The following is a 111706-nucleotide window of genomic DNA, read 5'->3' on the forward strand; positions in this document are numbered from 1 at the left end:
CGTTATCATTCTGTCAATCTTCGAGCCTATTTGAATGTTTGACCCTGAGTTATCTTTTGGCTTTGTTGGCTTTGTCGGATTTGAAGGATTAGATTTTGATGCTCCCGAAATAGTCAGAACCTGCCCGATTTGCAGCACATCCGATGATAAATTGTTTTTATCACGGATGCTTTGGACAGTGACTCCGAGCCGATTTGCAATTTTCCACAGTGAATCGCCTGCTTTTACCTTGTACGTCGTTGTTTTTGAGGGATTGGAGTTTGACGGCTTTTTGGAACCGCTGTTTCCGTTCTTAGGTGAGCTACTTCCTTTTATTTTGAGCACCTGTTTAGGATAAAGTGTATCTGATGTTAAGCCATTTAAGGTTTTTAATTCGGCTACAGTCATATTTAAGCTGTTTGCGATTTTCCACAGTGAGTCACCAAGCTTGACCGTATATGTACTTTTTGAAGAACCTGAAGAATTGGAACCGCTGTTTTTCTTTGATCCATTTGATCCGCTTGAACTGCTTGTCCCTTTGATCTTAAGCTTTTGCCCCGGACGAATCAGGTCACTGCTCAGGCTGTTTAAGGTTTTAAGCTCAGAAACACTCATTTTATGATTTTTAGCAATCATCCATAGGGAATCACCATATGCAACTGTGTATGTTGATGTTTTGCTTGAGTTAGATGGGGATGTCGTGCTTTTTTTGCTGCTTTCAGGAACCTTAAGGCTTTGTCCGACATAAAGCACCGTTGATTTCAATTTGTTTTCGGATTTCAGAGCTGATATTGTCGTATCATACTGGCGGGAAAGTTTCCAAAGAGAGTCACCGCTTTTTACTTTTATCGTTTTTGCTTCCGCGGGTGCTGCGGCCATCGACGACCCAACAACTGCAGAAACAGCCAAGCCGGCTACAATCTTCTTTTTCATTCATTCAACCTCCTAAACTGTTTTTTTGCAAAAACAGCTAGTATTTTGTTTCCAAAAATGGCACACAACTGTTTTATCGTCAATTTTTCAGCAAGTTAAACCCTTTTCAATCATTTGGCGCAGCATTTTCAGCATCGTTCGACCTTTAAACCTTCAAATAAACATCTAACATTTTACATAAGCACGATATGTTTTTCGAAAGTCTAAGGAACTATTTAAGCGAGGGTAAAAATGATGGTTTTCTATTGATGAACGAAGCAGTTTCTCCTCCTTTCTTGTCTATTTTTCTAATCAATTCTCTATCGGCGTGTCAAATCCCTTCCTCTGCATTCTTATGAAATGGCAAAAAGCCTGTTCTTTCGATAAGAACAGGCTTTTACACTATGCATTTGCTGATTGAGTTTTTTGTTTTACAGCTTCAAGAATGCTGTCGGCCGCTTTTTTAGAGCCGCCTGCCGCTTTCAGTGATTGTCCAATTTCTTTTGCCTTTTCAGCATACGAACGATTATTCATTACTTCTTGTATCGTCTCTTTCAGTAGGCTTTCAGACAATTCTTCCTTTTTAATTACTTTTCCTGCGCCGACTTTTTCTACCTGATCTGCGACAACAAATTGGTCGCCTCCCATCGGAATGACAACGAGCGGGGTTTCAAAATACAAACCTTCACTTGTGCTGTTCATTCCGCCGTGGGTCACAAATAAGCTGGCTCTTTTCAAGATCTCAAGCTGAGGGACATACGGGCGTACAATGAAATTCTCTGGAATGTCGTTTAACTCACTTGTTTTAATATGCTTGCCGATGGAAAGCACAACTTTACCGTCAAAGTCCTTACACACTTCAAGGCATTGATTAAAAAACTGCTTTTGATTGTTAAAAATGGTTCCCATTGAAATAAACAGCACGTTTTCATTGTCAATCTGATCAAATGGGAAATCATTGTTTCCGGCTCTTTCTGTAATGGAAGGACCGACAAATACATATCGCTCGCCAAATTGCTCAGCCAGTGGCTGAAATCCCCTTGATGTAAAGACGATTGTCAAGTCACCATCAGCTAAAAAAACATCAAATGGCTTCTTGATCTCTGCTTGAAAATCAGCATTTAAAGTTTCTGCAAGCTGCTGGTATGATTCATAATGAGGCGAATCTTCAAGTGATCCTTTCATGTACGCTCCCATCATTTCCTTAGCAAATTCCTCATTCATCGCAAAGGTTGTACACAATGAAAATCTTGGCAGCTTCAGCATGTTGGCAATGACTTTACCCGCGAGAAGATGGTGATCATATATGACATAATCATACGATTCATGTTTGACTTCCTCATAAATATGAGTCGCGATATCCTTACAGGCTTTCAAAAAAGCGCAGAGCATTTCTGTGAAATCTCTTTCTTCATCGCCGGTTGCGTTTTTCCCGAAGTAATCTCCCCTGAAATCATGATACTCACGAAACTCTATATCAAGAGCTGTGATTTTTTCTTTATATTCCTTCACTGCGTAGTACGTAATGTTTTCTCCCCGAGATTTCAGCTCCTTCATCACACCGATAGAGGGATTAATATGCCCTTCACCGGGAAAACCGATCATTAATACATTAGCCATGCGGCAGCACCCTTCCTTTGAAAATTTATGTAATATTTTATACGGTACTATAAATACATAAACAGGTAAAGTATTTCACTTAATTAATATTCATCATATATAACTTTTCTACCAGTTTATATTCCCTGTCTTCAAGACAAAAAGCATTCAGCTTGAAGCGAATGCTTTAATAAAGATGCGAATTCAGTCATTTTGTCTCATGATAGGATTCTTAATCAGGCCCTTTTTATTATTTTTACGTTCTTGGTGAAATTAACGGATATAATACACCGTCTTTGGCAAACGACATCTTCCCTGTTTCCTCTGAAACCACGAGCACCAGTGCATCCGTATAGCCCGACATACCGAGAGCCGCCCTGTGCCGGGTTCCCAAATGGATATCCACTTCCTTCGTCGTCAGCGGGAGCACATTGGCTGCTGACACGAGTTTGTTTTCCCTCACTAATAAAGCGCCGTCATGAAGAGGGTTTCCGGGAAAAAAGATGCTTTCAATTAATGAAGAGCTGATCTCGGCGTGTAGGGAGGTGCCTTTTTGAATAAAACGTTCAACCGGGTCTGCTCTTTCAATCACAATTAAAGCTCCATGCTTATGTTCCGATAAGGCTTTAATCGCCTTGGCCAGCTCAATAAATGCCGGCGTAAATTCCTCAATGTATGATTGCAAATAAAAGGAGGATGCAATCCCCTGCATGTCCTGAAAAACGTGCCCCAAATCATCTAATTCACAAAGGAGACACTGGTCTTTTTCGTGAAGCGTTTTCAAGATTAGAGATGCATCACCTAATATTTGCTCTAAGTACACCTGTATTTTCCCCTTGAACGCATTTTCTGATATCTGCTCATAGCGCATAGCCTTCATCTCCTGTTCAAATTTCCAACTTTTCACGAATGCTTATCTTATTGATGCACATTCTATTGGTAAAGGAGGGATGTAAAGAATGGAAATCGAAAGAATCATTCAGTATATTTGCACCTTTTTAGGCGTGATTTCGCTTTCTTTTATTTATGCCCAAATGTTTAGAAAAACGAAACCGACAAAAAAAGAATAGGCCCGGCGTTCATTGCTTTTTATACATAAAATGTTATAATTTCTCTCGTTATGAAAAAGAAACGGAGATCAATGTATGAAAGAAACTCAAAACGCCCGGGAAAAAATCAAACAGCTCTTGCACATTTTAATACCGATATTCATTACCCAAGCGGGGCTTTCTCTGATCACTTTTCTAGATACTGTGATGTCAGGGAAAGTCAGCCCCGCTGATTTAGCTGGTGTCGCCATTGGCTCAAGCCTTTGGACCCCTGTTTACACAGGGCTTGCAGGTATATTAATGGCGGTCACCCCGATTGTCGCTCAGTTATTAGGTGCAGAGAAAAAACAGAAGATTCCCTTTACTGTTTTACAAGCTGTATACGTAGCCGCGCTTCTTAGCATCGCCGTTTTAGTGATTGGATATGCTGCAGTTGACCTTATTCTTGGCCGATTGAACCTTGATATTCACGTGCATCAGATTGCTAAACACTTTTTAGGCTTTTTATCACTGGGAATTTTCCCTTTATTTGTTTACACCGTGTTGAGATCATTCATCGACTCATTAGGAAAAACGAGAGTCACCATGATGATTACACTCAGTTCTCTTCCAATCAATTTTGTATTGAATTATGTATTTATCTTTGGGAAGTTCGGAATGCCGGCACTTGGAGGTGTAGGCGCGGGACTGGCATCCGCGTTAACTTACTGGTGTATCTGCATCATCAGTTTTTTCATTATTCATAAAAACGCACCGTTTTCTGAATACGGGATTTTTCTTACCATGTATAAGTTCTCTTGGAAAGCATGCAAAAATTTGCTCAAAATCGGGCTGCCTATTGGGTTCGCCGTGTTTTTTGAAACGAGCATTTTCGCAGCTGTCACGCTTCTAATGAGCCATTTTCATACAGTGACCATCGCGTCCCACCAGGCAGCCATGAATTTTGCGTCTCTTTTATATATGCTGCCGCTTAGCGTGTCCATGGCTCTAACAATTGTTGTCGGATTTGAAGCGGGTGCAGCCCGTTTTAAGGATGCACGCTCATATAGCTTAATCGGCATCATGATGGCGATCGGCTTTTCTTTGTTCACTGCCGCCTGTATCCTTTTATTCAGAGAGCAAATTGCGGGCATGTACACTTCTGACCCCGATGTGCTCCGGCTGACACAGCACTTTTTAATTTATGCGCTATTTTTTCAGCTTTCCGATGCTGTTGCCGCACCGATCCAGGGAGCACTCAGAGGGTACAAAGATGTGAACTATACGCTTGCGGCCGCTTTTGTCTCTTACTGGGTCATTGGCCTTCCGGTCGGTTATATGGTCGGTACGTTTACAAGCCTCGGTGCATTCGGCTATTGGATTGGATTAATAGCGGGACTCGCCGCCGGAGCAGTTGGGCTGTTTTTCAGGCTGGCAAAACTGCAAAAACGTTATTCGCAAAAACAACACATTTAAAAGAGGTGATCAATCATGGCAAAAAACAAAAAATTATTCGAGTATCTTTCCCAGCATGCGGAAACCATCAGTTCAACATGGTATGAAACAATCGAGGAGACTGATCCCAATTCCATTTATGCCTCAACAGACCCTGTTGTCATTCACAATTTAAAGAGCCAGAATCTTGCCTTTAACTATAAAATAAACCGTATTTTTATAGATGATGAGGACATATACTTGCCTATACTGAAAGAATGGGCCTTTGAAGTCACACAGGATCAAGAGCATTTAAAAACTCCTATCCACTATATTATTCGGGAGTTTGTCAGAGTGAGAGATTTATATGTTTCTTATGTGAAAGAATTTGTCCATTTCAATCAGAATACTGTGAAAAGCGAAGAAGCCGAAGACCTGTATCACGCCCTTATAAAAGCGTTTGATCTTGTGATTCATATTTTTATAGAAGAAATGTACAAAAACACAAGCCTTCAGCTTCAGGCCCAAAAAGATATGATTACTGAATTGAGCGCTCCGGTCATCGTGCTGTTTCACAGCGTCGGACTGCTGCCTTTAATCGGAGATATTGATACAGTCCGCGCCAAGCTGATTATGGAAAACACACTGCATCAATGTGCGAAAAAAAAGGTGACACAACTGTATATTGATTTGTCAGGAGTAGCTGTGATTGATACGATGGTTGCCCATCAGCTGTTCAGTCTGATTGAGGCGCTTCGTTTAATCGGTGTTTCTTCAACTTTGTCTGGAATCCGTCCGGAAATCGCGCAAACAGCGGTTCAGCTAGGTTTGTCTTTCGAAGGTATTTCCTTGAGATCCACTCTCGCTTCAGCAATTGCATCGGACTTAAAATTAAAAAAGGTATAAGGCTTAAGGCCTTATACCTTTTTGATTAATCATTCCATTGATACGTCCAATATATTTCTTCTTCAAACCATGTTGCCATAACAGGTTCATTATTTTTCAATTTCTCTTCAAGCTCTCTGAGCATGCCTTCTGTTTGTGTGCGGTGAGCTCTTAACGCATTCATTTTAATATCAGCTACTTCTTTGATATCAAGCACGACATCAGCTTCGCCGAGAACCTCTTCTCTGTTGCGGGTAATGGCCATGCAGATTGTACGCGGACGGTCTTCTTTCTTTTTGCGATATAATGCACGGATAACCGCTTCCCCGCATGCATCATGGTCAGGGTGCACACCGTGTCCGGGATAAAATGTGACAATTAAACTTGGTTTTACATCATCTATGATCTCTTCCATGATATCAGCTAAATACTCATCGTCTTCAAATTCGAGCGTTTTGTCACGGAGTCCAAGCATACGAAGGTCATTGATATCCATTTCTTTGCAAGCATTGATGAGCTCTTGTTTTCTTAGCAGCGGCAACGTTTCCCGATTCGCGAAAAATGGATCGCCCATATTTCTGCCCATTTCACCTAAAGTGGCGCAGGCATACGTAACGGGAATGTCTTTTTTTCTGTTTAAGGCAATGAGGCCTGCCACTCCATATGATTCATCATCAGGGTGAGGCAGGATTACTAGTACATGTTCTTTCATTATTATTCACCCTTTTCTTTAAACTGTGAACGGTTTTTCGCTGATTTGCAGAGAAATAGCCAGTTTACCGCCCGGCAGGTGTCCCGCCATTAATAAACGGTTTTCTTCATCTACCGTGTATTCAGTCAAGCCTTCAGCATAAATCCAGCCTTCTTCTGTTTTCAAGCCAACGCGGTAAGGCCCGTTGCCTTTGATTTTTGCCTGATGATAAGTAACTTTTGCATTGCGAATATACGCAACAACCGTCATGTTCTTTTCATTTAAGTGCGCTGAATAAGAACCTGTGGTGGTTTCTAAATGGATATATACAGGGCGGTCCGCATATCGTTCTAAAGATGCTTGCACATCTTCTTTTATGATCGCTTTCATGATTGCTCCCCTCTTTCTTCTTTTAAATACTCTGCACGTTCTGTATGTAATTTGACCAGCTGATATTTCACAGCCGGTTCGAGCTGTGAATTCACAATGCGCTGAATCGCGGCAAAATATTTTTCCAGCATCGGTTTTCGGAGTCTTGGATGTGTTCGTTTATCCAAGAGCTCAAGATCAATCGCCTCTGCTACCGCTTCTGCGTCATCATGTGCGAGAGATCGGTTATTCCAAAGTGAAGCATAGGCTTTCACTATCTCTTTATCATTGTCCATCGTCTTGCTCCTTTATGTCTTACATACATGAAATGATTATACATAATATATGCATCAGCTGAAAAGCCAAAGGCCTCAATGGCTTTTTGACGCCCGTTTCCACTTCACTTGTGAAAACGTAAACAAGAGCAGCGCAGCCCATATACAGCTGAATGTAAAAGCCTTCGAGCTTGAAAATGGCTCATGGTAAACAAACAGCCCGATCAGCAGGGTAATGGTCGGCGCAATATATTGTAAGATACCGACTTGATACAGCGGCAGCCGTTTCGCTCCTTCCGCAAACAATAAGAGCGGCAAAGCCGTAAACACACCGGCCAAAAAGAGAAGCAGCCACGTCCCTCCGCTTTCTGCACCCGCTGGCTGAACATGTCCGCTGAACAGCAAATACCCCAATGCAATGGGCATAATCATGAATGTTTCCAGCGTTAAACCGATGGCGCTCGGCAGGCTTGTTCTTTTTTTGCTTAACCCGTACAGCCCAAAGCTGAATGCGAGCAGAAGCGCAACATAAGGAATGGAGCCGTATTGGAACGCCGAGATGATGACACCGGCTGCCGCAATCGAAACGGCCACTAATTGCAGGCGATTCAGTTTTTCCTTTAAAAATAAAATCCCAAGGAGCACTGATACAAGCGGATTAATGTAATAGCCAAGACTAGCCTCAAGCAAAAAGCCATGGTTGACAGCCCATATGTATACAAACCAGTTGATCGAAATCAGGATAGAAGCAAGAAATAAAGAGAGGATCCCTCCGTTCTTTTTCAGAGAGCGCAGCTCCTGCCATCCTATTTTCCATTGCCGCAAGAAAAAAAGTACGATACACATAAAAACAAAAGACCATATAATACGATGAGCCAAAATATCAAGAGCCGGCAGCTGTTCGAGAAGCTTCCAATAGAGCGGAAACAGGCCCCACATGATAAAGGAAACGGCTGTGTAAATAACGCCTTTTTTTGTTTCTGAATATTGCATTTATATCCCTGCCTTTCTTTAGAGCATCTTATATTATATCACGTGAAAGATCTGGCGGGCATATACTATTTTGTCCGTGAAGAAAGGATGTGAAGACAATGTTTGAGTGGAACAAGTACTTTCCTTTCCACAATCAATTTTCTAAAGAAGCATTAAAAAAAGCTGATCCGAAAGAAGTTGAAACGTATGTCAATCGTGTGATGGAAAGTGTGTTCGGCAGTGATTATGCGGCTCAATTTCCTTTCCGCGATCCTCTCCCCCAAAAAGAACATCCCGCCAAACCTGATGCAAAACCTGATGTCAAACCTGATATTGATATATTCGAAACAGCAGACCATGTGTTTGTAAAGGTGCCAATCAGCGAAGAATGGCTGGAACAAGTGAGAATCAAACACACATCTCACGAATTATGGTTGGAAAACCTCCCAAGAGCAGATCATCCGAAAAAAGTAAACCTTCCTTGTTTAGTCAAACGCAAAGGAACAAAAGCCGTCTATAAGGATGGCCTTCTGGAAGTCATGTTTCAAAAGCAGCAAGACTACAATATGTCCGAGGTAGAAATCATCCGATAAAAAACGGCCTGCAATCGATGCAGGCCGTTTTTATTAATAGAAGCCGGGATATCCCCCGTATGGCACGCCGGCACCAAAACCGTACGGTCCGCCTCCGTATCCATAAGGGCCAGGAGGATAGGCATAGGGACGAGAATAGTTAAACAGCGCACTCCCGAGAAAACCGCCTAATAAACCGCCGACTAGAGGAGCGCCAAACAAAAAAGGACTACGCGCCGGATATCCGGCTGGACCTGGGATTCCGCGTAAATACGAATGATGAGGGTACATGATTTTTTCCTCCTTTATGTCTGCCTATACGTAAAGTATTCAGCAAGGAAGAAAAACGATTGGGCTACGGACTGTCTATGATTGTTACATCACAAGCTCTGCCAAAAACACACAGCCGAGTCCTGTAACCGAAAGAACTGTTGTAAGCAGCGTCCAGGTTTGAAATGTTTCTTTCATGCTCAAGCCGAAAAATTCCTTTACCATCCAAAATCCTGCATCATTTACATGACACGCAATGACACTGCCGGCTCCTGTTGCAAGCACCATTAACGCGGGGTTTACACTGCCAGCCTCCATAAGCGGAGCTGCCATTCCCGCTGTGGTAAGCGCAGCCACGGTAGCAGAGCCTAGACACAGACGCAGAACCGCGGCGATGGTCCATGTAACGAATAGCGGCGACATGTTTGTTTGGCGGAAAAAATCAGCGACATAATCGCCGACCCCGCCGTCAATCAGCACCTGTTTAAACGCTCCTCCCCCTCCTATGATGAGCAGCATCATCGCAATTTGCGAAATTGATTCTGAAATAGATCTGCTGATTTCCTGCATAGATATTTTACGGGCATATCCCATCGTATAGAGTGCAAGCAACAGCGAAATGAGCATTGCCGTTCCCGGAGTGCCGATAAATTCTATAATGTCTTTTCCTTTTGAATGTTCATTCAATAATAAAGAAAAAACTGTTGCCATTGCCATAAAGATAACCGGGAATAAAGACGTGACAGCACTGATCGCAAAGCCCGGTGTTTCATCCAGCTGAAATTCTTTCCTCGGTCCTAACCCCGATAAGTTTCCATGCTTTTGATACGCACCAGGAAACCGTTTCATCGCAAATTTATTAAATAAAGGCCCGGCAATCACAGTTGTCGGAACAGCGATGATGATTCCAAAAAGCAGCACCTGGCCAATATGGGCACCGTATGCAACTGAGATAGCAGTTGGAGCAGGATGCGGGGGCAAAAATCCGTGAGTAACATTTAAGGCGGCGGCCATCGGGATTCCCAGATACAGAAAAGGCATTTTTAATTCTTTAGCAATCGCGTAAACAATCGGTATCAACAGAACAAGACCCACTTCAAAAAACAGCGCAATACCGATGATAAAAGAGGCAACTACAACCGCCGCCTGTATTCGTTTCCTCCCGAATTTGTCAATCAGCGTAATGGCAATCCGGTAGCCGCCCCCAGCATCAGAGACAAGCCTCCCAAGCATCGCGCCAAGTCCAAACACTAAAGCTAAATGCCCCAGCTGCCCGCCAATTCCAGTCTCAATTGAAAGAACAATTTTATTGATATCCATTCCAAGTCCGATGGCTACTAAAAATGAAACGACAATCAGTGAGACAAAGGTATTTAATTTTACTTTAATAATGAGAAATAACATGATCAGCACTCCGACAGCTACAATTAAAATCGGCATGGAAACCCCTCCAAAAGTGTTTTATATGATTCTCGCGACATTGTTTCGGCGCTTTTCATGCCTAGATGAATAGAAAACGCTTTCATTTATAAATAACAACGTCTTGGTTATATGATTGTTATCTTTTGGTCAACTAATATGTTCATACTAATCTCCTAATCAATCACTGTCAATCGTTTTTATGAGCTTGTCTCGATTATCTACCGCCTAACCTAATGATTCATTAGTTATATGTTGATTAACTTTTGGTTATATGTTATGTTTTTTAAAGTTGACTGCCAATCATTATATCTCTCCATTGTCTGAAAGCAAACGAGACAATATGAGAACAGACGGATAACAACTTCACAAGAGGAGGAGTACACATGCCATTATTGCGTTTTGATGTAATTGAAGGCCGTGACGAAAAATCGCTGCAATTGTTATTAGATACTGCTCACCAAGCGATGGTTGAAGCGTTTGGTGTTCCGGAAAGAGACCGTTATCAAATTGTCCATCAGCATCCCGCAAACGAGCTTATAATCCAAGATACGGGATTAGGGTTTCAGAGAACCAAGGATATGGTCATCATTAGCATGACAAGCAAAGCAAGAACCGAAAGCCAAAAGGAAAAATTGTATGCTCTGCTTGCTGAAAGGCTAGAAGAAAAATGCGGAATTTCCCCTGAAGACCTAATGGTATCTATTACTGAGAATGGTGACGCAGACTGGAGTTTCGGTCTCGGTGAGGCGCAATTTTTGAATGGAAAACTATAAGATTTCGTCTCCCCACAAAAAAAAGAAGAGAGAGCTCCAAAGAAGCTCTCTCTTTTTTCATAAATGCGGAAGTCATCAGTATAGAAGCATCCAGCAATACGAAAAACCTGGATCTCCTTTTATATCCGGTTTAAATGCCAATTGGAAGCTGACTGGGTTTTGGCCGAAAATATAAAATTTTGCTGATTTGCATAATAAGATACATCATAATCCCCATTTACAATAGGTTGGATGTTATAGCTTATTGATCATTTCCTATTTTATATATCCCCTTCATATGCACATGACACTTTTGCCAATCCGGAAATGTCAGTCTGACAAATATAAAAAGTCATGTAAACGGGTGTGAACCGTACTTACATGACTCACCATGGAAACAAGAGCGCTTTTTCAGACGCCGCTTTCCTTATTTCTCTTCTTCACACACTGTGTCACCAGGCTCGCAAAATTGATCGGCCCATGCCTGCATCTCTTGAAATACAGCTTGAAGCGCTGTTCCTTTTTCAGTCAGCGTGTAGATGACTTTGACCGGCGTTTCAGGGAGAACCTGCCGTTCGACAATCTCGTTTTGTTCAAGCTCCTTCAAGCGCTCTGCCAACATTTTTTGGCTGATCATCGGTATTGTTTCCGTTATCTCTTTAAACCGTTTCGGCCCATCCATTAGCACATGGATGATCAGACCGTTCCATCGTTTTCCCAGCAATGAGAATGCGGATTCCATTTTAGGGCACATCGTATTTCCCACAAGTCTTCATCCCTTCATCTATTGATTGACATGTATTCAATGATCCATTACAATAATCTTTCAAGTTACATTTAGTAAGCTTCTAACTTTTCTATTATCATACCACGTTTATCCGAAGGAGGAAACACTATGACGAATACTCTGGATGTTTTAAAAGCACGTGCATCTGTAAAGGAATATGATACAAATGCCCCGATCTCTAAGGAGGAGCTGACTGAGCTATTAGACCTTGCCGCTAAAGCGCCTTCCGCTTGGAACCTTCAGCATTGGCATTTTACAGTATTCCACAGCGATGAATCAAAAGCGGAGCTTCTTCCTGTAGCGTATAATCAAAAACAAATCGTTGAGTCTTCTGCTGTTGTTGCCATTTTAGGCGATTTAAAGGCAAATGAAAACGGTGAAGAAGTTTATGCTGAATTAGCAAGCCAAGGCTATATTACGGATGAAATCAAACAAACATTGCTCGGCCAAATCAACGGTGCTTACCAAAGCGAGCAATTCGCACGTGATTCCGCTTTCTTAAATGCTTCTTTAGCTGCTATGCAGCTTATGATTGCCGCAAAAGCAAAAGGTTATGACACTTGCGCAATTGGCGGATTTAACAAAGAGCAGTTCCAAAAGCAATTTGATATCAGTGAGCGCTATGTTCCGGTTATGCTTATTTCAATCGGCAAAGCAGTGAAGCCTGCCCATCAAAGCAACCGCCTGCCGCTTTCAAAAGTATCAACTTGGCTGTAAGGATATGAAAAACCTTAGTCCGAAATCCGGACTAAGGTTTTTTTATACAATCGCCTCTTTGTACCATTCACGAGCCTGTTCAGCTTCATGCTGAGTCAGCTGATGGCCCCCGTCCTGCCAGTAAACGGAGGCTGATGCCCCGCTGTCACGTAAATAGCGGTAAAGCTCTTCTGATTCTTCCTTCGTGCAAAGAGGATCGTATTTCCCGGCACCGATAAAAACAGGGAGCCCCGCCATATCAGGCAGCTCGATACCCCGAATCGGAACCATTGGATGATGCAGAATAGCCCCTTTTAACACATCTTTATAATGAAAAAGCAGGCTTGCCGCAATGTTTGCGCCGTTTGAATAACCGACTGCAATCACTCGGCCGCGATTAAACTGATGCGTTTCTGCAGCCTCGTCGATAAAATCTTTCAATTCTCTTGTCCGCACCACAAGATCCTTTTCATCAAAAACTCCTTCACTCAGACGTTTGAAAAATCGCGGCATTCCATTTTCAAGCACCGATCCTCTGACACCAAGCAAATGGGCATCAGGGTCTATAAACCGCCCCAATGAAAGCAGATCGTGTTCATTACCGCCCGTGCCATGCAACAGCAAAAGTACGTTGTCAGATGTTCCTTTTTCATAAATATGCTTCATTATAAATTCCCCCTTTTAAAGTTCAGGTAAAATGTCTGTAATTTGTTGTCTATGTTTCTCCAGCCATTCAGGCAGTTTTAAGGAAGTCCCTAGCTCAGCAAACGTTTCATCTGTCATAAAGCCTGGTTCATCTGTGGCAATTTCAAATAAGATACCGCCTTTCTCCCTGAAATAAACTGATGTAAAGTATTCCCTGTCGAGAATTTCTGACGAAGGCAGATGGTTTTCAGCAATAATCGGCAGCCATTTCGCCTGTTCCTTTTTCTTAGTCCGAAACGCTACATGGTGTACCGTACCATATCCTCCGACTCCTCTTTTTTCAGGGTGTAAATGGACATCAATGACACCGCCGGCGGCCGCTGAGGTTGCCAGTCTGACAATCTGGTCTTCTTCAGCCACTTTGGTGTATCCAAAGCTTTCCGTTAACAATTGTATGGTCGCCTGCGGGTCGTAGGAATATAGCAGCACACCTTTCATTCCCGTAATTGCTTCATTTGTTGTGATCCCGTCAGGCGTCCACTCGCTTTTGCCGCTTTTCGCATCCTCCATGATCGCCAGCGGAAGGTCTTCTGTATCATCAAAAATAAGACCTTTTTCACCAAACAACGTTTTTTCCTCTAGGCTCAGCCCGCTTTTCTCAAGACGCTCCTTCCAAAAAGACAGGGAGCCTGAGGGAACTGAAAAGTACACCCGGCCCGCTTGGCCTTTTCCTACCGTTCCCTGTCCGCTTCCTTGGAAGGGAAAAAAGGTCATTATTGTACCGGGATCTCCGTTTTGATTCCCAAAGTAAAAATGATAAGTCCCGGGATCATCAAAGTTTACTGTTTTTTTAACAAGTCTGAGCCCAAGCACTTCTGTATAAAATCGCAAGTTTTCTTGCGGATCTCTGGCGAATGCTGTGACATGGTGCAATCCTTCTGTTTTCATTTTCTCACTCCTATTTATCTCGATTTCAAGATATTTATTATTTTAAACCTTTATTGAAAAGGATGCAAACCATGTGTTTTGTTTAAATAATTGTAAAAATCATTTTTTTCTAATAATTATCTTGTGATCTTTTCTAACAACTGCTATTATAGTGAGCATTATCATGTTTCAGGAGGAAAGTAAATGGTTAAAAAAGCACTTATTGTTATTCTCATTCTTTTGCCATTCGTTCAGCTCGCGCTTTTGCCGCTTGTGAATCGAATAGAACCGATTATGTTCGGCCTGCCGTTTTTCCACTTTTGGCTGCTGCTGTGGATTATTGTTACGCCGTTATGCTCGTTTGGCATTTATCAGATGCAAAAAAAAGATGGAGGACTTGAATAATGCAAGGGAATCTGACTGCACTTCTCATTACTTCTATTATTGTTTTAACCGTTGTCTGTATCGGCTTTCTCGCCGGAAGAGACAAATCCTCGCGCACTTCTGTGGAAGAATGGTCTGTCGGCGGCAGACGCTTCGGCGGTCTTCTCGTCTGGTTTTTAGTAGGCGCTGACCTTTATACGGCCTATACTTTCTTAGGGTTGACCAGTACTGCTTTTACAGGCGGAAGTGTTGCATTTTTCGCCATTCCTTATTCTGTGTTGGCCTACTTTATCGCCTACTTCTTCTTGCCAAAACTTTGGAAAGTTGCGAAAATTCATAAATTAACAACACTCGCGGATTATGCCCGGGAACGTTTTAACAGTAAGCTTTTGGCAAGCCTCGTTGCCATCGTTGGGGTACTCATGCTTATTCCGTACATATGCCTTCAGCTGAGCGGCATTCAAGACACGCTTCAGGTTGCCGGCACTGGCTATATTAACGTAAAATTCGTTGTGATCATTTCATTTATTCTTGTTGCTCTTTACACATTTTTCAGCGGGATAAAAGGGCCCACATATACAGCCATCATTAAGGACATTTTAGTATGGGTCATTATGCTGTTTATGGTGGTGTCCCTCCCTCTCATTCATTTTAACGGCTGGACGCCAATGATTGACACGTTAGTAAAGGAAGCGCCGCAAATGCTGACGATACCGTCAGAAGGGCCAAAAGGCATTCCTTGGTTTATCACAGCATCTATTGTTTCCGCTCTGGCACTTTTTATGTGGGCACATGCCGCTACAGGTGTTTTCACGGCGAAAAGCGCTGATGCAGTAAGAAAAAACAGCATGTTTTTACCCCTTTACAATATTGTGTTAATTTTGGTCATTTTTCTTGGCTTTATCGCCTTTCTTGTTCTGCCGGAAGATACAAATCCAAGACTCGCGCTGCTGCATTTGATTCAAACATCTTACGGCGGCGTGGCACAAGGTTTTGCATATGCCACTATCGCTCTTGCTTCATTAATACCTTGTTCCATTATGGCAATCGGCGCATCGAATTTATTCGCCAACAACCTATACCGGGATTTGATTCATCCGAATGTGTCGCAAAGCAAGCTTACTCTTGTCACACGTTCAATGGTCTTTGTTGTCATCGGTCTCGCGCTGCTGTTTGGAATGCTGTTCCCGACTGCCTTAGTGACACTCCAGCTATTAGGTGTATCCGGCATGGTGCAAATCTTCCCGGCGATTGCTGTCAGTCTATTCTGGAAGCATCAAACGAAAGAAGCGACAGTTATCGGATTATTAGTCGGCCTTGCGGTTACGTTTATTGTGTATACCACTCAATCCGCACATGGCATTTATGAAGGATTCTGGGGATTGGCCGCCAACATGATCGCTGTGGTTATCCTGAATCCGCTGTTCGTTAAAAACGCGGGATCCAATCCTGTCATTGAAGGTTTATTTGGCAAAAAACAAGACGCTAATCCAAATCAAAAGGGTGCATAAAAAAACCATACGCGGCAGCCGCGTATGGTTTTTTTACATTTCTTTTTTCAGTGTTTCAATTGCCTTTTCCATTTGCGTATCATTATCAGACAGCTTCTTTTGAAGTTCTATCATTAATTTCGTTGTTGTATCGCCAGTCAGTATGCCTGTTTCTTTCAGCTCCTCTTTTTTCTGGAACTGTTTGACGACAGATACAAAATCCTGGTCATACGTACTGTTAACGTTTACCTTGTAACCAAGTGCTTTGAGCATTTTCTGAGCCACTTTGACGTTTGTGCCTGTATCACCTGATTTGTACGTTTTATCTGCGTCCAAATACGGCAGCTTCGCGTAATCAGGCAGCTCAGCTTTCACTTGAGGCTTGATGCCTTTTTTGTGAATCCATTCGCCGTCAGCAGTCAGCCATTTGGCAACTGTCAGTTTGACAGTAGAGCCATCATCATATTCTTTTGCCGTTTGCACTGTACCTTTTCCGAATGTCGTCTCGCCGATTAACGGTACGTTTGACGATTCATGAAGGGCAGCGGCCATAATTTCGGCTGCGCTTGCTGTACCGTCATTTACTAAAACGACGGTCGGCTTGGTCACTTTCCGTTCTTTTTCGGCCTTCATGACTTCTTTTGAACCGTTTTTGTATTCAACCTGCATGATGTTTTTCCCTTTATCAATGAACAGGTTGCTCATCGTAATCGCCTGTTCCATTAAGCCGCCCGGGTTGCCTCTCAAGTCTAAAATATAGCCTTTGGCGCCTTTTTTCTCTAAACTGTCAATCGCATCTGTCAGCTCTTTAGCTGTTGTTTCAGAGAAAGAAGTGATTTGAATTTCTCCGATGTTGTTGTCTTTCATCTCTGAATAGACAGTCTCTACAGGAATAGTATCGCGCTTAATGGAAAGATCGATATTCCCCACTCCCGCTCTGTTCAGTTCAAGCTTCACCTTTGTGCCCTTTTTGCCTCGGATTAAAGCGACGGCTTCATTTACATTCATGCCTTTTACGCTTTTTCCATTTACCTTAATGATTTGGTCCCTCGGTTTGATACCGGCTTTTTCAGCAGGTGAACCTTTAATTGGGGATACAATAAGGATTTCTCCGTCTTTCTCCTCTACTTGGGCTCCGATTCCTTCAAAAGATGCTGAAATCGTCTCGTCGAATGATTTCGCTTGCTCTTGATCCATATATGTAGAATACGGATCATCCAGTGATTGAATCATTCCTTTAATTGCTCCGTCTACTAATTTGTCATCATCTGTTTTTTGGTAATAATCACTTTTGATTTGCTCATACGCTTTATTTAATTTGTCGAACTTGCTGTCTCCTGTGCTTGTTGATTTTTGGCCCAGGATACTGGAATTGCCCGTAATAAATAAAGTAAGCGCCGAAGCGACAACTGCAGTGATCAGCACAATAAAAAACAGTTTTAATTGCCGTTTCAATTAAACACCACCTTTTTCTTCTTACATTATTATCATGGACGAATTCTTATTCGTCAACTCGGAGCAGAAATGAAAGAGAAACGCCCTTCTTTTGCTTTTCATAAACCTATGTCTTTATACGACATATGATAAGGAAAAAGGAGGATTCGATATTGAGCCGATATTTAGAAATGCTGTCCTTATTCGGTGTCGCAGGGGCGCACCCAGGCGGGCTGGCTTTTTCAAAAGCGGTCTTGCAAAAGGCTGCACCCTCTCCGAATCAGCCGATTCTTGATGCCGGATGCGGAACAGGACAAACGGCGGCTTATTTAGGACATTTGCTGTATCCTGTAACAGTCGTTGATAAAGATCCTATTATGCTTGAGAAAGCGAAAAAAAGATTTGCGAATGAAGGGCTTGCCATCCCTGCATATCAGGCGGAGCTGGAACATCTCCCGTTTTCTTCTGAGTCCTTTTCCTGTGTCCTGTCAGAATCGGTCCTCAGTTTTTCACGCCTGACATCCTCTCTTCAAGAAATTTCAAGAGTTTTAAAACCCGGCGGGATGCTGATTGGTATCGAAGCTGCTTTAAAAAAACCGATGCCCCCTGCAGAAAAGAAGCAAATGATGGATTTTTACGGATTTACTTGCTTACATGAAGAAAGCGAATGGCATAAACTCCTAAGATCCTATGGCTTTCAAAAAACAGAAGCGATGACACTTCTTCCGGAAGACATGGAATTTGAACCAACCACAGAAATGGATTTATCGCAAACGATTGATCCCATCTATTACGATACGCTTCAAACACATTATCAGCTCATGCAGTTATATAGTGAGTACATGGGTCATTGTATTTTTATCGCGTACAAGTAAAACGGCGTATCGCCCCCTGTTTTCGTCCAACCTTTTTTTCCTATCTATCATATGCTGATAGAAAGTCAGGATAGGAGGGGAACAATATTGGAGAGATATTATCATCTTTGCAAAAACCATCAAGGTAAAGTCGTCAGAATTACAGAGAGAGGCGGGAGAGTTCACGTCGGCAGAATTACCCGTGTAACAAGAGACAGAGTTTTTATAGCTCCGACCGGCGGAGGGCCAAGAGGTTTCGGTTACGGATATTGGGGCGGTTATTGGGGATACGGAGCGGCTTACGGTATTTCCCTCGGTTTAATTACAGGGGTCGCTCTTGCTGGTTTATTCTTCTGGTAAGCATAGAACAAATGCTAGATTCACCAGACACAATGAAGCCCGCTTATCTAGTGTAAGCGGGCTTTTCATTTTAAATTTTCTTCACTTTTTCAAAGTACTCTTCAAGCGTTAAATCATTATCTTGGATGACCTTTGCGGCTTTTTTGCCTACATAGCGCAGATGCCATGGCTCATATTCATATTTCGTGATATCTTCTTTATTTTTCGGATAGCGAATGATAAAGCCATATTTATAAGCATTGTCCTGCACCCATTTCCCGTCTGCCGTGCTTCCGAACGCTTCATTTAGCTCAAAGCCATTGCTCCGGCTCGAAATGTCCATCGCAAGGCCTGTTTGATGCTCGCTTTCACCCGGGTAAGCGACCGCTTCCATTGCCTTCTTTTCCCCTTTTAGGCTTACTTCATTGTCAAAAATGACTTTCTGTCTGTCATACGAACGGTACCCTGAGACAGCTGCCAGTTCATAGCCTTCCTTTTTGGCAGCATCGAACATTGTTTTTAATGCGTCGGCCGCTTCTTTTCTGATGTAACGTTTTTGAATCTTTTCTTCAAAAGAAAACTCTACATCAGGTATGACAAGATCGCTAGGTTCATAGTTTCCGGGCAGTGCATATTGTTTATTGACAAGCGCGAGTATATTTTCTGGATTTTGAATGGTTTCCAGACCATCGACTTTTTTAATATCATTGAAATACTGGCTTTCCAATGAAAACTCACTGTTTTGAGTGTTTGATTTTTTGCTGTCAGCTGTTTTTTGTTCTGTTTGCTTTGTTTCTGCTGTGGTTTTCGTATCCTTTTGAGCATCTCCGTTCGACATGCTGCAGCCGGCTCCGACTATTGCCGTTACACTCAGAGCGGCAGCCAGTGAGAACCATTTACCGGACTTTTTCATATTACATTACCTTCCTTTTATCAATCGTTTCCGCATTCATAAAGAAGAGGCTGCCGGCACCCAGCACGCCTCTTGATATATTTTATTGTGATACGGAATGTAAAGCCACTTCTATCATATCATGAAATGTCGTTTGACGCTCTTCCGCTGTCGTTTCTTCTCCTGTTAATACGTGATCACTCACGGTGAGAATTGACAGGGCTTTTCTTCCGTGCTTCGCTGCTAATGTATACAATGCAGTTGTTTCCATTTCAACGCCAAGCACACCGTATTTTGCAAGTTTTTCAATTTGCGAATCGTCGTTGTAGAACTGGTCAGCTGTAAATACGCTTCCTACAGTCACCGGCACACCTTTATCCTTTGCGGCATCATAGGCATTTTTTAAAAGCTCGAAATCTGCGCAAGGCGCAAAATCAATGCTTCCAAAAGCGACTCTGTTCATTTGTGAATCAGTTGAGGAGGTCATCGCCAAAATGACGTCTCGCACTTTGACATCTTTACGAATAGCGCCGCAAGAACCGACTCTTATTAGATTTTGCACATCGTAGCTTTGAATTAATTCATTCACATAAATTGAAATAGACGGAACACCCATTCCCGTGCCTTGTACTGAGATTTTTTTACCTTTATATGTACCCGTAAATCCATACATGCCTCTTACTTCATTGTAGCATTCTACATTTTCAAGATACGTTTCTGCAATAAATTTTGCTCTGAGAGGATCTCCCGGCAAAAGCACTGTATCCGCAATTTGTCCTTTTTCAGCACCTATATGTACACTCATCTCATATCCTCCTGTAAATCTAAATTATCATCCAGCCCCGTCCATTTTACAACGAATGTCATGATGAAACAAACTTCAGCATTGATTATAAAGGAATATGTCGAAAAAAGAAATGTTCGAGGATCTGTTAGGCACTTCCTCAGAAAAACGGATAATCGGGGTGTTAATTTGAAAACCTAACCGCAGGAAGGAGGGGTGGGACATGGGTAAAAAACATCGCAACCGGATCACAGGCCAAAAAAAGAACAATCATATACCTGAAAAAGATATCATTGCAGCTGAAGAAGCACACGGGAAAGAATATTCCGCTGCCAAACGCAAGCCTTAAAACTGCAGAAAACTGCGGGTTTCCGCAGTTTTCTTTTCATTATGTCGTTTGTACAATCAGACGATTGATTTTCCTCCAGCCGGCGGGAAGCAGTTGATAATATGTTTTCCCTTTTCTGCCTTCATCAATCAGGATCACGTCCCCTGTGGCCATAAATCTTGCATCATAATCACTCGGAACAGTGTCGAATACATTAAACAAAGAGAATGCTCTTTTCAGCACGTCTTGATGATCGCTCCCGTTCAGTTCAGTTCGATAGACGGCTCTGTAGCCCTTTTTTTCGCCAAACCGGGGTGTCTGAAATATTGTCACGTCATAGGAACAAGACTTCTTTTTAAACACGGATAACATCATCAAGATCCCCTCCCTTTTATTTCTTTAACATATTGGCGTTTTTGCTGTGTTTTCCTCTCTCTATTTTTGTCGAAACCGCTTAATCTTTTCGTCAAAACCTTTTACTAGGAAAAACAGAAGCAAGCCGAGGCTAAAGCCGCCTAACACATCTGTCACAAAATGAACCCCCAGATAGACTCTGCTTATGCCGACCAAAACAGCAATTACACCGGCTATGATATATACCATTTTTTTATGCTTGGACAAAAACGGGAGGTGTTTCACTAAAAAGTAAGCAATAACAGGATAGACACAAGCAGCATTCATGGAATGGCCGCTCGGAAAACTGAAGGATGATTCATGAACCAGCGGTGCAAAATCAGGCCTCACTCTTTCGATCCATTCTTTTAAGACTTTGTTTAACAGCCGATCTGTGCCGAATACTAAGAGCATCAACAGGCCGTCCCATGTTTTTCTGTAGAAAAACATGCCTGCTCCAATGATGACAATTAGAGGGAGCAGAAAAGAAGAAGCACCAAGATGCGTGATCCCCGTCATGACTTCATTAAGCCATGGCTGACGGATCAAAACAGCTGCCTTGCTTATTGCTTCATCTGCAGATTGAACAGCATTTGTATGAATGGCCGCAGCTAGAATGAGAAAGAAAAGAAACAAACTAACGGGCTTGTACAATTTAACCACCTCAATTTTCACAGAAGTCATAGAACATGAATAATAAAACCGGAGCTGACAACTCCGGTTTTAAGCCTCATTCATCTTCATCCAGCTCTTCATCTATCATACATTTTTCTATCAAATAATCAAAGGTGATATCAGCGATTTCAAACAGCTCATCCTCACTCGGTATGTAGCCCCGTCTTGCAAGCTCTCTGTAAAAAAATTCAGCGATTTCTTCCGTATCAATCACAAGATCTATTTCTTTCATCTCCGTACCGCCTCCTTTTTTATGTTTTATGAAAAAACAGGCTGAATTATACCCGGTGTTCTAAACAATTCTTTCAGTCATATATTGAATAAAAAACGAGCCATGGGAGGCTGACGCTATGATTGCTAAAATGATGGAAGCACTGGACGGAGAAAGATTTGATATCATAATGGAAAAAACGCTCAAAGGAATGACGCGTGTGATGATTTGGGGCTGTCTGCCATATTTTTTATATGTCTTGATCCGTATGTTCACAAACTAACTGAAATGCTCTTTTAAACTTTCCAAAACAAACATCATCATGTCTTTATATTCTTCATCATGAAACATTTCGTACAGAATTTTGTAGTCATTATAAATATCCAGAAGCTCATCAACAATTGACACAGCAAGGATGTGAAGGGTATCTTGATCTTCATCATCGCCTTCAAACTGAAGAAGAGCAGACGATGCGATATCTTCGCCGATCTCATGGCCAGTTTCTCCGACATAATGGACAAACAACAGCTGATGCACAAACTGGTCCATTTCATATTTTCTAAGCACCAGCGTGAGATCCTCTTCCTCCGTTTCAAGCCACTCTCCATCCTTTAAACGGGTCAGCTCATAAATGATATCTTCCCAGCCATCTTCTAAATATCTCCAAATCTCTGTTCTATGGCCGATAATGCGAAAGAGTTCTTTTCCATAATCTTTTACATAAACAACGTCCCCAATAAGGAATTCATATTCAATATCAAGCTTCTCCATGTCGACAATGACACCCTCATAATCTTTATAAAGCTGAATAGATGATTCAAAGTATAAAACTTCGTTATGATTGACTTCATAAAGATAGTGTTTATCAATTTGGTGTACTTTTGTGATGGTGCCGACTGTTCCATACATAATGACGACTACGATATCCCCTACTTGGAATTTCGGTTTATTTTGCTTCATGGTGTCTCCCCCTCGCCGCAACATTTCTCATACGCTATCGTATGCCGGGTGAAGCCAATTCGCATGGGCATGAAAACCAAAGGAAATATCCAATTATGGTATGGGGGACATAAAAAAATCCGCAGTGATCTGCGGATGAAACAGCTATTATCTGCCGTGCACTTCAGACTCGTATTGATCCCAAGCTTCATCAAACGTCGCCATCGTGTGAAGGTAATCAGCATTCAGCTCCAAATATGAACTGATTTCATGATAATCGGTTGATGTTTTTGGAAAGCTGTGATCCTCATACGCCTGATTGGCAAATTCACTGATGCTGTCCTTCGGCTTAGGGTGTCTGTATTTCAATAAATAGTGATAAAAGGATTTCATGGGTTTCCCCTCCTGGTGTCTGTCTTTTGTTGTTCTATTATACAGTTCAAGTGTAAAATTACAACAAAAGAATACTGAAACATGACTCAGGAGAAGTCAAAATAGTTGCGTTTCAAAATTCTTTCTGTCTCCATGAGCTGCTGATATGTCAGGCTTTCAGGCAGTTTGTTTGTTTGAATTAAAAGCAGCTGATCCTCAATCTCCTTAACCGTGTTTTCCTCTTGATAGGTCATACCGCAGGAAGAACATACCATGGCAGGGGTGTCTGTCAGTTCTATAGCCCTCGTTCCATCAGGGAGCTCCCAGTACACCGTGTTCCTGCCGGGCACCGCTTCAAGCTCGCCGCACCATTCGCATGTTTTCATGAAGAATCCCCTCCGCATTCAGTCTCTTTCTGTTTTTTCTGCTGCGCCAAAAATTTCTTTTCTTTGAGCTGATCTCTTTTCTCACGCCGATCTTTTAATGTTTCATGCTCCGGATTTGCGATGTATGCCTCTCTCCTTTTGATTCTGTCTACATTTTCAGGTGTAAACGAAACTTCTTTGTCAGCAAAAATGGCACTCAGCCCGATCGGCTCCTTTTTGTCAGCGGTTTCAGGGAAAACGGACTCAAAATAGGCGTCTGCCTGATTGGGGATATAATTTTCTGGTTCCGGATATGACGTAATCACACCTTCAAAATTTCTTAAGATCACTTTGTCAGGACTTTGTGACAGTACATAGTTTGGCTGCAGGGCGATTTTACCGCCGCCGCCTGGTGCGTCAACGACAAAGGTAGGAACCGCATAGCCTGAGGTATGACCTCTCAGCCCTTCAATGATCTCCAAACCTTTGGAAACAGGAGCTCTGAAATGCCCGATTCCCTCTGACAGATCACATTGGTAAATATAATAAGGACGGACTCTGATTTTTACCAAGTCATGCATGAGCTTTTTCATAATTGGAACCGAATCATTAATACCTGCTAATACGACAGCCTGATTTCCGACCGGCACTCCCGCGTTCACCAGCTTTTCACATGCCTCAACGGATTCCTCTGTCATTTCGATGCTTGTGTTAAAATGGGTGTTCAGCCAGACCGGATGATATTTTTTCAATATCTCGCACAGATGATCGGTAATGCGCTGCGGAAAGACGACGGGCGCTCTTGTTCCGATTCTGATGACTTCCAGATGCGGAATGCTGCGCAGCTCTTTTAAAATATATTCTAAAATTTGGTCGTTGATGAGCAGCCCATCACCGCCTGAAATTAAACAATCGCGGATTTCAGGTGTTTCCCGGATATAAGCAATTGCAGCATCAAGCTGTTTTTTGGGGACTCCCATTCCGATTTGTCCGGAAAAGCGCCTTCTAGTGCAGTAGCGGCAGTACATGGAACATTGATTCGTGACAAGAAACAGCACACGGTCGGGATAGCGGTGTGTCAGACCGGGTACCGGTGAATCTTCATCCTCATGAAGCGGGTCTTCCAGATCGTATTTTGTTTTGTGCATTTCTTCAGAAAGCGGCACAGACTGCATGCGTACCGGGCATCTCGGATTGTCGGGGTCCATTAAAGAAGCATAGTAAGGTGTAATATTTAAGGGGATCGTTTTGGTAGAAATTCTGACGCCTTCCTCTTCATCCTCGGTCAGATTGATGACTTTCTTTAAATCATCTAACGTTCTTACAGTGTGTGTCAGCTGCCAAAGCCAATCGTTCCATTTCTCTTCCGGAACGTCCTTCCATAACTCGATCTCCTTCCAATGCCGTTTCGGTTTATACCATTTGTTTTTCAAACGAACTCCTCCTCGCGCATATTTTGACTTACAGTTGCTTGCACCAAATATTCATGTTTTCAAGGCCTTCGGCTATAAAGCAATTATTGATCAGCCTTCCGCCATACTGATAACCTGAATGGTACAACACAGCATTCATCCCAAAAGACGAAGCACGGGCGAGAGAAAACACATGAAAGATATCCTTTCCAGCCATTTCTTTTTCTAACGCCTCGATTAAAAAGCTTGTTAACGAATGGCCGCGATATTCCGGCAGCACAGCGCAATCGGTTATTTCTGCATGCCCAAGCTCTGGATTGATTTCTGCGCTTGCTGCGCTGATCAGGCGGTCATGATCAAGCATGATATAATACACCGTATTTGCATTCATCGTCTTTTCAATATAAGCGGGGTCAAATACTGGGGTTGGGTACGTGCGGAATACTTTTTTATACAGCATCGATAGCTGGTACATGTCGTTTGTTTCTGCTTTTCTCATCGTAAAAACGGGTGTACTGTCGTTGCGAAGACGGGGCGCTGTGCGATATATGGCTTCGATGATCTCCTGTTCCTCTGTATAAGAATCTGTTTGTCTTCGGCTTTCTGACAGATAACGTACCATGACACAAGCCGAATGGCCGAGATAATAGCCCTTTAGATAGCCCTCAGGCGCAAATAATTGTTTGACAAGCATTGGCTCATCATGCTGCTTCGCATAGACGATGATTTTTTCTGCATTCTCTTCTTTTGCCGCTGCCACGATATCCGGTAGGGCCTTCTCAATGGCTCCGTCATAACGGACCACTCTGATTCGTTTATTAAAACCGTCATGGTCCAAAACTGCTGTGACACCGCTACTCTTTATTGACTTGAGCATCCGCATCCTCCCCATCTGTATGAAGCCCGCACCAATCCATGACAAAAAGTGCAATAATTTTAGCAGATTCTATCATGGCTTCAACCTCAATGTATTCATTGGCCTGATGAGCCGTTTTTGTTTCCCCCGGCCCGAAAACGATCACTGGTGTATCTCCTGCATGGTACAAAAGCCCTCCATCCGTTCCCCACGGGGAAGCCTCAATAATCGGCTCTGTCTGTTTCATTTTTTGATAGGCTGATTGCAGCACAGAAATTAAAGGGTGATCATCAGGTAAATCATTCGGCAGCCATTGAGCGCCAAACCATTCGACTTGTACGGGATGGCGTTTAAACCATTCGTCATGGTATTCTAAATCCTTCAGCCAGTTTTCCAATTCAAGTTTTACAGCTTCTGGTTTCTCATGGGGAGCAATTCCGCATCTCCCTTCTATGACGACACGGTCTGCAACTGAAGATGGCCAGGCACCGCCCGAGATGGTGCCGATATTCACCGGTACCGGTATTGGGATATTGTCATACAGCGGATCTGAAATTCTCGCATTGCGGACTTTCTCCAGCTCTTGTATCGCTGTGATAACGTGCATGCTTTTTTCAATCGCGCTTACCCCTTCGTAGCGTGTGCCCCCATGTGCGGATAATCCCTTCACAGTGATCCGAAACCACATTGAACCCTGCTGCTTAATAAATAGTTTCATATTCGTCGGTTCAGGAATCAGCGCCCCGTCAGCACGATAGCCTCTCATGATGGCGGACAGTGTACCGGCGCCGCCGCACTCTTCATCTACAACACTCTGAAACAATACATCTCCCTTCAGTTTGACATCGCAGGCGTGCAGGGCTTCTAAAGCAAAAAGAAGGGCTGTATTGCCTCCCTTCATATCCGTTGAGCCGCGGCCGTATATTTTACCGTTTTCTTCGACAGCTTGATACGGTTCATACTTCCAATCCTTTACGCTTCCTTCAGGCACAACATCGATATGGCCGTTCAAAATCAGGGACCTGCCTCCGCCGGCTCCCGTTTTTTTAGCCACGATATTCGGGCTCTCATGAAAATCGGATCGGTTAGATTTAAAGTAGGGATGCTGTTTTAATTGCTTTATGCTTGGCTCCCATACATCAATGTCCATATGAAATTGCCGCAGCTTTTCAAGCACAACAGCTTGGGCGTTAAACTCTGACCCCAATGTGCTTTTTTTCCCAATCAGCCTTTTGAGAAGACGAATGGCTTTGGCCGAATGCTGATCAAGCCACTCGATTACTTTTCTTTCAATGTCTTGCATCCTCATTCCCCCTCTTAAGAAAAAGGCATATCTATTTTGATTTCAGCTTCTGTCAGCCTCGTCACCTCATCTATTGTCGAGCCATTCATCAGCTCTTTTAAAATGAAGTGATGGCTATCGACCTCAAGAACCGCTTTTTCGGTAATAATCAAATCTACACAGCCTGCAGCAGTTAATGGCAGCGTACATCTTTCTGTTAATTTAGGCCTTCCCTTTTGATCTGTATGACTCATGACGACAACCACTTTTTTCGCTTTTTGGGCAAGCTCCATCGCCCCGCCCATACCAGGCACCTTTTTTCCCGGAACAAGCCAATTTGCCAAATCTCCTGATTGGCTCACCTGCAGGGCGCCTAAAATCGTAATGTCAATTTTGCCTTTTCTGATCATTGCAAAAGACATGGTTGTATCAAAATAAGACGCCCCTTTTACAGCGCGGACAGGATATCCCGCGGCGTTGCATAAATGCGCATCCTCTTCTCCCTTTTCGGGACTTTCTCCAATGCCAAGGACACCGTTTTCCGCTTGAAACATGACCTGCATGTCAGGCTTCAAAAAGTTCGGTACCAAGGATGGGATACCGATACCGAGATTCACAATCATGCCCTGCTTAATTTCAGTAGCAGCGCGTTTTGCAATCTGTTCTCTTTCTGCTACTCCCAAGCCCATTTCCACTTCACTCCCTCGCTTCGTACAACCCCCTCAACAAAAACCCCCGGTGTGACAATCATTTCTTCAGAAATCTCCCCCATCGGAACGATACGCTCAGCTTCGGCAAAGGTTCTCCTGGCGGCCATTGCCATAAGCGGATTCATATTGCGCGCGGTTTTGTCATACGTTAGATTGCCGAATTCATCTGCAATGTAAGCATTGATAAAAGCAAAATCAGCCGTCAGCGCCTCTTCAATCAAGTATCGTTTTCCCGCCACTGTTACGATGTCCTTTTTTTCGCAAACCATTGGATTATCAATGCCCACATCGGTTAAAATACCGCCAAGTCCCGCTCCGCCAGCGCGAATCCGTTCCGCAAGCGTTCCCTGAGGTGAAAATTGAACCTCTAACGTCCCCTCTGTCATCTGTTTTCCGGCTACAGGATTGGAACCGATATGCGAGGCGATCAGGGTTTTGACCCGTTGATTAACAATAAGCGGGCCGATCCCGATATCCGGGAAACCGGCGTCATTGCAAATCACAGTTAAATCCGTTACACCGCTGTCCAATATCGCTTCAATCAGTGAAGGAGGCGACCCGACTCCCCCAAAACCGCCAAACATCAGAACCGATCCATCCCGAACATCTGCAATTGCTGTGTCAATGCTGATTGCTTTTTGAAATGGCGCCATTTAATGTCAATCCTTTTTTAAGTTTTTTTCGACCGCTGCAACTGTTTCTGAAAAAATAGAGATAAGCTCTTCCATTTCACCGTCTGAAATGGTAAAAGGAGGAGCAATAATGACAGCATCTCCTTCTCCGCTGTCTATTCCAGCTTTGGAAGGATAAACAATCAGCCCGCGTTTTTTCGCCTCGCTGACAATAAGCTGGGTTACCGCCTGCTCTGGCGGAAACACTTTCTTCGTTTTTTGGTCTGCCACAAATTCAATGCCTAATAGCAGTCCTTTTCCGCGCACATCACCTATAATGCCGCTTTGAGATGCCGCCTCATCAAGCTTTTTCTTCAGCACAGCGCCCTTTTTTTCTGATTGTTTGATCAAGCCGTGCTTTAACACATATCGCAAAACTTCAAGAGCAGCTTTGGCTGAATAGGGATGTGCACTATATGTGTGACCGCTCATAATCACACCTGACCCTTGTTTTATCGTTTCAATAATAGAATCAGATACGACGGCAGCGGCAATAGGCGCATACCCCGCACCGAGTCCCTTCCCCAGTACAGCAATATCAGGTACGGTGTCCCAATGCTCTGTCGCGAGCATCCTTCCTGTTCTCCCAAGCCCCGTCATCACTTCATCTGCAATAAAAAGCACATCGTGTGTGCGGCATACCTCACTTAATCTCTCATAATATCCCGGAGGCGGAGTAATCGCTGCTCCTGCAGCACCAATAATAGGCTCAGCCACAAAGCCGGCGATGAATTGGCTTCCGATTCTTTTGATCATAGTGTCCAGTTCATCAGCTGCAGTCTGAACAAAGTCTTCTTCCGTCTCATAATTCAGCCGATAAATATGTGGAGCTGAGATAGCTGGATACCGCTCAATGAGATGGGTGAACCGGTATCTCCTTTCATAAAAACCAGACAATGAAAGCGCTCCCAAAGTTATTCCGTGGTAACTGCTCCATCGAGACAAAAAGATGAATTTTTGTGTTTGCTTTTTTTCCTGCCAATACTGAATGGCGATTTTCATAGCTGTTTCTATCGCTTCTGATCCGCTGTTGACAAAAAAAGACCAATTCACATCTCCGGGCAGCTCCTGTGCCAAGAGAGCGGCTAATTGCTCGGCGGGCTCACTCGTAAACTGTGAGCGGTAAGCAAAAGACACCTGATCAAGCTGTTCTTTCAGCTTCTCAGTCACATCACGAACTCCGTGGCCGATATTACATGTCACCGCACCTGACGAGCCGTCGAGATATTTTTTTCCGGTCTGATCATAAACATATGAACCCTTCGCATAACTGACAACCGGATAGGCCGAGCTAAGCTCTGGCTTAATCAAATAACTGCTCATGCTCCCACCTCAAAACCCCTTTTACCATATTGTATGAGTGTCCAAATGGCGGCATGACGTTCCCCGCAAAAACTTTTTCACATAAAAAGAGCCTTCCTAATAGGGAAGGCTCTTTTGGAATTTCAGCATCTAGCAAATAAAAGCGGCTCCAACAATAATTAATAAAATGAACAAGACAACAATTAACACAAATGTATTTGTCCCGCAGCCAAATCCGTAACCGTACCCAGAGTATCCATACATGCTGTTTTCATCCTTTCTTATCACGATATACGGCATTTTATGCGGGCCAAGTCCCAAATGGTTTGTGCAAACGCCTATTTCATGTAAGGAAATAATGAAATACAGTATGCACCCGCTCATATTTTTTAAACGTCAGCTTTTCGTAAAACTGAGTTGCACCGTCAGTGCTTGCAGCCACTAAGTAGGCTGCTTCCATTCCTAGTGATTTGGCGATGGACAGCATTTCTTTCACTAAGATACTGCCGTAGCCCTTCCTTTGAAACTGATCTAAAATTGCCACTTCTTCGATTTTAGCCGTTTTCTCTTGCTGATCGATAAACAGCTCGCCGCACCCAATGGGAACTTTCTGTGCCTGGTCGCTGTAACAAACAACAAGAATGATTATACCTGCTTCATAGAAAGGATATTTTCTTTTTAATTTTTGTTCAGCGATTGCTTCTCCAATATAAATGGAATCGTAAATTTTCATAATAGAAGATCCGTCGCAAAGACTTTTTGCCGTCCCCCATGCGGTTAAAGGATGTCTCATCTGCCCCTTCCAGTCACTAAGCTTCATGTCATATAGTAGCTCATCCTCGACGACAAAACCGCTTTTTACAAGCGACTGCTTCAAACCGAGCGGAAAAACATGCTGCGGCGACGCTTTTAAATGGAGATAATTCGCATCAAGCAGCTTTGGTACGGAGGGTAAAAAGTTAAGTAACCGCTCCAATGGAAACGTATCATGGAGCTGAACAAAGTTATGAGAAAAAATTTGCGGAAGCTGCGGATCTCTGTATACGCTGTAATGATCAAACGATGCCGATTCAGACGTTAACAATATATATTGATGTTCCGTTTTTGAATAATGTCCTGTCATGAACGTCTCCTTTTTATGACCTATACCTTTACTCTGTTGCAATATTCAATTTCTTTATAATCTCATCGTACACCGGATAAAACGGCTTTCCAATTGGAAATTGCTGAATATTTCGGAAAGAAGCGGAGATTGGCTTCTGATGTAAAAAAAACTTCCTTGTTACTTGTTCACTAATCGGGTGAAAGACGCCGTTTAGAAACAAAAACGGCTCGCGTTCGATGAAAAACAGACGTCGGCCAGGCGGATTTTTGATCGATTCAGATCGTTTCCACGTAATCGGCGGCCCTTCCGGAAGCGTCTCCATCTCTTCTTTTCCAATTGTCACTATGTCTTTTCTTTGAAATTGATAAAATTGAAACGCATACTGGTCCACAATTCGCCTTTTTTTTCCGGCTTCGATATAAAATATTGCAGGATGGTCAGCTTCCTTTACTAAAATATAATTCGGAATGTTTAAAATTTTTCCAATCCTATATTGGAATAAATATGGGTCTGGAACAGCGACAGTCCGATTTAGATACAAAAAACCCCACTTTTCTCCAACAGGGTGCCTTACACCCTGATCAAAAAAATACACATTTTGATCTGAACCTTTTACAAAAGAGCCGTCAATCAAATCGGCGGGCAGAAACCGATATGCATTTTGAAATGAATCTGGGGTTTTATAGGTTGTGTCTAATACTTCATTTATCGGCAGAAATGGGGTAAAGTTGTTGAGTCTCGCCCAAAAAATTGCGTCGCCATGATTCCAATGCTTCATATCATCATCCCAGTAGCCTCCAAATTTATGGTGGATGAGATTAAGTAACGAACGGCGATGCATAACGGAGCAATGATCAACTTGAAAAGCGGCCTGATCAAGCACTGCATTGGCATTTCTGTAGAAATGTGAGATTTCCTCTCCCCTTTCGTTTACATGTACAACTTTTTGTTTTGAATAGACCGCCTGCGCTTCAGGCTTATGTGAAAACTCTTGCACCATACGGCTCAGCCGCTCAGGATGATAAACAGTGTCGTCAGTAAGATAGGAAATGTAATCGCCGTCTGTAAATGGGAGCGCACTGTTAATTAATGTGGCATAACGGGCTGTTTTTAATCGATCTGCAGGATACACGAAACTGTTATGATATTGAATGCGCCGGTCATGAAGATACTTGTGAATTACCGCATTTGTTTCTGCATTCGAATGATCATCCATGATAAAAAGCTCCCAAAGATCATGCGTTTGCTGTATCACGCTTTCGATCGCTTTTTGCAAATAATCGGGTTTGTTGTAACTTGTTAAAATAATAGACACTTTCTCTCCCATCTATACCGCCTCCTGCCGTCAAACATAAAAACGGCTCCGCAGCAAGCAGAGCCTCTGTCATCATTTAAAAAGCACCCCAGCTTACAACACTTGAGAGTGAAACATGAGATCTCGTGTTATTTAACGGGTTTTGGAAAATAACCAAATCAGTCAGAACTTCTTTTACGATGACATTTTGAAGTGTATCTCCGTTAATCAAATTGACTTTTGAAACCGGTACGCCCAGCTCTTTTGCAAAAACAAGCTGGCGTCTGAGGTCAGATGGATTTCCTTCAGAAGACGATTGACGTATCAGCAGAATCAGCAAAAGCAAAATAAAATGCAGTTCATCTTGATTTTCTTCTCGATCCACTTGTTTCTCTAAATCCAAATCATCCCTCTCCCTTATCCTTATCTCTGTTTCACAATATGTGCGACTCCGATTTATGGTATAGGCTATGTCCACTCCATTAAAAAATCAGCATTTTCCTTAAATAGATGAAAATTAGATCAGGTACGGCGTTCGACTCATACCAAATAACAGCCGGAAGAATATGATTAACGTGAGTTCACTATCGAATAGGAGGTGTGTGTAATGAGCTCTGAAAATGCACAGTTAAAAAAGGATTTAATTAAAGCCGTTTTAAGCCCTTTATTTCCAACTGCAACAGAAGGAGGAGAAAACATGGATAGTAACCTTAAAGACTTGCTTGAAGCTGCCATCGATCAAAGAGTAGATGAAAGTGAGATGGTTACGGCAGAATCTCTTTTAGACCCTTCCCTTCCGGCAAGATGGATTTTTGCCAGAGTTACGCCAGGCACGACAATCAGCATTGTAACCGATTCGGGAGACATGATCGGGCCGGTTGTCTTCGTTGCTTTCGATCAGGTTCACGGGATCGTATTTGTAACACAGGAAAGCTCCGTCACTCCAGCAGGCCAAGCTACAACATTAATTGATGTAGACAAAGTAGAAAGCGTTACGTTCTTTTCATAACATCCGATGAAAGTGTTGTATATCCAGTCGGGATACGGAGGAATATATTGTTATTTTGATCGCTGGGCTGAAGAATGTTTTCGGAACACTCATACAGAGTATATGTCTGCAGATACACTTGAAGCAGAAACTTTGGTGAAGATCGAAACGTTTCAGCCGGACTTCGCACTCTTGATGGTTGGAGACCGCGTTCCTCACGACTGGCTGACCTGGTTAAAGGGTAAGGGTATCCCCGTATATGTTTGGCTGACCGAAGACCCATTTTATATGGATATCAGCCTACAGGTAATCAAGCTCGCTGACGCCATATTAACGATTGAACAAAATGCCGTTCTCTATTATCAAGGGCTCGGCTACCAGCACGTCTATTATGTTCCGATACCAGTTAATCATCGGCTGTTTAAAAAAATGGGCACCGAACATTCCTATCATTCAAATCTGTTAATCATCGGCTACCCTTACCCTAATCGGGTTCAGCTTATGAAAGAAGCGGTCCATCTGCCATTCACGGTTCGGGTAATCGGCAAGGAATGGAGAAAATATCTGCCTAAAAAAGTGCTCAAACAGCCGCATATTGATGTCGTCAGCACATGGGTTCCACCCGAACAGGCCGTTCATTATTATAATGGGGCAGACATCGTAATTAATGCGCATCGTCCCTATCATTTTGCTTTCAACCAAAATACTATGCGCATCAAAAATGCCAGTTTTAATAACCGAACGTTTGATATTGCTGCATGCGAAGCATTTCAATTAACAGATTTACCCGCGGCGCATCCTTTTTCATCCTTTATTTCTTATCACGGCATGAACGACTTTAAGGAAAAAGCCGCTTTCTATATCAACCATCCTGAAGAACGGCAAAAAGCTGCAGCAGCCAATTATAAAGAGACCGTACCCGCATTTACGTTTGATGAGCTTCCTGCAAAACTAAAAGCGATTCATCTGGCGCTTTCTTGAAAAATCGTTCATTGCTATGAACGATTTTTTTATTCATAGAAAAAAGCAGCTGCACAAGCTGCTTTCTATTCTAGCCGTCAGAACGGTCTTTCAGCTTCCTCGGATTTACCTGTTTATGAAGATCAGGCATTCCGCCGAGATGCTGTGCAATTTGTTCCCACGATACAATTTTGAAATTTTGATTGACGGTTTGTCCGTTATCGATATTTTCGCCATCCTGCGCCACAAAAATCCCGTACGGATATTTTGGGCCAAGTCCGAAACCGAGAACATCAATACCATCCGTGTCACTAGTACCGTCTATTTTCTCGCCATCTGTAATCTCAAAGTTGGCTACATAGCGATTTTTCCCCTGCCGTTCATACATTGCATAGCTGTTATTTCCTTGACTTGAAGCCATGAGATATCCTTTGCCATTTGGTGCATAATAGATTGTCAGTCCTTCAATATCAGCTGTCAAATGATCTCCTGTCGCACGGTCAACAACCTGTCCCTTTGACCCTCCGCCGGGCTCAGCGTTAAATTTCCAGATGGCCTCATCTTCCTCTGCTATGTATAGGTTCCCATACTCATCATCCGCAACAAGGCCTTCGGTCTGAGAATTCAACTTAAATTCACGCACCTTTTTCCCTGTTACATAACCCTTTCCACCATCAACAATTTCATACTGCTCAAATTCCCCTTGTTTGCCTGTCACTAATGCGTAAAATGCTCCTGTTTTCTGGCTGTGATACAGGCCGAATCCATAAACCTCAGAAATATTGGTGGAAATAGGGTGTTTCGGATCTGTAATGCTTTTCAATTTTCCTTTATCCCCGTCTATTGCATATACTTCAATTGTATTTTTTCCTTCGGACCGGTTGGATGCAGCAGCAATATCAATTTTTTCGCCGTTCAATGGAAAATCATAGCGCAGATCGACATTATTGAGCTTGCCAAACTCATAAGAATGAAGCTGTTTTCCGTCTAAATCATACACAACGAGCCCTGACTTCTTATTTGTTGTAATCAACTTGCTTTTTTCCGGGTGTTTTTCATGAACCCAAATGGCCGGGTCATCTGCTGCGTCATCGCCAGATGCGACCGGATCTGTCTCCGTGTGTGCAGTCACTTTGAAATGATGTTCCTCATTCACATAATGAGCCGACACCGAGTTTGCTGTCAGGCTAAGCAATAAACCCGCGGCAGTGCTTAGCAGCATTGTTTTTGAAACCTTCATTTGGTACCCTCCTCTTTTATTACTATCACTACTATTGTAAAATATATACAGGTGATTACCGTGAGGAAAATGAACCTTTTTTTATAGGGTTTCTGACTCATAAACAACTTATTCCCCAAAGAGGTACGTGAGATGACTTTGCCAGATTTGCTTTTGCGGAGCGAAATAAAAATATGTTGAATATTTAGTACATTGTTTATTTAGTTTTGTTGTTCCCTAGTTACGTCCATTTTTCCATTTTCTATTAAAAAAGAACACTTTGTGACATGATCATTCCCCTAAATTTTGTTTTATTGGTTGCTTTCATTAATTCGATTACAAAGTTGAACATATGATGCATGGTAGAGAAACGAGAGTTGGAGGATAAGCCATGCCTAAACAGCAAACAGCAGAACTAAAACCATTTTTCCATAACAAAACAGTTTTAGTCACTGGTGGAACGGGTTCAATCGGGAGTCAAATTGTCAAACGCCTTTTGCTGCTTACACCTAAACAGGTGATTGTATTCAGCAAAGACGACAGTAAACAGTATGTCATGAGCCAAAAGTATGCGGAGGATAAGCGGCTATTATTTGTACTCGGAGATGTACGCGATCACAGAAGGGTGAATCAGGTGATGAAAGGCGTCGATATCGTCTTTCACGCGGCTGCGCTGAAACAGGTTCCGACATGTGAAGACCATCCATTTGAAGCGATTCAGACCAATCTCATCGGCGGACAAAATGTGGTGGAAGCTGCCCTTTCACACCGAGTGCAGCATGTCATTAATATCAGTACAGATAAAGCTGTATCTCCTGTGAACACAATGGGTGCCACCAAGCTGTTATCTGAAAAGCTGTTTCATCAAGCAAACCGCCACGTCCAAAACAAAGGAACCTTGTTTTGTTCGGTCCGCTTTGGAAATGTTCTCGGTTCCAGAGGTTCGGTCATCCCCATATTATTTGAACAGATGATGGAGGGTGAACCTCTGACCATCACAGACAAAAACATGACCAGATTTTTCATGTCAATAGACGATGCAGCTACATTGACATTACAATCGGCTGCTATTACAAAAGGCGGAGAAACCTTTATTTTCAAAATGGAATCACTGAAACTTGAAGAACTGATTCATGGGTTTGAAGAATATGCATCGCAGCACGGGCTCCCGCTGCCGGCTGCAGTAGAAGTGGGCAAGCGTCCAGGTGAAAAGCTTCACGAAGAATTAACATCTCCACATGAAATTGAATCACTGTATGAATGGGGCAACCTTTATGCAATCCTTCCAGAGCCGGAAAAACATCCTGACTTTCGCAAAGTCAATCTGCCTGGGTATCAATCAGATCAAGCCCCGCTCATTACGAAAGAAAGAATTGCTCAGATTATTGAAGAATTGCATCAAGAGAAAAAGGCATAAAAACAAGCCTGTCTATCCATTAGGCAGGCCTGTTTTTAACAGTTTATTTATTAAAGAGATGCAGATAGCTTTCGTATCCTTCTTCTTTCAGCTTATGCTTCGGAACAAACCGCAGCGCTGCTGAATTTATGCAGTAACGAAGTCCGTTTGGACCCGGTCCGTCATTAAATACATGGCCAAGATGAGAATCAGCAGTTCGGCTTCTTACTTCTGTGCGAATCATGCCGTGGCTCGTGTCCAGTTTTTCTTCCACTTCTTCTTCTTCAATCGGCTTTGTAAAGCTTGGCCAGCCGCAGTGGGAATCAAATTTATCCTTGGATGTAAACAATGGCTTCCCTGACACAATGTCTACATACAACCCTTCTTCCTTATGATCCCAATATTCATTTTGAAACGGCGGCTCCGTGCCGTTATTTTGCGTTACTTCATATTGCATGCGATTTAACGACTTCATTTTTTCTTCTTTATTGTACGCCATTTATTTAGCCCCCCAATGCTCGCTGATAAATCCCGCACGTCCGGAACCTGTCCGGTAGCGCTGATAATGTGCTGGATTCTTTTTATAAAAATGCTGATGGTAGCCTTCCGCTTCATAGAAAGGTTCAGCTTTTAAAATGTCCGTTACAATCGGATCTTTAAAGATGCCGCTTTCCGCCAGACGTTGCTTGGAAGCTTCCGCAAGCTCCTTTTGTTTATCATTATGATAAAAAATGGCTGCGCGATAGGAACTGCCGCGATCAGCAAACTGCCCCCCGGCATCTGTCGGATCGATTTGCTGCCAAAATAATTCAAGCAGTTTTTCATAAGGGAATACATCAGGATTAAACGTGATTTGAACGGCTTCACGATGTCCCGTCGTTTCACTGCACACCTCTTCATACGTAGGGTTTTCAGTATGGCCGCCTGTATACCCGGACACCACTTTTTCAATTCCCGGCTGTTCGTCAAAAGGTTTAACCATACACCAAAAACAGCCTCCTGCAAATGTGGCGATTTCTTTTTTTTCAGACATACTGGTGCCTCCTTTGTTAATACGTGGTATTATTATATTATAGCATGTAAAAATAGAATGAAAATGATTCTGCTTTTCAATAAAATCTATAGGTTTTAAGCAATATGCTTATGTAATGGAGGTTCACAAATTTGAAAGTAAGAACACAGATGATGTACGATATGGAAACTTTACTCCGTAAAGTCTTTAAACAAATACGCAATGAAATCAATGAAATTTTAGATAAAGAGCTGTCGCGGAATGAATTCACCATTCTTCGGATCCTCAGTGAACAAGGGCCTAAAAAAGTCACTGAATTTGCGCCTATTTTAGAGGTATCGGCAAGCCACATTACGGCTGTGACCGATGCGCTGGTAGAAAAGGAATGGATTACGAGAATCAGATCGAAGGAAGACAGACGCATCATCCGCATTCATATCACTGAAGCGGGCGAAAAAGTCCTTCAGCACTTTAACGAGAAAAAAACGGAATATTTCTTTAAACGCTTTGACTGCTACACTGATGCTGAACTTGCCACGTTAATCGAGCTCTTCAGCAAACTTGATAAAAAACGGTGAAAAAAAGCACATACCGATATATAGGTATGTGCTTTTCGCAGTGCTTCACTTATTTTTCAGTAAACAGCTTCATTGCTTTCCAGCGGCCATATCTATAATACAAAAATGCCGCGCAGCTGCTAAATAAAAAACTCATTCCGATTCCAAGCCCGATTCCTTTTTGTCCAAGCCAAGCTGAAAATAGAGCTGTGAAAGGATATCTCAACACCCAAAACGAGATCAAATTTAATACCAGAACCTGCAGCATCGCTCCCGCGGCCCTGACGATTCCGTTCAGCACAAAATTAATCCCAATAAAAGGGTAGAAAAACGCGATCCACTTCAAATATTGTTCACCAAATGCGACCGCATCGGGCTCACTGATAAATAACCTTATGAGATATTTACCAAATACCCAAATCATAACCGCAATCACCAGCATGCAGGAAATTACAGCTATCACACCTAGCCTTGCAATTGTTCCCACTCTTTTTTCGTTTCCGATTCCAATATTTTGCCCTGCCATACTATTGACGGCCGTACCGGCAGCCATTGCTGGAAGCGTGATGATGCTATCAAGCCGCTGCACCGCGCCAAAGCCTGATACCACGTGATCCCCGTATGAGTTAACAACACTCATAATCGCCATCATACCGCCTGTAATCACCATCATCTGCAGACCTGCCGGAATCCCGAGTTTCAAAATCAGCGCGGACTCTTCCCACTTGGGCATTCTCGGAATCGAGAATGGCACAAGCTTGTGTTTGATGACATAAAACAACCCATACAGAAACGCAATGCCCTGTGACAAAATCGTTGAATAAGCCGCTCCCCCTATTCCCATGCGGAACACAGAAATAAAGAGCGGCGCAAGCACTGTATTCAGTACAACAGCAAACGCAATAAACCGGAGAGGTGTCTTGCTGTCGCCCAGCGCACGAAGCACAGTACTGATAAAGTTATAACCAAACAAAAATAAAATGCCGATAAATTGAATCTGTAAATACGTCTCAGCAAGCGGTATCATTGACTCCGGTGTTTTTAGAAGACGCAGCAAAAGCTCTGAGAGAAAAAAACCGGCCGCGCCGAATCCGATGCTTAGGCCTGTTAATAAAACAACAAAAGCGTTAATATACGATGCCATTCCTTTTACATCATCTTTTCCTTTTTGCTGAGATAAAATGGTTAACGTCGCATTGTTAAGGCCCAAAATAAAAGACAGCACGGTCAAAACAATCGTGCTTGATACCGCGGCTGCCCCAAGGGCCTTTGCCCCCAGTAAATTGCCGATCCACAAGCTGTCTATAAATTGAAAGGAAACCTGCAATGCGTTTCCAAGCATAATAGGCATTGAAAACAGTACAAGCTGTTTCAGCACGTTCCCCTGTGTAAAATCGTATGCTTTCATCTTTTCTCCTTGTGTTCTCAAATTTTCTTCGGACCGCACGAAAAAAGAGACGTTGTTTCATGTCTCTTTTTTCATGACTTATCGGTTTTTTTTCGGTCTCGCATACCGAATGTAAACACCATCACACTTAGGAACAAGGCACAATAGGAAACATTCAAATACATTTGATCCATATCTTCAGCAGCCAGATGATGATAAGCAAGCCAGCCGAAGTACAGGGAAAATGTAAAGGATAATAAACTGAAATACTGGTAAATCCGTTTCATTTTCAGTCACCTCTATTGTTTAGGATGGTAATAGGAAAACTCAATTTCATCTTTTTCTAAATTTATCTTATCCGCTTTGACATACATTCCATTCGTTAAAGGCATTTCTGACAAACGCACTTCAATGCTTTTATCTCCGGGGTGAACATGGACAAATGACGGCAATTCATAAAAGCTGTCCATATAATTTAACACAAAGCTAATTGGTATACTCAATTTCCCTAACGAAAATTTCGTGACATTCAGCTCTACATCACCGTTTTTTTTCACAGTCGGCTCAAAAGCGATAAACGCATCAATAGACGTGGAAAATGCCTTGATTTTCCCTGCGACATGAACATCATCATCAATCTCTACTTTATAATCAAGCTTGTTTGATGCTTTGTCGTTTAAATATGAGTTAACAAACGCAGCTAATGATTCTTTTGTGCTTGTCACTTGAAATCCATACTCGCTCTCAGATGAATCCTTCACCTGAGCCTGTTCTCCCGGGAGCAAAACAAGTGCCACAAACCCGGCGGCGAGGATAAAATTGATTGCAAGCAATATAAAAAACAGTCGCTTCCACTTATTCATGCTGTCACCCTACTCTTTCGGTAATCCTTCTTTTTTAATGGCTTGATAGACGCGCTTTGCGATAAGAGAATAACCCGTACCATTAGGATGAAAATCATCTTTCTCAGAAATTCGGCTGCTGTCACTTTTTTGATTGAACAAATCTTCGATATGAACGATTTTTGCATGTTTATCTTTTTTCAGCTCTTTTTCAGCAATATGGTTCCAATCCGTGACGACACCATTTATTTCATTTAGTTCTGATAATGTAAACGTAAACGGATTGTACATGCTGACATAAATCAGCTCAGCGTGATCATTCAGCTTGCGAATTTCAGAAATGATTTTTTCAAAGCGCTTTTCGTACGGTTTTTCCGCTTCCTGAAACGGTTCAACGGTTAATTGCAGAAAGTTTTGGCGAAGGATTTTCATCAAATCATTACCGCCAATTGTAAAAAAGACATAATCTGCGTCCTTTATGCCTTTTTGAACCTTTTTATCTTTTAGTTTTTCTAATAAATCATCCGAACGGTTCCCTTTTACGGCATAATTTTTCACGTCGACCGTTTTGACTTGTTTATCTGACCGGATAGAATCCGCCACCTTGCCGACATATCCCTTTCCGTCGGGATCTCCGACTCCTTCTGTCAGCGAATCTCCGACAGCCGCTATGACAATGTGTTCTTTTGTTTTCGTTTCATGGGCTTTTTGTTTTCCCTCAGATGATGTACGTATGCTCGTACACGCAGTAAGAAGCAAAATCAAACTGGCCATGATTGAAAAAATGCGCAGCTTCAATCTTGTTGCTCCTTCCCATTCTACTAGTGGAAAGTGTATCATGTTTTAGAAGATTTGCAAATGCCTAGTCTCTTAGCTTACTTGAGTGTACTAGCTAACTTCACATCGGAAATGATATCATCGTACGGTGTATTCTCCACTCCATTGTAATCTTTCAGCACCTTACCGTCCGGACCTACCAAATAAAAAGAAGATTGATGAATCACTTGGTCCTCTCCCTCCGGCTTTTTTACGATCGCTTTAAAGCTCTTAAGTGCGAACTCCTCAATCTCACTCTGGCTGTATCCCGTGAGAAAATCCCAGTTATCAAAAGATAATGGATAATTTGCGGCAAATTTCTTCAGCTGTTTCGGCTTATCGTTTTCTGGATCAACACTAAATGATATGATGCGGACATCTATATTTTCGGCTTTCAGTTTTTTTTGCAGATCGGTCATATGAGCGGTCATTGGCGGACATATAGTTTCACAATTGGTAAAAATAAAATCCGCCAGCCATACTTCTCCTTTTAAACTCTCTAAAGAAACGTTCTTGCCGTCTTGGTTTTGAAATGTAAAAGGCTCCACCTCGTAATTGAGCGGATCTTTAATCTGCTGTCCTCCGCATGCACACAAAAACAGAAAAATCAGCCCAGCCGTTAACCCCTTGATAACCTTCATGACATCCACCCTTTCCAGCCAGCATAAAAACGCTTTCTAAAACCGTCCTTACTGTCCCATGTTTGTATTCGATACTGAGCAAAAAAAATCCTGCATGCCTCCCATTAACGATTACAAAGGAGGGCATGCAGGTAAAAAACGGCATGTTACGCGTTGTGCTTTAACACCTCTTGATGAAAAACCGCCTGATAATCTGCCCACTTCATCCGGCGCTTCATATAATGTCGGAAAGAATACACTTTTGCCCTGCTGTTTGATGAAAACACTTCTTTTAAGTAGAATTGCAAATGGTGATGTAACATAAAGAAATAGTGCTCATCTTCCTTTAATACAGGTATTTCTGTCACTTTCACCTGAATCCCGTCATCGCGTTTGAACTCTAGGCTTTTGAGTAACAAGCTATCAATCCTCTTTTTTGTTTTTCTTCTATTATATATGATGCCAGCCGGGCTGTCTGTCATTTTGCGCGGTTGTGTAAAAAAATTAGATTAGCAAATGGAACAAGTCCTCATCCTTGTTCACCTCTACATAATGAAACGGTTTTTTGTTCATCCGTTCAATCAGCGGCCCATAATCGGCTTTGTTCTGCAGCTCGATGCCGACAAGAGCAGGTCCGTTGCTTTTATTATTTTTCTTCGTATATTCAAATCTTGTAATGTCATCATTCGGTCCGAGTACTTCGTCAAGAAATTCGCGGAGCGCCCCCGCTCTTTGCGGAAAGTTGACGATAAAATAATGCTGAAGACCTTCAAAAATTAAGGAACGCTCCTTCATTTCCTGCATTCTTCCGATATCGTTATTGCCCCCGCTTACCACACACACCACGTTTTTCCCTTTAATTTCATCCTTGTACAAATCAAGCGCTGCGACAGAAAGAGCTCCAGCCGGTTCAGCAACAACCGCACATTCGTTATATAATTCAAGAATGGATGTACATACTTTTCCTTCAGGCACAAGGAGAATGTCATCAACGACAGTTTCCAGCGTCCGGAAGGTTTCCTCGCCAATTTTTTTAACAGCCGCCCCATCTACAAACTTATCAATTTTATCAAGTGTGACGACATGCCCAGCTTTGTTTGATTCAAAGTAGGATGCCGCTCCCGCCGGCTCAACAGCAATTACCTTTGTATCAGGAGACACGTTTTTCAAATATGTACCTACCCCAGAGAGAAGGCCGCCGCCTCCGACACTTGCAAAAAGAAAATGCGGTTCTGTATCAATGTCGTTTAAAATCTCGACTGCGAGCGTTCCCTGTCCGGCCATCACATCCGGATCATCGAACGGATGGATAAACGTCCGAGATTCCGCCTCACAGCATTCAGCAGCGCTTTTATACGCGTCGTCAAACGTATCGCCTGTCAAAATAATATCGATAAATCCTTTTCCGAATAGTTCAACTTGAGATACTTTTTGTCTCGGTGTAGTAGACGGCATAAAAATTTTCCCGTGAATGCCAAGATGTTTACACGAAAATGCCACACCTTGAGCGTGGTTTCCGGCACTTGCACACACAACTCCGTTCTCTGTCTGCTCGCTGGAAAGCTGTTTCATTTTATGATAAGCCCCTCTGAGCTTAAAAGATCTGACAACTTGCAAGTCTTCGCGTTTTAAATAGATATTGCATTCATATCTCTCAGAAAGTCTGTCATTCCTCTGCAAAGGTGTGTGAATGACAACGTCCTTTACGTTTTGGTGAGCCTTCAAAATGTCTTTCACTTGGATGAGAGAGTTTTCTTTAAGCAACGGTTTCATGTACAGATTCCTTTCTTGTTTTAAATCCCTATTTAATATGCCATTATAACATGAATATTCAAAAAATAAGACAATTATTTTTATTTAATAATTAAAAAAATACAGACTATGTCCACCACATCTTGTGGTAACTTCTGTTCAACCATTATCCTGCAGAGTCAAGAAAAAAGATGATCGTAAAATAAAGGGTGTTTTCAACCAAAAGGCATGATATAATGAAACCAATTAGAACCAAAAGGAGCCAATTGATGAATAGTGCACCAAAACTCAATACATTTCAACATCTAATCGGAGAACATCAAACTTTCCTGGAAGCGAAGCGAATCGCCAAGCAGTTCTCGTTATCGGAGCTTCCTGTCTTAATAACAGGAAAAATCGGAACAGGCAAAAATCACTTCGCACATGCCATACACTTGGAATCTTCGAGAAGCAATGAACCGTTTATAAGCGTCAATTGCAGCACCCATTCGGAAGAAACCCTTATTCATGAGCTTTTTGGCCCTAACGGAAACACAGGTGTTTTTCAAAAAGCGGTACGAGGAACCCTTTTTCTTGATGATGTATGGCGCATGCCTGCTTCTGTACAAGCTCAGCTGTTAAAAGCGCTTGATTCAGACACGGAGAAACCGCGAATGATCTGTGCTTCTGCAGACCGATCCGTGGAACATACATTCAGGCAAGACTTATTCTACAGACTGAACATTTTAACGCTCGCACTGCCCGAATTATCGGAACGAAAAAGCGATATTCCGCTTTTGACACAGCATTTTCTCTCAAATTCCGGTCGGCAATTGTTAATCGATCCCTCCGTTTTTCCCGTGCTTGAGAAGCATGCATTTGAAGGCAATGTCAGGGAATTAAAAAACGCTGCAGATTATATGGCGGCAGTATCAAGCGGGGGAACGATTCAGCCATATGACCTCCCGCCATATATTAGAGGCGCGATAGACGGAAAAACGTCGAAGAAAAAAGCGAAGCTGCTGACTTTAATGGAAAAAGCTGAGTTTTTGTTTATTTTGGAAACAATAAAAGTATTGAACGAAAAAGGAGAACCTGCCAGCAGACGGATCATTTCTGAACACAGCAAAAATACCCAAACCTCGTTAACTCCTCAGCAGGTCAGAAGCCGTCTCGACTATTTGGAGAAAAAAGATTATGTCACCAAAAGCCGCGGACGCGCAGGCACAAAAATTACCTTTGAGGGCTTGAGCTTTATAGAGACGTTAAAAAATCAAATGATCTAGCGATCGAAAGGAGAATGCACTTGTTTACAATCAAAGAAGAGATCGCCAATGCGATTACACACGGCATCGGTGTCCTCTTATCCATCCCAGCATTAGTGTTTCTAATCATATTTGCGGCTAATTACGGGTCTGCATGGGACATTGTCAGCTTTACAATATTCGGTGTCTCTATGCTGCTGTTATATTTGAGCTCCACCCTGCTTCACAGCATCACACATAAAAAAACGAAGGACATTTTGGAGATTATTGATCATAGCGCAATTTACGTACTCATCGCCGGAACCTACACGCCTTTTTTGCTTGGGCCGCTGAAAGGCACACTCGGCTTTACCCTGTTGGTTATCGTATGGTCACTTGCCCTAGGCGGAATCGTTTTTAAAATTTTCTTTGTGAAACGGTTTATCCTATTGTCAACCTTCGTGTATTTAGTCATGGGGTGGCTGATGATTATTGCAGTTAAACCTTTATATGCTTCACTGAGCGGAGCGGGATTCAGCCTCCTTTTTCTCGGCGGCATTTTATACTCTGTCGGAACCATCTTTTACATTTGGAAAAAGATCCCCTTCCATCACGCCATTTGGCACAGCTTTGTATTGGGCGGGAGCGCTGCCATGTTTTTCTGCGTGCTCTTCTATTGTGTAAAGGTGCCGTTCCTTTCGTAACAGTAACAGAAAAGCGCAGTCTTCACGACTGCGCTTTTTTTATGCACGTAATTGTTTTTCATTGGCAGGTATATAAGCTTTTGAAAAGGACAATTCAATGTCTGCCGGTTTTAAGCGTTTAAAAAACGAGCCCTTTTGCATGTTATCTGTTCCTTTCGTTTCCACCATCACCAACGGAAGATGATAGCGGGCCGCAAGTTCTATAGGATCAATAGAACCATCTAGTGAAAGAATCAGGCTTTGTCCCTTTTCCAGCTGTTTTGTCACATCTTCATATACCTTTTCTGAATCACCGTCTGAAATCACATCCATCCGAACCAGCCATTGCCCGATAAAAGGCAAGCGGAACACTTTTGGGTTGACGATAAAGCCAGCCGGTTCCTCAATATATCCAGCAATTAAGGCCAGTTCAGCCAAACGCAAACGGGGATGCACATACAAAACAGGACCTTGTGGTATTGGCTCTGGCTGATGGATTGTCACAACTGAACCGGAGATGCCGATACAGCCTTCCAAAAACGCCTTTGGCTGTTCGTACACAAGAGTCATCTGTTTTTTGTATGACAGACGGGGATCAAGCATTGTTTGATTAAATAATTGTTTCATATTTTTTAACAGCATATACACAATATAAACCACTAGAAGGCTGTAGCGAACCAATTAAAATCCTCCCGCTTTAGAAGAATTCTTTTTTTCATACATTAGAAATTCGTAATCATACGGGTTTTTTTCGTCTTTGATCCCCTGCTCAGAAGAAACCAGTTTCCAATTGGATTCATCAAATTCAGGGAAGTGACGGTCACCCTCAAACTCGTGATGAATTTTCGTCATATACAGTCTGTCCGCATAAGGGAAAAGGTCCGTATAGAGCTGAGCCCCTCCGATCACAAAGCATTCTTCAGGGCCTGAACAAATGTCCAGTACATCCTTTAATGAACCGACAACCGTGCATCCCGGAAATTCTGAAGCCGGCGCTGAGGTAACGACAATATTTTTCCGATTTGGAAGCGGACGTCCGATCGATTCAAATGTTTTTCGGCCCATAATGATTGAATGGCCCGATGTTACTTTCTTAAAGTATGAAAGATCATTGGGCAAATGCCACGGCAAATCATTGTCTTTGCCGATAAGCCTGTTGGCATCCATCGCAAAAATGAATGAAATCATACGCTGACCGCCCCTTTTTGCTCTAAAACATGTCTGCATAAATCCTTATACTGTTTCATTTTTTTCATCCTTTAAAAGTAGTCTTCTAGTAGTGTAACACAATAAAAAATCATTTCTGAACCCAGAAATGATTTTTTTATAGTCAGCTGACGACAGGCTTTTCATCCTGTTCTTTTTCTTCATCTTGCAGATCCTGATGCGTATGTGCAATTCTGCTCGCCGCTGCTGCAGCAAGAGCTGCCACAATATCATCCAAAAAGGTGTGAATACCGTCTGGACTTTCATCAAGTTCCTTAATAATTCCAATCTTCTCTTTATCCAAATAACCGAAATTGGTCAAACCGATCGACCCGTACACATTAACGATGGAAAGCGGGATAATTTCATCTATGCCGTAAAGCGGTTCATCCGTTTCAACAAGGTGCTGCAGCGGTTCGGGGAGAAGCTTCTGTTCTGCAAGCTGATCGAGTGCAAGGCCTGTCAAAACAGCATGAATAATTTCACGTTTGTTCAGGACTTTTTCTACATTCTCCATGCAAACACTGAGCGGCAGATTTGGATTGTATTTTTCCTGAAGTTTTTGAACAATCCGTGCAATATCTTCTATCATAACGCCCCGTTTGTTCAGCATATCCTTTGTTATATCGACCATTTCATTCATTGTGTACTTTTTCATGTCTAATGGCATCTCCTTTAGGCACTCATCCAGTTGGGAGGCGTGTTGCGGTCCCAGTAAATACTCCCAAGCTCATGATGTGATTGAAATCCATCTTCTGCTGTATGATAATGAAAATTAAACCAGTAGCCGTCATGAGGCGGGTGGTCTCTTCGCACATGGAATCTGAGAAGATCTTCTCCAGTTGTCCGATTGTAAACGTTGAAAATTTTTTCCGTTTTGCCCGCTGAAGGCATGCTTGAGATCACAACATCTTGGTACGCCTCATCATCTTGCAATGTCGCTAAATAATCACTAATCACATTTTCGATTTTTGGCAGGATCTCTTTCCGATAGTCATCCTCAATGACAGGAGCGATTCTGCTGCCGAATTTTAAAAAGGACTGATCCTCAGCGCTGTCAAGGAGCTGTTCCTTGTACGATTGAAAAAGCAGTTCAGGATCTCGCCTGTCATCCGACTCATCATCGTACAGGTCATGCTCATCATAAAAAGCGGTGTAATCATTCTGCTCAAGACTGCTCGGCTGTCCGGAAGGCTTGTCCGCCATAAGGGCAGCCGGAGGAGATACGAGCCCGAATGTTACAATGGTAAATAAAACCACAAGGGTCTTTCTCATCCACAATTTCATGACTGCTTATTCCTCTCTATTTTATTGTCATGTTTCTCTTATTTTAGCACATCCAAAACATGCAAGTCATGTACTATATGAAACTGATATGCAAATTAGGAGATTCGTTGCTATGCACTTTGCGTAAAAACGCTTACAATATTCCATGAAAGGAGGCTTTCCGCATGATTGACGCTCTGTTTGCCACAGTTTCACTCTTAACATTGTTATACTTTGTCGTCATGGAGGTCACCGATTAACAGAAAGCCCGTGATATGAATCACGGGCTTGTTTGAATGACGCCATAATGGAACAGTGCTGTTTTTCTTTTCATGACGTTAAAACCAAACTGTTCAAACCGCGGGCTTTTCCAGTGGTCTTTTAGCACAACGCTTTTTCTGGCAACTCGTACCGCTTCATTGATACATCCTTCGCGCAAAACGGAATCCTCTGCCAAATCACGTAAAGGCGCGATACCGTCAGAGGTTTCTACAGGTTCATGAAACATTGGATCGAAATAAACCACATCAACAGAGTTGTCAGGAAGCTGCTTGATGTGTTCAAAGCAATCACCATTCTTCACCTGGATTCTTCTCATCGCAGCTTGAAGCTCTTCTATACCCGTTTCCCATGAATGCAGTCCCGTCCTCACTAAAACAGACACAAGATGGTTTTTTTCAATCCCAACAACAGAACCCGTTTCGCCTACTGCCATACTTGCGATAATGGCATCTGACCCCAGCCCGAGTGTGCAATCTAAAAACGCATCCCCTTCAGATAAGCCGGCAGCCCGAAGCATAGGCTCTTTCTCCCCCTGCAAGAAGCGTTTGGCTCTAAACATCGCTGTATTCGGATGAAAAAAGAATTTGGCACCTTGTTTCGTATACAGCTCAAACCGCTCTTTGCCGACCACAAGCAAATCGCGTTCAGCTGACTTCAGCAGGTGTTCAACCGTTTGTTTATTCCGGCCGCAGTATGGCATATTTAGCTCTTTAGAAAGCTGCTTTGCGGTTTTTATGGTGTGTTCAGACGGTCTATAGCTTGTTGTTATCATCTTCTGTACTCCCAAAAAGAAAATGCCCGGAAAACGGGCATTTAGCAGTGCGCATCGAAGGCAGCAGTCAGATTTTTCATAATTTCTTCCATATCGTGTCCTTCAATTTCATGACGCGGAATAAAATGTACGACTTCTTTGCCTTTCAAAAGAGCCATTGATGGTGAAGAAGGCTCCTGGCCAGTAAAATACTCACGCATTTTCGCAGTAGCTTCTTTATCTTGGCCCGCAAATACAGTCACCGTATTGTCAGGTGTTTTGTCATTCTGGAGGACTGCCTGTGTAGCCGCAGGACGCGCAAGGCCTGCCGCGCAGCCGCATACAGAGTTAACGACTACAAGAGTTGTGCCCTCTGCCTTTTCCATAAAGTTTTCTACTTCTTCCGCTGTTGTTAACTCTTCAAAACCTGCTCCAGTCAGCTCGCGGCGCATCGGTACGACAAGCTGGCGCATGTATTCTTCATAAGCCATTGACATAAAAAAAGCCCCCTCTAGTATCCTTCATCTGAAGTAAAGGATACTATAGAGAGGGCCGGATTTCAAATGTTCACACCTTAAAATAAAAGAAAGTGTCCCCAGCTATCTAGATTTTCATAATACCGCCGGTGTTGGCACTTGTCACAAGTTTAGAATAACGTGCCAGGTAGCCGGTTTTCACTTTCGGTTCAAAACCTTTCCAGTTCGCTTTTCGTTTTTCCCACTCTTCTTCTGGCACTTGTACATCCAAGATACGTTTTTCGATATCAACGATAATATGGTCTCCGTTTTCAACAAAGGCAAGCGGCCCGCCCTCAGCGGCCTCAGGTGATACGTGGCCGATTGAGAGGCCACGGGAGGCTCCGGAAAAACGTCCGTCCGTAATCAATGCCACTTTTGGTCCGAGTCCCATTCCAACGATTTGGGATGTTGGCGCCAGCATTTCCGGCATGCCAGGTCCGCCTTTTGGCCCTTCGTATCTGATGATGACAACGTCGCCTTCTTTTACTTTTCGGTTGATAATGCCGTCAAGCGCCTCGTCCTGAGAATCGAATACGACAGCCGGCCCTTCGTGTCTTGTAATCCCATTCTGTACGCCGCCTGTTTTAATGATAGCGCCGTCCGGAGCTAGATTACCGAATAAAACAGCAAGGCCACCCTTTTCAGTGAATGGTTGATCCAGCGGGTGAATGACGTCATAATCCTTTACTTCATGTCCGGCAATGGTTTCTCCAAGAGTTTTTCCTGTAACAGTCAGCGCATCTAAATGAAGCGCTCCTTCTTTCTTGGAAAGCTCATTCAGAGCCGCTGACACGCCGCCCGCTTCATGAAGATCTTCAATAAACACATCCGATGCAGGAGCCAGCTTGGCCAAGTGCGGCACGCGCTCAGCGACTTCGTTAATGCGTTCTAAAGAGTATTCAACGCCGGCTTCGTTTGCAAGGGCAAGCGTATGAAGAACGGTATTTGTAGAACCTCCGAGCGCCATATCGAGTGCAAACGCGTTATCAATCGCTTTTACTGTAACGATATCACGCGGTTTGATATCTTTGCGAATCGTTTCCATTAATTGCGCAGCCGATTTTCTCACAAACTCTTTGCGTTCCGGAGATGTCGCCAGAATAGTTCCATTACCCGGCAAGGCAAGACCAAGTGCTTCTGACAGACAGTTCATTGAGTTCGCCGTAAACATGCCTGAGCAAGACCCGCACGTTGGGCATCCGAACTGCTCTAGTTCTTGAAGCTCGTTTTCGTTGATTTTCCCTGCTTGGTAGGCGCCTACCCCTTCGAATACTGAGGAAAGGGAGATTTTTCGCCCGTCACTTGTTCTTCCTGCCGCCATCGGTCCGCCGCTGACAAAAATCGTCGGAATGTTGATGCGCATTGCCGCCATAAGCATTCCCGGTGTGATTTTGTCGCAGTTCGGAATACAGACCATTCCGTCAAACCAATGTGCGGATACAACCGTTTCCACAGAGTCTGCGATAATTTCACGGCTTGGCAGCGAATATCTCATACCGATATGCCCCATTGCGATGCCATCATCTACCCCAATGGTATTAAATTCAAACGGAACGCCCCCTGCTTCTCTGATTGCTTCTTTTACGATTTTCCCAAACTCCTGCAAGTGAACATGACCGGGAACGATATCAATGTATGAATTACACACCGCAATAAACGGCTTGCCGAAATCCTCTTCTTTTACTCCTGCTGCACGAAGCAAACTGCGGTGCGGAGCTCTATCGATTCCTTGTGTGATCATATTACTGCGTAATTCTGCCATGGTGATCCTCCTAAATTCTTTCAATTGTTTGATTGGATTTTATTTTGACAATTTTCAGTTTATTTATGGGCTGTTTTTGCAAATAAGATAAATACAGGCCGCCCTCACCTTGTTTTGTTCTTTCGTGTTTTTATATTTATATAGCTTTCTTTCGATTTGAACCCTCCAACTATTAATATTGTTACTTACTATAAATAGTTTTCGGATATTTTTCAACAATATTCGAAATAATTTTTATAAAAAGTGAATTCACATAAAAAAGGTGCATGATCTGCACCTTTTTTATTTCTATTCGCCTTTTTTTCTGCTTTCCGTCATTTGTTTCCAAACAGAACCTTTTGCTTCTTCTCCATGCTCAATACGTTCAAGCGCCATTTTGACTTGAAGGCTGACCTCAAATTCGGGGTCATCTTCGGCAGCGCGCAAAGCTTCAATTGCACTTTCATCCCCGACTTCGTATAGGAACATGGCCGCACGCCAGCGAACAAGCTTGCTGGAGTCGCTTAACGACTTGATCATAGCAGGAATGGCTTGAGGATCGCCGATATCAGACAGGCAGTCTCCGGCCGTTCTTCTGACTGATACAGCTTTGTCCTCAAGTGCTTTATACAATAGAGGAAGAACATCAGGTGTTTCAATCATCCCTAAGTACACAACAGCCTGTCTTCTGATGGACACCTTTGGATCATCCAATGCCTTCTGTAAAACCGGGATATCCTCTTCTTTCGGATCCATCTGTTCCAAGTGTGCATAACGCTTTTTCCAGTCCTCATCATCCAGCATGTCAAGCGTTACTTTATACGCTTTGCGCTGTACAGTTTGTTTTGATTCGCCCTTTCCTTGAGCGGCTGCTTCAGTCAGTCGTTTCAGCCGTTCATCACTGTATGCCGCCTGAAGCTCTTCTGTCACGTCATGGCCGATTTCATCAAAGTCACCGAATCTGACACCTTGTTCTTTCCAAGCCCGCTCAAACACAACATTGGAAGCTTCAGATCTAAGTTTTAAGATCGCCTTCTGAAAGCGTTCAGGTAAGCCGAAGCGTTCTTCCCGCTCTCCATCGGTTAATTTAACTTGCATAGGAATGCCGCTGAACATCTGCACAAAAACTTTTACCTCTCCAAAAGATTCTTGATCAGAACGATTTTCTTCTCCGCTTTCAGCACTTTCCATCCCAAATGCAGTGCGGACTTGCGGTAATATGTCTTTCCAGTCGTATCTTGCATTCCGTTCAACAGCAAGAAAATCTGCGACGTGATATACCCCTTTAACTCCATCTATTTTAAGAATTTCCGCTATAACAGGCGGTGCGCCTTCTGCTTGCTCAGGTTTATAGTTATTGCTTTTGCCCGCCGGAAGCTCTTCCGTTAAGATGACTTTCATTGTATTCGGGCTTGGTGTAGGTTCAATTGATTTTATCTTCATGATCGTCCTCCTATAGCATATCTGTGACTTATTCTATCATAGTCGCTCCAAGCCTTCTATTACGACGTTTTGGCATCAATCCCGGGTATTTCTTTTTCTAATTGGCGGACAAACTGAAGCATAAAATTGTGTCTTTCTTCTGCCAGTTCCCGTGCAGTGTCTGTATTCATCATATCTTTCAGCCGCAGGAGCTTATGAAAAAAATGAGCGTAGGCGCTTTGCTCATCTCCATAAAGGCCATGCCCGTTTGCGCCCGCAAACATGAAAGCTCTCGCAATGCCGACAGCACCAATCGCATCAAGTCTGTCAGCATCCTGTACAGCTTTTCCTTCAATTGAGAGCGGCTCCTTCGCCAATTTCCCCCTGTCCCGAAAGGACATCCTTGTTATAATATGAATCACCCTGTCAGCATTCTCTTTTCCTACTCCGAAAAAAACGAGCTGATCATATACTTCGCTCACAGAAAGCCTGACCGTGTCAGGCAGCTTCACATCAATTAAATCATGAACCAAAGCCGCCGTTTCAACAATGAACAAATCCGCTTTTTCCTTTTCTCCAATATACGCTGCAAGATCTGCTACTCTTGATACATGATGCCAGTCATGTCCAGAGCTTTCGTCAGTCAGGATAGATTGAACCCATGTCCTGATTTGCTCTGCCTGCTTCAATTCCTTCACAAAAACACCCTCTTTTTATTGCTCTAATAGCTTCACGATATCGTTTTCCAGCTCTTTCGGATTTGTATTTGGTGAATAACGGCCAACGATTTCTCCATTTCTATCCACTATAAATTTCGTGAAATTCCACTTGATCGCCTTAGTTCCCAGCATCCCTTTCGCATGTTCTGTCAAATACACAAACAGCGGGTGGGCGTTTTTCCCGTTTACATCCACTTTTGAAAACATAGGAAATGTAACACCGTAATTTGTTTCACAAAATTCCTGTATGTCAGCCTCTTCACCAGGCTCTTGGTTCATGAATTGATTGCAGGGGAACCCTAAGATCTCTAGCCCCTCCTGCTGATATGTATCATATAATTCCTGCAGCTGCTTTAATTGAGGAGTAAAACCGCACTTACTTGCTGTATTCACGATCATCAGTACCTTTCCCGCGAAAGGCTGAAGTGTCATGTCTTTCCCTGTGATTGTACGTACCTTCATATGATAAATAGACATGTAAGTCCCTCCTATGTCCCTAGTGCTGATTATTTTACCTTTTTTAAATCGCAATTCAAAATGTATACATCAATTAAGAACTCATAAGAAACCTAACGATATGAGCGTCCGTTCATTATCAATTCATATGGCTCATTTTTTATCTTATCATTCTATAAAACATTACAATTCCCTCTGACATCTTTGAAAATCATTTTACTGTGAAACCAAAAGGCGTGTCAGTGCGTTTTATTTAAAGAGTTTTCTGTTGTTTCCCCCTCAACACGCATAGATAGATTGAAAATTGGCGTGAAAATTCCTATAATGAAGAAAATTAAACGGGGAAATAATGGAGGTGGCACGTTGCCTATTAATATACCAACACACCTGCCGGCAAAACAGGTGCTTGAAAGTGAACATATATTTGTAATGGATGAAAGCAGAGCATTTCATCAGGATATCCGGCCGCAAAAAATTATTATATTAAATTTGATGCCGAAAAAAATCCAAACAGAGACTCAGCTTCTCAGATTGCTTGGAAATTCGCCTTTACAGGTTCATTTCACATTTTTAATCCCAAGCACACACACGCCGAAAAATACTGCGAGAGAACACCTTGACGAATTTTACACGACTTTTTCCAATATCCGTCACAAGAGGTTTGACGGCATGATTATCACCGGTGCGCCGATCGAGCATTTGGCGTTTGAAGATGTTTCATATTGGGAAGAGCTCAAGGAAATCATGGAGTGGAGCAAAACAAATGTCACTTCAACCTTGCATATTTGCTGGGGTGCTCAAGCAGGTTTGTATTACCATTACGGTGTGGAAAAAATTCAAATGCCGAAAAAAATCTTCGGTGTGTTCGAACATACCGTTCTTTCAAAACACGAAAGATTGGTAAGAGGTTTTGACGAGCTATACTACGTGCCGCATTCCCGGCATACAGATATAAATATGGAACAGCTTCAAGCAGTGCCCGATTTAAACATTCTTACCGCATCAAAGGAAGCCGGGGTTTGCTTAATTGTGTCAAAAGACGAAAAACAAGTCTTTTTGACAGGGCACCCTGAATATGATACAAATACGCTTCTTCAAGAGTATGAAAGAGATTTGGAACGAAACCTTTCTACTGTCGAGGAGCCTAAACATTATTTTGCAAAAGGCAGCAACGAGCCAGTGAATCGCTGGAAAGCGCATGCCACATTATTGTTTATGAATTGGCTGAATTATTACGTTTACCAAGAAACTCCTTATGAATGGGACTAATTTTTCTTTTTTTAGTGATACGCTGAGCAAAAAATATGATAAAATACATCTGATTCAGTCTGCGTATAACAAAAATTTAAAATACTGGAATCCAAATCATTTAAAATTAGCTTAACTTTTTCACTGCATTAATAATTCGATTATGTATTTGTGTTATGTTTATGTATAGACAATAACTCCTTACGATGCATGAAGCTTGCTTGTTGTTGATTACATTGAGGTGAATTTACTTGAATACCAATAAAAGAGTATTAATTTTGACTGCAAATTACGGAAATGGACATGTGCAGGTAGCCAAAACACTTTATGAACAATGTGTACGGCTCGGCTTTCAGCATGTAACAGTTTCTAATTTGTACCAAGAGTCAAATCCGATTGTTTCAGAGGTAACTCAATACCTTTATTTAAAAAGCTTCTCAATCGGGAAACAGTTTTATCGTTTGTTTTATTACGGAGTTGACAAAATCTATAATAAACGTAAATTCAATATTTACTTTAAAATGGGTAATAAAAGATTGGGCGAACTTGTCGATGAACATCAGCCCGATATTATTATTAATACATTTCCGATGATCGTCGTGCCGGAATACAGACGCCGAACTGGAAGAGTCATTCCTACCTTCAACGTTATGACTGATTTTTGTCTTCATAAAATTTGGGTTCACGAAAACGTGGATAAATATTATGTGGCGACAGATTACGTGAAGGAAAAACTGATGGAGATCGGCACTCATCCAAGCAATGTAAAAATCACAGGAATTCCAATCAGGCCGCAATTTGAAGAATCCATGCCGGTTGGCCCGATATATAAAAAGTACAATCTTTCACCAAACAAAAAAGTGCTTCTGATCATGGCAGGTGCTCACGGTGTATTAAAGAACGTAAAAGAGCTGTGCGAAAACCTTGTCAAGGATGACCAAGTGCAAGTGGTTGTCGTGTGCGGGAAAAATACGGCTTTAAAAGAATCTTTGAGTGCGCTTGAGGCGGAAAATGGTGACAAATTAAAAGTTCTGGGCTATGTGGAGCGCATTGATGAGCTATTTCGGATCACAGATTGCATGATTACCAAGCCCGGCGGCATTACTTTGACAGAAGCCACAGCCATTGGAGTGCCTGTCATTCTGTACAAACCCGTGCCTGGCCAGGAAAAAGAAAATGCAAACTTCTTTGAAGACCGCGGAGCTGCCATCGTTGTGAACCGTCATGAAGAGATTCTCGAATCAGTCACTTCCCTTCTTGCAGATGAAGATACCTTGCATCGCATGAAGAAAAACATTAAGGACCTTCATTTAGCAAACTCCTCTGAAGTGATTTTAGAGGATATCCTGAAGGAATCAGAAATGATGACTGCCAAACAAAAAGCCAAAGTGCTATCGTAATGGCGTACTTGAGAGCATACGAAAATCGTGTGCTCTTTTTATTTATATTCAGCCATCAATAAAAGCGGTTACATTTTTTTATGGAACTTGCCCTTCTTTTGAAAAATAAGCCGTTTCACAACTTGACGGGTGCTCCCAGATGGTGTATAGTTGAACCATCATTTAACAATGAATCAAAGTTAAATGATGACAAAATTTTTTTTAGCACATGGGTGCTACAGTACTAGGAGGAATTAAGCAATATGCAAAACGGTAAAGTAAAATGGTTCAACAACGAAAAAGGATTCGGCTTCATTGAAGTTGAAGGCGGAGACGATGTATTTGTTCACTTCACAGCTATCGAAGGAGAAGGATACAAATCATTAGAAGAAGGACAAGAAGTTTCTTTTGAAATTGTCGAAGGTAATCGTGGACCTCAAGCTTCTAATGTTGTAAAACTCTAAACTCAATACATGATGATGAGATGACAAATAGAGGAGAGGCATTCGCCTCTCCTATTTGATTTTCATCTGGATTTCAATCGCCAAAATGTTTTGTTTGCACCTCTGTTCAATCTCTTCAACATACTTTTCCATTGACGGTTTTCCTTTTTTCGCAATATCCGCCAGTTCTTCTAAATCACTGTATATTTCTATAAATGTTTTGTGAAGGATCAACTTCAAGTCTTTATCATCCATAGCTGCGTTCCCCTTCTCTATCAAGATACCCAAATAGTAAAACAGTCCTATTTATTCTGGTTCAATAGTTATATCGGCTTATTTTTATTTTCTTTTCTATTTTGGTACATAAATTTCAAAAAAACTCTGCAAAATAATGGCGGAGGTGTTTTTGGTGACTTCAGAATTTCATAATGAGGATCAGACTGGCTTTACGGATAAGCGGCAGCTGGAACTAGCGGTGGAAACAGCGCAGAAAACAACAGGAGCTGCGACGAGAGGCCAAAGCAAAACATTAGTTGACTCTGCATACCAAGCCATTGAGGATGCTAGAGAACTGTCACAATCTGAAGAGCTGGCAGCTCTCGATGATCCTGAATTTGTAAAGCAGCAACAGCAGCTGCTAGATGACAGCGAGCATCAGCTGGATGAATTCAAAGAATAAAAACCGCAGCTTCTGCGGTTTTTATTTTTAGTGATTGGTTAAGACATCTCCGTATTGTTTCAGCTTTTCACCAACCGTACATTTATTGATACAAAATGAATGCGCATAAGTTTTGCCAAATTCTTTGCGAAACTGCTTCTTAATAAAACAGTCCTTGCAATATTCATCGTGCAGTTCTGTCAGTTCTTTAAAGATCATTTTCTTATCCAATATCGTCATCTCCGTTACGGTCTAATTTCGTGTGGCTTTCTACGAATTGATGGGATAGAATTTTTTTACCGAGGCCGTCAGCTTCCTGATTGTCTTTTCGTTGTATTGTTTCGTAGGTTGGAGTAAGCTTCAGCGATTCAAGGAGTGCTTCTATTTTGTCAAGCCATTCATTATGAGATGGATCATAACAAGGCCAGCTGCCGTCAAGCTGATTCAGCACAACAAGCGAGTCCCCTTTGATTGTAATTGAATTTCTGCTTGCCCCAAGCTCTCTTACTTCTCTTATTGCTTCATAAAGCGCTGCGTATTCAGCTTCATTATTGGTTTTCAGCCGGAAGCTTTTATTTTTTCTCAAGCGATGCCGGATTCCTCCCAATGAATAATAGATGACGATCCCGAGACCGGCCAGTTCGCTCTCCTTATCGAAACTGCCGTCAAAATAAACAGTAATGTCATCAGGCTCTTGAGCAAGCTCCTCTGTCAGCTTTTCCAATTCCTTCAGCGTCCAGCTGCCGCCTTTCTCGTCTTCGAACTCTAGCTCTTTCATGTATGGAAAACGGCCAAGTTCTCTGGCGAGCATACGTGCCTGCTGTGCTGTCAGCCAGTCTTCGCTAAAAAATGAGACGGATCCCGTTCCTTTTGCTTCTATTTTCAAATGCGGTCTGAGCTTCATTACAATCACCTTACCATTCATTAGTTGCCGGGCTTATGCTATAATCAAACCAATCTTACCCCGGAAAGGAAGCTTTTTCATCTTGTTTAATAATTCGTTTTGGATCTTTTTTGCGATCATTCATTTTATCATTGTTCTTTTATTTTATAAAGGATTTGGCAAAATGGGACTGTTTGTTTGGATCGGTTTTGCGACAGTCTGCGCCAACCTCCAAGTCGTCAAAACAGTTGAACTGTTTGGCTTAACAGCGACACTCGGAAATGTGATGTATGGCACAATCTTTTTTGCGACAGATGTGCTGAATGAAAAATACGGACCAGCTGAAGCCAGAAAAGCGGTATGGCTCGGATTCTCAACGCTCCTGACGCTGACATTTGTCATGCAGGGTGTGCTGCTTTTCGAACCGGCTTCCAGCGACATATCACAAACAGCGCTGGAAACGATCTTCGGATTCCTTCCGCGAGTTGCGTTAGGAAGTCTGCTTGCCTTTATCTTCAGCCAAACGCTGGATGTTTATGTATATTCGGCAATTAGAAGGATATTTCCTTCTGATCGGCTTTTATGGCTCAGAAACGGCGGCAGTACAGCAGTCAGCCAGCTGTTTGATACATTCATATTCACTGCAGTCGCCTTTCTCGGCATTTATCCGGCAGGCGTGTGGCTTCATATTTTTATTTCTACATATTTGATTAAGTTTGCGGTATCTTTGATTTCATTGCCTTATGCTTATGCAGCCAAAAAAATGATACCTAAAGATGAAAGGAGTTCATAATGCCTACAGAAATATACGTAGACGGCGCAAGCGCTGGTAATCCCGGGCCTTCGGGTATCGGCATTTTTATCAAACATGAGGGAACAGCAGAATCCTTCTCTATTCCAATCGGAGTGCATACAAATCAGGAAGCGGAATTTCTTGCATTAATTGAAGGGATGAAGCTATGTGCAACGCGCGGGTATCAATCGGTTTCCTTTCGAACCGATTCAGATATTGTGGAACGCGCCACTGAGCTTGAAATGGTTAAAAATAAAACGTTTCAACCGTTCGTAGAAGAAATCATCCGATTAAAAGCGGCATTCCCCCTTTTTTTCATCAAATGGATACCGGGCAAGCAAAACCAAAAAGCCGATCTTCTGGCAAAAGAAGCGATTCGGCTGAATGAAAAGAATTAAATCTTGATGATTGGTTCATCCTAATGGGGAGGTGAACTAACATGAAAAAGAAAGATAAAGGCCGGCTGACCGGCGGTGTTACTCCGCAAGGCGACCTGGAAGGCAATACACATAATGACCCTAAAACAGAGCTTGAGGAGAGAGCAAAAAAAAGCAATACAAAACGCTAGAGAAGATCTAAACGATCTCTCTAGCGTTCAGCTTTTCAAGCATACGCTCAATTCCTTTGATTTGGTGGCGGCGAAGCATGTCAGCCGCCTGCTCCATTTGCAAAGTAAATAAAGCGTCTTTCAGTGTGCAGGCCAGCGGCACTGAGCAATGAATTTCCGCAAGCTTCCTCGACATCTCCAAATCGCTTAAACCTTGCTGAATTTTTCCCTGCTGTCCTTTTGGAAGAAGAGAAAGATTTTCCAATAAACGGTCAATCGTTTCGTATTCACGAATCAGTTTGTAGGCTGTTTTTTCTCCAATCCCTTTGACTCCGGGATAGTTATCACTGGAATCTCCCATAAGCGCTTTAATATCAATCAAAGCCTTCGGCATTACGCCTGTTTCTTCATAAAAAGTCTCTTTTGTATAGACTTTATAATTTCCGATTCCTTTTTGAAGCAAAGCAACGCTTACTTTATCCGTTAACAGCTGAAGTAAATCTCTGTCTCCTGTTACGACCGTAATGTCCGCTTCATTCGCAAATAAATCGGCAAGAGTACCGATACAGTCATCCGCTTCATAACCGGCAAAGCCAATATTCATGATTCCAAGCTCTGCGGCTGCTTCCTTTGCCAAATCAAACTGCGGAATCAGCTCCACAGGCGGCGCGCTGCGGTTGGCCTTATAATCTTGGAACAAATCATTTCGGTACGTTTTGCTCCCCATGTCCCAGCAGCAGACGACGTGTGTCGGCTGGAATGTTTCCACAGCTGTAATCAAATGCTTTAAAAAGCCGTTGACGCCGTTCGTCGGCACCCCGCTGTCATTTATCATAAAGTTGCGATGTACGGCCGTGGCAAAAAAAGCCCGGAATAAAAGAGCCATGCCGTCAACCAGCAATAGTTTATTATTATTCATCAAATAACTCCCTTTTCTTTCATTCCTTCTATTTTATCATAAAGCAGCCCAAAAATAAAAAACAGTATCTCTTTAATTAGAGATACTGTTTGGATATTTATCAATCGTTGTGTCTTTTGTTGCTGGCGATCAGCTTTTCAGCTTCGCGTCCTGCGTAAGAGTCAAAATGGGTTTGAAATCCGTTTTTCTTTTTGGCATTGTTATTCGCCTGTGCATTTCTGTTTCCGAGCTTTGTTCTGCCCAACATGAATCCCCCCTTACGTCGGATGCATATAGTATATGCTTCCGGCAGGAGGTTCACTCGCGACAGGATCATCCAGCTTACATGCGGCTTACGTATTCTCTGACCATTTCTTTTGATACAAGCCGTCTTGTCGGGACGATGCCTTTTTTAGCGAGCTGATTCATTTGCTCGGTAATTTCATTAATTGCTTCTGTAGTATAAGGCTCATCGTTTTTGCATTTCGCAACAGCTTCTTCAATCGCCAATTCACGCATATTTTCAAGACGCATAAATGCTTTGATATGCTCGTGCTGTTTTGATGAATGTGCTGAAATTGCTTTATGTACCTCTGACATTAATCGTTCATCTCGCTTTTTTCTATTTAGTCTACCATGACTTGAAATACAAGCCAACTGAATTTTACATTTTTATTGTATTGTCTGAATTTTTCCAGGAGATGCACGCCTGGTACGCTATTTCAATCTCTTTCGCATGTTCCCCTTCCGCATATCCTCTTAAATATGTCTCTTTTTGATCCGTTATTTGCGCGATTGCTTTTTCGCCCATATCTTCCTGTAAGCGTCTGAGGTGAGCTGTGTAATGAGAAATCAGGCTTTCTTCTTCATTTTTTATCCATGCCTCTGTGATTTTCGTAAGTTTCATCCGTACAGCTTCGATAAAGGCCGATTTTCCTTTCTGCTCAAAAAACTGCTTCGGTGATTTGACCTCTTTTAGTTCCTGCTCAAAAGCACGTTCTTCTATTTCCGGTTCAACTTCCTTCAACTGTATGCCGTTCGAATGCTGATCACCCGCATAAACGGAAAAATAACCGTCCTCGTTTAATGTTTTTTGAAAATGATCCAGCCATTCTTCATTGATATGCCGTTCGATGAAACCGCTCATGCGAACATCAAGCGTTTTGATTTCCTGAATATATTCAAATTGATATTCATGTAAGGCTGTTGTCATCGCCTTACTGACGTTCTTTTTCCAATCCCCGTTTTGCAGCCCGGGATGAAATGCCGATTTTAATAAATCATTTGCAAAATATGATAATCGCTGTGTAATGTGATATAGCTGCTCTCTTGTATCTTTTTTTACTTTTTCAATGATGGTTTCTGAGTTCCGCCGTTTCTCGATATCGGCCGCTGTCCGCTCAAATGACAGCATAAGGCGCTGTTTCTGCGCTTCCTTCTCTTCTCGGGACTGATGCCGGGATTGGTGAAGCTGAAAAACGGTTTCGCATAGTTTGTCTGCCTCCGAACTGAGCTGCGCTGCTGACGCTTTTTTTACATCCACTTCGATAAACCGGTCTAAGTGTTTTCTTACTTTTGAGAACTGATTGTAAAATGACTCCGGTTTTCCCACCAGTTCCTCCTTACTTGATACAGTAAAGAGCTGCGGTTCATAAACCCCTTCTTTTACAAGCTCTGCGCTGACATAATCGGTCACTGTTTCGAGTTCTGTTTTATCTTTTGCAAGGTCTGCAGCATTAATAATAAAAAACATTTTATCCATGCTGAGCGATTCTTTCACAAGTCCAAGCTTTCGCAAAAATGAACGGTCTCCTTTTGAAAAAGAGTGCTGATAATAAGTCATATAAAAAAATGCATCAGCATCTTTGATATATTGGAATGCCAGTTCTGTATGCCGTTTATTCATGCTGCTCGCGCCGGGTGTATCAACGATCGTAATCCCTTTTTCAGTGAGCGGGCATGTATAGTAGACCGTTACCTCTTTCACAGCACAGGCCGTTGTTTCCTCTGCTACATACGGCTTTAATTCAGATAGCGGAATCGTTAATTTCTTCTGTTCCTGTATATACTGCTGATACTTCTCATATGCAAGCAGGAAATTGCTGATCAATTTCACGTGTTCTTCCTGCAGCCTGTTTTTTTTGACTGCCTTTTCCCACTTCTCTGTGAAGGAACGGCCTGCCGGTTCCTTTGGTATTCCGGTGAGCTGCAAAATTTCAGCCGTTATGTCATCCTCTGTCTTAAACACTACATCCGCTGTTTTGTTTAAGTTGCCATTGATTGGCATTGTGATCTTGTTAATTGTCGCTGTGGTTGGCGTTGGTGAGGATGGCAGCACTCTTTCGCCGACAAGCGCATTGGCAAATGATGATTTCCCCGAGCTGAAGCCTCCAAAAAGAGCGAGTGTAAATTTCCGTTCCTCAAGCCTTTTCACCCTTTCACGAAACGCTGAAGTTTGCTTTAACAACATGCTGCATTCGCCTAAAAGGTCAGACAAAGTGTAAAAGCGTTTGATTTGGTCTTGAAGCGGCATTTCTTGTTCCATTTTGATTTCTGATTTCGGCATCGGCTGCGCCGTCAGCTGGCTTCGGCCTTGTTTCTGCTCTGGAGCCGCCACTCTTGTTTTCTTCGATTTAAACCATTCTGTGTCTATATGCATTGGGCATGCGGACTCTTCTTCCCAAATGGCCCACAGGCGATCGGTTTTCTCTCGGGCATTATTCTCTAAACGCGCCTGTTCTTGAAGAAAGACAAGTTTTTCTGATTCTTGGACGAGCCGGTCGTTAATCGTTTGCACGTCTTTGGAAACACGCTCTTTCACCATAGCGGAGAGCACCTTTATGATGTCTGCGGCTTCTCTTTTCGCCTCTTTCCGGATGAGCTCTGCCAAATCTTTTGTATATTGCAATACATATTCAGAAGAAAAGGCTGCACCATGCTTGACCGCGCGTTCAATGATGCTTATATCAAGCGGTGTGCGATAGGCCTGAATCAGCTTTTCACTTTCAGCGGTATAGACATCAAATGCCTTGGCGAGTTTATGAAGCGTGTCTATCATATGCCAATCCGCTTCGGCCTCTGTTCGTTTTGCCACATCAGAGAAAAAAGCATTCCGCCTTTTATCTCTTTCCTGTGCAGTTTTCGCTTTAGAAAAGAAAAAGCCGGTTTTAAAGGAAGGCTCTTGTGATTCTAAAAATGCAGCCGCCAATTCACGCATTTCAAAAGGCGTCAGGTTGGCGTTTTTTAAAATACGATTGATTTCTTCCTGCATCCTCTTCTCTGCCTCAGTCGTTTGTTTTTCGGCCTCATCCAATTGATCACGCAGCGATTGGACCAGTCCAGTTTGGATATTAAGCTGTTCAGCGAAACTCGGAGCGCCTGTTTCGTCTTTCTTCAGCATTTCCGTATGTTCCTTTAGCAGATTACGGACTTTTTGAACGGTTAAAGCCTGCATATTGCTTTTTGATTGCTGTTCTATTCTTCTTAACTCTTCTCTCAGGGCCCCCATCTGATTGAACGGGTGGTCCGGTTCTGTTACTGACGTAAAATAGAGCGCTTCCTTTGAAATCCCTTCATTGCAAAGCATCTCCTCTACCTGCGCTTGATAGTCTCCAAATTTCGTCTCCGTCTCATCATGGCGGTCAATTTGATTGACGATAAAATACACATTCGGAATGCTTTCTTTTATTGATCTGAGAAACTTTACATTTTCCTCAGAGTGCACGTGATTATAGTGAACGACGTAAAACAGCGCATCCGCTTGGTGAAGAATAGAAGCAGCCGATAGAAAATGCGCATCATCTGTTGAATCTATCCCTGGAGTATCAATATACGCAACCCCGGAATCGATCTCAGTATATCTGTCAAAAATTTCGACGATTTCAATCTGTTCCCCGTCTTTACAATATTGCTGCACCTTGTCTTTCTGGTAAGGCCCTTCCAGCTCAGCACACGCTCCGTCTGTTGTATGAAGCCGAACTCGCTTTTCCCCGTTTCTGATCACAACAAGGTTAGCGCTTGTCGGAATCGGGCTTGTCGGCAAAATATTCTCCATTAACAGGCAGTTCAGCAGTGACGATTTCCCCGCTGAATAATGCCCGGTAAACGCGATATAAACCTCTTCATCAGCCGCTTTTTTCATGACCGCAGCCAGTTTAGCAGCCCTTTGTTCATCTTGATTCTCAATAAATTGCTTATAAAGTTCCCCGGTTTTATGCAAAAGCTCTTTTCTGTTTTGATCTGTCATAAGTCTGAACCCCTTTGTGCCGTTTCAATTGTGAACCTTTTTCGAAAGATCTGAATTCATTCCCTTTTCATTTTACACAAGAATAAACCAAATTTCTTTAGGAGAATAGAAAAAAGCCGCCATTACGGCAGCTTCTATAAAAGAAAATCTGCAACTTTTACAAGTTCCAGATTCATCAAACAGATTTATTAGAGATTCCTTTTAATACAAAACCAATTAATACACTATATGTACAAACCGCTCCAAGCAAAAACAGCATTGTCATTTGCTTCACCATCCTGATTGAGAATCTTTTTCAAATCCATTTTAACATGGTTGAGAATGATTTTCAATCGCTATTTTACGCTGTATTCCTGTAATGCTTTGTCTTCTGCGCGAATTCTGACGCTTAACAACACGGCATTGAAAATGGAAAACAGACACATGGTGACGTATGCTTGATAAAGCAGCGGAATCAGCAAAATTTCGAGTATAACAACGGCATAGTTTGGATGTTTCATCCATTTATATGGACCTTTTTTTACAAGCTCTACACCTGGAACAACAAGGATTTTCGTATTCCAATATGCCCCTAAGGAACAAAGCGCCCAATACCGTACGATCTGTACGCTTAAAATAACTGCAGCGATACCGAGCCACCAGCTGGACGGCTGTTTATTCATCAGCAGCACCTCGGCAATTAAGGACAGGAAAAAAAGGATATGCATCGTAATGATATACGGATAGTGGCTCTCGCCAAATTCAATTGCTCCTTGCTTCTTTACCTTTTGTTCGTTTTGCCTGGCCACTGCCATTTCTGCTGCTCTTTGAACAATGAGAATGGCGATCAACAACCAAAACATGAGTCAGGCCCCCTTTTCCCAGCTGAATAACAGCAATTCTGATGAGAAACCCGGCCCTAATGCGCCAATCAGTCCTCGTTCAGCTTCCTTTTTATGTCCGTTCTGCAGATGGTCTTTGATCACATACAAGATTGTGGCTGAAGACATATTTCCGTGCTTTTGCAAAATGCTTTGCGCAGATGAAAGCTTTTCTGACGACAGCCCGAGACTTTTGATGTATGCATCGATCACTTTTTTTCCGCCTGGATGCGCCAAAAAAACACTGATATCATGGAATGACAGCTTATGTTTGTCCAAAAAAATCTGTACATTTGTTTTGAGCCATTTTTCCACCAAGGTTGGAATGTCTCGTGAGAAAATGACTTTGAATCCTTGATCGGTAAAGTCCCAGCCCATGACATCTTCTGATTGTTTCATCAAAACAGATTGGGCGTCCATTATCTTCGGCGCAAGTTTCAGCTTTGACATCCTGCGGTCCGCCTTCTCTCCGCATAATAAAGCTGCGGCAATGCCGTCACCAAAAAGCGAGGTGCCGATCAGATTGCTTTTCGTTTTATCTTCCGGCTGGAATGTCAGGCTGCACAGCTCGGCAGCAATGACAAGCACAAAAGCCTCAGGATACGCTTTGCAGTATTCGGTTGCACGCGCAAGTCCGCTGGCTCCTCCTGCACAGCCAAGCCCCCAAATCGGGATCCGCTTCGTATATGGAGAAAACGGAAGTTCATTCATAAGCCGCGCCTCGATACTCGGTGTGGAAAGACCTGTACTGGAGACGAAAAAAACAGCTTCCACTTTCTCATAAGGAATGGCTTCTTGAAAAAATTCCGGATGAGAGAGGCACTCACGAACAGCCGCTCTGCTGTGTTTAAGTGTTTCTTCTATGTATATTTGATTTTTTTCTTCAAAGCTGTGCCCCTCTTTATACCATTCAATCGGCTTAACAAACTGTCTCGAATGGATTTGCCCGTTTTTAAAGGAGGATAACAGCCGGTCAATATCCTTAAAAGAATGCTGAAACATATAGCGGGCGAACTCGGCCGCTTTCTCTTGGTTTACATTATACGCAGGAAGACTTGTTCCAATGGATAAAATAAACGCCATGCGATCACCTCTTTGCATACATTGTGCCGCAACAATCTTTTTTATATGCAAAAAAACTCCGCCGCGGCGGAGTTAGACTGCTGTTTTTTGTTCAGCGAGGTCAGCTTCTTGTTCTGTTTTTTTAGCTTTAGAAAAAACGTTATATACAATATTTAAGACGACTGCAGTAAAGCTGCCCGCCACAATGCCATTCGTTGTAAGCAGCGTTAAGGCACTCGGAAGCTGTTTGAAAATATCCGGCACAACGGTCACACCGAGCCCCAATCCCACTGAGCAAGCAACAATCAGCAGATTTTCCTGTTTCGCAAAATCAATGCGGCTGAGCATTTTAATTCCGTAAGCAATCACCATTCCAAACATCGCCACCATTGCACCGCCCAAAACAGCGGATGGAATAATGGTCGTGAAAGCAGCGATCTTTGGAAACAGCCCAAATGCCATTAGGATCACACCTGTGACCACAATGACGGCATTTTTTTTGATCCCTGTAAGCTGAACAAGCCCGACGTTTTGAGAGAATGCCGTGTAAGGAAAAGCGTTAAAAATACCTCCCAGAAGCACAGCCAGTCCTTCAGCTCGATAGCCTTTAGACAAATCTTTCTCTGTCAAACGGCGGTTTGTCAGGTCACCTAAAGCAAAGTAAACACCAGTTGACTCCACAAGGCTGACAATTGCAACGATGGACATCGTAATGATAGGCGCTGCATGAAAAGACGGCGCGCCGAAGTAAAATGGCTGAATCATTTGAACAACTGCCGCGTCCGAAACATTATCAAATTGAACTTTCCCCATAAAATAAGCGATGAAGGTGCCAATCAAAATACCGATCAAAATCGAGACGGACTTGATAAAGCCTTTTGTAAAACGGTACAGAAGCACAATGATACTCAACACGGTAAAAGCAAGAGCAAGGTTGGAGAGATCTCCGAAATCTGCACTTCCTTCTCCGCCGGCCATGTTATTCATGGCAACCGGCATCAGTGTAATACCGATAATCGTAACAACAGAGCCTGTCACGACCGGCGGAAAAAACGATACGAGCTTTCCAAAGAAAAATGAAATAAGAATGACAAGAATGCCTGAAGCGATAATGCTGCCGTAAACTGTTGAAACCCCATATTCAGATCCAATCGCAATCATTGGCGATACAGCTGTAAAGGTACATCCAAGCACTACCGGAAGCCCGATCCCAAAAAATCGGTTGCTCCACACTTGCAGAAGTGTAGCCACACCGCACATAAAAATATCAATTGATACTAAGTAAGTCAGCTGCTCGACGGTCAGTCCCATTGCTTTTCCGACAATCAGAGGAACGACAATGGCGCCGGCATACATGGCGAGAACATGCTGAATCCCTAAAGACAGCGTTTTGCCGAATCCATTTCTCATGAATGAACCTCCTGTACGAAGGACACTTTTCCTTCTTCTAAAGACTGAATTCTTGCCAAAGATTCCACTCGGTAGCCCAGTTTTACAAGTTCTTCTCTTCCCGGCTGAAATGACTTTTCAATAACAATGCCAATTCCCGCAATAGAAGCTCCCGCTTGCTTCACAATCGACACAAGCCCGTGCGCTGCCTGTCCATTTGCCAAAAAATCATCGATAATCAGCACATGATCCTGTTCCGACAGGTGGGTCCCAGACACTGCGATTTGGCTTTCTGTTTGCTTCGTAAAGGAATAAACAGACGCTGTCAGCAAGTTGTCGGTGAGTGTTAACGATTTATGCTTTCTCGCGAAGACAACTGGCACACCCAGCTTCAAGCCCGTCATTACAGCGGGAGCAATACCTGATGATTCGATTGTCACAATTTTGGTAATACCGTCTTTTGCAAATCTGGACGCAAATTCGTCACCAACTCTCTGCATAAGCAGCGGATCAATTTGGTGATTCAAAAAAGAATCCACTTTCAATACCTGATCAGATAATACGACGCCTTCTTCCTCTATTTTCCGTTTCAGTGCTTCCATCCTGTCTTACCTCCGTTATGAGAATAAAAAAAGCATTGCCCGCTCAAATAAAGAGCAAGCAATGCTGATATCACAAAAAACCGTACACGTGCGGTTCCATTGCTCACCCATAGTCGGACATTTACGGTGCCCGGTAGAAACTTGCGTGCCATATCCACGCGATTATATGAGTGTTCCTATTATATTGTAATAAATTATATCAAGATTCTAATCTCTTGCATAGGCTGAAAATAAAAATTCCCGAACTTTATTTTTGTTTTTTTAGATATCATTCGTATTTCAAGGGTATACGATATAAAAGAGCCTGACGACCGCGCCGCCAGGCTTTTGATTATGACAGATAGAGATTTGAATATTTGTTTGATAAATAATCAATTAAATAGCGAACATTCAGCTCTTCTCCCGTTGCATCTTTAATAATGTCTAACGGCTTTTTCCGTTTTCCGTGAATGTGCACCTTTTCCGTTAGCCATTGCTTTATCGGATGGAACTCTCCTCTTTCCAAGAGAGCGTCAAATTCAGGGAGATCCTCAAGCATTTTTTGTTTCAGCTGAGCCGCATACATGTAGCCGAGCGCATAGGATGGGAAGTAGCCGAAATCTCCTCCTGCCCAATGGACGTCCTGTAAAATCCCCTCTGCGTCGGTCTGCGGTGTAATCCCTAAATAATCTTGGTATTTTTGATTCCAAAGCGACGGCAGATCTTCCACAGACACTTCATTGCTGAAAATTGCTTTTTCAATTTCATAACGGATGATGATATGAAGAGGATACGTCAATTCATCCGCTTCGACCCTGATAAATGAAGGTTTTGATTCATTGATTGCTCGGACAAAATCATCCAGGGAGATGTCCTTGAACTGTTCAGGTGATGCTTCTTGAATCTTCTTATAGTACGGAGTCCAAAAATGCTTGTTGCGGCCGATAAAATTCTCGTAAAATAATGATTGCGATTCATGAATTCCCATTGATGCGCCGTCTGACAAATTCGTGCCGCTGAGTGCTTCATCAATATTTTGCTCGTATATTGCGTGCCCGCACTCATGAATGGTGCCAAAGATCGCCGTCCGGAAATCTTTTTCATCATATCTGGTCGTGACCCGAACGTCTCCTCGGTTCAGCGTAGTTGCAAACGGATGAACGGTTTCATCAAGTCTTCCGCCATCAAAATCGTAGCCAAGCTCCTGTAAAAAATACAGACTGAGCTCTTTTTGCTTTTCTTTCGGGAACGCTTTTGTAATAAAGCTTGTATCTGGTTTATTTCCGGAAGCTGTCACCTGTTTAACAAGAGGGATAATCGCTTCCTTCAGCTCAGCAAACAGCTGATCAAGCACCTTTACCGTAACACCGGGCTCAAACAAATCAAGCAATGCATCATAAGGATGCTCTTGATATCCCCAGTACGTAATAAAACGTTTATTGAATTCAATCAGCTGTTCTAAATAAGGAGAAAACAAGCTGAAATCAGATTTTGCCTTCGCTTCCTCCCACGCTGTTTCTGCCTTTGAACACAGAATCACGTATTCTTTGTATTCAGCCTCAGGAATTTTCTTATTCTCTTCATACTCTTTTTTCGCCAGTTCCACTGCTTTTTTCGTATCTTCCGACAGGTCATCAAATCGTTCATACAGGACATCGATAAGCTCCTTCATTCGATCTGATGTTTGGATATTGAATATATCTGTTGAAAGCTGGCCGATACTTTCGGCACGGTCCTCTGAGCCGTTTTTCGGCGCACCTGTTCTGGAGTCCCAATGCATTAACGCAACTGCTTCGCTGTAATGTGAGATTCTTTTTAAAAGATCAAAAAATTCTTTTTCATATGTATGTATCTCCATATCCATTCCCTCCCTATTCTAGCCGTTCCATTACAGGCTAATGGAAGGGGGTATGAAAGTCAAATTGTTTGTATAAAAGGCTGCCGGTATGTTTAGCGGCAGCCTTTTTATTCAGTTGATCGTCATTTGATTTTTTGGCGGAGGTGTTCTCCGCTTTTTCTGCTTGATTTTTTTATCCACCCACACTGTTGCCAGCGGGGTTAAGAGCGAGGTGACAATAACGCTTGTCGCGATGATTGCGGTTGCCGATTCAGCAACTGGCGCAAATGAGGCATTCGCTTCAGCTAATGCGTATGGCACGGCTACAGCAGCCCCCGCCGTAGAAGAAGCCGCCACACCCGCGACACCGTCTCCCCGCGCAATAAAACGATCAAGCAAAAACAAAGAACTGCCCGATAAAATGACGACAGAAACTCCGATAAAAATGCCGAGCAGCCCTGATTGGATCAGCATTCCAAAATTCAAAGTATTGCCGAGCGAAAAGGCGAAAAATGGAATGATCGCCGGCACAACCTTGCTGAATAAGTCTCTGAGATCATGATCCAGATTTCCAAGTATACATCCGAGCAAAAACGGGATGACTGTCGCTGCCAGCGTTTCCCATGGGAATGCGGCAAGTCCCGTCACACCAAACGTCACCATGGTCATAAAAGGACCTGATTCTGTACTGATAAAGGCGAAAGCGCCCGCATCCTCTTTTCTTCCCATATGGTTCATAAGCGCTAAATACAGTCCGCCGTTCGTTTCATTCATTACGGCGACAATTGCTAAAACAGAAAGGCCTGCAAAAAAGCCGGATTGTATGCCTTCGTCAGGTATAAATTGCGCTGCGATCACGCCGAGCAGCGCCGCAAATCCGACCTTCCCCAATAATAACGTGATTCCTTTTCTTGCGATATAGCCTGAAGAACGAAAATCAATCGTTGCTCCTACGCAAAAGATAAAAACACCCAATATCGGCAGCGTTCCGGTAATCAAAGCACCCGTAAACCCTCCAAAGAACTCCGCTGTTCCAGGCGCAAACGTGTTGAGCGCCGCTCCAAGAAATAGCGGAATAATCATCATTCCGCCAGGTATCCGTTCAATTGTCGCCTTGATTTTCATATTGTGGATTCTCCCATCCTCCGGTTATGAAAAAACAATTCCACTTACACTTGGAAAACAGCCTGCAAATCCTCTTTTGAACAACTGCCCAGCTGGCTGCCGACTCCGACGGCGCCAGCTCCGGCTCTAAGCCAATCCGGCACTTCAGACGGATGTATCCCGCCTGTCGGAATAAAGGTCACCTGCGGGAAAGGACCCGCTAAATTTTTCATAAACGGAATGCCAAACACACCGCTTGGGAACAGCTTTAATGTCGTAAAACCGCATGTCAGCGCTTCCATAATCTCGCTTGGAGTCAAGACGCCGGGGATATAATGTGCCTTTACAAAAGATAGATGTTCAGCAAGGTCAGCTGAAAAACCTGGACTGACAATAAACTGCGCGCCAGCCTCAGCAGCTTCCCCTGCTTGCTGCGCGGTGATGACCGTGCCCGCGCCAATTAAAATATCTTCCCTATTACGGAAGGATTCGATAATTTCTGATGCCCCGGGGGTCGTATACGTCACTTCAACTGCACGAATCCCTTTATCTAATAAACTCTCAATCTGCTGACAGGCCTCCTGCTTATCCTTTGAACGAATGACTGCAATCAGCTTTGCTTCTTTCAGACGGTTTTCAACGACTTTGGACTCCATATTAATAATCCCCTTTCTTTTGGTGAACCGTTCTTTGAGCAGATAAAAAAGAAGCTAATTTCTCCCTGGTCGGCAAACCGTCCATATCCCCCGGTGTCTGCACTTGCAAAGCGCCAATCGCATTTCCCCTTTGCACCGCATCCTTGTACGACAAACCGTCTAGGATACCGCTGATTACACCGACTGCAAATCCGTCTCCGGCGCCGACCGTATCAACCACCCGGTCGACCCGGCAGCCTTCTAGAAATCCTTCACTTGTCCCCGTTTTAAAGTAAGCGCCTTCTTTTCCAAGTTTAATAGCAACAAAGCTGGCACCTTTTTTCAAATAATAGTCGGCAATGCCTTCAGGTGTTTTTTCTCCGGTCAAAAGCTCTCCCTCTGCGATACCCGGGAAAAACCAGTCTGCAAGCCAAGCCAGATCATTGATTGTGTGTACCATTGTTGCTTGATCAGGCCAAAGCGAAGGTCTTACATTAGGGTCGAATGAAATGGTCTTCCCTGCGTTTCTCATGTCGTTCATGACATGATACGTGAAGTCTTTCATCTCGGCTGATAAAGCAGGCGGAATGCCTGTCACATGCAAATGGCCTGCGCATTGAAAATAATCTCTCGGATATTCAGCTGAAGTTAATGTGCTTGCAGCTGAGTTTTTCCTATAGTAGGTAACTTGCGGGTCACCTTCTTTCACTTTTGACTTCAGCAGCAGCCCGGTGGGATTATCGTCCTGCGAGCGGATCACGCGGGACACATCCACTCCCTCTTTTTTAAGCTCTTGTAAAATAAACGTTCCGAGCTGATCATTGCCGACCTTGCTCATCCATCCCATTCGGAAACCGAGTCTGGCAAGGCCGCAGGCCACATTGCTTTCTGCTCCGGCAAGCCCTTTAGAAAAAGTCGATACTTCATGAAGGCCTCCATACTCATTTGCATAAAACATGGCCATTGATTCCCCGAATGTCACCGCATCAAGCTTCATCTCTTCCCAACCTCCTCTTAGTTGAGGGCACCTAGGATTAAAGTGACTTTCTCATGATGACTTTTGCCTCTAATTCAATGGTTTGAGGCGCTCCTTTGTCACCTTCAATCCTTTTTAATACACGTTCCATCGCCGTCCTGCCCATATCATGTGACGGCTGGGCGATCGTTGTAATGCCTGGACCGATCAGTTTATACCATTCCGTATCATCAAATCCTGCAATCCCTATATCTTGAGGGATGCGCAGGCCAAGCTCTTCCATACAGCTGATGATTTTCAGCATAATCAAGCCATTCAAAGCCAGAATCGCTTTTTTTTGCTCCGGCATTTCCTTGTGAAAAGAACGAAGCGCCGCCTTAAGCTGCTCCTTGTCCTTTACGTCAATTTCATGCAATCTGACAAGCCCGTTCACATTTTGAACGGAAGCCATTTCCTGATACACAGCTGCTCTTTCTGCACGAGGGCTGATAGAGGAAATCGGTTCGGTAAACAGCGCGACATCAGTATACCCTTTGCTGTAAACCTTCTGAAGAATCTCTTTTGTGATCCATCTGTTGTCAGTCGTTACGGTATCCAGTTTCAGATCCGGCAGTTTCCGGTCAATTAAGATCGTTGGAATTTGCTGTTCAGCAAAAGCGCGCAGTACATCCTTGTTTTCCCCTGTTGCATTTAAAATCAGGCCCTCAACCGAATGGGCTTCTAGCTTTAAGAGCATTTCCCGCTCTTTTTCAGGACTATTATCTGTGTTGCACACCATAATGCTGTATCCATATTGATCACAAACCTCCTCGACTCCCCTGAAAGCAGCGACCGAAAAAGGATTTGTAATGTCAGCCACAACAAATCCGATTAACTTGCTTTTTTTTATTTTCAAACCTTGTGCCATTTTACTCGGCCGATAATTCAATTCTGCGATTGCCTTTTTAATGTTTTTCACTTTTTCAGGAGAAATCGCATCAATTTTTCCGTTAATATAGCGGGAAACTGTCGATTTCGAAACTCCTGCACATTCAGCTACATCTTTGATGGTTGTATGGCCTGTTGTTTTCTTTTTCATTCAAGTGCTCCTGTATCTCTTATATTTGAAACCGATTTCAAAACCGTTACAACAAAAGAATACCATAATTTTAAAATTTGGAAAGAGTTTTTTTAATAATGTGTCAATTCATTATTTTTTCGTTGACTCTTTTCCCTATATATCCTAAAATTTTCTTTGAAACCGTTACCAAAACATTTTCATTCAAGTGATGCTGAAATCCTAACCGAGGGGGAAATATAATGGAAAATCGTTATTCTGTACATCCTGAACAAGTAAAACGCTTTACAACAGAGGAGCTTCGCCGTCATTTCTTAATGGATCCTTTATTTACAGAAAACAAACTTACGATGTATTACTCACATGAAGACCGGGTTGTCATCGGCGGAGCGGCTCCAGGGCAAAGTGAACTGAAGCTTGATGCAGATGATTTTCTAAAAACAGACTTCTTTTTGGAACGGCGTGAAATCGGGATTATTAATGTCGGTCAGCCTGGCGCTGTCAGGGTTGGCGAAGATGAATATGTGCTTCAAACAAAGGATTTTCTCTATATTGGAATGGGTAATCAGGATGTAGCATTTTCAAGCCTGAACGGGGAAAAAGCGAAGTTTTACTTCGTCTCCGCTTGCGCTCACAAAAGCTATCCGACGCAAAAAGCCGCCCTAGCTGAACTGACACCGGACCGCCTTGGTGATGATGCAGCGTCTAATGTCAGAAGTCTGTACAAAGTCATTCATCAGGATGGCATTAAAAGCTGTCAGCTGATGATGGGAATAACGATGTTAGATCAAAACAACAACTGGAATACCATGCCGGCACACGTTCATGACCGTCGGATGGAGGCTTATCTTTATCTGGATCTTGAAAAGGACTCAAAGGTATTTCATTTCATGGGCCAGCCGGACGAAACACGCCATCTTGTTGTTGGAAATGAGCAGGCTGTCCTTTCTCCCGCCTGGTCTATTCATTCTGGCGCAGGAACATCAAACTATAGCTTTGTGTGGGCGATGGCTGGAGAAAATTACACATTTACGGACATGGATCTCGTTCCGATGGATGGGCTGAAATAAGATGGGTTATCTACATGATGCCTTTTCATTAGAAGGAAAAACAGCGCTGGTGACAGGCCCGGGAACAGGGATCGGTCAAGGAATTGCCAAATCCCTAGCCGGGGCTGGCGCTGATATTATCGGCACATCACATAGAAGCAGCCTGTCTGAAACACAGCAGCTTGTGGAACAGGAAGGCCGGACATTTACATCTTTTACATTGGATATGAGCAAGCCGGAAGTTATAAAGGATTCTGCAGCTGAGCTGTTTGAAAACAGGCAGATCGACATCCTTGTCAATAATGCTGGAATCATTCATCGGGAAAAAGCGGAAGACTTTTCAGAAGAGAACTGGCAGCACGTACTGAATGTCAATCTAAACAGCTTGTTTATTCTGACACAGCTGGCAGGCAGGCACATGCTGAAAAGAGGTTATGGAAAGATCATTAATATCGCCTCTCTCCTGTCTTTTCAAGGCGGGATACTCGTTCCCGCTTACACCGCTAGCAAACACGCTGTTGCCGGTTTGACAAAATCATTTGCAAATGAGTGGGCAGCGTCAGGTATTCAGGTCAACGCAATCGCCCCAGGCTATATTTCTACTGCGAATACAAAGCCTATTCGGGATGACGAAAAGCGAAATGAGGACATTTTAAAGAGAATTCCTGCCGGCCGCTGGGGCCAAGCGGATGATATCGGGGGGACTGCAGTCTTTTTGGCATCACGTGCTTCAGATTATGTAAATGGACATATTTTAGCAGTTGATGGCGGCTGGCTATCCCGCTGACAAATAAAAAAAGCTGACGAACGATCGTCAGCTTTTTTCCATTACATCATGTGCGGTTCAACAGGCAAGACCTTTTTGACCTCATCAATGATGCGTTCATTTTCTCCGCCAGCGTAAATGTGAATCGAGCCGCTGTCTTGATTCGAGCGAATCAGGCGCCCGATGCCCTGCCGTACACGTAACAACATATATGGCAGATCAACTTCTTCGAACGGATCTTTTTTCGCTCCGTTGCGCTTCGCTGTAAATACAGGATCGTGTGGCGGGAACGGTAATGACCAAATGGTAACATTCTTCAATGCGTCACCGGGAATGTCGAGTCCTTCCCATAAGTGAACTGAACAAAGTACTGTTTCTTCTTCCTCTTGGAATTTCTCTACTAAGCTGCTGATTTCCTCATCACCTTCGAAGAAAATTGGATACGGCAGCTCCCATGCCGCCGACAGCTCTTTAAACTCGTTTAATTCTTCAAAAGAAGGGAAAAGCACCAGCGTTCTTCCTTTGTATCGTTTGATTGTTTCAATCGTTTCAGCCGTTTTTTGTTCAGCGGCCATATCTGTTTTTGCGTATAAATTAATACTCATTTGCTCGTCATAATCATAAGGGGAATCAACAGTTAATGACAAATAATCATGAATCCCAAGACTGTCGGCAATATAATCAAACGAACCGCCTTCTGACAGCGTAGCAGAAGAGAAGATATAAGGAATTTTCTTAGAAAACACTTTTTCGCCAAGTACTTCTGCTACCGTTCTCGGCATCACGACAAAAGTTGATTCTGCTTCCTTTTTCTCCAGCCAGCTGATTGCATCCTTTTGATATAGAGATAATGAATACGCCATTTGTTCAACATATTCTTCCACTACTGACAGCTCGTATTGATCAATCGTATACATTTCAGACTCAAATACAAGTGCCTCACCGATTTTATCAAGTAAACGGCAAAGCTCGTCCGCCGCCTTTTTGACACGCTGGTCATTTTTTATTTCTAAACGGTGTGAACCGGCTACTTCCTTTGATTCTTCAGAAAGAACATAGAAAAATTCGTCGTTTGCGAGAAGCGCATCTTCAATCAATTCTGCAAACTCTTCTCTGATGTCATTTTGCAGCAATCGTTCTAAAAACAATTCAAGAGTAGACTGCTTCACTCTATAGGTTAGCGCTTTTTGCGCAGCAAACTCTAACAAGTGCCCCTCATCAAATACAACTGCACTATGATCAGGCAAGAGCGGCAGCTGGCCCTCTCGTTTGCGTGATTCTTCCGTCCACACATGCTCCATATAAAAATCATGGGAACAAATGATTAAGTCCGTTGACTTGCGGTAGTAATCTCTGGAAAGTGTCAGACCGCATCTGTGTCTCATATCACAAGTCAGACAGTCCTGAAACGAGTCGTAGCTTACGTCAGACCACTCTTCATTCGATAGATTTGCGTACTGCTTACGGTCGCCATACGGATAAAAGCGCTGCATCGCCTGTGACTCGTGGACAAATGACGGTAACGACTCATAAAGATCCAGCCATTTATCATCATCAGAACGCTGCATTGTTTTTTCAAGCTTCTTCAAGCATAAATATTGCTCATGTGATTTTGACAGCCTTGTATCAATTTTCAGATCAAGATGCTCAGCCAGCTTAGAAATATCGCCCTCTTTTTTCACCAGCTGTTCAATTAATGTTTCATCTGCACAAGCGATGATGGCGGGTTTGCCGACATACCTTGCATAGCTGATTGCAAAAAGAAGATAAACCAGCGTTTTCCCCGTTCCCACTCCAGCTTCGGCGAACATGACTTTTTTCTCTTTAAACGCCCGCTCCAGCTGAAAAGCCATAAATACTTGCTCGTCCCGAAGATCAAACCCTTTTTCGGGAAGGATATCGTAAAACACGTCACCAATCCAATTGTTCAATTCTTCATAAAAATTCTTTGTTTTCGTTAAAGAAAAAGGCAAACGTGATGTTGTCACCTAGTTCCAACCCCCAACTATTCGACATTCAGACCACCAATAATATCATTTTCCGCTGATGAATACAATAAAAAAACTTGGCAATGCCAAGTTTTTTGCAGTTTACTTACGATTGATCACATGCGACGATAAAAAAGGATGGTCTGTTGAATAAATATGTTCTACCGCTTTTTCTAAATCAGTTTGCGCATGCGAAATCACAGACGGAGACGAATCAGTCCCGAGCTCCTTCAGCTCGTTTGCTGTTGCGTCAAGCGCCCTTTGAATAAGATTAAAATGTTCGCTGTTCAGCATGAGATCACCTCTGATGGAAATAATCATCATTGTATGCGAACTTTCCATTTTATATACATGCTTTACCGCATGTTATCACCGAAACATGCACAAACTACACTTGATATTCCGTCTCCGGATTATCCGTCTTATCAACAATATTCTATCAGGGAGTGATGTTGAGATGAGTTATAGAAACCGATTAGATCAGCATTCTGAACTGTTTCATCACAATTGGACGCGGCCTAAACGTTCTAAGTCTCAAGTAAACGGTCACACTGAAATGTCCCAAACCAACATTATATTGAGAAGCAACGCGAAAGCTCACCGTTGGTAACGATAGAATAGGGCTGAAAGATGAAAGAAGACGCATGCAGAGCGTCTTCTTTTTATGCGTTTTCTGTTTTCTTTCGCTGCGGCCTTACTTTTGACCAATATTGATAATAATCTGTTTTAATAAACCCGTTAAAGAGCTTTCGTTTCTTCGTTGCTTTTCTGCCATATGCTTCCTCAAAGTTTTCATTTGATGTCAGCATATACACAGACCAAGTATCAAGCGGCTCGAACGCCTTCCCCATTTCTTTGTACATCTGCTCAACGGCTTTTTTCTCGCCGAGACGCTCTCCATATGGCGGGTTGCCGACAATTACGCCAAACTCCAGATTTGTGGTAAAGTCTTTGACCTGCATCTGTTTGAACTGGATTAGATCTCCCAATCCTGCTTCCTCTGCATTTTCTTTTGCGATTTGAACCATGCGGTGGTCTATGTCGCTAGCGAAAATTGTAAGCGGCTGATCATAATTTGCCTTTTCTTCGACTTCAAGCCGCGCTTTGTTCCACAGATCTTTACCGATCCATTCCCAATCCTCTGATACAAAATCGCGGTTGAATCCCGGGGCGATGTTTTGGCCAATTAACGCCGCTTCTATCGCAATTGTTCCGGAGCCGCAGAAAGGATCAACAAACGGGCGGTCGGGCGTCCAATTGGTTAATTGCACCAAAGCTGCAGCAAGTGTTTCTTTAATCGGCGCACCGCCCTGATCGACACGGTATCCTCGTTTGTGAAGGCCTGTCCCTGATGAGTCCAGCGTAATCAGAGCCTGATCTTTCAATAAAGAAATTTCCACTTTATATTCGGCACCTGTTTCTTCAATCCAATCATTAGCTTTGCCGGATTGCAGCTTGAGCTTTTCGACAATTGCTTTTTTGACGATCCGCTGACAGTCGGGAACGCTTGCAAGTGTTGATTTTACCGATTTTCCGATGACAGGGAATTTCCCGTTTTCAGGTATAAATGAGCGCCAGTTAATCGCTTTCGTTTTTTCAAACAGTTCATCAAATGTTTTCGCTTTAAAAGAAGCAACCTGAACCTTTATGCGGTCGGCTGTTCTAAGCCAAAGGTTCGCACGGCAGATGGCAAGTGCATCACCTTCAAAAATAACTTTCCCGTTATCAACCTTGCATTCGTATCCTAAATCTCGTACTTCCTTTGCGACAACAGCTTCAATGCCCATCGGCGCCGTTGCAATTAGTGTATACTTCTTCATCGTATCACCCTGTCTTTTAAAACTTTTCTCTTTTCAAGATAAAAGCTCTCCTTATACGGGAGAGCTTGTTTTCATCATTTTAAATGTAAGTGGTCTAACGTTCTGTAAGCCATGTTTTGTTCCATCGTACTGCAAACGGCTCATCACCTCGTACTCAGGCGGCAATCATCTATCTACAGAAAGCATTCTGTCCTTCTCTCCGTTGAATTCCGTTAAGAAGGTTCCCCTACCAAAATTTGGGTTTCTCGCTCGAGGGGTTTACCGCGTTCCACTCTCACCATTTCTAGTGAGACTTCGTCACTGTGGCACTTTCAAGGATACTCAGCCATATCCGAAGACGTAGGCTTTTTTCCTGCCGTCAGCCTCTAAAGACTGCCCTAGCTTATGACTTCGCTAGGCACGAACACTACGGGCATCTCAGCACCGTGCGAGCATGGACTTTCCTCTACAGATTCAAGATCTGCAGCGATTACCCGAACGTTAAGAACATGAATTATTATATAACAACTGATTACAATTTACAAGCGCCATTTTTTTCAAGCGTGATCAATCATAAAGCTTGCTGCCAAAAACGTGTTTTTCTAAGTTAGACAGCCGTTTTAAAATATCAAAGTTTGTTGTGTTAGATTGCACAGGCTGTTTTTTGCTTGCTTCTTCAAGCTGTTTTTTCAGCTGCAGATTTTCCTGCTGCAGTTCTTCAATTTCTTGATGGAAGGTTTCATAATCCTTAATAATCATATCTAAAAATTTGTCAACGTCTTCTTGCTTGTAGCCTCTAACGCCTGTTTTAAATTCTTTTTCCAAAATTTCTTTCGCAGAAAGCTTTACTTTATCAGCAAGCATCTTTTTCACCTCGTATCGTGAATCATCACATATATTTTTTCAGAAATCTGTACGGTTGTCAAATTTCTCTTATTGCTATGAGTAGCTGTCTTCCTCTACTGTCACTCTCAAGTCATCCATTGTAATAAAGTAGATGGGATAGCCATCCTTTTCGCGCCTTTTTTCCGCTGTCCCAAGCATATACTTAGGGGAGCCTTCCTTTTCCGGGTCATATAAAAGCAGAAGCCCGTCGGACTTATCAATGAAGAACTGATTTTTTTGTTTGAATTGAAGCGGGCTTTCATAAGGACGGTGAGTCAGGCTTGCTTCATAGTCTGCCTGAGCCAGAACTGCTTCATACAGTTCCTTATTCGGTTCTTTCCAGTTCTTTTCCTGCTCGTAAAATGGTGTGATGACAGCTACCTTTAAGTCAGGGTATTCCTCCTGCAAATCATATGCAGCTTCTGCGGCCCACAGCTCCGCTCCAAGCTGGCCCGAAATTAAAATCCATTCTAATCCTTCATCCAAAAAAGCAATCAGTCGGTTCTTAATGGCTTTTTTTATGTAATACAGCGCCTTGTCATCCTGCTTAAATATCCCGAGTTCAAACGGTTTATAGCCCGTAATTGCCAGTACTTTCATCATTTCACCTGCTTTAAAAAATGGGGCTCCCGTGGGCCCCATTTGTTGTGCTGCATTGTTTACACCATCAAGCTGCACGTTTTCCATACTAGTAGTCGCAGCAAGGTTTTCCTGCTTGAAAATGCTGATGCGTAGCCGGGTCAACATTTGAGAAAGTGTGTGGAAAGTAGTGAACGTGCTGAAAATGCTGGTGGTTTACGTTTGTTGTATGCTGTGGGTGAATGTGCGGCACGATAGTCTTCGAAAACGTATGATGTTCACAGCAATGAGTAGGATGAACAATTGGCGCCATCATATGCGGTCTGCAGTGATGCATGATAAAATCCCCTTTCCATAAACTTTATTACAATACTAAGCTATGAAAAATAAGGGGTACATGTTCTGATGCAAAGACCTATTTTAAAAGTGTGCAATTAAGCTGTCTTTAAAGTTTGAAAATACAAAAGCAATCAAAAATACCACAACAAAGAACAAGTAAAAAACACCCTTATACATACCAACTCTCCCTTTAAAAATAACTAAAGTCATTTTACAGGATTCGCCGCTATTCTACAACAAAATCAATGTGAATTCAGCAAAAAAAATTCATGGCGAAACAAGTCGTCTTTTGCGCTTTCCCGGGGAATATTTAAGAGGAATATTTCCTCTTCAGCCGGGCAATTCTCACATGCAGTTTTTCAGTTTCTTTCTCTGATAAGCATGCCGCCTCGCTAAGCAATTGCTCTGCTATTTGCAATGCTTTTCCGAATTCTTTTTTCTTATGCTCAAAATATTTCACGAGCTCTATTACAGCAGCGTATCTGCACTTCTGGTTTTGCGAGCGGGACAGCTTTTCCCAAAGCGGCACTGCTTCTTCCAAGCGGTTTTGTTTTTTGTACAGGAGCGATAAATCCAGCCGTGCACTGTCCTTGTCCTCAAACGATTTTTCTATAAGCCTTTCCAACTGCTTGATCGCTTGGTCCGTTTCTTTATGAGCCATAAACCATTTCGCCATAGCATAGGCTTCACTGTGTTCTTTTGGCGCATGTGATTCTGAAAGGATTTTTTTAGACATATGGATGTACAATGAAATGAGTGATAACACATCCATTTCATTATGATGCAGGACACCTTTTAAAAGATCCGGCTCTTGCGCCTTGATAAAATGAAAGTAAAGCATTGGCGCCAAGTAGCCCGGTGTGTCTTCTAGTCTGCGGATGCCGAGCTCCTCTTTTTCAACCGTGCCAAGAGATACGCGGTCCATTTTGTGTTTCCACAGGCGTCTAGCTCCATGCAAAAGATCAAAGTGGCCAAACTCCGGAAGCTTCGGAAGTCTGTCACGGATCAAGGTGTGCCTTGTTTTCACCTGCGGCCAATCAAAGGCTTTGCCGTTGTAGGTCACAAGTGATGTAATGTCAACCTCGCTTAAAAAGCTTTGGTACAAGGCGACTTCGTTCCCCGGTTTGGGCAAAAGATGCTGTTTGACTGTCACTCGGTCTTCATATACTCTCGCATGCCCAAGCAAAAAAATGGTATTCCCAGCTCCACCCCCAAGACCGGTTGTTTCTGTATCAAAGAAAAAGAGGTTGTTTTTGTTATACCCTTTTGCTGACAACGTATGCGACAGGCCGCTTTGATTCCACAGTGTGATCACTTCCTCAAGCTCAGAAAAGCTGTATAACCCATGGCGGTGAGAAAGCGGATATTCTACTTCTCTGATGAGGCAATATTCATCTTCGAAGATGAAAGGCTTCATGCCAAAAGCCTCCCACTCTTCTAAAAACGGGATGTCATCAAAGTGGTTTTCTTGTTTGCCTGCTTCTATTTTTTGTTCTCCTTCATCGAGCACCATGTGCTTTTTCATCCGCTGGAGTTTCCCTTTTAATGACATATCCGGCCCCCCTCCTTACGACATTTGATCCAACAGCTGCAAAATTCTTTCCTTTGCTTTTATCCCTTCTATTTCCGTACCTATACAAGACGGACAGCCGTCATGACAAGGACAATGTGTAATCAGTTGTTTCGCCGCTTCATTAATGTCTGAAAAACGTTTAAAGACTTCCTCCGCCAAACCGATACCGCCCGGATAATGATCATATAAAAATATGGTTGGCAATCCGGTATGGGCTGCTTTGATTTGAGAAACAACATGAACATCATTTCGATCACACATGATATACACAGGGACAATATGTTGCAGCACATTCGAGATGCCAAGAAGCAGCTGTTCCAGTGTCTTTTCCCCGATGTCTTCATCCGCTGTTTTGATTTCGAGCCAAGCTGCACTTGTATGCAGTTCTTCTTCCGGCAAATGAATAGGTCCAGACCCAATATTTTCAAAAGTGGTCATTTTTATTTTTTTAAAAATGGTCGGCAGGGCATTGACAGTGACGTCTCCGTAGTGCAATGATGTACGGCTTTTTTCTTTCGTTTTATCGATTTCTAATACCTTCAGCTGAACTGCCAGGTTTGCATCCGTATAATATTCGACATCGACTTTTCTGACATACGCCTTTTTATGGTCCCAATCGAGCTTCTCAACTTGATACTGAACGCCTTCATGCAAATAAATTGCTTCATCATGCAAAAGCGTCATCGCACTAAAACGGTCCATTTCACCGATAATCCTTACATTTGCAATATCCGACTGATCAACTATAACGACATTTTCCTGGGAGGCGGAACGCAAACTGATGTTTGAAGCAGGGAACGACTCACTTGCCCAATGGTACCGTTCGCCGTTGCGGTGAAGAACAGCCTCTTCCTGAAGATACTCAAGAATATCACTGACTTCCATGGCTCCAAATTCTTCATCAGCTCTAAAAGGAAGCTCATAAGCCGCACACTTTAAGTGGTCTACTAAAATAATCAAATTCTCCGGATTGATTCTTGCAGATTCCGGCGAACGATTAAAGAAATATTCAGGATGCCGCACAATATATTGGTCAATCGGTGTTGAATTGGCTACCATGATAATCAAAGATTCACCGTGTCTTCTGCCGGCTCGTCCCGCCTGCTGCCAAGCACTTGCAACACTTCCGGGATACCCCGTCATTACACACACTTGCAGCTGGCCGATATCAACACCAAGCTCTAATGCATTCGTACTGACCACTCCTAAAATGTCGCCTTCTCTCAGTCCTCTTTCGATTTCTCTTCGCTCTTTCGGCAGATAGCCTCCCCGATAGCCTCTGATTGATTTTGTTCCAATCTCTTTTTTCACAAGCTCCTGAATATGGCTTAAAATAATTTCCACCCGAACTCTGTTTCTGGCAAAAACAATGGTCTGCACTTTGTTTTTAAGGAACTCTTTCGCCAGTTCATTCACTTCTGCGGTTGCGCTCCTTCTAATATTCAGCGGTTTGTTCACAATTGGCGGATTGTAAAACACAAAATGCTTGCGTCCGCTCGGTGCGCCGTTGTCATCGACCAGCCGCATCGGTTTGCCTGTCAGCTGCTCTCCCAATTCCTTTGGGTTGGCAATCGTTGCGGAAGTACAAATAAAAACTGGATCACTTCCATAAAACCGACAGATCCGCTTTAGCCGCCGGATCACATTTGCTACATGGCTGCCGAACACACCTCGATACGTATGAAGCTCATCGATGACGATATACTTAAGGTTTTCAAACAAACTGACCCATTTCGTATGATGCGGTAGAATGGCAGAATGCAGCATATCGGGGTTTGTAATGACAATATGACCTGCTTTTCTCACCTTTTGTCTGATTGCCGGAGACGTATCCCCGTCATATGTAAAGCTTTTAATATCAATGCCCATTTCATCAATAATTTCATTTAGCTCGCTCTTTTGGTCTTGTGCCAGCGCTTTAGTCGGGAATAAATATAACGCCCGGTTTGTTTCATCTTGGGCGATGGACTGCAGGACTGGGAGGTTGTAGCATAACGTTTTTCCTGATGCTGTTGGCGTTACGGTAACGATGCTTTCTCCTTTTTGCACATATTGAAAAGCGGAATATTGGTGAGTATATAGTTCATCAATGCCCCTTTTCGAAAGGGCCGCTTTGATTCTCTCGTCTATACTTTCGGGCATAGGCCTTGTTTTTGCTTCCCGAGGCTCAATTTCATGCCAATTCACAACGTTTTCATTTCCTTTTAAATCAGAAATGAGTTCAGTCAGTGATTTCTTTTTCATTCTTTACACCTCTTTGTCAAGTACAGTTTACCGAATATTTGTTTGCATGGCTAGGTGCAAATTTTATACAGTTGAATAAAAAAAGCAAGGCATACGCCCTGCTTATTTCGCTTTTATTGTAAGGAGCTTTGATTCGCCTTTACGAGCAGCCTTTTCGCCTGCCGGCACAATTGATCCTACAGCCTCACCATTCATTATAACGATTGGGATGACTGTGCTGCTCGCTTTTTCTTTTATTAATTCCAAATCACATGTAATCAGCGGGTCACCGACCTTCACTTTATCCCCTTCTTTAATGTGGGCAGTAAATCCTTCTCCGTTCATATTGACTGTCTCCAGCCCGACATGAATTAACAGCTCAATTCCCGAGCGAGTCCGAATGCCAACGGCGTGTTTGGTGTGGAAAATCTGAATGACTTCACCTTCAGCGGGAGAAACGATTTCACCGCTAGAAGGTTCCACCGCTATTCCTTCTCCCATCATTTTCTGTGAAAAAACAGGGTCCGGCACATCTGACAGGTCCATTACTGTACCGTCTGCCGGAGAATAAATAACCTCTTCTGTCACCTTTTCCTGAGTTTTGCCCATTCCGAATAATTTTTTCAGCAATGTATTTTCTCCCTTCTCATTCACTTCAACCGTTATCCCTTCATTCACCACTATTTAACCACACTTTCAATTTTGCTTCAATTTATAACAACATCTGGCATAGACGCATAATCTGGATAAAAAAGGCGGTGGCGAAATTGGAATTCTATGATGACAAAAAGAACGAACTGCAAAAGAAAGAAGAAATCATAACGGAGGCAATCGACACTCTTTTTCAATCCTCAGCGTTCGGCAACCTTATAAACAGATTTCAGAACCTGATCAACTCAAGTTTAAAGGATGTGCAGACGACCATACATGTCAGAGAAAGAGATACTGGGCTGTATATCGATATTACCATTCCGGCGACGTTTCGAGATGGCGAGATCGTCGTTGATGTTAAATCGAGGTATCTCCATGTAACACTCCAAGAAAAACAGAAACACCAAAATGAGGCTACCTTTACAAGCATGACAAGAACGGTTCAGCTGCCTTATGAAGTTCGCCAAGAAGATATGGAAACGTCTTGGAACGAGCAGACAATGACACTTTTCTTTCCAAAAAATAAGCATGAATGAACGATTCATTCATGCTTCTATCATTTAAAAAAGCTGGTAAATCCCTTTATTAAAGATCCGACCTGATTCATTGCACTCATTACTTGACCTGTCGTATCCATCATTTTATTAAAATCAAATTGCCCATTGGCTTTTTTGAACTGCGACATAATGCTTTGAAATTGCGAAGGCTGCTGTTGATTAGGCCTTGGGATAGGATAAGGGTTAGAAAATACAGGCGGCTGCATAGGCATAGGCTGGATCGGAGCATAGGGCTGATAATAATCCTGCTGTCCATAATGCTGCTGAGGCAGTTGTTGCTCTAAATAACCGGGTGCAGCCTGCTGATAATATCCTTGCATTTGCTGAGGATAATAATAGCCCATTTGCCGAGGATAGCTTCGAGAGCTCCTGTTCATTGCGATTCCCCCCTAAACACAACATATTTCTCTTCTATATATGTATGAATGACTTCTATTGTTTGTGTCACAAGTGATGATTAGCATTTGTCAAATTGTGTCGAAAGTTTAAATTTTTTAAAAACAGAAAAAAGTCGAATCATTATGGTACCATATTTTCAATACAGATGAGAGGGGATGCACCATAATGAACGTATCATACTTAAGCAAACGTTTTGCAGAAATGAAGAAATATGAAACAGACTGTATGAATAAACTGATGGACTTTGCCAAGTTCCTCTATATTCAAGGACATCTCAGCATAACTGAGTTTCGTAACAGTATGAAGGTTCTCGAAGCAAATGGAGCAGAAAGCCCGGCATATGAGATGAATTAACGTCCGGCCCCCTATAAAAACGAAAAGAAGACAGCCTTTTACCGGCTGTCTTCTCTTGCAATTTCATCCTTTACTGCGTGCAATGTATAAAGGACTGACTCAGTGATGTCCTTGAATCGTTTTTTATGAATATGATGAACATATGATTGAAGGACCAATTCCAGGAAATTATCCTTTACGGCCTCAATTTGCTCTTTATGCACATATTTAGGCCGGCGGACTTTTATCAATTCAAGAGCACCCTCTGCCCAGCGAGCGGCCAGTTCATCATTCTCTTCAACTGCAGGCTTTATCGTCTCAAAAAAATCATAAGAATGATTACTGTTTTTCCCTTCCTGATACCGATCAGCGCCTTTTTCAGCAACTTCAATCATTTGCTCGGTCATTTCCAGCAAAGTTTGTGATAGCAATATCTTTCACCTCAATGCCTATCGTACCAAATTTCACTCGCAAATTCAGCCGATGCGGTATACCTTCTCAAACGCATACCTGTGTTCAGGCGATTGATACAGCTCATTTATACAAATATGAAGATCTATGATTTCTTCTTCCAGCACACTCAGGCGATCGTTTTCCGTTTCCCGCATCTCAGCCTCTAATGCATTTACAGAATGATTCAGGCTTTGCTCAGCTCGCGTTAATTCATCTTCTATATCAGAAAGCATACGGAGAATCTCTGTCTTGCATACATAACCGGACATTCGTGTACCTCCCTTTCCTCGTCTCTCCCGGTTAAAATTCTTTGCTCTCAAGGCTCTTTCCTTCCTCATGACAAAACTAGAAGCAAATCGCCAAACAAACAGGTATTCCACGAAAAGCTGAAGTTTTCGACAAAAACACCCGCAAAAATTGTATGATCCTCCTCGTTAATGCAAACGATACTTGTGAGGAGGTGCCGTATGAAAACAAGACCGAAAAAAGCCGGCCAGCAAAAAAAGACTGAATCAAAGGCAATCGATTCTTTAGATAAAAAATTAGGCGGCCCGAACCGCCCTTCTACGTAAGAAGCAAGGAATTTCCTTGCTTCTTTATTTTTTCAGCCACTGCTCCACCGCAAAAAGCGCATGAAGCTGGCGCTTTTTATGTAAATACCAGTCTGTCAATTCAATCTGCTTCGGCAATTCCTCGCGCCTAAAGAACGTTTTCTTTATCTTTCCATGAAACCAATCTGTTTTCGTTCCGTCTAATGAGTGGATTAACTCAGGGTAGCATGTCCTTAGCATAGGAGATGTTCTTTTTGTAATCCCGATTATCTTTTCCATATCAAAACGGGAACCTGTGTGCGGCACTGTGTGCAAAAAGTGATAAAAAGAGGAGAACAATTCTGGCTTGAACAGCAATTGAGACAGCTGCTTTCCCAGCCTTATCCTTTCCTCCGCCTTTGAAAAGCGTTTCACTGAAATGCCGTAAAGTAACCCATTTGAGGAAGGAAAAATAACGGTGTTAAAATGCAACCAATCACTTAAATAAAAAGGAATCGTGTCAAAAACATTCTTTTTAAACGAAGGATTTTGTATAATAGGTGTTTGGATAGTGTTTTGTTCATTTATAATAAGGGCATACATTAGCCGCTCCGTATTTCGCTCATGCCAAAAACGGGTCCATTCTTCCGACATAAATTGTGAGACGCCAAACACATGCAGCAGATGAAACAGCGGTTTCCCGACTCTTTTTGACCAGTGGTATAAAAGAAGCTGCGGATAGGCATCCGAAAAAATAAGCCAGTTCGCTCTTTCATAGGCTAAAAAGAACCATTCTTGCTGTCTCTCACGGAGTCCAAGCTGAAACAGACTGCCTTTTAAGTCAGTCATTGACCAGCCGGCATTACGAGAAACGAAAGAAGCCAAAAGCGACCATTTGATTTCCGGATGACGGTCGTAAAATGCTTTATAAGCATTTGTTCTTGAAATGTTATCCGCGTTTTTTATTTTTGTCTGCCGCTCAATTCGGCTCAGAAGCTTTCTAATGGTCTGTTGTTCTTGCACGTTCATTCACTTCCGTCATGATTAGTTTAATAAGGAGGATGAGAAAGTGATTCGGTATCCTAACGGAAAAACATTTCAGCCGAAACATTCGGTTTCATCCCAAAACAGTCAGAAAAGGGCCCCGTCTTACAGTAATCGCGGAATGACCCTCGAAGATGACTTAAACGAAACGAATAAGTATTATCTGACAAACCAAATTGCCGTTATACACAAAAAGCCGACACCTGTTCAAATTGTAAATGTCCATTATCCAAAAAGAAGTGCCGCAGTGATTAAAGAAGCTTACTTTAAACAATCATCGACAACAGACTACAATGGGATTTACAAAGGGCGGTATATTGATTTTGAGGCGAAAGAAACGAAAAACAAGACCTCTTTCCCCCTGCAGAATTTTCATGACCATCAAATCGAGCATATGAAGCAGGTAAAGGCTCAAGACGGTATTTGTTTTGTTATTATATCCGCTTTCGACCAGGTTTATTTTTTGGAAGCCGATAAGCTGTTTTATTTCTGGGACAGAAAAGAAAAAAACGGCAGAAAATCAATTCGAAAAGATGAGTTGGAAGAAACAGCTTATCCGATTTCTCTTGGATACGCACCCAGAATTGATTATATTAGTATTATTGAACAGCTTTATTTTTCGCCATCATCTGGTGCGAAAGGTTGATTAACGAAAGGTTGAGATGTTATGTCAGATCAATTTAACAGCCGTGAAGCTCGGCGAAAAGCGAACAGCAAGTCGAGTCCTTCACCGAAAAAAGGCAAGAAACGAAAAAAGGGCGGATTGTTTAAAAAGACCCTTTTCACTTTACTCATTCTGTTTGTTTTAGGCGTAGTCGGCGGTGCTGTTACATTTGCCGTCATGGTTTCTGATGCGCCGTCCCTTGATGAAAGCAAATTGAAGACGCCTTATTCATCAACGATTTATGATAAAAATGGAAAAGAGATCGCCGAAGTCGGCGCCGAAAAACGGACCTACGTCTCGATAGATGAAATTCCCGATGTTGTAAAAGAAGCCTTTATCGCGACAGAAGACGCTCGTTTTTATGAGCACCACGGGATTGACCCTGTCCGTATCGGCGGTGCTTTAGTTGCCAACTTTAAAGACGGCTTCGGGGCTGAAGGCGGAAGTACGATCACCCAGCAGGTCGTCAAAAACTCCCTTCTTTCACATCAGAAGACGCTGAAACGGAAGGTGCAGGAAGTATGGCTTTCGATTCAGCTGGAGCGCAATTACTCTAAAGATGAAATTTTAGAAATGTATTTAAACCGGATTTATTTTTCTCCTAGAGCATACGGTATCGGAAAAGCGGCGGAAGAATTTTTCGGCGTTACAGATTTAAGCAAATTGACTGTCGAACAGGCTGCGACGCTTGCAGGAATGCCGCAAAGCCCGACAGCGTACAATCCCGTTAAAAACCCGGATAAAGCGGAAAAACGACGGAACATCGTACTCAGTCTGATGAAAAAACAAGGATTTATTTCTGATTCTCAATATAACAAAGCGAAAAAAGTGGCAGTGAAAGACGAAGGCGTCGTGTCACAGAAGGAATATGAAAAAGCAAGTACAAACAAATACAGCGCATTTGTTGAAGAGGTTATGAAGGAAATTGATGAAAAATCTGATGTCGATCCATCTGCTGACGGATTAAAGATCTATACGACATTAGATACAAAAGCACAAGATAAACTAGATGAATTAATGGACGGAGACACCGTCGGATTTACTGAAGGCATGCAGGGCGGCGTTACCCTTCTCGATACGAAAACCGGAGAAGTGCGGGCGATTGGCTCCGGAAGAGATTCTACGGTTGGTGGCTATAATTACGCGACCCAAGCCCAGCGACAGCCTGGGTCTACCATTAAACCTATTCTCGACTACGGTCCAGTGATTGAAAATAAAAAATGGTCAACTTACGAGCAAATTGATGACTCAGCTTACACGTATTCAGATGGAACACCTATTCGAGACTTTGACCGTTCCTATAAAGGGGTCATGTCTATGCGTGAAGCCCTCGCCCAATCACGTAACATTCCGGCTCTAAAAGCATTCCAAGCAGTCGGAAAAGATGCAGCAGTTGATTTTGCTAATGGACTGGGGCTCGGATTAAATAAAGAAAAAGTGTATGAATCATATTCTATCGGAGGATTCGGAGAAGGTAATCCCGGTGTCTCTACTCTAACTATGGCTGGAGCATACAGTGCATTCGGAAATAACGGAACATATAACGAACCGCATTTTGTAAAGTCTATTGAATTTAACGATGGCACAAAGCTTGATTTAACACCAAAATCAAAGTCTGCAATGAGCGATTATACTGCGTTTATGATTACAGATATGCTGAAAACAGCTGTTAAAACAGGTACTGGACAGCTTGCACAAGTTCCGGGAGTGGAAGTTGCAGGTAAAACAGGTACAACAAACTTTGATGAAGCGGATATGCAAAAATACAATATCGCACAAGGCGGTGTACCAGATTCTTGGTTTGTAGGATATACACCTCAATATACCGCTGCTGTTTGGACAGGTGTAGATTCTCAAAATAAGATAGGAAAAAAATCTTTAAATAAAACAGAGCAACAGATTGCAAAGCGCATCTTCGCCCAGCTCATCGCCGATGTCGATGACGGAAGCGGATCATTTGAGAAACCTGACAGCGTAGTGGAAGCCTCTGTAGAAAAAGGCTCAAACCCTGCAAAACTGGCAGGGCCAAATACGCCAAGCGATAAGAAGATCACAGAGTACTTTGTTAAAGGCACAGCTCCTTCTACTGTTTCTAAAACATATGAGAAAGAAGAAAAAGAGGAAACAGCTAAATTGTCTGGTTTAAACGTGAAATACGATAAAGACAATCAATCTTTAACGTTAAGCTGGAATTATGACGGAGATGCGACCTTTGCTGTAAAGCAATCTGTTGACGGCGGCAGCTACTCGGAAATTCAAAACAGCTCTGCAAAAGAGGCAGTCATTTCGGGTGTGCAGCCAGGATCTGTATACAAATTCGAAGTAACAGCTGTCAGTGATGATGGCAAAAGTACAGCTTCCACATCTTATGAGGTGCCAAAAGCTGAAGACGATGAAGATAAAAAAGACCAGCAACAAACGGATGATGAAAAACAAGATGATGAGAAGACTCAGGATGATACACAAACTGATGATTCTCAAAAAGATGACGGTCAGACGGATCAAGATCAGACAGATGATTCAACAAATGATCAAGACAAAAAACAAGACAACACGAACACCAATCCGTCTGACAACAGTAACCAAGACCAATCTAACAATAGTAATAACAATAACAGTAATAACAGCAACAACCAGGATACGTCGGATGGTGATTCGAACTCAGATACGAATGACTCAACAGGTACTGACACGAATAAAAATAAAACAGACACATCTAATAAAACACAAACAAACTCATCATCAATTGAAAAAACAAATTAACCAAAAAAGCCGTCACCTTTGGGGTGATGGCTTTTTTGGTACACAATAAAAAACCTCCCGTTTTAACAGGAGGTTTTATCGATTCATCGCATGATATTTATAAAAGTGCTTTTTCATTTCGGTAATCAGCTCATCAAGCTGAATAAAGCAATGGTATTGGGTCGGCTTAAGAAGAATAAATTCCACTCGTTCAGCCCAATTAATCGGCTTTGCGGGATATGATTTCTCCCTCAGTTCTTGCCAATCGAGCGATTGCACCGGCTCACCTGCTGTCCAATGTAACGAAGCCAGCAAACACACAATGCCCTTTAACATTTCGTTTTGGTCACATCTCGATTTTCGTGTTTGAAAGACTGGGAGAAGTGATGCTTTGATGTCATCCCACACTTCAAATAAAAGCGGAACGTATTTCCCGCTGTCCTCCCATGGCAAATCGCCTTGTAATTCCGTGCAGAAATCAAAATACACGGGATTGGTCTGCAAGGTTTTCTTCATATCCGAGGAACTCTTCTGGCCAAGACTGCGCAAGTATTGCTCATAGGAAGCCAACACTTCTTTTGCTTGCATCATCGTTTCACCAGTCCTTTTTTATCCCTCTTCTGCCCTTCTCTGCACAAAGAAAGCAGCGGACACTCCGCACAGCGCGGAGATTGGGCTTTACAGTGATATCTGCCGAAGAAAATAAGCCGGTGATGCGTAACGGACCAGTCTTCTTTGGGAACCTTGCGCATCAGCGTCTTTTCAACTTCCAGAACCGAGTCCTTCCACCGGCAAATGCCCAATCGTTTGCTGACTCTCTCCACATGGGTATCTACGGCAATGGCCGGCACGCCAAACGCAACGGATACCACTACGTTTGCAGTCTTTCTCCCGACCCCTGGCAGTTTGACAAGCTCATCGCGGTCTCTCGGCACTTCTCCGCCGTAATCTTCAATAATCATTTTACTCAGCTTTTGAATATTTTTCGCTTTATTACGATATAAACCGATTGATTTAATATCCTGCTGAAGCTCTTCCAGCGGAACAGCCAAATAGTCTTCCGGCCGTTTATATTTTTGGAATAATGTTTTGGTCACTCTGTTTACAAGTGCATCTGTACATTGCGCAGATAAAGCAACAGCCACCACTAATTCAAAAGGATTGGAATGAACCAGTTCACACTCCGCATGAGGAAACATGTCACCTATCTTGTCTAAACAGAATTCAATTTGTTTTAGATTTAACACGATTGTCACCTTTTCACTTTATTGTTCAAGCCAATTGTAAAAAGGAACCTGCCTTTTATACTCTTTTTGCGGTTCATTCTGCTTTGCTTGTACACGCCGGAATTTTTGGCTGTGTATTTTTGCCTGCTCCACAGTTTTAAGCCCGTTTTTCTTCCATTCAAACAAAATCCGGTCAATGTAGCGGAAACTGAGTTTTCCTGATAATACAGCCTCTTTTAACGCGTGTTTGATCAGTTGTGCGTCATGCTGATCCTGGTCCTGCCAGATCGCCAGCGTTTCACACTCCAAAGGCGATAACGGTCTTGCGAACTCTTCCTCAAAAATGGTATAAAGGCTTTTTTGTTCCCCTTCTGCTTTTCTTTCCTGTGTTTGATTCTGTGCAAGCTGAATATACTCGTACAGTTTCCCCCATAAAGGCTGAAGAGAATATTTCTCAAATTTGATGCCGTTTTGATCCTCGCATTCTTCAATAAACAGAAAGCCTTTTTGAATAAACATCCGCAATCTGTTTGTGCATTCTTCAACAGAAATTGACATACCTTCCTGCAGCTGATTCGGTGTAGGAAAATATGATCCTTTTTCTAAATGCATTTTAATTTTTAACAGCAGAATAAGTTCTGTTTCATTAAGCCCAAGCTGTTTATAATGCGTAAGCAGAAGATTGGGGATGGTTGATGTTCCCTGCTCCTGCATATCAATAAATTGCTGTTTTTTCATCGTCACACCTCTTACTGTAAAGGATTGTGATTGCCCCTTTACTGTAAAAAGTCTCCCTTGCAGGAGACTCTTTTTTGTTTCATTTGAATGTATTACGGATACAGACGGTTTAACAGTCTTGGGAACGGAATCGTTTCACGAACGTGAGGCGCTCCGCTGATCCAAGCTACTGTCCGCTCTAATCCAAGGCCGAAGCCGGAATGAGGAACTGATCCATATTTTCTAAGTTCAGCATACCATTTATATGCGTCAGAATCCAGTCCATGTTCTTTAAGACGGGATTCCAAAAGTTCCATATCGTGAATCCGTTCAGACCCGCCGATGATTTCTCCATAGCCTTCCGGCGCAATCAAGTCAGCGCAAAGCACAACGTCCTCACGGTCAGAAGCCGGCTGCATATAGAACGGTTTTAAGGACGTCGGATAGCGAGTGATGAATACCGGTTTGTCATAATGTTCAGCAATCGCTGTTTCATGAGGCGCTCCGAAATCATCTCCCCACTCGATATCGTTAAAGCCTTTTTCTTTCAGAAATTCAATCGCTTCATCATACGTGATTCTTGGGAACGGGGCTTTGATTTGCTCAAGTTTTGACGTGTCTCTTCCCAATGTGTTTAATTCAATTTTACAATTCTTAAGAACTGATTGTACGATGAAAGAAACGTAATTTTCCTGTACTTGAAGGTTTTCTTCAAATTCTACAAACGCCATTTCCGGTTCGATCATCCAGAATTCGATTAAGTGACGCTTTGTTTTAGACTTTTCCGCTCTGAATGTCGGTCCGAAAGAGAATACTTTTCCTAAAGCCATTGCCGCAGCTTCCATGTAGAGCTGGCCGCTTTGAGACAGATACGCATCTTCATCAAAGTACTTTGTCGCAAAGAGTTCTGTTGTACCTTCAGGTGCGCTTCCAGTCAAAATCGGCGGATCCACTTTTACGAAGCCTTCGTTATTAAAGAATTCGTAAGTCGCGCGAATGATTTCATTACGGATTTTCATGATCGCATGCTGGCGCTTTGAACGCAGCCATAAATGTCTGTGATCCATCAAAAATTCCGTTCCGTGTTCTTTTGGTGTAATTGGATAATCGGTCGCTTCGTGAATGACTTCAATATCTGTCACAGCAAGTTCATATCCAAGCGGAGAACGCTCGTCCTCTTTGACAATCCCTTTTATATAGAGCGACGTTTCCTGCGTCACTGATTTAGCTGTTTGGAAAATGCTTTCTTCCACTTCCGCTTTTACTACGACACCCTGAATAAAACCGGTACCGTCCCGAAGCTGTAAAAACGCAATTTTCCCGCTTGAACGCTTATTAGCGACCCAAGCTCCGATCGTTACTTCCTCACCTACGTGCTTGTACACTTGGTTGATTGTTGTTTTCAACATATTTCCCTCCAAAACAAGAAAGACATTCGGAAGCTCATTGCCCCGCGAACTCTTTTATCATCACTTTATTATACCCGCTCTTAACTAACCGGGTCAATGCAGATAAAAAGCGGCTTTTCTGTCAGCCGCTTTTTGATCTGTTAGCTATGTTTTTCTACAAAACGCTTGATTCTTTCAATGGCTTTTTCAAGAAGATCTAACGATGTTGCATAAGAAAGACGGACATTCTCAGGAGAGCCAAATCCGGATCCTGGAACAATCGCAACTTTTTCCTCCTCGAGAAGCGCTTTAACAAATTCATCTACATCTTTGAAACCGCAAGAGTGAGCTGCCTCTTTTGCATTTGGGAACAAGTAAAAAGCACCTTCCGGCTTCACACAGCTGAACCCTGGGATTTCTATGAGCTTTGCATAGATCGTATTTAATCTATGTTCAAATGCTTCTCTCATTTCTTCCAATGGCTCAGAAGGCCCGTTATAAGCAGCAATCGCTCCGTATTGTGCGATTGATGTCGGGTTTGACGTGCTGTGGCTTGCAAGGTTCGTCATCGCTTTAATAATGTCTTCAGAGCCTGCCGCATAACCGATTCTCCAGCCTGTCATGCTGTGGGACTTCGATACGCCGTTTATAATGACCGTTTGCTCTTTCAGTCTGTCTGACAGCTGTGCAATGGAAACATGTTTCTTTCCGCCGTATGTAAGTTTTTCATAAATTTCATCTGACACAATCAAGATATCATGTTCAAGGCACACTTCACCGAGCGCAGATAGTTCTTCTTCCGTATACATGACACCAGTCGGGTTGCTTGGAGAGTTAATAACGATTGCTTTTGTTTTTTCCGTAATTGCATTTTTCAGCTGCTCAGGCGAAATTTTGAAGTGATTTTCCTCAAGCCCTTCTACATAAACAGGCTTTCCGCCAGCGAGTTTCACCTGCTCCGGGTAGCTTACCCAGTAAGGCGTTGGAATAATAACTTCATCTTCTTCATCCAAAATCACTTGGAAAAGGGTATACAGAGCATGTTTGGCACCAGTGCAGACAATAATTTGAGACGGTTTGTATTCAATATTCTGGTCGCGTTTAAATTTCTCTGCAATGCTGTTTTTCAGTTCAGCCAAACCACCGGAAGGCGTGTATTTCGTATGGCCCTCGTTCATCGAACGCACAGCGGCATCAATAATATGCTGCGGTGTATTGAAGTCAGGTTCGCCTGCTCCTAAGCCGATGACATCATGGCCTGCGGCTTTCAGTTCTTTCGCTTTCGCTGTGATTGCCAGTGTGGTTGATGGTGTTAATGCGGATACTCTTTTTGCCAGTTTCAACTTGAACTCCCCCTAATTCGTCTTAAGGCGTGATATTTTTGAGAATCTTTCCAGTTGTAAAGTCCACATAACTTAAACTGTATTGCCCTTCTTTGTCTAAGTACGTCACTTCCCAAAGCAGGACGTTTCCTTCTCTTGCCAGATGAACCTCTTTTTGCTTTGAAACCAGCCCTTCATCCTTTATGATTTTCGCCGCTTTGTCTTCAGAGATTCCCTCTTTCGCTTCTTTTGAGAGAATTTTTGCTTTTTTATCAGCAGGAACCCAGACATATAATGCAGTGCCTTTTTTATCCGTTCCCTTTACAACATAATATTTTTCTTTTCCGACAAATGTTTCGACTTGATCAACATTGGCGAGATCGGTTTCTTTTTTAGCTTCAGCAGCTGCTGCTTCGTGCCCCTCTTCCTTTTGTGCCATGGCTGATTTATAAATGCTTGCCGAGACAAGAAGTACTGCTAAAAAAATAATACCAAAAATGACGGTAAATATTAATGCTTTTTTTCTCATCTTCTCACCTACGTACGATAAATGGTAAAAACGGCTTGGTTTTTGTTTTCTTCATCCAGCGCAAGGCCGAACATCAGATTGTCTCTTTTCAGTGTACGATTCAATGTGTCCACAATTTTATACAGATCATCAGAATGCTCTACATTAATTGTTGAAAGAATTTCGATTTTACTTTCCATTTTTTCATCCTCCAGTTTGAACAAATATTGTTAGTCATACTCCATTTCAGGACACGCCATACTAGTATCACAGAGCGGGAAATCCGCTTTTAAATAAAACACCATCCTACTCCCACACCGCAAAAGCCGCTTTATGCGGCTTTTATTCTTTTTCCCCTGCAACATAAGCTTCAAGCTCGCTGTCAGTCATTTCGGATACTGAGGTTGTCGGCAAGGCATCAAGAAACAGCCGGCCGTAACCAGCGGTTTTAATCCGTCTGTCCAATATCATAATCGTTCCCTTGTCTCCCGCAGAACGCAGCAAGCGTCCGATTCCTTGCCTGAAGGTCAGCACAGCTTCCGGTAATGACACTGTTTGAAACGGATTCTTTCCTTTTTTGCGGGCAAACTCACATTTTGCAGCATGAAGCGGGTGATCAGGGGACCGAAATGGGAGCCTCACGATCATTACTGTCGTCAGCTCATCACCAGGGAAATCAACGCCTTCCCAAAAATGATTTGTTCCGAGCAGGATCGCCTGATTGGATGTTTTAAAAGTCTTCATCAGTTTGCCGGGACTTCCGCCTGTAATCCCTTGTGCCAAGAGCTGAATGCCGGAAGCACTCATGTTATGCTTGAGCTCCTGGTGAACCTTTTTCAACATATCATGGGATGTAAACAGCACAAGAATTTTAGGCTGTTTTTCCTTTGCCATCAGTTCGATATAACGGGCTGTATCCTGTATAAATTCAGGTTGTCCTGTATCCTGAATTGATTTCATTTCCTTTGGAATCATCACCTGCATACGCTCATCGTAAGAAAAAGGTGACTCAATTCTCATTGTCCGCGGGAAAAAGTCACTCAGTCCCAGTCGTTCAATCATAAATTGAAAAGAACCTTCGACTGTAAGGGTTGCAGATGTCAGCACCACACTATTTTTGCGCGCGAAAAACTGATCAGCCAGAAGTTCACCAGGTTCAAGAGGCTGTGCGTAAATGGCCACTGCATTTTTCGCACCCTTTGCATCTATTTCAATCCAAACCGCTTCATCGTCATCAGACCCAAAGAAGAGCTTCTGCAACGTCTGACAGTAATGCTGCAAGCCTTTCATGCTTCTTTGGTATTCATCGGCTAAAAAGACGGTTTTGCTCTTCATACCCTTCAAATGTTTTTCCATCAGGGATGACTGCGCCTCAAAAAGCTGCTGCAAATGTGTCAGCATGGAACAAAGCCTCTCCGCACCATCTGTTAAGATCGACCAGCTTTTATCCTGGCTTTCTTTGTTCACCTTAAACACTAGACGGTTTAAGTCTTCTTTAGGTTTTCTTCGTTTGACAAAAGAATGTACAGAGCTGAAGAAAGCATCACTTTCTGCTTGAACATGCTGAAGCCACTCTTCCAATTCGAAAAATGAATCAACCGGCAGGCTGTTTCGCTGGAATAGCTGTCTCATCTTTTTTAGAAGTCCCTGCTCCTTCAGAGTGCCGATTCTGCTCAATTTCGTATGCAATTCTATGTACGTAGCTCTTTTCCCTAAATGTTCGCTTGCCGCACGTTCAAAATGGTGTGCTTCATCAATAATAAATGTGCCGCTTTCGGGAAGCCTTTTTTTCTGGCTGCCTTCATCGGTCAGCAAAAGAGAATGATTGGTGATCACCAAATCGGAACGCAAAGCAATCTGTTTGGCCCGCTCGTAAAAACCGATCACATGCTCACTGCGACTTCTTTTATAGGAGTCATCGTCATAAGCCAATCTGTCCCACAGCAATTTTCCGCCTGAAGGCAAATTCAGTTCCGCTACATCTCCTGTATTTGTCTCTGTCAGCCAAACGAGAAGCTGTGCCTTTGTCAGTACGGCATCATAATTATCATCTTCTTCATGAAGCACCTGCTCAAATTTATACAGGCATAAATAATGCGATTGCCCTTTTAAAATCGCCGCTGTTACCGGAAATGGAAACAGATCTTGGACAATCGGCAAATCCTTTGTGAGAATCTGCTGCTGTAAAAGCGTCGAATACGTGCTGATTATGACCGGCTTTTTTGATTTCTTGGCAAAAAGCGCAGCCGGAATAAGATAGCCAATCGTTTTTCCGATGCCTGGAGGAGCTTCAATCAGCGCATGCTCACGATTGGCAAACGCATCAGCCACCTCTCTCATCATCATCATTTGGCCGTCTCTTTTTTCATACCCAGGCATTAACTCTGACAGCGCTTTTTCATTTCCCGCTTCCCAGCTTTCGATCTCAAATGAGAAGTTCTCGTCCTCATTTATACGAACATCGATAGCTTCAGGTTCTCTGACAGAAAACGAAGAAAAGCGCGTATAGCCCGGTATCTCGGTATGTCTGTTTTCATTAATGAACATATCCAACAAATGCGTCAGATCACTGATGAAATGCTGCGAAAGCCTTCTTAACTGCTTTAATGTCGGATAAGGAAGCTGCCGCAGCTTTTCAAGGATTTCCAAAAAAATAAGCCCTGTCACTTCAGCATCGCTGTCAGCCCGGTGCGGCTGATCATGCCGCAGCTGAAGCTCCTCGCTTAATTCCGTCAGCTTATACCCTTCAAATCCCGGAAAAACAATACGTGAGAGCTCGACAGTATCAAGCACTTCACAATCTGGGAGCTGAAAGCCCGCCTTATGTAGCTCATACTTGACAAATCCAAGGTCAAAATGGATATTGTGTGCGACAAAATAAGCGCCGTCAAGCAATTGGAATACTTCTTCAGCAACTGCTTCAAATGGCTGTTCATTCTCGACCATTTGATTAGAGATTCCAGTAAGCTGCTCAATAAAAGCAGGGATTGATTTATTTGGATTAATGTATTTTGAAAACCGCTCAGTAATTTGTCCATTTTCGATTACAACCGCTGCGATTTGTATGATTTTATCGCCTTTCTTCGGCGAATTCCCTGTTGTCTCTACATCTATAACAACGAACCGTTGCTTATTCATTAAAATGGACACCTCAATTCTTGCATACGACAAAAGTGTAACACGTTTTGTACGGAAATGGAGCGGCAAAACCGTTTTACTCTCAAAATCTTAAAAGAAAACCCCCGATAAAGGGGGCTTTTCTTCTACAAAATTGTACGGGCTGGTTCGTTCCCCAGCATTTGTTCAATTTTGTTTTGATCATTCAGAACAGCCACTTTCGGCTCGTGGCTTGCCGCTTCTTGATCAGACATCATTTTGTAGGAAATAATAATGACCTTATCTCCTTCCTGCACAAGGCGTGCGGCTGCACCGTTTAAGCATATGACGCCGCTTCCCCGTTTACCAGGAATAATATACGTTTCAAGACGTGCTCCATTATTATTATTCACAATTTGTACTTTTTCATTAGGAAGCATTCCCACAGCATCAATGAGATCTTCATCAATTGTAATGCTTCCCACATAGTTCAGGTTTGCTTCCGTAACAGTTGCCCTGTGAAGCTTGCCGCTCATCATTGTTCGATACATATTATATTCTCTCCATTTCTCGAATATCAATAATGATATTATCTATTAAACGCGCTTTTGAAAAAGCAACTGCAACAGCGAGAATCATCTTTCCAGCAATTTCATTCACAGGCTCGAGTTCCGGATAGGAATAAAGCTCTACATAGTCTATGGTTCCGCTAGTCGTTTCAATGATTTCTTTTGCAGCTTTTATCACCGCTTCAGGATCTCTTTCACCGGCTTGGATCAGCTCCGCACTTGTTTGAAGGGCCCGATACAGCTTAGGCGCTTCTTTTCTTTCCTCAGCTGTTAAGTATACATTGCGAGAGCTTTTAGCTAAGCCGTCTTCCTCTCTGACCGTATCGACAGGAACCAATTCAATATCCATGAAGAAGTCACTGATTAACCCATCAACAACAGCTACCTGCTGCGCATCCTTTAAACCGAAATAGGCACGAGTCGGCTTGACTAGGTTGAAAAGCTTCGTCAGTACGATCGCGACCCCGTCAAAATGTCCTTCTCTTGAGCGCCCGCATAACACGTCTGTGCGTCTTTCTACATGAATCGTGACATTCTTTTCACCGGGATACATATCATGAGCATCTGGCGTAAATAAAATATCGACTCCGGCGTTTTCTGCAAGAGCTGCATCCCGCTCAATATCGCGCGGATATGCTTCAAAATCTTCATTAGGGCCGAATTGTGCAGGATTCACAAAAATACTCATAATAACGGCGTCGTTTTCTTGTCTTGCTTTGTCTGCTAAGGTTAGATGGCCCTCATGCAGAAACCCCATCGTCGGGACAAATCCGATTGACTTGCCCTCTGAATGATATTGTTTTATGGCTTCTTTCAACTGTGAAATATCAGTAATCTGTCTCATCTTATTTTCCCCCGTACAAGCCGTCCAGCACTGTCTGGTTCATTTGAAAGGAATGCTTTTGTTCAGGGAAAGCACGATGTCTTACATCCTGAACATATCCGCTGATTGCTGTTTCGATGGTTTCATCAATGCGCGTATATTGCTTTACAAATTTAGGTGTTCTCTCAACACCGTGGCCAATAATATCATGATAAACGAGAACTTGTCCGTCCGCTTTCACACCAGCACCGATTCCAATGACCGGTATGCTTAGCGTCTCGGCAATTTTGGCTGTGAGTTCTGCCGGCACACATTCCAGCACAAGCATCATAGCTCCTGCTTCTTCGCATTTTATACTGTCTTCTATTAATTTTTTGGCGCTTTGTTCGTCTTTGCCCTGTACTTTATAGCCGCCCAGTACGCCGACTGACTGCGGTGTCAAACCTAAGTGACTGACTACTGGAATGCCTCCAAGCGTCAATGCGCGAATGGATTCAAACACGCCTTCTCCGCCCTCAAGCTTCAGTGCGTCAGCTCCGCTTTCCTGAACGATAGCCGCTGCATTTTTCAGCGTATCTTCCTTAGATAGGTGATAAGACATAAACGGCATATCTGTCACAATAAAGGTATTCGGCGCACCCCTTTTAACGGCTTTTGTATGATGAATCATGTCCGCAACTGTCACACCGACAGTTGAATCAAGGCCGAGGACGACCATTCCGAGTGAATCACCGACTAAAATCATGTCAACTCCCGCTTGTTCAGCAAGTTTAGCTGCCGGATAATCATAAGCGGTCAGCATGACAATCGGTTCTTCAGACTCCTTCATTTTTAGAAAATCCAGTTTTGTTTTCATGTTTTCTCCTCCTCATGTTTAGAGGAGATGATCTGCCGTTTTCTTCTGCAAGCCAAAAAACCTTCCGTTACAACGAGAAGGATTCTTCACTTTCTAAAGTTCGGCGAGTTTCATCCCTCTGTCCCAGTCCTTTTTTGGATCAAGGCAGACTGCTGCAATGTCTATCTATTTTAATAATAGGTGCAGTTCGCAGGCGATACTGCCCAATGGAAGTATACCAAAATCAACGGGCTTGTACCAACACATTAGCCCAATTCGATATCGGCAGAATAGATTTTTTTAATGCCTTCGTTCGTTTCTAAAAGCAGAACGCCTTCATCATCTATACCTAACGCCTTCCCGTAAAAGGTTCCGTTTAACGTTCTGGCTCTCATATTAGTGCCAATACCGAGCGCATAGCTTTCCCATAAAAGCTTAATCGGCGTAAATCCGTGCGTCATATAATCCCGGTACCGTTTCTCAAAGCATAGTAAAATATGCTGGATGACGCCGGCCCGATCAATTTTTTCCCCAGCAGCTTGGCTGAGGCTTGTCGCGATGTCCTTCAATTCATCTGGAAAATCATTAGGCTGCTGGTTAACGTTAATGCCGATCCCAATGATCACTGAACGTACGCGGTCTTCTTCAGCCTGCATTTCCGTTAGAATACCGACTGTTTTTTTTCCGTTAATCAAAATATCATTTGGCCATTTAATATCCGTTTGGATGCCTGCTGCCTCTTCTATTCCCTGCACAACAGCTACTGCAGCAAGAAGAGTCAGCTGCGGTGTTTTTTGGAGCGGAATGTCAGGCCGCAAAATCAGGCTCATCCAAACACCGTTTCCTTCTTGAGAATGCCATACCCTAGACATTCGGCCCCTTCCGGCTGTTTGTTTGTCAGCCACCACGAGGGTGCCTTCCGGTGCGTTATTATTCGCGAGCTCATGAGCCGTTTTTTGCGTGCTTGAAAGAACGTCATGGTAAATAAGATGCTGGCCCATCACTTCCGTTTTTAATCCAAAACGAATTTCGCTTTCACTGAGTTTTCCGGGCTTTTTGATGAGCCGATATCCCTTTCTTCTAACGGCTTCTACTTCATAACCCTCTTTCCGAAGCTCTTCAATATGCTTCCACACAGCAGTTCTTGAACAGCCGAGAGCATCACTGATTTTTTGGCCGGAAATAAATTCATTGCCGGCCTGAGAAAATAATTCAATAAGGTCTTTTCTTAATGTTGACCGCATGTCTTCAGCCACTCCTCTATGTGTTTCTTTTGATTGGAGAGCTTCCCTGTCACAACAGCCTGCTCGATCCGCTGTAATTCTTCCGACACCCATTTTCCGGCCGGCTGGTTTCGAAGCGCAAGCAAGTCCTTACCCGTGATATCAAGATCCTTAAGGCTTTTGATCGGCAGGTTTTGATAAGTGTACTGAATGTCCTTCAGTTTCTTTTCATCCAGTTTTTCGTTTTGACGAAGCTGCGATATTTTGGCCGCTGAGAGCAGTGCTTTTTCCCCAGCTCTGTACATTGTCATTGCGTCAAGGCTCTGGCCAAACGTATCGACAATGTGAATGGCTTCCTTGATCACTTTTCCCGGGAGCTTCCAGGCTTTCAGGAAAAGGGGCGCGTCTTTTAAAACTATGCCAAGGTTAATTAAAAGAGCAGCCCAAAGCTCCTCACGGGATGTTAAAGAGAAGAATGGAAACTCACTCGTTGAAATCAGGTTTTCTCGTTTATGATAAAAACCAGGAAGCTCTTCATACAATCTCGTTTGAATGAGCGTTTGAAGCGCCTGGCGAGAAGCTCTTCCCTTCAGCAATTTCTCGAACTCTATAGTTTTTCGTTCGACTGAAACATGGGAGAGGAGTGATTTTTCTTTCGCAATGGCTTCTTCTGTTTCCGGTGAAAGCGTAAAGCCAAGCTGACTCATAAAGCGTACGGCTCTCAGCATACGAAGCGCATCCTCTTGAAATCTATCCTCAGGCTTTCCAACGGTTCGAATCACTTTCTGATCAATATCTTTCTTGCCGCCAAAATAATCAAGCACCTTCCCGTCCGCTGTCATGGCCATCGCATTGATCGTTAAATCTCTTCGTTTTAGATCCTCTTCTAATGATGAGATAAATTGCACTTCTGACGGTCTTCTGAAATCAACATAATCAGATTCAGTTCGGAATGTCGTGACTTCATAGGTTTCATCCTCCCAGAGCACAATAATGGTCCCGTGCTCTTTGCCTACATCAACAGTTCGCTGAAACAGCCGTTCTACTTGATCAGGTGCCGCATCTGTCGCGATATCGACATCTCCGATCGTTCGTTTCATATAGCTGTCACGAACTGCGCCCCCGACAAAATAAGCCTGATGGCCCGCTTCGATTAAGATGCGGAGCACGGGAAGTGCTTTGATAAAAACTTTTTCCATGTGATCACTCCGGTTCTGCTAAATCGGCATAAATCTGTTCATACTGGCTGACAATTTTTTTGGAAGAAAATTCATTTTTAAGCATCTCTATTGCCGCCTTTGTAAAACGATTGCTTAGCTGTTCATCTTCTAAAATGCTCATCGCGCGGGCTGTTGCGGCCGTAACATCACCGACATCCACCAAAAATCCGCTCACATTGTTTTTAATAACCTCAGGGATACCGCCAATGTTTGTTCCGATACAAGGCACTCCGCAAGCCATCGCTTCAAGCAGGACAAGGCCAAAGCTTTCTTTTTCAGATAGCAGCAGCTTCAAATCGCTAATAGAATAAAGCTCTTCAACACGGTCTTGATTTCCAAGCATTAAGACTTGGTCTTCCAAGCCATATTTTCTGATAAGCTCGCAGGCTGTCGATTTCTCCGGACCGTCTCCGACTAAAAGCAGCTTCGCTTTCGTTTTGCCAGCGATATTGCGGAACACACGGATGACATCCTGCACGCGTTTAACTTTTCTGAAGTTGGACACATGGATGACGACTTTTTCATCTGGTAAAATTCCATGTTTCTCTTTAATTGCCGCTGTGTTTTTCTTCAGATACACACGCTCGTCTATAAAGTTATAAATCGTTTCAATTTTTTTCTCCGGTTTAATTAAATCGTATGTTTCAGCCGCAAGCGCTGAGGAGACGGCAGTCACCCTGTCTGATGACTCAATAGCAAAACGGATCAGATCTTTTAGAGACGGATCATAACCTAACACCGTGATATCCGTGCCATGCAAAGTTGTAACAATGCCGATATTGCGTTTCAGCATTTGTTTTGCAAGATAGGCGCAAACGGCATGCGGGAGAGCATAGTGAGCATGGATAATGTCTAAATTCTCCCGTTCCGCCACCTCTGCGATTTTGCTTGCCAATGTCAAATCATACGGAGGATACTTAAAAACAGCATATTGATTAACCTCAACTTCATGAAAATGAATATTGGGATGATATGTATTCAGTCTAAACGGAATGCTTGATGTGATGAAATGGATTTCATGTCCCTTTTCAGCAAGCTGCTTCCCCAGTTCTGTCGCAATGATACCTGAGCCTCCAACGCTCGGATAGCATGTGATTCCTATTTTTAGTTTTCTCATTGTTCGCCCCCAAGCACATCATGATCAAGCATCAGCATCCGTTTTGAAAAGAAACCTTCGGCATACTCCACGCCCGCTTCTTTACCGTAAAGCTTTTCTCTCGCTTCAACGATTTCAATATACCCATTCGTCAGAGGAGTAGAAACGGAATCCTTTGACGGGATAAACTGGCTTTTGTAGGCGTTGAGGCTTTGTTTCTTTGCCTCTATTGTATCCGAGATATCAATAACAAAATCCGGCTGATGAAAACCATTTATCATATAATAGTAAACCTTGCTGACTTTATGCGCCGGAAGGCTTTTTTCGTCTTTATATTTATGGATTCCGGCGGAAAAGATCGCTTCTTCCACCAGTGCAGCCGCATTGCCGTGATCCGGATGGCGATCCTTTTTATACGGCATAAAAACCGCTTTTGGCCGACAGGTTCTGATGACAGTGACAATCGACCGAATTGCCTGATCACTCATTATTAGGCCGCGGTCTGGAAGCGTTAGCTGAATTCTTTTATCTGCGCCTAATATGCGGGCTGCTTCAGCTGCTTCTTCTTTACGCAAACTGACCGTACCGTTAGAAGAGAGTTCCGCTTCTGTCAAATCGCATATCATTACTTTTTTTTCCTGTTTGACAAACTTCGCTATTGTGCCGCCCATTCCGATCTCGACATCATCACTGTGGGCGCCAAAAGCAAGAACGTCAGCATTATACATTCGGCTCTTCTCCCCGAAGAAGGTCACGGAATTCGAAAACACCTTCATCAAGTGTGCGGACGAGAATTTCCGCAGTACCCATATTTGTGGCGAGCGGAATGGAATACACATCACATAACCGGATTAATGCCGAGACATCCGGTTCATGCGGCTGCGCGGTCAGCGGGTCGCGCAAAAAAATGACAAGATCGAGTGCATTGGCAGCGATCAGTGCACCGATTTGCTGGTCTCCCCCTAAAGGGCCGGATTGAAAACGTTCAATTTGAAGACCTGTCGCCTCTTGAATTTTCAACCCTGTGGTTCCGGTTGCGTATAGATCATGATTCTTTAAAATATCCCGATAGGCAGTCGTAAATTGAACCATATCCTGTTTTTTCTTGTCATGCGCGATCAAAGCAATTTTCATTGTTTATCCCCCCGTCTAATCAATGATATTTTCTAAACCGTACACAAGCTGATCAATCTTCATGACTTGTTCGACTGACAGTTTAACGCCTGACATGAAAGAAGCCCGGTTATAAGAATCATGGCGTATCTGAAGCGTTTGGCCATCCATGCCGAACATGACCTCCTGATGCGCGATCAGTCCCGGAAGACGGACGCTGTGCAAGCGAATGCCGTTTTGCTCCGCTCCTCTTGCTCCTGGGAGAATTTCTTTTTCATCCGGATGTCCTTGCTGCTTTTCTTTACGGACTTCTGAAATCATTTCCGCTGTTTTAAGCGCAGTTCCGCTTGGTGCGTCAAGCTTCTGGTCATGATGAAGCTCAATAATCTCAACATCCTCAAAATAGTTGGCAGCCATTTTTGAAAATTTCATCATCAGTATCGCACCGAGCGCAAAATTTGGCGCAATGATGGCTCCGATCCCTTTTTCTTCTGTTAAAGACGTGAGCTCTTTTAAATCAGCTTCTGAGAAACCGGTTGTTCCGACAACTGGACGGACTCCGTGCTCTAATGCAATTTTTGTATGTACTTTTCCGATTTCGGGCGTTGTTAAATCAATCAAGACATCCGGTTGTGTTTCTGTAAAACAGGCATGGATATCTGTATAAATGAAAGCATCTGACTCAACAGGCATCACATCAGATAATTTTTGCTGATCGTATGTATGGTCTATGGCCCCGACAAGGTCAAAATGAGGTGTTCGTTCTGCCAATTTAACAGCTTCCTGCCCCATTCTTCCACGCGGTCCCGCAATGACTACTTTAATTGTTTCGTTTGACATCTCGATCTCCTCTACTTTCCTTCTTCTTTTCTGGTCCAGCGATCTTTATCTCTTGTATTAAATTTATGCATGACTCGGTCGTGGGCTTCCTCTAAAGAGATATCAAGGGAGTTGGCTAAACAAACCAATACAAATAGCACATCGCCCATTTCCTCTTCCATGCTTTTATCATCTTCAGTCGCTTTTTTTGGTTTTTCTCCATAACGGTGATTCACTTCTCTGGCAAGCTCGCCCAGTTCTTCAGTCAGCCTCGCCATCATGGCCAGCGGGCTGAAATATCCTTCTTTAAATTGGCCGATGTAACGGTCTACTTCAGCCTGTATGTCTTTCATTGTTTTATCACTCACTGAACGAAACCTCCTATCATCCTCTTACATGTTAGCTAATTCAGATACGTTTGACAAATGTTTAAGCACGTTTGCTGTTTTCTTTTTCATCCACTATAATATAAACGCTATCTAATGGAAGGAAAAGGGGTTTTGTGTGATGCTTGGAGAAATTAGATTAAAAAACATATTTTTCATTTTAATCGGAGCGGCAATTTTTTCATTTGGCTTGGTTCATTTCAATATGCAGAACAATCTGGCTGAGGGCGGTTTTACAGGTATTACACTTTTGCTTTATGCCCTTTTCCACATCAGCCCCTCTATCTCGAACCTGGTGTTGAACATTCCGATTTTTTTTATTGGCTGGCGTTTACTTGGCAGGACAATGTTTGTTTATACCCTTGTCGGCACTGTAGCCTTGTCTTTGTTCCTCAGCATCTTTCAGCGATATGAAATCCATATGCCCCTTCAGCACGACTTAGCGCTCGCCGCTTTATTTGCCGGCGTATTCATCGGAGCCGGACTGGGTATAATTTTTAAGTTCGGCGGAACGACAGGCGGTGTTGATATCATCGCACGTTTAGTGAATAAGTATTTTGGGATCCCGATGGGCAGAACGATGTTTGCTTTCGATGCCTGCGTCATCATTTTGTCTTTGCTTACTTATCTCTCCTATAAAGAAGCGATGTATACGCTGGTAGCTGTATTTGTAGCGGCAAGATTAATCGATTTTATTCAGGAAGGCGGATACGCTGCTAAAGGCGCTACGATCATCTCTTCGAAAAACGACCTGATTCAGAAAAAGATTCTTGAAGAAATGGAACGGGGCGTCACCATTTTGAAAGGACAAGGTTCCTACACAAAAGAGGATATAGATGTACTTTATTGTGTGGTGCCGAAAAACGAATTGGTGATGCTGAAAAGCGTGATTAACTCCATTGATCCCCATGCCTTTGTAGCGGTAAGCGATGTTCACGATGTGCTCGGAGAAGGATTTACGCTTGATGAAAATAAAAATCCGCTTCCGCGCTGACATGTAATAGAAAAAAGGCGGCTGACCGCCGCCCCTCATCCTTATTTAGGGTAGTCCCTTTTTTTCAGCTTGTTTTTTTCCGCCTTGTACTTTCTGTAACCGACATAGGTAAGAGCAGTAATGATGATACTGCCGGTTGTAATCATCACCCAGAGTAAAGACGGATCGGCATCATCCTCCTCCACCCTGTCAAACACATTTTTCAGGTCATGCTGAAGAAGGGAAAGCCGTTCAAGCTTCGTGCTCTCTGTCATTTGCTGAAATTCCTCTTGCTCAATAACATCTATATGTTTTCCGACTGTTTCAAGCTGATCCTCTGATACATCGATTGTAAGACTGGGGTAAATCAAGTCATATAAACTGATAAATTCATTCCATTTTTCATGAAAGCTTGTGCTTCCATTCTTTTGGACATCTCGCTTCAGTTCAGTAAAAGCTTCCATAATCGGTTTTTCCAGTGAGCCCCAAAGCGGGTCAGACCGATTGTCAACCGCATCCATCAGCATCCTGAACTGCGCGGCTGCTCTGAGTTTTTGTGTGTCTGATGTATCAGCTTGCTTTAAACTCCGAACCATATCATTATAGCCCAATGTGATTTGACGGATTTGGGATCCCGTTAGCATGGGGTCTTGCTGTTTTTTCTCAGCGGATTTTAATGTTTTTTCAAAATACTCCAAGACTTGAAGCGCCTCTTCATATTTCGCCTGTCGGGTCATTTGAAAGACTGTATCGGATAAATCATTCAATTCCTCGAGGCTTCCCCGCTCTGCAGCCTTGGCATTTCCATTATAAAAAATAAGTGCAATCAACAAACAGATCGTCAGCTTTCGTTTCATGCAGGTCCCTCCCACTCTCTCTCCTTACAGAATATGAAGAAAGGGACAAGGATAGACCAACATTGTCTTTACATCAGCTCAAGCTTCGTTTGCTTTTTTGAGACCACAAGAAAGTAAGCAAGCGCGATTGAGAAGATGCTTAGCCAAAATGTTCCGTATCCTATTTCAGTCATATAATCAGAAAGCATTGAATACCGCGGCATCATATCAAACAAGTAGTCAATGACATCGTTATGCAGTGT

The 111706-nt window shown here is 42.9% G+C and carries 137 protein-coding genes, 1 other RNA gene and 1 riboswitch (2 of these 139 running past the window's edge); of the genes, 34 read left to right on the forward strand and 104 right to left on the reverse strand.

Translation table 11 applies throughout. The features are described from left to right. The 3 genes from cwlS to cdaS form a co-directional block, all read right to left on the reverse strand. Positions 1–912: the 5' portion of a D-gamma-glutamyl-meso-diaminopimelic acid endopeptidase CwlS gene (gene cwlS / locus NYE20_RS11755; RefSeq protein ID WP_103803554.1), read on the reverse strand. It extends 333 nt beyond the left edge of the window; 912 of the gene's 1245 nt are visible here — the first part of the coding sequence; the start codon lies at positions 910–912; its stop codon lies off the left edge, out of view. A 381-nt stretch (positions 913–1293) separates the two neighbouring features. Then, positions 1294–2511 (reverse strand): macrolide family glycosyltransferase, encoded by a 1218-nt coding sequence (locus tag NYE20_RS11760; protein WP_004399256.1) that lies wholly within the window; start codon positions 2509–2511, stop codon positions 1294–1296. A gap of 235 nt (positions 2512–2746) precedes the next feature. Beyond that, complete coding sequence (cdaS, locus tag NYE20_RS11765) at positions 2747–3370, reverse strand: cyclic di-AMP synthase CdaS (RefSeq protein ID WP_010886531.1); 624 nt, start codon at positions 3368–3370, stop codon at positions 2747–2749. Positions 3371–3635: 265 nt separating this feature from the next. Between cdaS and NYE20_RS11770 the strand changes: the two genes are divergently transcribed. Further along, entirely contained in the window at positions 3636–4994 is a 1359-nt protein-coding gene (locus NYE20_RS11770; RefSeq protein WP_003231218.1) for an MATE family efflux transporter, read from the forward strand. Positions 4995–5009: 15 nt separating this feature from the next. After that, entirely contained in the window at positions 5010–5858 is an 849-nt protein-coding gene (gene rsbRC / locus NYE20_RS11775; protein WP_103803556.1) for an RsbT co-antagonist RsbRC, read from the forward strand. 25 nt (positions 5859–5883) lie between these two features. Here the strand turns inward: rsbRC and bshB2 are convergent, their stop codons facing one another. The 4 genes from bshB2 to rarD form a co-directional block, all read right to left on the reverse strand. After that, the gene (gene bshB2 / locus NYE20_RS11780) at positions 5884–6549 is read right to left on the reverse strand and encodes a bacillithiol biosynthesis deacetylase BshB2 (protein WP_003231215.1); all 666 of its coding nucleotides are present in this window, start codon (positions 6547–6549) and stop codon (positions 5884–5886) included. Positions 6550–6567: 18 nt separating this feature from the next. Next, on the reverse strand, positions 6568–6918 hold the full coding sequence (locus NYE20_RS11785; RefSeq protein ID WP_003231213.1) for a YojF family protein: 351 nt from the start codon (positions 6916–6918) through the stop codon (positions 6568–6570). Next, entirely contained in the window at positions 6915–7193 is a 279-nt protein-coding gene (locus NYE20_RS11790) for a hypothetical protein (RefSeq protein ID WP_003231211.1), read from the reverse strand. The genes NYE20_RS11785 and NYE20_RS11790 overlap by 4 nt, the downstream gene beginning before the upstream one ends. Positions 7194–7268: 75 nt before the next feature. Continuing rightward, entirely contained in the window at positions 7269–8165 is an 897-nt protein-coding gene (gene rarD, locus NYE20_RS11795; RefSeq protein WP_015383877.1) for an EamA family transporter RarD, read from the reverse strand. A 98-nt stretch (positions 8166–8263) separates the two neighbouring features. Here rarD and gerT point away from each other — a divergent pair, with 98 nt between their 5' ends. Further along, positions 8264–8737, forward strand: coding sequence for a spore germination protein GerT (gene gerT / locus NYE20_RS11800; protein WP_003231207.1), 474 nt, complete (start codon positions 8264–8266; stop codon positions 8735–8737). A gap of 33 nt (positions 8738–8770) precedes the next feature. On the opposite strand, the gene NYE20_RS11805 is transcribed toward gerT, so the two are convergent. Together NYE20_RS11805 and NYE20_RS11810 are read right to left on the reverse strand one after the other, a co-directional pair. Then, positions 8771–9007: a hypothetical protein gene (locus tag NYE20_RS11805; protein ID WP_004399366.1), complete on the reverse strand. Its 237-nt coding sequence runs from the start codon at positions 9005–9007 to the stop codon at positions 8771–8773. An 84-nt stretch (positions 9008–9091) separates the two neighbouring features. Beyond that, positions 9092–10426 (reverse strand): gluconate:H+ symporter, encoded by a 1335-nt coding sequence (locus NYE20_RS11810; protein WP_038828658.1) that lies wholly within the window; start codon positions 10424–10426, stop codon positions 9092–9094. A gap of 365 nt (positions 10427–10791) precedes the next feature. Between NYE20_RS11810 and NYE20_RS11815 the strand changes: the two genes are divergently transcribed. Then, positions 10792–11181, forward strand: a complete 390-nt coding sequence (locus NYE20_RS11815; protein ID WP_021481482.1) for a tautomerase family protein — start codon at positions 10792–10794, stop codon at positions 11179–11181. A gap of 406 nt (positions 11182–11587) precedes the next feature. Here the strand turns inward: NYE20_RS11815 and yodB are convergent, their stop codons facing one another. Beyond that, positions 11588–11926, reverse strand: a complete 339-nt coding sequence (gene yodB, locus NYE20_RS11820) for a transcriptional regulator YodB (RefSeq protein WP_004399427.1) — start codon at positions 11924–11926, stop codon at positions 11588–11590. 129 nt (positions 11927–12055) lie between these two features. Here yodB and NYE20_RS11825 point away from each other — a divergent pair, with 129 nt between their 5' ends. Continuing rightward, complete coding sequence (locus NYE20_RS11825) at positions 12056–12664, forward strand: nitroreductase family protein (protein ID WP_014477092.1); 609 nt, start codon at positions 12056–12058, stop codon at positions 12662–12664. 42 nt (positions 12665–12706) lie between these two features. Here NYE20_RS11825 and NYE20_RS11830 read toward each other — a convergent pair whose 3' ends face one another. Further along, complete coding sequence (locus tag NYE20_RS11830) at positions 12707–13309, reverse strand: alpha/beta hydrolase (RefSeq protein ID WP_003231194.1); 603 nt, start codon at positions 13307–13309, stop codon at positions 12707–12709. A 15-nt stretch (positions 13310–13324) separates the two neighbouring features. Continuing rightward, positions 13325–14236 (reverse strand): ring-cleaving dioxygenase, encoded by a 912-nt coding sequence (locus NYE20_RS11835; protein ID WP_070547460.1) that lies wholly within the window; start codon positions 14234–14236, stop codon positions 13325–13327. Between the two features lie 183 nt (positions 14237–14419). Here NYE20_RS11835 and NYE20_RS11840 point away from each other — a divergent pair, with 183 nt between their 5' ends. Then, positions 14420–14620, forward strand: a complete 201-nt coding sequence (locus NYE20_RS11840; RefSeq protein WP_003231189.1) for a DUF3311 domain-containing protein — start codon at positions 14420–14422, stop codon at positions 14618–14620. After that, the gene (locus tag NYE20_RS11845) at positions 14620–16110 is read left to right on the forward strand and encodes a sodium:solute symporter (RefSeq protein ID WP_070547461.1); all 1491 of its coding nucleotides are present in this window, start codon (positions 14620–14622) and stop codon (positions 16108–16110) included. The genes NYE20_RS11840 and NYE20_RS11845 overlap by 1 nt, the downstream gene beginning before the upstream one ends. A gap of 33 nt (positions 16111–16143) precedes the next feature. On the opposite strand, the gene ctpA is transcribed toward NYE20_RS11845, so the two are convergent. Next, positions 16144–17544 carry a carboxy-terminal processing protease CtpA gene (ctpA, locus tag NYE20_RS11850; protein ID WP_070547462.1) on the reverse strand — a complete coding sequence of 467 codons (1401 nt, stop codon included), beginning with the start codon at positions 17542–17544 and terminating at the stop codon, positions 16144–16146. Between the two features lie 152 nt (positions 17545–17696). Here ctpA and NYE20_RS11855 point away from each other — a divergent pair, with 152 nt between their 5' ends. Together NYE20_RS11855 and NYE20_RS11860 are read left to right on the forward strand one after the other, a co-directional pair. Next, a complete protein-coding gene (locus tag NYE20_RS11855; RefSeq protein WP_014480045.1) occupies positions 17697–18398 on the forward strand; it encodes a class I SAM-dependent methyltransferase in 702 nt (233 codons plus the stop codon). Between the two features lie 87 nt (positions 18399–18485). Further along, the gene (locus NYE20_RS11860; protein WP_014477099.1) at positions 18486–18737 is read left to right on the forward strand and encodes a hypothetical protein; all 252 of its coding nucleotides are present in this window, start codon (positions 18486–18488) and stop codon (positions 18735–18737) included. Positions 18738–18807: 70 nt separating this feature from the next. Here NYE20_RS11860 and ldcB read toward each other — a convergent pair whose 3' ends face one another. Beyond that, positions 18808–19629 (reverse strand): LD-carboxypeptidase LdcB, encoded by an 822-nt coding sequence (gene ldcB, locus NYE20_RS11865; protein ID WP_103804327.1) that lies wholly within the window; start codon positions 19627–19629, stop codon positions 18808–18810. An 82-nt stretch (positions 19630–19711) separates the two neighbouring features. After that, positions 19712–20413, reverse strand: coding sequence for a purine-nucleoside phosphorylase (gene deoD, locus NYE20_RS11870; RefSeq protein WP_003241589.1), 702 nt, complete (start codon positions 20411–20413; stop codon positions 19712–19714). A 202-nt stretch (positions 20414–20615) separates the two neighbouring features. On the opposite strand from deoD, the gene NYE20_RS11875 reads away from it, so the two are divergent. Then, positions 20616–20741: a hypothetical protein gene (locus NYE20_RS11875; protein ID WP_003231174.1), complete on the forward strand. Its 126-nt coding sequence runs from the start codon at positions 20616–20618 to the stop codon at positions 20739–20741. A 39-nt stretch (positions 20742–20780) separates the two neighbouring features. Here NYE20_RS11875 and yodL read toward each other — a convergent pair whose 3' ends face one another. From yodL to NYE20_RS11890, 3 genes are all read right to left on the reverse strand, one after another. Then, positions 20781–21095: a shape determination protein YodL gene (gene yodL / locus NYE20_RS11880; RefSeq protein WP_004399431.1), complete on the reverse strand. Its 315-nt coding sequence runs from the start codon at positions 21093–21095 to the stop codon at positions 20781–20783. A 60-nt stretch (positions 21096–21155) separates the two neighbouring features. After that, positions 21156–21767 carry a phosphatidylglycerophosphatase PgpB gene (gene pgpB / locus NYE20_RS11885; RefSeq protein ID WP_004399336.1) on the reverse strand — a complete coding sequence of 204 codons (612 nt, stop codon included), beginning with the start codon at positions 21765–21767 and terminating at the stop codon, positions 21156–21158. 76 nt (positions 21768–21843) lie between these two features. After that, positions 21844–22020 carry a YozD family protein gene (locus tag NYE20_RS11890; RefSeq protein WP_003231166.1) on the reverse strand — a complete coding sequence of 59 codons (177 nt, stop codon included), beginning with the start codon at positions 22018–22020 and terminating at the stop codon, positions 21844–21846. A gap of 118 nt (positions 22021–22138) precedes the next feature. Here NYE20_RS11890 and NYE20_RS11895 point away from each other — a divergent pair, with 118 nt between their 5' ends. Further along, a complete protein-coding gene (locus NYE20_RS11895) occupies positions 22139–22282 on the forward strand; it encodes a hypothetical protein (RefSeq protein WP_003231164.1) in 144 nt (47 codons plus the stop codon). Here NYE20_RS11895 and NYE20_RS11900 read toward each other — a convergent pair. The 14 genes from NYE20_RS11900 to cgeC all read right to left on the reverse strand — a co-directional run bounded on the left by NYE20_RS11900 (position 22279) and on the right by cgeC (position 32710). Then, positions 22279–22959 carry a hypothetical protein gene (locus tag NYE20_RS11900; RefSeq protein WP_014480050.1) on the reverse strand — a complete coding sequence of 227 codons (681 nt, stop codon included), beginning with the start codon at positions 22957–22959 and terminating at the stop codon, positions 22279–22281. The genes NYE20_RS11895 and NYE20_RS11900 overlap by 4 nt on opposite strands. A 147-nt stretch (positions 22960–23106) precedes the next feature. Then, a complete protein-coding gene (locus tag NYE20_RS11905) occupies positions 23107–23331 on the reverse strand; it encodes a YozE family protein (protein ID WP_003231160.1) in 225 nt (74 codons plus the stop codon). An 86-nt stretch (positions 23332–23417) separates the two neighbouring features. Next, entirely contained in the window at positions 23418–23696 is a 279-nt protein-coding gene (locus tag NYE20_RS11910; RefSeq protein ID WP_024572727.1) for a YokU family protein, read from the reverse strand. Further along, positions 23693–25108 carry a lysine 2,3-aminomutase gene (ablA, locus tag NYE20_RS11915; protein ID WP_004399420.1) on the reverse strand — a complete coding sequence of 472 codons (1416 nt, stop codon included), beginning with the start codon at positions 25106–25108 and terminating at the stop codon, positions 23693–23695. The genes NYE20_RS11910 and ablA overlap by 4 nt, the downstream gene beginning before the upstream one ends. 28 nt (positions 25109–25136) lie before the next feature. Continuing rightward, positions 25137–25964 (reverse strand): putative beta-lysine N-acetyltransferase, encoded by an 828-nt coding sequence (ablB, locus tag NYE20_RS11920; protein WP_021481488.1) that lies wholly within the window; start codon positions 25962–25964, stop codon positions 25137–25139. Then, positions 25942–27252 carry a peptidase gene (locus NYE20_RS11925; RefSeq protein ID WP_339183059.1) on the reverse strand — a complete coding sequence of 437 codons (1311 nt, stop codon included), beginning with the start codon at positions 27250–27252 and terminating at the stop codon, positions 25942–25944. The genes ablB and NYE20_RS11925 overlap by 23 nt, the downstream gene beginning before the upstream one ends. Before the next feature lie 8 nt (positions 27253–27260). Beyond that, positions 27261–27914: a 3-oxoacid CoA-transferase subunit B gene (locus NYE20_RS11930; RefSeq protein ID WP_004399417.1), complete on the reverse strand. Its 654-nt coding sequence runs from the start codon at positions 27912–27914 to the stop codon at positions 27261–27263. After that, a complete protein-coding gene (locus tag NYE20_RS11935) occupies positions 27899–28588 on the reverse strand; it encodes a CoA transferase subunit A (RefSeq protein ID WP_032725995.1) in 690 nt (229 codons plus the stop codon). Before NYE20_RS11935 ends, NYE20_RS11930 begins: the two co-directional genes overlap by 16 nt. 6 nt (positions 28589–28594) lie before the next feature. After that, complete coding sequence (locus NYE20_RS11940) at positions 28595–29929, reverse strand: aspartate aminotransferase family protein (protein ID WP_339183061.1); 1335 nt, start codon at positions 29927–29929, stop codon at positions 28595–28597. Continuing rightward, a complete protein-coding gene (locus NYE20_RS11945; protein ID WP_015714119.1) occupies positions 29910–30065 on the reverse strand; it encodes a hypothetical protein in 156 nt (51 codons plus the stop codon). The genes NYE20_RS11940 and NYE20_RS11945 overlap by 20 nt, the downstream gene beginning before the upstream one ends. Next, on the reverse strand, positions 30059–30172 hold the full coding sequence (gene yoyG / locus NYE20_RS11950; RefSeq protein WP_003218179.1) for a YhzE/YjcZ family sporulation protein YoyG: 114 nt from the start codon (positions 30170–30172) through the stop codon (positions 30059–30061). Before yoyG ends, NYE20_RS11945 begins: the two co-directional genes overlap by 7 nt. Positions 30173–30251: 79 nt before the next feature. After that, complete coding sequence (gene cgeE, locus NYE20_RS11955) at positions 30252–31031, reverse strand: spore maturation N-acetyltransferase CgeE (RefSeq protein ID WP_038828642.1); 780 nt, start codon at positions 31029–31031, stop codon at positions 30252–30254. Positions 31032–31059: 28 nt separating this feature from the next. Then, positions 31060–32340, reverse strand: a complete 1281-nt coding sequence (gene cgeD, locus NYE20_RS11960) for a spore maturation glycosyltransferase CgeD (RefSeq protein ID WP_049141342.1) — start codon at positions 32338–32340, stop codon at positions 31060–31062. A 64-nt stretch (positions 32341–32404) separates the two neighbouring features. Next, a complete protein-coding gene (cgeC, locus tag NYE20_RS11965; RefSeq protein ID WP_014477111.1) occupies positions 32405–32710 on the reverse strand; it encodes a spore maturation protein CgeC in 306 nt (101 codons plus the stop codon). Between the two features lie 204 nt (positions 32711–32914). Here cgeC and cgeA point away from each other — a divergent pair, with 204 nt between their 5' ends. Next, positions 32915–33316, forward strand: coding sequence for a spore crust protein CgeA (gene cgeA, locus NYE20_RS11970; RefSeq protein WP_032726000.1), 402 nt, complete (start codon positions 32915–32917; stop codon positions 33314–33316). A gap of 6 nt (positions 33317–33322) precedes the next feature. Beyond that, positions 33323–34276 carry a spore maturation protein CgeB gene (cgeB, locus tag NYE20_RS11975; protein WP_049141341.1) on the forward strand — a complete coding sequence of 318 codons (954 nt, stop codon included), beginning with the start codon at positions 33323–33325 and terminating at the stop codon, positions 34274–34276. A 70-nt stretch (positions 34277–34346) separates the two neighbouring features. On the opposite strand, the gene NYE20_RS11980 is transcribed toward cgeB, so the two are convergent. Beyond that, positions 34347–35495: a phytase gene (locus NYE20_RS11980; RefSeq protein WP_038828637.1), complete on the reverse strand. Its 1149-nt coding sequence runs from the start codon at positions 35493–35495 to the stop codon at positions 34347–34349. Positions 35496–35865: 370 nt separating this feature from the next. Between NYE20_RS11980 and NYE20_RS11985 the strand changes: the two genes are divergently transcribed. Continuing rightward, positions 35866–36891, forward strand: a complete 1026-nt coding sequence (locus tag NYE20_RS11985; protein ID WP_064671101.1) for a nucleoside-diphosphate sugar epimerase/dehydratase — start codon at positions 35866–35868, stop codon at positions 36889–36891. Between the two features lie 43 nt (positions 36892–36934). Here the strand turns inward: NYE20_RS11985 and msrB are convergent, their stop codons facing one another. Together msrB and msrA are read right to left on the reverse strand one after the other, a co-directional pair. Beyond that, positions 36935–37369, reverse strand: a complete 435-nt coding sequence (gene msrB / locus NYE20_RS11990) for a peptide-methionine (R)-S-oxide reductase MsrB (RefSeq protein WP_021481498.1) — start codon at positions 37367–37369, stop codon at positions 36935–36937. Beyond that, the gene (gene msrA, locus NYE20_RS11995; protein ID WP_014477117.1) at positions 37370–37903 is read right to left on the reverse strand and encodes a peptide-methionine (S)-S-oxide reductase MsrA; all 534 of its coding nucleotides are present in this window, start codon (positions 37901–37903) and stop codon (positions 37370–37372) included. Positions 37904–38034: 131 nt separating this feature from the next. On the opposite strand from msrA, the gene NYE20_RS12000 reads away from it, so the two are divergent. Then, positions 38035–38460, forward strand: a complete 426-nt coding sequence (locus tag NYE20_RS12000) for a MarR family transcriptional regulator (protein ID WP_004398634.1) — start codon at positions 38035–38037, stop codon at positions 38458–38460. A 49-nt stretch (positions 38461–38509) separates the two neighbouring features. Here the strand turns inward: NYE20_RS12000 and NYE20_RS12005 are convergent, their stop codons facing one another. The 7 genes from NYE20_RS12005 to ilvA all read right to left on the reverse strand — a co-directional run bounded on the left by NYE20_RS12005 (position 38510) and on the right by ilvA (position 43877). Then, entirely contained in the window at positions 38510–39847 is a 1338-nt protein-coding gene (locus tag NYE20_RS12005; RefSeq protein ID WP_321541070.1) for an MATE family efflux transporter, read from the reverse strand. A 71-nt stretch (positions 39848–39918) separates the two neighbouring features. Beyond that, complete coding sequence (gene ypmT, locus NYE20_RS12010; protein ID WP_003230808.1) at positions 39919–40113, reverse strand: protein YpmT; 195 nt, start codon at positions 40111–40113, stop codon at positions 39919–39921. Between the two features lie 12 nt (positions 40114–40125). After that, positions 40126–40689: a YpmS family protein gene (locus tag NYE20_RS12015; RefSeq protein WP_015251867.1), complete on the reverse strand. Its 564-nt coding sequence runs from the start codon at positions 40687–40689 to the stop codon at positions 40126–40128. 9 nt (positions 40690–40698) lie between these two features. Continuing rightward, positions 40699–41466, reverse strand: coding sequence for an SGNH/GDSL hydrolase family protein (locus NYE20_RS12020; RefSeq protein WP_339183069.1), 768 nt, complete (start codon positions 41464–41466; stop codon positions 40699–40701). A 77-nt stretch (positions 41467–41543) separates the two neighbouring features. After that, the gene (gene scuA, locus NYE20_RS12025; RefSeq protein ID WP_085187460.1) at positions 41544–42125 is read right to left on the reverse strand and encodes a cytochrome c oxidase assembly accessory protein ScuA; all 582 of its coding nucleotides are present in this window, start codon (positions 42123–42125) and stop codon (positions 41544–41546) included. A 146-nt stretch (positions 42126–42271) separates the two neighbouring features. After that, entirely contained in the window at positions 42272–42523 is a 252-nt protein-coding gene (locus tag NYE20_RS12030; protein ID WP_014480066.1) for a DUF2535 family protein, read from the reverse strand. An 85-nt stretch (positions 42524–42608) separates the two neighbouring features. Next, positions 42609–43877 carry a threonine ammonia-lyase IlvA gene (gene ilvA / locus NYE20_RS12035; RefSeq protein WP_014480067.1) on the reverse strand — a complete coding sequence of 423 codons (1269 nt, stop codon included), beginning with the start codon at positions 43875–43877 and terminating at the stop codon, positions 42609–42611. 248 nt (positions 43878–44125) lie between these two features. Here ilvA and NYE20_RS12040 point away from each other — a divergent pair, with 248 nt between their 5' ends. Both NYE20_RS12040 and NYE20_RS12045 read left to right on the forward strand, forming a co-directional pair. Then, positions 44126–45121 (forward strand): sigma-54-dependent transcriptional regulator, encoded by a 996-nt coding sequence (locus NYE20_RS12040; RefSeq protein WP_038828633.1) that lies wholly within the window; start codon positions 44126–44128, stop codon positions 45119–45121. Positions 45122–45141: 20 nt separating this feature from the next. Beyond that, complete coding sequence (locus NYE20_RS12045) at positions 45142–45783, forward strand: hemolysin III family protein (protein ID WP_004398522.1); 642 nt, start codon at positions 45142–45144, stop codon at positions 45781–45783. A gap of 39 nt (positions 45784–45822) precedes the next feature. On the opposite strand, the gene NYE20_RS12050 is transcribed toward NYE20_RS12045, so the two are convergent. The 10 genes from NYE20_RS12050 to NYE20_RS12095 form a co-directional block, all read right to left on the reverse strand. Then, positions 45823–46443 (reverse strand): 1-acyl-sn-glycerol-3-phosphate acyltransferase, encoded by a 621-nt coding sequence (locus NYE20_RS12050; protein WP_339183073.1) that lies wholly within the window; start codon positions 46441–46443, stop codon positions 45823–45825. Then, on the reverse strand, positions 46444–46950 hold the full coding sequence (gene dfrA / locus NYE20_RS12055) for a dihydrofolate reductase DfrA (RefSeq protein WP_123373173.1): 507 nt from the start codon (positions 46948–46950) through the stop codon (positions 46444–46446). It abuts the gene before it with no gap. Between the two features lie 142 nt (positions 46951–47092). Continuing rightward, positions 47093–47626, reverse strand: a complete 534-nt coding sequence (locus NYE20_RS12060) for a phosphatidylglycerophosphatase A (RefSeq protein ID WP_003230797.1) — start codon at positions 47624–47626, stop codon at positions 47093–47095. Between the two features lie 17 nt (positions 47627–47643). Continuing rightward, a complete protein-coding gene (locus NYE20_RS12065; protein WP_009967559.1) occupies positions 47644–48255 on the reverse strand; it encodes a YpjP family protein in 612 nt (203 codons plus the stop codon). Between the two features lie 259 nt (positions 48256–48514). After that, positions 48515–49288, reverse strand: a complete 774-nt coding sequence (locus NYE20_RS12070; RefSeq protein WP_339183076.1) for a class I SAM-dependent methyltransferase — start codon at positions 49286–49288, stop codon at positions 48515–48517. 41 nt (positions 49289–49329) lie between these two features. Next, positions 49330–49764 carry a bacilliredoxin BrxA gene (gene brxA / locus NYE20_RS12075; RefSeq protein WP_003230794.1) on the reverse strand — a complete coding sequence of 145 codons (435 nt, stop codon included), beginning with the start codon at positions 49762–49764 and terminating at the stop codon, positions 49330–49332. Positions 49765–49870: 106 nt separating this feature from the next. Next, positions 49871–51547, reverse strand: coding sequence for a dihydroxy-acid dehydratase (gene ilvD / locus NYE20_RS12080; protein WP_009967560.1), 1677 nt, complete (start codon positions 51545–51547; stop codon positions 49871–49873). 288 nt (positions 51548–51835) lie between these two features. Next, positions 51836–52969 (reverse strand): conserved virulence factor C family protein, encoded by a 1134-nt coding sequence (locus NYE20_RS12085; protein WP_041849947.1) that lies wholly within the window; start codon positions 52967–52969, stop codon positions 51836–51838. A 59-nt stretch (positions 52970–53028) separates the two neighbouring features. Further along, positions 53029–53646: an Mn(2+)-dependent (deoxy)ribonucleoside pyrophosphohydrolase gene (gene hdhQ / locus NYE20_RS12090; protein ID WP_064671094.1), complete on the reverse strand. Its 618-nt coding sequence runs from the start codon at positions 53644–53646 to the stop codon at positions 53029–53031. Between the two features lie 15 nt (positions 53647–53661). Then, positions 53662–54144: a glutathione peroxidase gene (locus NYE20_RS12095; RefSeq protein ID WP_015251858.1), complete on the reverse strand. Its 483-nt coding sequence runs from the start codon at positions 54142–54144 to the stop codon at positions 53662–53664. A gap of 342 nt (positions 54145–54486) precedes the next feature. On the opposite strand from NYE20_RS12095, the gene metA reads away from it, so the two are divergent. From metA to cspD, 4 genes are all read left to right on the forward strand, one after another. Continuing rightward, the gene (gene metA, locus NYE20_RS12100; protein ID WP_021481508.1) at positions 54487–55392 is read left to right on the forward strand and encodes a homoserine O-succinyltransferase; all 906 of its coding nucleotides are present in this window, start codon (positions 54487–54489) and stop codon (positions 55390–55392) included. 230 nt (positions 55393–55622) lie between these two features. Beyond that, complete coding sequence (locus tag NYE20_RS12105; RefSeq protein WP_021481509.1) at positions 55623–56771, forward strand: diglucosyl diacylglycerol synthase; 1149 nt, start codon at positions 55623–55625, stop codon at positions 56769–56771. An 80-nt stretch (positions 56772–56851) separates the two neighbouring features. Continuing rightward, positions 56852–56998: a hypothetical protein gene (locus NYE20_RS12110; protein ID WP_141949926.1), complete on the forward strand. Its 147-nt coding sequence runs from the start codon at positions 56852–56854 to the stop codon at positions 56996–56998. Positions 56999–57013: 15 nt separating this feature from the next. Further along, a complete protein-coding gene (gene cspD / locus NYE20_RS12115; RefSeq protein WP_003153604.1) occupies positions 57014–57214 on the forward strand; it encodes a cold-shock protein CspD in 201 nt (66 codons plus the stop codon). 51 nt (positions 57215–57265) lie between these two features. Here the strand turns inward: cspD and degR are convergent, their stop codons facing one another. Continuing rightward, a complete protein-coding gene (gene degR, locus NYE20_RS12120) occupies positions 57266–57448 on the reverse strand; it encodes a transcriptional regulator DegR (RefSeq protein WP_003230774.1) in 183 nt (60 codons plus the stop codon). Positions 57449–57602: 154 nt separating this feature from the next. On the opposite strand from degR, the gene NYE20_RS12125 reads away from it, so the two are divergent. Further along, positions 57603–57872, forward strand: coding sequence for a DUF2564 family protein (locus NYE20_RS12125; RefSeq protein WP_004398863.1), 270 nt, complete (start codon positions 57603–57605; stop codon positions 57870–57872). A gap of 27 nt (positions 57873–57899) precedes the next feature. Here NYE20_RS12125 and NYE20_RS12130 read toward each other — a convergent pair whose 3' ends face one another. Further along, positions 57900–58082 (reverse strand): zinc-finger domain-containing protein, encoded by a 183-nt coding sequence (locus NYE20_RS12130; RefSeq protein WP_004399003.1) that lies wholly within the window; start codon positions 58080–58082, stop codon positions 57900–57902. Then, on the reverse strand, positions 58075–58755 hold the full coding sequence (locus NYE20_RS12135; protein ID WP_103804213.1) for a ribonuclease H family protein: 681 nt from the start codon (positions 58753–58755) through the stop codon (positions 58075–58077). The genes NYE20_RS12130 and NYE20_RS12135 overlap by 8 nt, the downstream gene beginning before the upstream one ends. Positions 58756–58837: 82 nt before the next feature. Here NYE20_RS12135 and NYE20_RS12140 point away from each other — a divergent pair, with 82 nt between their 5' ends. From NYE20_RS12140 to sspL, 3 genes are read left to right on the forward strand one after another with little or no spacing between them, the layout of a single operon-like run. After that, entirely contained in the window at positions 58838–59527 is a 690-nt protein-coding gene (locus tag NYE20_RS12140; protein ID WP_014477139.1) for a queuosine precursor transporter, read from the forward strand. After that, positions 59527–59925, forward strand: coding sequence for a reverse transcriptase-like protein (locus NYE20_RS12145; protein WP_015251853.1), 399 nt, complete (start codon positions 59527–59529; stop codon positions 59923–59925). Before NYE20_RS12140 ends, NYE20_RS12145 begins: the two co-directional genes overlap by 1 nt. A 41-nt stretch (positions 59926–59966) precedes the next feature. Continuing rightward, positions 59967–60095: a small, acid-soluble spore protein L gene (gene sspL / locus NYE20_RS12150; RefSeq protein ID WP_003218255.1), complete on the forward strand. Its 129-nt coding sequence runs from the start codon at positions 59967–59969 to the stop codon at positions 60093–60095. Between the two features lie 7 nt (positions 60096–60102). Here the strand turns inward: sspL and exnP are convergent, their stop codons facing one another. The 14 genes from exnP to kdgR all read right to left on the reverse strand — a co-directional run bounded on the left by exnP (position 60103) and on the right by kdgR (position 74740). Next, complete coding sequence (gene exnP / locus NYE20_RS12155; protein ID WP_003230763.1) at positions 60103–60993, reverse strand: 5'-3' exonuclease ExnP; 891 nt, start codon at positions 60991–60993, stop codon at positions 60103–60105. 100 nt (positions 60994–61093) lie between these two features. Next, positions 61094–61240, reverse strand: coding sequence for a hypothetical protein (locus NYE20_RS12160; protein ID WP_003230761.1), 147 nt, complete (start codon positions 61238–61240; stop codon positions 61094–61096). A 74-nt stretch (positions 61241–61314) separates the two neighbouring features. Further along, positions 61315–61572, reverse strand: a complete 258-nt coding sequence (locus tag NYE20_RS12165) for a YpbS family protein (RefSeq protein WP_021481513.1) — start codon at positions 61570–61572, stop codon at positions 61315–61317. A 64-nt stretch (positions 61573–61636) separates the two neighbouring features. Continuing rightward, complete coding sequence (gene dynA, locus NYE20_RS12170) at positions 61637–65218, reverse strand: dynamin GTPase (RefSeq protein WP_339183085.1); 3582 nt, start codon at positions 65216–65218, stop codon at positions 61637–61639. Between the two features lie 175 nt (positions 65219–65393). Beyond that, positions 65394–65483, reverse strand: a complete 90-nt coding sequence (fbpC, locus tag NYE20_RS12175; protein WP_100069434.1) for a Fur-regulated basic protein FbpC — start codon at positions 65481–65483, stop codon at positions 65394–65396. A gap of 70 nt (positions 65484–65553) precedes the next feature. Next, on the reverse strand, positions 65554–66060 hold the full coding sequence (gene bpsB / locus NYE20_RS12180; protein ID WP_004398552.1) for an alkylpyrone methyltransferase: 507 nt from the start codon (positions 66058–66060) through the stop codon (positions 65554–65556). A gap of 3 nt (positions 66061–66063) precedes the next feature. Then, entirely contained in the window at positions 66064–67161 is a 1098-nt protein-coding gene (gene bpsA / locus NYE20_RS12185) for a type III polyketide synthase BpsA (protein WP_250607806.1), read from the reverse strand. A gap of 72 nt (positions 67162–67233) precedes the next feature. Further along, positions 67234–68550 (reverse strand): xanthine permease PbuX, encoded by a 1317-nt coding sequence (gene pbuX, locus NYE20_RS12190; RefSeq protein ID WP_029726797.1) that lies wholly within the window; start codon positions 68548–68550, stop codon positions 67234–67236. Continuing rightward, positions 68547–69131 carry a xanthine phosphoribosyltransferase gene (xpt, locus tag NYE20_RS12195; protein WP_032726019.1) on the reverse strand — a complete coding sequence of 195 codons (585 nt, stop codon included), beginning with the start codon at positions 69129–69131 and terminating at the stop codon, positions 68547–68549. The genes pbuX and xpt overlap by 4 nt, the downstream gene beginning before the upstream one ends. Before the next feature lie 90 nt (positions 69132–69221). After that, positions 69222–69321, reverse strand: a riboswitch (purine riboswitch). Between the two features lie 141 nt (positions 69322–69462). Beyond that, positions 69463–70968 carry a carboxypeptidase M32 gene (gene ypwA / locus NYE20_RS12200; protein ID WP_212082219.1) on the reverse strand — a complete coding sequence of 502 codons (1506 nt, stop codon included), beginning with the start codon at positions 70966–70968 and terminating at the stop codon, positions 69463–69465. A gap of 111 nt (positions 70969–71079) precedes the next feature. Next, positions 71080–72072: a 2-keto-3-deoxygluconate transporter gene (kdgT, locus tag NYE20_RS12205; RefSeq protein ID WP_327840281.1), complete on the reverse strand. Its 993-nt coding sequence runs from the start codon at positions 72070–72072 to the stop codon at positions 71080–71082. A 44-nt stretch (positions 72073–72116) separates the two neighbouring features. Next, the gene (gene eda, locus NYE20_RS12210; protein WP_212082222.1) at positions 72117–72707 is read right to left on the reverse strand and encodes a bifunctional 4-hydroxy-2-oxoglutarate aldolase/2-dehydro-3-deoxy-phosphogluconate aldolase; all 591 of its coding nucleotides are present in this window, start codon (positions 72705–72707) and stop codon (positions 72117–72119) included. A 1-nt stretch (position 72708) separates the two neighbouring features. Beyond that, positions 72709–73683: a sugar kinase gene (gene kdgK, locus NYE20_RS12215; protein WP_212082224.1), complete on the reverse strand. Its 975-nt coding sequence runs from the start codon at positions 73681–73683 to the stop codon at positions 72709–72711. Between the two features lie 37 nt (positions 73684–73720). Further along, a complete protein-coding gene (gene kdgR, locus NYE20_RS12220; protein ID WP_015383935.1) occupies positions 73721–74740 on the reverse strand; it encodes a pectin utilization transcriptional regulator KdgR in 1020 nt (339 codons plus the stop codon). Positions 74741–74961: 221 nt separating this feature from the next. Between kdgR and kduI the strand changes: the two genes are divergently transcribed. Next, positions 74962–75789, forward strand: a complete 828-nt coding sequence (gene kduI, locus NYE20_RS12225) for a 5-dehydro-4-deoxy-D-glucuronate isomerase (RefSeq protein WP_212082227.1) — start codon at positions 74962–74964, stop codon at positions 75787–75789. 1 nt (position 75790) lies between these two features. Beyond that, positions 75791–76555, forward strand: a complete 765-nt coding sequence (gene kduD / locus NYE20_RS12230; protein WP_339183094.1) for a 2-dehydro-3-deoxy-D-gluconate 5-dehydrogenase KduD — start codon at positions 75791–75793, stop codon at positions 76553–76555. A gap of 41 nt (positions 76556–76596) precedes the next feature. Here the strand turns inward: kduD and NYE20_RS12235 are convergent, their stop codons facing one another. After that, on the reverse strand, positions 76597–78522 hold the full coding sequence (locus tag NYE20_RS12235; RefSeq protein ID WP_014477152.1) for an ATP-dependent DNA helicase: 1926 nt from the start codon (positions 78520–78522) through the stop codon (positions 76597–76599). Between the two features lie 102 nt (positions 78523–78624). Continuing rightward, positions 78625–78816: a hypothetical protein gene (locus tag NYE20_RS12240; protein WP_003246090.1), complete on the reverse strand. Its 192-nt coding sequence runs from the start codon at positions 78814–78816 to the stop codon at positions 78625–78627. 163 nt (positions 78817–78979) lie between these two features. Between NYE20_RS12240 and NYE20_RS12245 the strand changes: the two genes are divergently transcribed. After that, positions 78980–79132: a YpzG family protein gene (locus NYE20_RS12245; protein WP_010327933.1), complete on the forward strand. Its 153-nt coding sequence runs from the start codon at positions 78980–78982 to the stop codon at positions 79130–79132. A gap of 52 nt (positions 79133–79184) precedes the next feature. Here the strand turns inward: NYE20_RS12245 and NYE20_RS12250 are convergent, their stop codons facing one another. The 9 genes from NYE20_RS12250 to NYE20_RS12290 form a co-directional block, all read right to left on the reverse strand. After that, on the reverse strand, positions 79185–80342 hold the full coding sequence (locus tag NYE20_RS12250) for a class I SAM-dependent RNA methyltransferase (protein ID WP_021481520.1): 1158 nt from the start codon (positions 80340–80342) through the stop codon (positions 79185–79187). A 100-nt stretch (positions 80343–80442) separates the two neighbouring features. After that, an RNA gene (gene rnpB / locus NYE20_RS12255) (RNase P RNA component class B) lies at positions 80443–80823 on the reverse strand. A 65-nt stretch (positions 80824–80888) separates the two neighbouring features. Continuing rightward, entirely contained in the window at positions 80889–81185 is a 297-nt protein-coding gene (gene gpsB, locus NYE20_RS12260) for a cell division regulator GpsB (RefSeq protein ID WP_003225629.1), read from the reverse strand. A gap of 75 nt (positions 81186–81260) precedes the next feature. Then, entirely contained in the window at positions 81261–81806 is a 546-nt protein-coding gene (locus NYE20_RS12265; RefSeq protein ID WP_038828609.1) for a DUF1273 domain-containing protein, read from the reverse strand. A gap of 88 nt (positions 81807–81894) precedes the next feature. Next, positions 81895–82122 (reverse strand): spore coat protein CotD, encoded by a 228-nt coding sequence (cotD, locus tag NYE20_RS12270; RefSeq protein ID WP_010886551.1) that lies wholly within the window; start codon positions 82120–82122, stop codon positions 81895–81897. 83 nt (positions 82123–82205) lie between these two features. Beyond that, positions 82206–82334 (reverse strand): hypothetical protein, encoded by a 129-nt coding sequence (locus NYE20_RS12275; RefSeq protein ID WP_003230707.1) that lies wholly within the window; start codon positions 82332–82334, stop codon positions 82206–82208. A gap of 100 nt (positions 82335–82434) precedes the next feature. Continuing rightward, positions 82435–83676: a metal-dependent exonucleaseMrfB gene (mrfB, locus tag NYE20_RS12280; RefSeq protein WP_339183098.1), complete on the reverse strand. Its 1242-nt coding sequence runs from the start codon at positions 83674–83676 to the stop codon at positions 82435–82437. A gap of 15 nt (positions 83677–83691) precedes the next feature. Next, positions 83692–85941 carry an ATP-dependent helicase MrfA gene (gene mrfA, locus NYE20_RS12285; protein ID WP_339183101.1) on the reverse strand — a complete coding sequence of 750 codons (2250 nt, stop codon included), beginning with the start codon at positions 85939–85941 and terminating at the stop codon, positions 83692–83694. 102 nt (positions 85942–86043) lie between these two features. After that, positions 86044–86550, reverse strand: coding sequence for a PTS glucose transporter subunit IIA (locus NYE20_RS12290; RefSeq protein WP_015483368.1), 507 nt, complete (start codon positions 86548–86550; stop codon positions 86044–86046). 137 nt (positions 86551–86687) lie between these two features. Here NYE20_RS12290 and NYE20_RS12295 point away from each other — a divergent pair, with 137 nt between their 5' ends. Beyond that, positions 86688–87107 (forward strand): Hsp20/alpha crystallin family protein, encoded by a 420-nt coding sequence (locus NYE20_RS12295; protein ID WP_015251833.1) that lies wholly within the window; start codon positions 86688–86690, stop codon positions 87105–87107. A 20-nt stretch (positions 87108–87127) separates the two neighbouring features. Here NYE20_RS12295 and NYE20_RS12300 read toward each other — a convergent pair whose 3' ends face one another. Next, entirely contained in the window at positions 87128–87505 is a 378-nt protein-coding gene (locus NYE20_RS12300; protein ID WP_014477159.1) for a YppG family protein, read from the reverse strand. A gap of 187 nt (positions 87506–87692) precedes the next feature. Here NYE20_RS12300 and NYE20_RS12305 point away from each other — a divergent pair, with 187 nt between their 5' ends. Next, a complete protein-coding gene (locus NYE20_RS12305) occupies positions 87693–87881 on the forward strand; it encodes a YppF family protein (protein WP_003230690.1) in 189 nt (62 codons plus the stop codon). 38 nt (positions 87882–87919) lie between these two features. On the opposite strand, the gene NYE20_RS12310 is transcribed toward NYE20_RS12305, so the two are convergent. Continuing rightward, positions 87920–88291 carry a YppE family protein gene (locus NYE20_RS12310; protein ID WP_003246080.1) on the reverse strand — a complete coding sequence of 124 codons (372 nt, stop codon included), beginning with the start codon at positions 88289–88291 and terminating at the stop codon, positions 87920–87922. A 45-nt stretch (positions 88292–88336) separates the two neighbouring features. Next, positions 88337–88582: a YppD family protein gene (locus NYE20_RS12315; RefSeq protein WP_038828603.1), complete on the reverse strand. Its 246-nt coding sequence runs from the start codon at positions 88580–88582 to the stop codon at positions 88337–88339. 198 nt (positions 88583–88780) lie between these two features. Here NYE20_RS12315 and sspM point away from each other — a divergent pair, with 198 nt between their 5' ends. Continuing rightward, entirely contained in the window at positions 88781–88885 is a 105-nt protein-coding gene (gene sspM / locus NYE20_RS12320) for an acid-soluble spore protein SspM (protein ID WP_003225606.1), read from the forward strand. A gap of 24 nt (positions 88886–88909) precedes the next feature. Here sspM and NYE20_RS12325 read toward each other — a convergent pair whose 3' ends face one another. Then, entirely contained in the window at positions 88910–89872 is a 963-nt protein-coding gene (locus tag NYE20_RS12325) for a DUF2515 domain-containing protein (protein WP_064671082.1), read from the reverse strand. 40 nt (positions 89873–89912) lie between these two features. Here NYE20_RS12325 and recU point away from each other — a divergent pair, with 40 nt between their 5' ends. Both recU and NYE20_RS12335 read left to right on the forward strand, forming a co-directional pair. Continuing rightward, the gene (gene recU / locus NYE20_RS12330) at positions 89913–90533 is read left to right on the forward strand and encodes a Holliday junction resolvase RecU (protein ID WP_004399067.1); all 621 of its coding nucleotides are present in this window, start codon (positions 89913–89915) and stop codon (positions 90531–90533) included. Positions 90534–90554: 21 nt separating this feature from the next. Beyond that, positions 90555–93314 carry a PBP1A family penicillin-binding protein gene (locus NYE20_RS12335; RefSeq protein ID WP_339183106.1) on the forward strand — a complete coding sequence of 920 codons (2760 nt, stop codon included), beginning with the start codon at positions 90555–90557 and terminating at the stop codon, positions 93312–93314. Positions 93315–93389: 75 nt separating this feature from the next. Here the strand turns inward: NYE20_RS12335 and NYE20_RS12340 are convergent, their stop codons facing one another. The 18 genes from NYE20_RS12340 to NYE20_RS12425 form a co-directional block, all read right to left on the reverse strand. Next, positions 93390–93884, reverse strand: a complete 495-nt coding sequence (locus NYE20_RS12340) for a YpoC family protein (protein WP_120028311.1) — start codon at positions 93882–93884, stop codon at positions 93390–93392. Further along, positions 93881–94540: an endonuclease III gene (gene nth / locus NYE20_RS12345; protein WP_009967580.1), complete on the reverse strand. Its 660-nt coding sequence runs from the start codon at positions 94538–94540 to the stop codon at positions 93881–93883. Before nth ends, NYE20_RS12340 begins: the two co-directional genes overlap by 4 nt. 18 nt (positions 94541–94558) lie before the next feature. Further along, entirely contained in the window at positions 94559–95257 is a 699-nt protein-coding gene (gene dnaD, locus NYE20_RS12350) for a DNA replication protein DnaD (RefSeq protein ID WP_004398499.1), read from the reverse strand. Positions 95258–95349: 92 nt separating this feature from the next. Then, positions 95350–96642: an asparagine--tRNA ligase gene (asnS, locus tag NYE20_RS12355; protein WP_038430016.1), complete on the reverse strand. Its 1293-nt coding sequence runs from the start codon at positions 96640–96642 to the stop codon at positions 95350–95352. Positions 96643–96785: 143 nt separating this feature from the next. Beyond that, positions 96786–97967 (reverse strand): aspartate transaminase AspB, encoded by a 1182-nt coding sequence (aspB, locus tag NYE20_RS12360; RefSeq protein ID WP_041849963.1) that lies wholly within the window; start codon positions 97965–97967, stop codon positions 96786–96788. Positions 97968–97989: 22 nt separating this feature from the next. Further along, a complete protein-coding gene (gene tseB / locus NYE20_RS12365) occupies positions 97990–98475 on the reverse strand; it encodes a cell wall elongation/penicillin-binding protein regulator TseB (RefSeq protein ID WP_014477164.1) in 486 nt (161 codons plus the stop codon). Positions 98476–98483: 8 nt separating this feature from the next. Further along, positions 98484–98654: a YpmA family protein gene (locus tag NYE20_RS12370; protein WP_003225588.1), complete on the reverse strand. Its 171-nt coding sequence runs from the start codon at positions 98652–98654 to the stop codon at positions 98484–98486. Between the two features lie 142 nt (positions 98655–98796). Continuing rightward, on the reverse strand, positions 98797–101592 hold the full coding sequence (gene dinG / locus NYE20_RS12375) for an ATP-dependent DNA helicase DinG (protein ID WP_049141287.1): 2796 nt from the start codon (positions 101590–101592) through the stop codon (positions 98797–98799). A gap of 125 nt (positions 101593–101717) precedes the next feature. Continuing rightward, a complete protein-coding gene (gene panD, locus NYE20_RS12380) occupies positions 101718–102101 on the reverse strand; it encodes an aspartate 1-decarboxylase (RefSeq protein ID WP_003225586.1) in 384 nt (127 codons plus the stop codon). Position 102102: 1 nt separating this feature from the next. Next, positions 102103–102963, reverse strand: coding sequence for a pantoate--beta-alanine ligase (gene panC, locus NYE20_RS12385; protein ID WP_024571841.1), 861 nt, complete (start codon positions 102961–102963; stop codon positions 102103–102105). 1 nt (position 102964) lies between these two features. Then, positions 102965–103798 carry a 3-methyl-2-oxobutanoate hydroxymethyltransferase gene (gene panB / locus NYE20_RS12390; RefSeq protein WP_003230652.1) on the reverse strand — a complete coding sequence of 278 codons (834 nt, stop codon included), beginning with the start codon at positions 103796–103798 and terminating at the stop codon, positions 102965–102967. Positions 103799–104043: 245 nt separating this feature from the next. Beyond that, positions 104044–105021 carry a bifunctional biotin--[acetyl-CoA-carboxylase] synthetase/biotin operon repressor gene (locus NYE20_RS12395; RefSeq protein ID WP_003230650.1) on the reverse strand — a complete coding sequence of 326 codons (978 nt, stop codon included), beginning with the start codon at positions 105019–105021 and terminating at the stop codon, positions 104044–104046. Then, the gene (locus NYE20_RS12400) at positions 105006–106199 is read right to left on the reverse strand and encodes a CCA tRNA nucleotidyltransferase (protein ID WP_038828590.1); all 1194 of its coding nucleotides are present in this window, start codon (positions 106197–106199) and stop codon (positions 105006–105008) included. Before NYE20_RS12400 ends, NYE20_RS12395 begins: the two co-directional genes overlap by 16 nt. Positions 106200–106203: 4 nt before the next feature. Then, complete coding sequence (gene bshA / locus NYE20_RS12405; RefSeq protein WP_077671386.1) at positions 106204–107337, reverse strand: N-acetyl-alpha-D-glucosaminyl L-malate synthase BshA; 1134 nt, start codon at positions 107335–107337, stop codon at positions 106204–106206. Then, positions 107334–108044, reverse strand: coding sequence for a bacillithiol biosynthesis deacetylase BshB1 (bshB1, locus tag NYE20_RS12410; protein ID WP_015383958.1), 711 nt, complete (start codon positions 108042–108044; stop codon positions 107334–107336). The genes bshA and bshB1 overlap by 4 nt, the downstream gene beginning before the upstream one ends. Beyond that, positions 108037–108450 carry a methylglyoxal synthase gene (gene mgsA / locus NYE20_RS12415; protein WP_014477171.1) on the reverse strand — a complete coding sequence of 138 codons (414 nt, stop codon included), beginning with the start codon at positions 108448–108450 and terminating at the stop codon, positions 108037–108039. The genes bshB1 and mgsA overlap by 8 nt, the downstream gene beginning before the upstream one ends. 15 nt (positions 108451–108465) lie before the next feature. After that, on the reverse strand, positions 108466–109269 hold the full coding sequence (gene dapB / locus NYE20_RS12420; protein ID WP_003230638.1) for a 4-hydroxy-tetrahydrodipicolinate reductase: 804 nt from the start codon (positions 109267–109269) through the stop codon (positions 108466–108468). 11 nt (positions 109270–109280) lie between these two features. Further along, positions 109281–109616: a nucleotide pyrophosphohydrolase gene (locus NYE20_RS12425; protein ID WP_004398044.1), complete on the reverse strand. Its 336-nt coding sequence runs from the start codon at positions 109614–109616 to the stop codon at positions 109281–109283. A 139-nt stretch (positions 109617–109755) separates the two neighbouring features. Here NYE20_RS12425 and NYE20_RS12430 point away from each other — a divergent pair, with 139 nt between their 5' ends. Continuing rightward, the gene (locus NYE20_RS12430) at positions 109756–110628 is read left to right on the forward strand and encodes a YitT family protein (RefSeq protein WP_003230635.1); all 873 of its coding nucleotides are present in this window, start codon (positions 109756–109758) and stop codon (positions 110626–110628) included. A 41-nt stretch (positions 110629–110669) separates the two neighbouring features. Here the strand turns inward: NYE20_RS12430 and ypjB are convergent, their stop codons facing one another. Both ypjB and NYE20_RS12440 read right to left on the reverse strand, forming a co-directional pair. After that, the gene (gene ypjB / locus NYE20_RS12435) at positions 110670–111464 is read right to left on the reverse strand and encodes a sporulation protein YpjB (protein WP_161621650.1); all 795 of its coding nucleotides are present in this window, start codon (positions 111462–111464) and stop codon (positions 110670–110672) included. Positions 111465–111532: 68 nt separating this feature from the next. After that, on the reverse strand, positions 111533–111706 hold the end of the coding sequence (locus NYE20_RS12440) for a DUF1405 domain-containing protein (protein WP_167568130.1). 420 nt of this gene lie beyond the right edge of the window; only the last 174 of its 594 coding nucleotides appear in the window; the start codon falls outside the window, past its right edge — the gene reads right to left on this strand; the stop codon is at positions 111533–111535.

Origin of the sequence: Bacillus sp. FSL R5-0416, from assembly GCF_037975425.1 — a bacterium.
In the GTDB taxonomy this organism is placed as follows: domain Bacteria; phylum Bacillota; class Bacilli; order Bacillales; family Bacillaceae; genus Bacillus; species Bacillus subtilis.

Bases quoted from the DNA above. Each gene is read 5' to 3' on its own strand.
- yodL (WP_004399431.1), bottom strand. From the start codon at position 21,095: ATGATGTTATCCGTGTTTAAAAAGAAGTCTTGTTCCTATGACGTGACA.
- NYE20_RS12060 (WP_003230797.1), bottom strand. From the start codon at position 47,626: ATGAAAAAGTACACAATGAATGAAATGGTCGATATAACAAAGGATATG.
- kdgR (WP_015383935.1), bottom strand. From the start codon at position 74,740: ATGAAAAAGAAAACAACAGGCCATACAACCATCAAAGATGTAGCTGAA.
- rarD (WP_015383877.1), bottom strand. From the start codon at position 8,165: ATGCAATATTCAGAAACAAAAAAAGGCGTTATTTACACAGCCGTTTCC.
- brxA (WP_003230794.1), bottom strand. From the start codon at position 49,764: ATGTCAATGGCTTATGAAGAATACATGCGCCAGCTTGTCGTACCGATG.
- kdgK (WP_212082224.1), bottom strand. From the start codon at position 73,683: ATGAAGCTTGATGCGGTGACATTCGGGGAATCAATGGCCATGTTTTAT.
- sspL (WP_003218255.1), top strand. From the start codon at position 59,967: ATGAAAAAGAAAGATAAAGGCCGGCTGACCGGCGGTGTTACTCCGCAA.
- NYE20_RS11895 (WP_003231164.1), top strand. From the start codon at position 22,139: ATGATTGCTAAAATGATGGAAGCACTGGACGGAGAAAGATTTGATATC.
- rsbRC (WP_103803556.1), top strand. From the start codon at position 5,010: ATGGCAAAAAACAAAAAATTATTCGAGTATCTTTCCCAGCATGCGGAA.
- NYE20_RS11785 (WP_003231213.1), bottom strand. From the start codon at position 6,918: ATGAAAGCGATCATAAAAGAAGATGTGCAAGCATCTTTAGAACGATAT.
- bshA (WP_077671386.1), bottom strand. From the start codon at position 107,337: ATGAGAAAACTAAAAATAGGAATCACATGCTATCCGAGCGTTGGAGGC.
- NYE20_RS12305 (WP_003230690.1), top strand. From the start codon at position 87,693: ATGAACGTATCATACTTAAGCAAACGTTTTGCAGAAATGAAGAAATAT.
- ablB (WP_021481488.1), bottom strand. From the start codon at position 25,964: ATGCTCAAGTCAATAAAGAGTAGCGGTGTCACAGCAGTTTTGGACCAT.
- NYE20_RS11770 (WP_003231218.1), top strand. From the start codon at position 3,636: ATGAAAGAAACTCAAAACGCCCGGGAAAAAATCAAACAGCTCTTGCAC.
- kdgT (WP_327840281.1), bottom strand. From the start codon at position 72,072: ATGAAAATCAAGGCGACAATTGAACGGATACCTGGCGGAATGATGATT.
- NYE20_RS11845 (WP_070547461.1), top strand. From the start codon at position 14,620: ATGCAAGGGAATCTGACTGCACTTCTCATTACTTCTATTATTGTTTTA.
- ilvD (WP_009967560.1), bottom strand. From the start codon at position 51,547: ATGGCAGAATTACGCAGTAATATGATCACACAAGGAATCGATAGAGCT.
- degR (WP_003230774.1), bottom strand. From the start codon at position 57,448: ATGGATGATAAAGACTTGAAGTTGATCCTTCACAAAACATTTATAGAA.
- bshB1 (WP_015383958.1), bottom strand. From the start codon at position 108,044: ATGTATAATGCTGACGTTCTTGCTTTTGGCGCCCACAGTGATGATGTC.
- NYE20_RS12160 (WP_003230761.1), bottom strand. From the start codon at position 61,240: ATGTTGGGCAGAACAAAGCTCGGAAACAGAAATGCACAGGCGAATAAC.
- NYE20_RS12430 (WP_003230635.1), top strand. From the start codon at position 109,756: ATGCTTGGAGAAATTAGATTAAAAAACATATTTTTCATTTTAATCGGA.
- ypwA (WP_212082219.1), bottom strand. From the start codon at position 70,968: ATGGAGATACATACATATGAAAAAGAATTTTTTGATCTTTTAAAAAGA.
- NYE20_RS12065 (WP_009967559.1), bottom strand. From the start codon at position 48,255: ATGAAATTGTGGATGAGAAAGACCCTTGTGGTTTTATTTACCATTGTA.
- cotD (WP_010886551.1), bottom strand. From the start codon at position 82,122: ATGCATCACTGCAGACCGCATATGATGGCGCCAATTGTTCATCCTACT.
- gerT (WP_003231207.1), top strand. From the start codon at position 8,264: ATGTTTGAGTGGAACAAGTACTTTCCTTTCCACAATCAATTTTCTAAA.
- dfrA (WP_123373173.1), bottom strand. From the start codon at position 46,950: ATGATTTCATTCATTTTTGCGATGGATGCCAACAGGCTTATCGGCAAA.
- panC (WP_024571841.1), bottom strand. From the start codon at position 102,963: ATGAGACAGATTACTGATATTTCACAGTTGAAAGAAGCCATAAAACAA.
- fbpC (WP_100069434.1), bottom strand. From the start codon at position 65,483: ATGACAATGCTGTTTTTGCTTGGAGCGGTTTGTACATATAGTGTATTA.
- panD (WP_003225586.1), bottom strand. From the start codon at position 102,101: ATGTATCGAACAATGATGAGCGGCAAGCTTCACAGGGCAACTGTTACG.
- NYE20_RS11940 (WP_339183061.1), bottom strand. From the start codon at position 29,929: ATGAGCAGTTATTTGATTAAGCCAGAGCTTAGCTCGGCCTATCCGGTT.
- NYE20_RS11835 (WP_070547460.1), bottom strand. From the start codon at position 14,236: ATGAAAACAGAAGGATTGCACCATGTCACAGCATTCGCCAGAGATCCG.
- exnP (WP_003230763.1), bottom strand. From the start codon at position 60,993: ATGAATAATAATAAACTATTGCTGGTTGACGGCATGGCTCTTTTATTC.
- NYE20_RS11925 (WP_339183059.1), bottom strand. From the start codon at position 27,252: ATGAGGATGCAAGACATTGAAAGAAAAGTAATCGAGTGGCTTGATCAG.
- mgsA (WP_014477171.1), bottom strand. From the start codon at position 108,450: ATGAAAATTGCTTTGATCGCGCATGACAAGAAAAAACAGGATATGGTT.
- NYE20_RS11930 (WP_004399417.1), bottom strand. From the start codon at position 27,914: ATGGGCTTGGGAGTAGCAGAAAGAGAACAGATTGCAAAACGCGCTGCT.
- bshB2 (WP_003231215.1), bottom strand. From the start codon at position 6,549: ATGAAAGAACATGTACTAGTAATCCTGCCTCACCCTGATGATGAATCA.
- NYE20_RS12400 (WP_038828590.1), bottom strand. From the start codon at position 106,199: ATGGAAAAAGTTTTTATCAAAGCACTTCCCGTGCTCCGCATCTTAATC.
- NYE20_RS11805 (WP_004399366.1), bottom strand. From the start codon at position 9,007: ATGTACCCTCATCATTCGTATTTACGCGGAATCCCAGGTCCAGCCGGA.
- bpsA (WP_250607806.1), bottom strand. From the start codon at position 67,161: ATGGCGTTTATTTTATCCATTGGAACAAGTCTTCCTGCGTATAATGTA.
- NYE20_RS11875 (WP_003231174.1), top strand. From the start codon at position 20,616: ATGGGTAAAAAACATCGCAACCGGATCACAGGCCAAAAAAAGAACAAT.
- NYE20_RS12250 (WP_021481520.1), bottom strand. From the start codon at position 80,342: ATGAAGAAGTATACACTAATTGCAACGGCGCCGATGGGCATTGAAGCT.
- yoyG (WP_003218179.1), bottom strand. From the start codon at position 30,172: ATGTATGGATACTCTGGGTACGGTTACGGATTTGGCTGCGGGACAAAT.
- xpt (WP_032726019.1), bottom strand. From the start codon at position 69,131: ATGGAAGCACTGAAACGGAAAATAGAGGAAGAAGGCGTCGTATTATCT.
- eda (WP_212082222.1), bottom strand. From the start codon at position 72,707: ATGGAGTCCAAAGTCGTTGAAAACCGTCTGAAAGAAGCAAAGCTGATT.
- NYE20_RS12340 (WP_120028311.1), bottom strand. From the start codon at position 93,884: ATGATGCAAGCAAAAGAAGTGTTGGCTTCCTATGAGCAATACTTGCGC.
- tseB (WP_014477164.1), bottom strand. From the start codon at position 98,475: ATGAGAAAAAAAGCATTAATATTTACCGTCATTTTTGGTATTATTTTT.
- NYE20_RS11810 (WP_038828658.1), bottom strand. From the start codon at position 10,426: ATGCCGATTTTAATTGTAGCTGTCGGAGTGCTGATCATGTTATTTCTC.
- NYE20_RS11790 (WP_003231211.1), bottom strand. From the start codon at position 7,193: ATGGACAATGATAAAGAGATAGTGAAAGCCTATGCTTCACTTTGGAAT.
- NYE20_RS12110 (WP_141949926.1), top strand. From the start codon at position 56,852: ATGGAACTTGCCCTTCTTTTGAAAAATAAGCCGTTTCACAACTTGACG.
- cgeD (WP_049141342.1), bottom strand. From the start codon at position 32,340: ATGGGAGAGAAAGTGTCTATTATTTTAACAAGTTACAACAAACCCGAT.
- dynA (WP_339183085.1), bottom strand. From the start codon at position 65,218: ATGACAGATCAAAACAGAAAAGAGCTTTTGCATAAAACCGGGGAACTT.
- NYE20_RS11825 (WP_014477092.1), top strand. From the start codon at position 12,056: ATGACGAATACTCTGGATGTTTTAAAAGCACGTGCATCTGTAAAGGAA.
- msrA (WP_014477117.1), bottom strand. From the start codon at position 37,903: ATGTCTGAAAAAAAAGAAATCGCCACATTTGCAGGAGGCTGTTTTTGG.
- NYE20_RS12245 (WP_010327933.1), top strand. From the start codon at position 78,980: ATGAGTTATAGAAACCGATTAGATCAGCATTCTGAACTGTTTCATCAC.
- panB (WP_003230652.1), bottom strand. From the start codon at position 103,798: ATGAAAACAAAACTGGATTTTCTAAAAATGAAGGAGTCTGAAGAACCG.
- NYE20_RS12015 (WP_015251867.1), bottom strand. From the start codon at position 40,689: ATGAATAAGTGGAAGCGACTGTTTTTTATATTGCTTGCAATCAATTTT.
- NYE20_RS12005 (WP_321541070.1), bottom strand. From the start codon at position 39,847: ATGAAAGCATACGATTTTACACAGGGGAACGTGCTGAAACAGCTTGTA.
- pbuX (WP_029726797.1), bottom strand. From the start codon at position 68,550: ATGAGAAATGGATTCGGCAAAACGCTGTCTTTAGGGATTCAGCATGTT.
- NYE20_RS12300 (WP_014477159.1), bottom strand. From the start codon at position 87,505: ATGAACAGGAGCTCTCGAAGCTATCCTCGGCAAATGGGCTATTATTAT.
- cdaS (WP_010886531.1), bottom strand. From the start codon at position 3,370: ATGAAGGCTATGCGCTATGAGCAGATATCAGAAAATGCGTTCAAGGGG.
- NYE20_RS12315 (WP_038828603.1), bottom strand. From the start codon at position 88,582: ATGTCCGGTTATGTATGCAAGACAGAGATTCTCCGTATGCTTTCTGAT.
- NYE20_RS12395 (WP_003230650.1), bottom strand. From the start codon at position 105,021: ATGCGGTCAACATTAAGAAAAGACCTTATTGAATTATTTTCTCAGGCC.
- NYE20_RS12095 (WP_015251858.1), bottom strand. From the start codon at position 54,144: ATGTCTATTTATCATATGAAGGTACGTACAATCACAGGGAAAGACATG.
- NYE20_RS11905 (WP_003231160.1), bottom strand. From the start codon at position 23,331: ATGAAATCCTTTTATCACTATTTATTGAAATACAGACACCCTAAGCCG.
- NYE20_RS11980 (WP_038828637.1), bottom strand. From the start codon at position 35,495: ATGAAGGTTTCAAAAACAATGCTGCTAAGCACTGCCGCGGGTTTATTG.
- kduI (WP_212082227.1), top strand. From the start codon at position 74,962: ATGGAAAATCGTTATTCTGTACATCCTGAACAAGTAAAACGCTTTACA.
- ilvA (WP_014480067.1), bottom strand. From the start codon at position 43,877: ATGAAACCGTTGCTTAAAGAAAACTCTCTCATCCAAGTGAAAGACATT.
- mrfA (WP_339183101.1), bottom strand. From the start codon at position 85,941: ATGAAAAAGAAATCACTGACTGAACTCATTTCTGATTTAAAAGGAAAT.
- NYE20_RS12240 (WP_003246090.1), bottom strand. From the start codon at position 78,816: ATGCTGAACAGCGAACATTTTAATCTTATTCAAAGGGCGCTTGACGCA.
- cgeB (WP_049141341.1), top strand. From the start codon at position 33,323: ATGAAAGTGTTGTATATCCAGTCGGGATACGGAGGAATATATTGTTAT.
- ypmT (WP_003230808.1), bottom strand. From the start codon at position 40,113: ATGAAACGGATTTACCAGTATTTCAGTTTATTATCCTTTACATTTTCC.
- NYE20_RS11985 (WP_064671101.1), top strand. From the start codon at position 35,866: ATGCCTAAACAGCAAACAGCAGAACTAAAACCATTTTTCCATAACAAA.
- NYE20_RS11890 (WP_003231166.1), bottom strand. From the start codon at position 22,020: ATGAAAGAAATAGATCTTGTGATTGATACGGAAGAAATCGCTGAATTT.
- NYE20_RS11900 (WP_014480050.1), bottom strand. From the start codon at position 22,959: ATGAAGCAAAATAAACCGAAATTCCAAGTAGGGGATATCGTAGTCGTC.
- bpsB (WP_004398552.1), bottom strand. From the start codon at position 66,060: ATGTTTTGGTTGTTGATCGCCATTCTCATTGTTCAAAGAGCAGCAGAA.
- dinG (WP_049141287.1), bottom strand. From the start codon at position 101,592: ATGAATAAGCAACGGTTCGTTGTTATAGATGTAGAGACAACAGGGAAT.
- NYE20_RS12370 (WP_003225588.1), bottom strand. From the start codon at position 98,654: ATGGAAAGTAAAATCGAAATTCTTTCAACAATTAATGTAGAGCATTCT.
- cspD (WP_003153604.1), top strand. From the start codon at position 57,014: ATGCAAAACGGTAAAGTAAAATGGTTCAACAACGAAAAAGGATTCGGC.
- NYE20_RS12070 (WP_339183076.1), bottom strand. From the start codon at position 49,288: ATGATAACAACAAGCTATAGACCGTCTGAACACACCATAAAAACCGCA.
- NYE20_RS12265 (WP_038828609.1), bottom strand. From the start codon at position 81,806: ATGAAAGTACTGGCAATTACGGGCTATAAACCGTTTGAACTCGGGATA.
- NYE20_RS11830 (WP_003231194.1), bottom strand. From the start codon at position 13,309: ATGAAGCATATTTATGAAAAAGGAACATCTGACAACGTACTTTTGCTG.
- mrfB (WP_339183098.1), bottom strand. From the start codon at position 83,676: ATGTCATTAAAAGGGAAACTCCAGCGGATGAAAAAGCACATGGTGCTC.
- NYE20_RS11910 (WP_024572727.1), bottom strand. From the start codon at position 23,696: ATGAAAACATGCGAATGGTGCGGCGAGCTTGAAGCGGTGCCCGGCAGG.
- gpsB (WP_003225629.1), bottom strand. From the start codon at position 81,185: ATGCTTGCTGATAAAGTAAAGCTTTCTGCGAAAGAAATTTTGGAAAAA.
- NYE20_RS12135 (WP_103804213.1), bottom strand. From the start codon at position 58,755: ATGAAGCTCAGACCGCATTTGAAAATAGAAGCAAAAGGAACGGGATCC.
- NYE20_RS12325 (WP_064671082.1), bottom strand. From the start codon at position 89,872: ATGAACGTGCAAGAACAACAGACCATTAGAAAGCTTCTGAGCCGAATT.
- NYE20_RS11815 (WP_021481482.1), top strand. From the start codon at position 10,792: ATGCCATTATTGCGTTTTGATGTAATTGAAGGCCGTGACGAAAAATCG.
- dapB (WP_003230638.1), bottom strand. From the start codon at position 109,269: ATGTCAAACGAAACAATTAAAGTAGTCATTGCGGGACCGCGTGGAAGA.
- NYE20_RS12165 (WP_021481513.1), bottom strand. From the start codon at position 61,572: ATGTCAGAGGTACATAAAGCAATTTCAGCACATTCATCAAAACAGCAC.
- cgeA (WP_032726000.1), top strand. From the start codon at position 32,915: ATGAGCTCTGAAAATGCACAGTTAAAAAAGGATTTAATTAAAGCCGTT.
- deoD (WP_003241589.1), bottom strand. From the start codon at position 20,413: ATGAGTGTACATATAGGTGCTGAAAAAGGACAAATTGCGGATACAGTG.
- NYE20_RS12085 (WP_041849947.1), bottom strand. From the start codon at position 52,969: ATGAAGATAAAATCAATTGAACCTACACCAAGCCCGAATACAATGAAA.
- NYE20_RS11935 (WP_032725995.1), bottom strand. From the start codon at position 28,588: ATGGCGCCATTTCAAAAAGCAATCAGCATTGACACAGCAATTGCAGAT.
- NYE20_RS12145 (WP_015251853.1), top strand. From the start codon at position 59,527: ATGCCTACAGAAATATACGTAGACGGCGCAAGCGCTGGTAATCCCGGG.
- NYE20_RS11760 (WP_004399256.1), bottom strand. From the start codon at position 2,511: ATGGCTAATGTATTAATGATCGGTTTTCCCGGTGAAGGGCATATTAAT.
- cgeE (WP_038828642.1), bottom strand. From the start codon at position 31,031: ATGACAGGACATTATTCAAAAACGGAACATCAATATATATTGTTAACG.
- scuA (WP_085187460.1), bottom strand. From the start codon at position 42,125: ATGAAGGTTATCAAGGGGTTAACGGCTGGGCTGATTTTTCTGTTTTTG.
- msrB (WP_021481498.1), bottom strand. From the start codon at position 37,369: ATGGCGTACAATAAAGAAGAAAAAATGAAGTCGTTAAATCGCATGCAA.
- ldcB (WP_103804327.1), bottom strand. From the start codon at position 19,629: ATGAAAAAGTCCGGTAAATGGTTCTCACTGGCTGCCGCTCTGAGTGTA.
- NYE20_RS12275 (WP_003230707.1), bottom strand. From the start codon at position 82,334: ATGACTTTAGTTATTTTTAAAGGGAGAGTTGGTATGTATAAGGGTGTT.
- NYE20_RS12335 (WP_339183106.1), top strand. From the start codon at position 90,555: ATGTCAGATCAATTTAACAGCCGTGAAGCTCGGCGAAAAGCGAACAGC.
- NYE20_RS12040 (WP_038828633.1), top strand. From the start codon at position 44,126: ATGAATAGTGCACCAAAACTCAATACATTTCAACATCTAATCGGAGAA.
- ypjB (WP_161621650.1), bottom strand. From the start codon at position 111,464: ATGAAACGAAAGCTGACGATCTGTTTGTTGATTGCACTTATTTTTTAT.
- sspM (WP_003225606.1), top strand. From the start codon at position 88,781: ATGAAAACAAGACCGAAAAAAGCCGGCCAGCAAAAAAAGACTGAATCA.
- dnaD (WP_004398499.1), bottom strand. From the start codon at position 95,257: ATGAAAAAACAGCAATTTATTGATATGCAGGAGCAGGGAACATCAACC.
- kduD (WP_339183094.1), top strand. From the start codon at position 75,791: ATGGGTTATCTACATGATGCCTTTTCATTAGAAGGAAAAACAGCGCTG.
- NYE20_RS11840 (WP_003231189.1), top strand. From the start codon at position 14,420: ATGGTTAAAAAAGCACTTATTGTTATTCTCATTCTTTTGCCATTCGTT.